The sequence below is a fragment of the Lentzea waywayandensis genome (assembly GCF_900115955.1).
Classification (GTDB): Bacteria; Actinomycetota; Actinomycetes; order Mycobacteriales; family Pseudonocardiaceae; genus Lentzea; species Lentzea waywayandensis.
The window spans coordinates 170,223-283,554 of record NZ_FOYL01000008.1 but is presented as its reverse complement, the minus strand read 5'-3'; the positions used below and the strand labels follow the sequence as shown (position 1 = coordinate 283,554).

Genomic DNA, 113,332 nt, shown 5'->3' with positions numbered 1-113,332 from the left:
AGCCGGACAGAGGAGCCGTTGCCATCATTCTGAACATGGACCAGTTCGGCAGACTCTTCGTCGAATTCAAGAAGTCCGCGACCCGAATAGAGACCCTACCGGCCTACTCGGTCGAAGAAGAGCGCGCGCAGTTCGAACACTATCTCTCGGGAAAGCCGCTGCCCGAGAACCGAAACGAGGAATGGGCGAACAACATCAGGGCGTGCGTGGCCGATGGCAGGTACATGGGCAGGGTGCACATCATCGACCACGTGCTGACTCCGTACCTCCAGTTCGAGATCGACTGGTACTACGCGATCAACGGCGCCGCGGGTGAGGACATCCGGTTCATCTACCGGGATGACGTACCGGACATCACCCACACGGACACCTGGCTGTTCGACGACACCGTGGTCGTCGATCTCAGCTACAACGAAGAGGGCGAACTGCTCTACATAAACCAGAACGACGCGCCAGAGCGCCTCGAACAGGCGAGAACGGCGTGGCGGGAGTTCCACGCCAGGTCATTTCCGCTTTCCGCGCTTCTCGCCGAGATCCGGAGCAGCAAACTCGTCATACCCCGCGCCACCGGCCGCGCTCGGACAGTAGCCCGCCGAAAGCGAGTACAACCGTGGACAAGGCATCGGTTCGCACCGAATTCCTGATCAACGACCAGTCCGCGGGCTACCCGACCCGCGTGGTCACGGCCCAGGTCGAGCCGGGCGAGATCGCTTGCCTGGTGCGGGACGGCCATCTGGTGCGCAGAGGACTGATTCCACCGGCAACGGCGGCGACTCTTCGTGAACGCGTGCACGAGATCGCCGTGGCGGAGGAGGGAAAACCAGGTGCGGAATGGGTCGCCCACGACAGCATCTACCTGCGCAGGCTGCTCGACAAGCACGCGGATTTCCACCGGTTGCTCCGCCTGGAACCGGTTCTCTCGATAGCGCGCACACTTCTCGGACCCCAGGTGTGGATCGACCTCGACGCTCGGATGCACTATCCGGGAACGGCGGGCATCTCCGTCCCGTGGCACAACCACCTGCCGGTCATCCCTGATCCGCTGCCCGTCTTCTTCTGCTATCCGCACCAGTTGCACTGCCTGATCTACCTGGATCGGGTGTCGGAGGACGAAGGCGCCCTGACCTTGCTGCCGGGTTCTCATCTGCGGCCGGACCTGCGGATCCCGCTGGGCGATCGGGGTGATCACGCCGGCCAGGTCGAGCTGTTCTTCGAGCCGGGCGACGCGGTGATCATCCACGGGGGCCTCTGGCACCGGACGGCCGCGTCGACCGCGAGGGCACGGCACCGAACCCTGGTGCTGCTCGGGTACGTCCCGTCGTGGATCAGGAACGAGGCCGGCGAGCACGGCGTGCCCGTCGAAGAGCCGCTCACGGCAGCGCTCGCGCGCACCGGCGACGCGGAACTCAGAGAGCTTCTCGGCGAGTTCCGCTGGTGAGCACGATGCCGAACCCCGCGAACCGATGCCGGCTCCGGCCGCTGCCCCAGGACAGCTCTCCCGGCCGCACGCCGGCAGAGCCGGGTGCCATCGATCGTGATGGCGGCCGCCTCACCGTGGCGGTGAACGACAGGGCCATCGGCAGCGTCTTCTGGTTCCGCAGGATCTGGGGACCAGAGGACACCAGTTGGTGCCGGGGGATCGCGGCGCGCATCCACGTGAACGAACAGCGAAAACGGCACGGCACCGAGGCCGTGGAACTCCTCGTCCGCTATTTGTTCGACCACAAGGGTGTACTGCGCGGGACGCTGTGGCGTGAAGGGCGATGGCACGACCAGCACATCTACTCTCCGCTCCGTGGTGATCAAGATGCCTGACGATTCCGACGGCGAACTCGAAGGTGCCGGCAACCGCTCGCTGGTGAACAGCAACACCGGCGAGATCGTGCAGGTACGCGATGTCGAGGGTGGAATTCACTTCCACTACGGAAGCGGTGGCCGCGGCCACCGCCCCCTTCAGCCACCACGAGGCGTCCGGGGATTCGTGAACCGGATTTCCGAACTCACCGCACTCGACGAACTCCTCGTCGACGACGAGAACCTCGTGGTGTACGTGATTTCCGGGACCGCGGGCGTGGGAAAGACCTCGCTCGCGCTGCACTGGGCACATCGCGCACGGGCCGAGTTCCCCGACGGCCAGCTCTACATCGATCTCCGGGGCTACGACCCCGGTCTGCCCGTATCGCCTGACCAGGCCCTGGAGCGGTTCCTGCTCGCGCTCGGAGTTCCAGCGGCAGCGGTGCCTGCCGACGTCGAGGCGAAATCAAGTCTCTACAGGTCCGCGCTCGCCGAGCGGCGCATGCTGATAATCCTCGACAACGCGGCGAACAACGCGCAGGTCCGCCCGCTGATTCCGGGTTCGGGCCAGAGCCTCGCCATCGTCACGAGCCGCAGCCATCTGCAGGGTCTGGCGATCCGGCACGGAGCGCGCCGCAGAACGCTCGACACCCTCACCGAGGCCGAAGCCGTTCAGTTGCTGACGACGACGATTCGGGAGTACCGCACCGGGGACGACCCCGCGGAGGTCGCCGAACTGGCCGGCCTGTGCGCGTATCTGCCCTTGGCCCTGCGGATCGCGGCGGAACGAGCGGCAAGTCGTCCGTCGATGCCGTTGAGCAGGCTCATCGCGGATCTGCGCGACGAATCAGAACTGTGGAACACGCTTTCCACCGGTGACATCGACGAGGCGGAGGCGGTGCACACGGTCTTCGCCTGGTCCTATCGAGCGCTGCCGGAAGAGACAGCACTGGTCTTCTGCCTGCTCGGCCTGCATCCGGGCGCCGACTTCAGCGAGGCCGCCGCCGAGGCGCTGGCCGGCGGAAACCCTCGTCAGGTGCGCACCGCGCTGGACCAGCTCACGGGCGCCTGCCTGCTGGAGCCGACGGGTTTCGCGCGATACCGCTTCCACGACCTGTTGCGGGCCTACTCGGTGGATTGCGCGCAGTCCAGGCTGTCGCAGGAGGAACAACTCGCGGCCGTCCAACGGGTCTGCGACTGGTATCTGCGCACGAGCTACGACTGCGCGCTCACTCTGGCGCACGACACGACCCTGCTGTTCGAGATGGGAGAGAGCGGACCTCCCGGCTTCGCCGATCACAGCCAGGCGGCTCGGTGGTACGCCGAGGAGAAGTTCAACCTGGAGGCCGCCGTACGAGCGGCGGCCGGCACCGGGCAACTCCTCACGGCCTGGCGGCTGGCCGCCGTGCTGGAACGGATCTACGCCACCTACAACCACTTCAACGACTGGCGATCGACCTCGCGGATCGGCCTGGACTGCGCGCGGGAACTGGGCCTGCGCGCGGAGGAGGCCGCGATGCACGACAGCCTCGGCAGGCTGTGCCGCATGACGATGCGCCTCGAGGAGGCCGTCACGCACCACATCGGCGCGGTGGCCACCTACCGCGAGCTCGGCGATCTGGCCAACGTGGTCAAGGGACTGAACGGGCTCGGCTGGGTGCACCTGTTCCGGCATCGCCTGCACGATGCCCGAACCGCGTTCTCCGAGGCGTTGGACGTGGCACAGGAGCTGGACGACCCGGAGTGGCACGCGACGGTGCTCTACAGCCTCGGGTACACGTGCGCGCAGCTCAGGGACCTGGACGCGGCCGACGCGCACCTGACGAGATCGCTGGGCATGTTCCGCGACCTCGAAAGCCGCCTGTACGAGTCGATGGCTCTCACCGCGACCAGCTACGTAGCCAGGGTCCGCGGTGACTCGGGCACGTCACTGGCGCTCGCGACCGAAGCCGTCTCCATCAGCCGCGAGATGACCAACCGGCTGTGGGAGGCAACGGCTCTGCTGTACCTCGGCAAGGCGCAGCGGGCGGCTGGAGAGTCCGGCCCTGCCCTGGTCTCCTATCAGGCAGCCGCGGTCATCTGCCGGCAGAACGGCGATCGCAGCCGGGAGGCGATGGCCGTGGAAGGTGCGGGGCTGGCGTACGGCGACCTCGGCCGGGGTGACGACGCCGTCGACTTCCACCGGCAGGCCGTCGCCACTCATCGGCAGCTGGGCGACCGCTGGAAGCTCGCCAAGAACCTCGTGAACCTGAGCCGTGAGCTGTCCGGCGACGAAGCCCGGCACTGCGGACGGGAGGCGTTCGAGATCCTCGCCGAGTTCGACGACGCGAAGTCGCTCGCCCTGCGCACCTCGCTCGCGGAAGACCTGGTCTGAACGCGAGAACGCCGGCCACGCGCATCGCGTGGCCGGCGTTCCGCCGAAAGTGGGACGTCGTCAGCCGACCTCGGCCATGACCTCGTCCGACACGTCGAAGTTCGCGAAGACGTTCTGCACGTCGTCGCAGTCCTCCAGCGCGTCGATGAGCTTGAAGATCTTCTTCGCGCCCTCGGCCTCCAGCTGCACCGACACCGACGGCAGGAAGCTCGACTCGGCGGACTCGTAGTCGATGCCCGCCTCCTGGAGCGCCTTGCGGACCGGGATCAGGTCGCCGGCCTCGGACACGACCTCGAAGGCCTCGCCCAGGTCGTTGACCTCCTCGGCACCGGCCTCCAGCACCGCCAGCATCACGTCGTCCTCGGACGTCTCCGCCTTCGGCACGATCACGACACCCTTGCGGCTGAACATGTACGACACCGAACCGGGGTCGGCCATCGAACCACCGTTGCGCGTCATCGCCGTGCGGACCTCAGTGGCGGCGCGGTTGCGGTTGTCCGTGAGGCACTCGATGAGCACCGCGACACCGTTGGGCCCGTAGCCCTCGTACATGATGGTCTGCCAGTCGGCACCGCCGGCCTCTTCACCACCACCGCGCTTGCGGGCGCGTTCGATGTTGTCCAGCGGCACCGAGTTCTTCCGGGCCTTCTGGATGGCGTCGAACAGCGTCGGGTTGCCGTCCGGGTCCCCACCACCGGTGCGGGCCGCCACCTCGATGTTCTTGATCAGCCGCGCGAAGAGCTTGCCGCGCTTGGCGTCAATGGCGGCCTTCTTGTGCTTGGTGGTCGCCCACTTGGAGTGGCCGCTCATTTCTCCTCCGAACCAGTCAAACCACGAACCATGTCCACGAACAGGCGATGGACGCGCTCATCCCCCGTGAGCTCCGGATGAAACGCCGTGGCCAGCACGTTGCCCTGCCTGACCGCGACGATCCTACCGGCGGCATCACCCGCTTCAGCCGTAACGGGCACCGTAGCGAGAACCTCGACCCCCTCGCTAACCGCCTCCACCCACGGCGCACGGATGAACACCGCGTGCACACTCTCGCCGGCCAGATCGAGGTCGGTCTCGAACGAGTCGATCTGCCGCCCGAACGCGTTCCGGCGCACCGTGACCGCCAGGCCACCGAGCTGTTCCTGGTCCTCACGGCCGTCCAGCACCGTCTCGGCCAGCAGGATCATGCCCGCGCACGACCCGTAGGCGGGGAACCCGGCCTTGATCTTGGCCTTGAGGGGTTCGAGCAGCTCGAAGTTGACCAGGAGCTTGCTGATGGTCGTCGACTCGCCGCCGGGGATGACGATGCCGTCCAGCTCCTCCAGTTCCTCGGGCCTGCGGATCGGCCGTGCGGTGACATCACACTTCGCGAGCGACACGAGGTGTTCCTGGACATCGCCCTGAAGAGCGAGCACGCCAATGACGGGAGGGGCAGCGACAACCATGCTCACCAGCATATTCGAGCCGCTCAGGCCCGCTGGGCAGCACCCTTCGACACCTCACGCACGAGGGCGATCGCGTCCGGGCGATCCCCTGAGCACCCGCAGTGCGCGCAGCGTGTTCCACCGTGACGGCTCGCCGCGCGGTTCCAGCTCGAACCAGACCTTGCCGGGGTACGGGGCTGTCACCTTCCACTGCTTCGACCGCAGCACGGTCAGCGCGTCCCCGAGACGTTCGTCCTCAAGCTCGCCGACCGACCAGAAGTGGTCCAGCGCGCGCAACACGTCATAACGCCAGCGCGGCGGAAACACAGGACGCAGGAACTCACGCTTCACCACCTCGCCCGTGCGGTGCGAGCGGTACAACCGATGCACCAGCAGGAACTCGCGAGCGCGCGCAGCCGCGTCTCCGGCGGGCATGCCTTCCAGCACGTTGATCGTCGTGTGGAACGAGCTGTGCCGGGAGGGCCTGCAGTTCCAGCCGCCGTCAGCGAGCTGACCGGCCAGGACGAACTCCAGCACCTCGTCGTGCGGCAGCGAGGCCCAGCGCAGCAACGTCAACGCGAACCCCGCGATGCACATGTCCGTGCGCCAGACGTCATCGCTCAGGAACAGCGCACAGGAGTCACGAACGACGTCGCCGGGCAATCCGTACTGCCGCAGCTCCAGCAGCGAGTAGGTGGTGGAGATCCACTTCTCGCCGTACAGCCTGGGGGTCCATCGGACGCCGTCGCGGTGATCCAGGATCCGCGCGCCCCAGCCCTCGTGCTCGATCCGGGCCCGTTCGGCCTCCCACTCGGCGGCGGGCGCGTCGCAGAGATCGCGCAGCACCTGCCACCGGATCGCCGGATCCGAGTCCAGCAACCAGGAAAGGGTCTCCTCGTCCACCGCCGCAACGGTAGTCGAGGAGACCCTTCCGGTCAGTGCGATCAGTCGACGGTGACGAGATCCCGCTGCTCCACCGGCTGACGCGACTTCACGAAGCGCCATCCGAGGAACAAGACCAGTGCCAGGACCGGGATCGACCAGAACGCGATCCTCTCCGCGTGACCGTCGGAGAAGGCCATCTGCCCGACCACCAGCGCGAGGAACGCGAGCGTGAGCCACGACGTGTACGGCGCACCGGGCATCCGGTACGACGGGCGCTCGATCTCGCCCTTCAACGCCTTCTGCCGCAGCTTCATCTGGCAGATGATCAGCGTGGCCCACGTGGACACGACGCCCAGGGACGCGATGGCGATCGCGATGTCGAAGGCGTCCTTGGGAACGATGTAGTTGAGCACCACGCCGGCCAGGTACGCGACACCGGTGAAGAGGATGCCGCCGTAAGGCACGTGCCGGGAGTTCATCTTGCCGGTGATGGCCGGAGCTTCACCCTTCTGCGCCAACGACCTCAGGATGCGGCCGGTCGAGTAGAGACCGGAGTTGCAGGAGGACAGTGCCGCGGTCAGCACCACGGCGTTCATGACGTCGCCGACGGCCGGGATGCCCAGCGCCGAGAACACCGTGACGAACGGCGACTCGGTTCCGGTGTAGTGGTCCCACGGCAGCAACATCGTCAGCAGCAGCACCGAACCGACGTAGAAGATCGCGATCCGGTACACCACGCCGTTGATCGCGCGCGGCATGATCTTCTCGGGGTCCTTGGTCTCGCCCGCGGCGATGCCGACGAGCTCGATCGCCGAGTAGGCGAAGATGACGGCCTGCAACGTCATCAGCGCGATGCCGAAGCCCGCCGGGAAGAGTCCGCCGTGGCCGAGGGTGTTCGAGACCGACGCCGTGGTGCCGCCGATGTCCGCGTTGCCGATGACCAGGCCCGCGCCGACCACCAGGAAGACGACGATCGCGGTCACCTTGATGACGCTGAACCAGAACTCCAGCTCACCGAAGAGCTTGACGGACAACATGTTGATCGCGATCAGCACGACGAGAGCCACCAGCGCGGTGATCCACTGCGGCATGTCCGGAAACCACTTGTGCATGTAGATCGCGACGGCGGTGATCTCGGCGATGCCGGTCATCGCCCAGTTCAGCCAGTACAGCCAGCCCGATGTGAAGCCGGCCCACGGGCCGATGAACTCGCGGGCGTACTCGACGAAGCTGCCGGACACGGGGCGATGGAGGACGAGTTCGCCCAGCGCGCGCATGACGAAGAAGGCAGCGAGGCCGCACACCGCGTACGCGAGGATCAGCGACGGCCCCGCTGTGGCGAGGCGCCCGCCCGCACCCAGGAAAAGGCCGACGCCGATCGCGCCACCGATTGCGATCATCTGCACCTGACGCTTGCTCAGCGCCTTGGTGTAGCCGTCCGCATCAGTTTCCACAGAACTCACTAGGAGGTTCCTTCCGAAACGGAAAAATGCTCGCGTCGGAACCTCCCGCGCCCCGACGCGCTGATTCGGGGAACCCTAGCGAGTGGCAGTCATCACCAAGTAATCACCTGGGGAAGACTTAACGTAAGCGACATCACACAACGCCGCGTTCAGGTCATCCCAAATGTCCTCGACGTGCTCGAGTCCGACGGAAATGCGCAGCAAATTGTCCGGAACGCCAGATGCCCGCAGTTCTTCGCCGGGTACCAGGCGATGGGTCAAAGCCGAGGGGTGCTCGATAAGGGTGTCCACCGAACCCAGCGACACGGCCGGCGTGATGAGCCTCAACCGACGCACGACTTCAACAGGGTCGCCGTGCACGCCGAACGCGATCATGGCGCCGGTCCCGCGCATCTGCCGTGACGTGGACGGGTAGCGCACGAACTCCACGGCGTCATGTGAGGCCAACCGCGAGGCCAGCACCGCGGCCGAACGGGACGCCGCCTCGACGCGCAACGGCAGCGTGGCCAGCCCGCGGTGCAGCAGGTAGCCGCCCAGCGGGTGCAGAACCGCGCCCGTGATGATCCTGACCTGCCGCAACGCCGCCGCGAGAGCCTCCGAGCAGGCCACGACGCCGCCGAGCACGTCCCCGTGTCCGCCCAGGTACTTGGTGCCGGAGTGCAGCACGTACGAGGCTCCGTGCAGCGCCGGGTTCTGCAGGATCGGGGTCGCGAAGGTGTTGTCGACCATCACCGGTACGCCGCCCGACTGGCGCACGACGTGCTCGATGTCGACCAGGTCCAGGTTGGGGTTGGCCGGGGTCTCGACCACGATCAGCCCGGTGTCCGGCCGGATCGCGGAGGACACCAGGCCCGCTTCGACGTACGTGGTCGTGACGCCCAGGAGACCGGACGACAGCAGGTGGTCGGTGCCGCCGTACAACGGCCGCACGGCTACGACGTGCGGTTTTCCCGCCATCACGCAGGCGGCCTGGACGACGGCGGTCACCGCTGCCATGCCGCTTCCGAACGCCACGGACGTCTCGGTGTGCTCGAGAGCCGCGAGCGCCTGTTCGAAACGGGCCACCGTCGGGTTGTGCAGCCGCGCGTAGACGGGCGAGCCTGCCCGCGCGGCGCCGGTGGCCCATTCACCCAGCGCTTCCCCGCCAAGTGCCTGGTCAGGCACGGGGTAGGTGGTGGACAGGTCGATGGGAGGTGCGTGCACGCCGAGCTCCGCGAGGTCGTCGCGGCCGCCGTGCACTGCGATGGTCTCGATGCGCGTCATGGCCCGAATGGTGGAGACTTCCTCGGCGGGATGGATACAAGACCGCAGGCGATTCGGTGGAACGGAGAACAGCCGTGCTGGATTCGATCGACGAGGCCATCGTGCGGGAGCTGCGGAAGGACGCGCGGCTGCAGAACAAGGACCTGGCCGAACGCGTCAACGTCGCGCAGTCCACGGCGGTGGTCCGGCACCGGGCCCTCAGAGAACGCGGAGTGATCACCGGCTACCACGCCGAGATCGATCCGGGCGCCGTCGGGCAGCACGTCCAGGCGATGCTCGCGGTGAAGATCCGCCCGCACACCAAGGAGATCGTCGACCCGTTCATGGCTTACGTGTTGTCGCTTCCCGAAACGCTCGCGCTCTCCCACGTGACAGGTCCAGAAGATTTCCTGGTGCATGTCGCGGTATCAGACGTCGGCCATCTCCAACGGCTCGTGCTCGACAAGTTCACCAGCCGGCGAGAGGTGACAGAGGTTCATACAAACCTGCTTTTCTCGCACGTCAGGAAGCATTAACCGGCGAGGCGCAATGCGGGTGCGAGCTGATCACGACCGTCAATGCCGAGCTTGCGATAAACCTTCGTCAGGTGGATCTCGACGGTCCGCAGCTGCACGAACAACACAGCCGCGATCTCGCGGTTCATCTTGCCCTCGGCGGCCAGCGCGGCGACCCGTCGTTCGGACTCCGTCAACCCCGCGGGCCCGGCGGCGAGCTCCTGCCGGATCTCCTCGGCCAGTTCCTCGACCCCGCAGTCGTCGGCCAGGTCCACGGCCACGCGCAGCTCGGCGCGGGCCGGCTTGACCCGTCCGGCCAGGTGCAGCGCGCGGCCCAGCGCGAAGTGGCTGCGCGCCCGTTCCAGAAGAGCGCCGGACGAGGCCAGCAGGTCGACCGATTCCTGAAGCAACGCAATGCCTTCCACGCCGAGAAGCACGCCCTGCGCTCGCAACGACGCCGCCAACGGCAGCACCGCGCCGATCGAGCGCGCGAGCCGTTCCTCGGCAAGAAGGTGGTCTCCTCCGAGGGGCAGCCGCCACGACGTGCTGTCGCAACGACGCACGTGCAACCGTTCGCCGCAGTCCAGCAGGTCGCGCACACCGTCCTTGCGTCGCTCGGCCGCGATCCGCACCCGTCCCCGTGCGGCCAGCAGAGCGGGCGCGCCGAACAGGTCGGGCACCTCGCCGGGCACCACCTCGAACACGGCCGACGCCATCTCGACGTCGCCCATCTCCAGCAGTGCCAAGGAAAGCTCGGTCAGCGCCGCGAAGACGGGCGTCGACACCCGAGCCGCGCCGCAGCTCTCCAGCACCGCCAACGCCTCGCGGGCATCGGCCTCGGCGCCCGCCAGCCGTCCCAGATCCCGCAGACACGCCGAACGCGCCGTGAGGGCCGCCGCAACACACGGCCGGTGCTGCCAGCGACGCGCCACGGTCAGCGCACGGTCCACACGCGCGTAGGCGGCCGTCAGCTCGCCACGCATCCTCACGAACCCGATTGCCCGCAGGTAGGGCTCGAACTCCGAGGGAGTCGTCGGCAGGACGTCGGGATCGCCGACGACGTCCGGCTCGAACTGCGGCTCCTCCCCCAGCAACGCGAGCAGGCCCGGCAACGCGGGGTGCGCGGGATCGGCCTCTCCCAGGTGGTCCACCGCCGCCGGGACGTCCACATAGGACTCGACCTCGCCGAGTTCGGCCAGCAGACCGGCGGACTCCGGCTCGTCCATCGCCCGCCTGAGGTATCGGACGGCGTCCACGACCCGGTTGCGCGTCCGGGCTCGCTGGGCGGCCGACACGAGCACCTCGGTCGCCCACTCCTCGCCCTGCGGCCGGGTCTCGACCAGGTGCTCGGCCACCGCCTCGGCCGACGCGCCCGTCTCGGTCAGCAACCGGGCAGCGGCAGCGTGCAGGTCCTGGCGCTCGGTGATGGTCAGCTCTTCACGCAAAGTGTTGCGCACCAACGGATGCACCAAGGAGCCGTCGGCCGACAGCAATCCCATCCGGTGCAGCGCGGCGATCGTCCCGGCCAGCTCGCACGGTTCGATGCCGATCAGCTCGGCGACGCGCGGCAGCGTCACCTCGCCGCCCAGTACGGCCAGCGCGTGCAACGCGTCCGGCGCGTGCGGGGCGAGGCGACGCAGGCGCACGTTCACGGTCGGCAGCAACGCCGGTGCGGTGAGTCCGACGACGTGGTCGGTGTACGCGCGCACGAGGTTGAGAAGCAGCAACGGGTTGCCGCCCGCCTCGGCGCGGCACAGCGCGACGAAGTCGTCGTCCTGCGGCCCCAGCTCGTTCTCGACCAACGCCCGCGAGTCGGCGAACGACAGCTCGTCCAGCCGGATCTCGCTGGTCGACGCGGCGAGCAGTTCCTCCAGGGTCTGCGGTCCCGCGCACACCTCGCCCGCCCCGATCCCGGCCAGCGCGAAGATCGGCAGGTGCTCGATGCGGTGCGGCAGGGTGCTCAGCCACTGCAACGACGGCTGGTCGGCCCACTGCGCGTCGTCCACGACGAGGGCGACGGGGCGTTCGGCGGCCATCCGGGCGAGCGCACGGTGCAGGACGTGCAGTTCGGGCAACGTCACCGGGCCTGGTTCGGCCAGCGAGTCGGACTGCCCGAGCGCGGCCGCGATGCGCGGCTGGTGCTGAACGTCGTCCCCCGGCTGCACGCAGACGAAAAGACGGCTGACCAGTCCGAACGGCAGGTCGCGCTCCAGGTAGCTGCCGCGCGCCGCCAGCACCGTGAACCCGTGCCGCGCGGCCAGCTCCCGCGCGGTCGTGAGCAGTGCCGTCTTGCCGGCCCCGAGTCCCCCGGTGGCCACCACGAGGTGCCCGTCACCGCCCGAAGCTGCGGTGAGTGCCTCCGCCAGCCGCGTCGTCTCCCGGTCCCGCCCGACCAGTCCAGGTTTCGCGCCCATGGGTCCATCTGAGGCCTGTCCGCCATTGGCCGCCTATCGCGGAAGCATTGGCGCTATGCCACCCCGATGAGCCTTAGGCCTGCCGTGGTCGCCGCGGCGAGCACGATGACGGCCACGAACGGCAGCTTGCGCCACGCCGCGAGCCCGCCGACGGCGACGCCGATCGCGAGCGCCCAGCCGCCGAACTGCTTGCCGTTCGTCAACGCCGAGACCGCTACCAGCGCCAACAGCAGCACGGTCGCCGACGCGGACAGCAGCTCGCGGACCTTCTCGGGCAACGTGACGCGGTCGCGCAGCAACGGTCCGGCGAGGCGGATCGCGAAGGTGCCGGCGGCCAGGATCAGGACTGCGGTGACGGGCACGGCTCCTCCTTCTTCGTCGTGCGGAACGCGAACAGGCCGGCGAGCGCGAGCAGCACAGGCACACCGGCGGGCAGGAACGGCGTCGTGGCGAGCGCTATCGCCGCGCCGACGAGTGCCGCGTTGCGCGTCGCCGCGTCCTTGAGCGCCGGCAGCGTGAGCGCCAGCAGGGCCGCCGGGAACGCCGCGTCCAGCCCGAACGTCATCGGGTCGCCGATCGCCTGCCCCACGAGCGCACCGATGAGCACGCCCGTGTTCCAGCTGAAGAACAGCGACACGCCGCACGCCCAGTAGGCCGCACGCGCTCTCGCGGGGTCCTTCTGCGCCATCGCGAACGCCGTCGACTCGTCGATCAGCAGGTGGCTGCCGACGATCCTGGCGAGCGGGCTCTTGCCCAGCACGTCCCCGACCGCGAGGCCGAACGGCAGGTGCCGCGCGTTGAGCACGAGCCCGGCCAGCACGGCGGCGGCAGGGCTGCCACCTGCGGCGACGACACCCACAGCCATGAACTGCGAGCCGCCCGCGAAGATCACCAGCGACATCAGCACCGGCATCCACCACGGCAGGCCGGAGCCGACCGAGATCGCGCCGAAGCTCGCACCGGTCACCGCGGCACCCAGTGCTACCGCGGCCACGTCACGCAGCAGCCCAGAGTCAAATGAGTCTCTATCAAGAGTTCGCCAGATCGAACGCACCACCCATTAAGATGAACACCTGGGATCGGTGTTCGTCAAGACGAACGGATGGACTTCTGTGTCGAACGCACCACTCGACCTCATCGCCGCCAACCTCCGGCGCGAGCGCGACCGCACAGGCATGTCGCTGAGCGAGGTCGCGAAGAAGGCCGGCGTCGCGAAGTCGACGCTCTCCCAGCTGGAGTCCGGCGCGGGAAACCCCAGCGTGGAGACCCTGTGGGCACTCGGCGTCGCGCTGGGCGTCCCGTTCAGCCGCCTCGTCGAACCCGCCGTGCCACGCGTGCAGGTGATCCGCGCCGGCGAGGGCCCGGTCATCCACTCCGAACAGGCGCACTACTCCGCGACACTGCTGGCCGCGTGCCGTCCGGGCACCAAACACGACATCTACTGGCTGGCCCTCGAACCCGGCGGCGCCCGCGAGTCGCTGCCGCACGTGCCGGGCAGCGTCGAGCACATGATCGTGGCGTCCGGCCGCTGCCTCGCGGGCCTCGCCGACGACCCGATCGAGCTCGGGCCGGGCGACTACATCGTCTATCCCGGCGACCTGCCGCACATCTGCAAGGCACTGGAGCCGGGCACGACCGCGATGATGGTCATGGAGCACACCGTCTAGCCCAACTGGCTCCGCAGCGCGCGCAGCCACGGTTCGGCGAGCGCGGGTTCGCCGTCGATGGCGCGCGCGATCCTCCGCCGAACCTCCTTGGTGCGCCCGAGTTCCACGAGGTGCACGGCTTCGGCCAGCGCCTTGCGAGTCCTGTCGTCGCGCCGGGTCTCCGGCGGGCCGTCCACCCACCTGTGCGACGGAAAGTGTCTGGTCACCTTCTGCTGGTGGTCGCCGAAGTACGACCAGGCGAACGTGTGGAGCGACACGTTCACGACGGACGCGGCGGGCAGCCTGCGCGTCCATTCGGCGTGTTCTTCTTTCCAGCGCCGGGTGTTCGGACTGGTCTCCGTCCTGCGGGTCACCCCGACGAACCGGATCTTGAGGCGGATCACCGGCCACGGCTCGCGTTCCTCGGCGATCCAGTCGTCCAGCAGCGTGAAGAGACTCAGGAACGTCCGGCCTGACGACACCACGTCGACGAACGTCACCGGCCGGGTGCGGCGGGCCAGCGAGGCGGGCGTGATGCCGAGTTCCGTGAGGATCTCCCGCGCTCGCAGGACTTCCGGCCGGGTGTGGTCGTCGGGGTGCAGGAACGACAGCGGCAGCCGCGCAAGGGTGTGGTCCGTGCCCTCCAGCGCGCCGCCGAGCAGGTCGAACATCGAGTCGAGCGAGCGCCCGACGAACACCAGGTCGCCGTTGCCGCCCCGCGCGAGCACCTTGCCCGCGCACTCCGCCAGGTCGGCGAGGTAGCGCACCTCGGGGATCGCGACGTCGTCGAGCAGCGACCCGAGCTGGTCGGGCGTCACGAGATCCCAGCGGAACGGCACGTTCATACCGGCCATGATGACAACCCCGGGAGGAGGACACGCGGGACCTACACACGCTCCACACGTTCGGGGTGCGATTCTTCCCACTTAACCGTATAGCAGACAGGGGGCCTTGCCACAAGGCCCCATGGATCGTTCACACTCATCGCCTCAAGCCAGAACAAGGGCGCTGTGGGGAGCACGTGGGTTACGAAGAAGAACTGCAGTCCGAGCGTGAATACGTGGCCGGTCTCTACGCACGGCTCGATGGCGAACGCGCGCGTGTGAAGGCCGCCTACCAGTCGGCGCTGGGTGGCACCGGCGAGACCGCAATGGACCGTGACAACGAGGTGCGCGCCCGGCACCGCGAGATGAAGCGCCTGAACGTGGCCGACTACGGCCTGTGCTTCGGCCGGCTGGACAGTGTCGACGGCGACCGTTCCTACATCGGCAGGATCGGCCTGTTCGACGAGGAGAACGAGTTCGAACCGGCACTGCTCGACTGGCGGGCACCGGCGGCGCGGCCGTTCTACACCGCCACCGGCGCCAGCCCCGAGGGCATGCTCCGGCGCCGTCAGTTCCTCACCCGCCGCCGCGCCGTGGCCGGGTTCACCGACGAGGTGTTCGGCAGGCTCGGCGAGGAGCAGGGCGACGTGGCCCTGCTGGAGGCGTTGAACGCGCCGCGCGGCGAGGGCATGCGCGACATCGTGGCGACCATCCAGTCCGAACAGGACGCGATCATCCGGCTCGACCACCCCGGCGTACTGGTGATCGAGGGCGGCCCCGGCACCGGCAAGACGGTCGTGGCGCTGCACCGCGTCGCGTACCTGATGTACACGCAACGAGAGCGCATGGAACGGCACGGCGTGCTCGTCGTCGGTCCCAACCCGGCGTTCCTCAACCACATCAGCCGCGTGCTGCCGTCACTGGGCGAGTCGGACGTCGTGTTCTCGACCACCGGCAGCCTGCTGCCCGGTCTGCTCGCGACCGCCGAGGACACTCCGGACGTCGCGCGGCTCAAGGGTTCGCGCAAGATGGTGGACGTGCTGAAGGCGGCCGTCAGGGCCCTGCAGCGCGTTCCGGCGGAGCCGATCCCGATGGGCATGAAGGACGTGGTCGTCCACATCGGCGCTGACGTCGCCGAGTGGGCCCGGCAGGAGGCGCGCGACAGCGGCCTGCCGCACAACGAGGCCCGCGCGGTGTTCCGCGAGATCGTCACGTACGTCCTGACCGAGCGGGCGATCGGCCGGATCGGCAAGGGCTGGATGTCCCGGTCCGACAAGCAGGCCTGGGAGGAGATGCGGGCGGGTCTGGTCAAGGACCTCGCCGACGACGACTCGTTCGTCGCGATCCTCGACTCCCTGTGGCCGATCATGACGCCGTTCGAGCTGCTGAGCGCGCTGTACTCGTCACCGGAACTGCTCGCGGAAGCGGGCGCCGACCCGTCCCTGCACCGCGCGGACGGGTCCGCGTGGACGGTCTCGGACGTGCCGTTGCTCGACGAACTGCACGACCTGCTGGGCAAGGACGGCACCGAGCAGGCCGTCGACCAGGCCGCCTCGGCCGACCGCGCGGCCGAGGCCCGGTACGCGGCCGAGGTGCTCGACAGCATGGTCGGCCGCTTCGACCACATGGACGACGAGGACCACCTGTTCGCCTCGGACATGTTGTTCGCCGAGGACCTGGCCGAGCGCTTCGAGGACCACGACCAGCGCACGCTCGCCGAACGCGCGCTGGCGGACCGCGGCTGGACCTACCGGCACGTGGTCGTGGACGAGGCCCAGGAACTGACCGAAATGGACTGGCGGGTGCTGATGCGCCGCTGCCCTGGCCGTTCCTTCACGGTGGTGGGCGACCTGGCGCAGCGTCGTGCGGCGGCGGGTGCCACGTCGTGGGGCCAGATGCTCGACCCGTACGTGCCGGGGCGCTGGGAGTACCGGTCGCTGACGGTCAACTACCGCACGCCCGCGGAGATCATGGCCGTCGCGGCACGGGTGCTCGCCGAGTTCGCGCCGGACGTCCAGGCGCCGGAATCGGTGCGTGCCAACGGTGTTCAGCCGTGGTCGCGGCAGCTCACCGTCGGCGAACTGCCCGGCGCCATCGAGGAGTTCACGAAGCAGGAGGCGGCCCTCGAAGGAACGAGCGTCGTGATCGGACCGGTCGGCGTGCCCGGCACGGTGCCCGCCTCGGAGACCAAGGGCCTGGAGTACGACTCGGTGCTCGTCGTCGAGCCGGAACGGATCATGGCGGACGGGCCGCGCGGCGCGGCGGAGCTGTACGTGGCGCTCACCCGTGCCACGCAACGGCTCGGCGTGCTGCACCACGAGGCGCTGCCGGCCGCGTTGTCCGATCTCGCTGAGACGGTGCGCACAAGCGGGTAATTCGGTGGGTGCGGGGTTCTGACCAGCTCTAAGGTCCATCCTGTGACCACACCACCCGAGCCTGGCAGACCCGGTGAGCCGGTGAACCCGTGGGCCGCGCCGCCGGGCCCGGCTCACGGGGCGCCCACCCCGCACGACGCGATGTACGGACCGGTCGACCCCAACCCGTTCGGGGCGTACTCGGGTCCCCAGCAGCCGTACCCGCAGCAGTGGGGCGGGCCGAACGTGCCGCCGCCGGTGCTGCACGTCGCGCCGCAACGGTCCTCGCGCGCCGGGCTGCTGATCAGCGTCGGCCTGCTCGTGCTCGTGGTGGCGATCGGGGCCGTGATGCTCTGGTTCGTGCGCAAGGACGACCTCAAGTTCGGCAGCGGGGTCGCCACGACCAGCACCACCGCGGTGACGACCACGACGACCACCACCAAGCCGAAGCCGTTCGCGGAGGTCGGTGACTGCGTGCTGCTCGCGGGCGGATCGTTCAACCCGAAGTTCGAGAAGACCCCGTGCGCCGAGAACCGGCACAACTACACCGTGTCCAAGACGCCGGCGACGTCCACCGAGGAGTGCGGCACGCCGCCGGACGGCTATGTCAAGTACTCCAAGGGTTCCAGCGTGAACGTGTGCCTGATCCCGGTGTTCGTGGACGGCGAGTGCTACGACTTCACCCTCGCGTCGCTGCAGTCGGAGTTCCCGAAGAAGGCGTGCGGCGGCTACATGGTCGTCAAGGCCAAGGTGATCGCCGGAACCGCGGACAAGGCGGCGTGCGGACAGGACGAGCGGCTGGCGCTGGCCCTGGCCTATCCGGAGATCAAGACGACCTACTGCCTGACCCACACGTTCTCGATCTGAGGCACGTGACCCGACAGGCGGTCGGGGAAAGACCTGACCAGCACTAGGATGGGCGGAAGTCTGGGGGGACTGCTCGCGTCGGCCAGACGATCACATCCGCGTCCGAGCCGCATTGGGGGCAATGCATGACGACTCCGCCTGTTCCACCGGACGAACGGGAGCACGCCGCTGCTCCGGACGGGTCGAGCGAACCGGCCAACGTGTGGGCACCGCGCACTCCGGCCAACGTGTGGGCACCACGCCCCCAGGCCACCCCGTTCCCCGCGTACCCCGTCGGCGCCTACCCCACGCCGGCACCCGCCAGCCCTCCACAAAGGACCTCCCGCGTCGGCCTGGTGGTCGGGATCAGCCTCGGCGTCCTGCTGGTGGCGATGATGGCCACGGTCTTCTCCGTGCTCCCGGGGGGTCGCGGCATCGGCACGGCGGTCGGCGACTGCGTGAGGCTGACGGGCCTGGAGACCGACATGAAGTACGACGAGGTGCCCTGTGGCGGAACTCGGCACAACTACACCGTGAGCAAGGTGCTGGGCTCCGAGAGCGAGGAGTGCGGCGACGACCCGGACGCGTACACGACCTACTACGGTCGCGAGGGTGATCTGTGCTTGATCCCGGTGTTCTTCGACGGCCAGTGCTACGACTTCACGCTCGCCTCGTTCACCGCCGAGAACAAGGCGGTGGACTGCGGCGCGTCCGAGGCGATCAAGGTGCGGGTGCTCGCGAACACCGCCGACGAGGCGGCCTGCGGCGCGAACACGTTGAAGGCCATGGCCTATCAGGAGACGAAGACCACGTACTGCTTCACGCCGGCTTCATAGGACACGAAGAAGGGCGCGTCCCCGCCGTGGGGACGCGCCCTTCTCGTTCGTTCCTGTGGCTTACCAGCCGCGCTCGGCGAGGCGGTGCGGCTCCGGAACGTCCTCGACGTTGATGCCGACCATGGCCTCACCCAGGCCGCGCGAGACCTTGGCGATGACGTCGGGGTCGTCGTGGAAGGTGGTGGCCTTCACGATGGCCTCGGCGCGCTGGGCCGGGTTGCCGGACTTGAAGATGCCGGAACCGACGAACACGCCCTCGGCGCCGAGCTGCATCATCATCGCGGCGTCGGCCGGGGTCGCGATGCCACCGGCGGTGAACAGCACGACGGGGAGCTTGCCGTTCTGCGCGATCTCCTTGACCAGCTCGTACGGCGCCTGGAGCTCCTTGGCGGCGACGTAGAGCTCGTCCTCGGGGAGGTTCTGCAGGCGGCGGATCTCCTGGCGGATCTTGCGCATGTGCGTGGTGGCGTTCGAGACGTCACCGGTGCCGGCCTCACCCTTGGAGCGGATCATGGCCGCGCCCTCGGTGATGCGGCGCAGGGCCTCGCCGAGGTTCGTCGCACCGCACACGAACGGAACGGTGAACGCCCACTTGTCGATGTGGTTGGCGTAGTCGGCCGGGGTGAGCACCTCGGACTCGTCGATGTAGTCGACGCCGAGCGACGCGAGAACCTGGGCCTCTACGAAGTGGCCGATGCGGGCCTTCGCCATGACCGGGATCGAGACGGCCTCGATGATCCCGTCGATCAGGTCGGGGTCGCTCATGCGGGCGACGCCGCCCTGCGCGCGGATGTCGGCGGGCACGCGCTCGAGCGCCATGACGGCGACGGCGCCCGCGTCCTCCGCGATCTTCGCCTGGGTGGCGTCGACCACGTCCATGATCACGCCACCCTTGAGCATCTCGGCCATGCCGCGCTTGACGCGGGCGGTACCCGTGACCTGATCAGTGCTCACCGGGGCAACCTTTCACGAGGGGAAGTCTTGGTGAACTCATCCTACGTCTGACGTGGCCCCCTCGCCCAAGCCACTGGAGCCCCGAACCAGAAGGCCACTTTCCGATCAACCGCAGGTAGCGCTGTGTTCATGGCCACTCCTTCGGAGATGGCAGCTCGGTCGCCGGGAAGTCGATCGTCCGGCCGAATCGCTCGTGCCCGAACTGGGCTTCGCCGAATTCGGCGCGAGCGGTTGACCGGACGACCGACGCGACCTCGCACGAGTGCGCCGGCCACTCGCGGGCCCCGGTGGGCGCCCAGTCGGGTCTGCGGGGTTGTACCGGGAGGTGAACGGGTGTGAGATCGAACACTACGACTTGACGGAGGTCGCCATGGGAAGCAAGAACTCCGACAACGGCACATCGGTAGGCGCGGTCGCTGTAGACGACCCGGCCAAGGTCCGCAACGTCGTGCTCGTGGGGCCGTCCGGCGCGGGCAAGACGACGCTCACCGAGGCCCTGCTCGCCGCCACCGGTGTCCTGACCCGCGCGGGATCGGTCACCGAGGGCACCACGGTCTGCGACCACGACCCGGCCGCCGTGCGACAACAACGATCGGTGGGCCTCGCGGTAGCCCCGATCCAGCACGGGGACATCAAGATCAATCTGATCGACACCCCCGGATACGTCGACTTCGTGGGTGAGCTCAGGGCAGGACTACGGGCCGCGGACGCGGCCCTTTTTGTTGTCAACGCCTTCGAGGGCGTTGACGCGGCCACCATCTCGCTGTGGGAGGAGTGCGCTCTCGTCGGCATGCCACGCGCCGTCGTCATCACACGCACCGACCACCACCGTGCGGACTTCGGCACCGAGGTCGTCGCGTGCCAGGCGGCGTTCGGCGCGGGCGTCGTGCCGCTGTACATGCCGGAGGGCGACGCGCTGGTCGGGCTGCTCACGTCCGGTGAGAACTACCCGGACGAGCGCGCGGCGTTGATCGAGGGAATCATCGCCGAGAGCGAGGACGAGACCCTCATGAACCGCTACCTGGAAGGCGAGGAGATCGACCAGGACACGCTGATCGCCGACCTGGAGACCGCCGTCTCGCGCGGCTCGTTCCACCCCGTGATGCCCGTGTGCGCCGCAACCGGCATGGGCCTCGTGGAGCTGTTGGACGGCATCGCGCGCGCGTTCCCGTCACCGCTGGAGCACCAGGTTCCGGACGTGACGTCGGTGGACGGCATCCCGCAGCCCCGCATGGCCGCCGACCCGGACGGGCCACTCGTCGCCGAGGTGGTCCGCACAGCAGTGGACTCCTACGTCGGCCGCGTGTCGTTGGTCCGTGTCTTCTCCGGCACCCTTCGCCCCGAACGCCCCGTGCACGTCTCCGGCCACGGCATGGCCGACCGCGGCCACGAGGACCACGACGCGGACGAACGCGTCGCCCACATCTACTCGCCGCTGGGCTCGACGCTGCGCGAGGTCCCCTACTGCGTGGCCGGCGACCTGTGCGCGCTGACGAAGCTGACCACCGCCGAGACCGGCGACACCGTCTCCGCCCCCGAACAACCACTGCTGATGGCGCCGTGGGACATGCCGGAACCGTTGCTGCCCATAGCCGTCGTGCCACGCACACGCAGCGACGAGGACAACCTGGCCCGCAACCTCGGCCGCCTGGTCGCGAGCGACCCGACCCTGCGCCTGGACCGCAACGCCGAGACGCACCAGATGGTCCTGTGGTGCATGGGCGAGGCCCACGCCGACGTCGTGCTGGCCCGCCTGCGCGCCGGCGGAGCGGAGATCGACACCGAACCGGTGCGCGTGCCGTTCCGCGAAACCTTTGCCGGATCCGGAAAAGGCCACGGCCGGCACGTGAAGCAGTCCGGAGGCCACGGCCAGTACGCGGTGTGCGACATCGTCGTGGAACCACTCCCCCGCGGCGCCGGCTTCGAGTTCGTGGACAAGGTCGTCGGCGGCTCGGTCCCCCACCAGTTCATCCCGTCGGTCGAGAAGGGCGTGCGCGCGCAGCTGGAACGAGGCCTGCACGACGGCACCCCTGTCGTCGACGTACGGGTGACTCTCGTCGACGGCAAAGCGCATTCGGTCGACTCGTCGGACGCCGCGTTCCAGACAGCCGGCGCGTTGGCGTTGAAGGAGGCCGCGGCCGCCGCGCGCACGCAACTGCTGGAACCGATGGACGAGGTAGCGATCCGGCTGCCCGACGAGCACCTGGGAACCGTGCTCGGCGACCTGTCCGGACGGCGCGGCCGGGTGCTCGGGACCGAGTCGGACGAGGGCGGGCGCACGATGATCCGCGCCGAGGTGCCGTCGTCGGAGCTGCTGCGGTACGCGGTCGAGCTGCGGTCGCTGACGTCGGGGACCGGCACGTTCACGCGCCGATTCTCCCGCTACGACCCGCTGCCGGAGGCGTTGGCGGCACGCGCCAGCAAGTAGGTCCGATCGCTCGCGTGCTCGACACGCGGGTCCGGAACGCGATCGAGGCGGGCCGTCACCGTGAGGCCCGCCTCCGCCAGCGTGCGCGTCTCCTCGTCGGGGTCGAGGAAGCGGAAGGTCAGGTCGACCTCGCTGTCCCACCACCGCGTCAGGGTCTTCTCCTGGCCCGCTCGCGTTTCCGCGTCGCGCACGTGGAACGCGACCAGCACCTGCCCGGCAGGGCGCAGCACCCGTGCGAACTCGGCGTAGGCCCGGGCGCGTTGCTCCGCATCGAGATGGATGACCGCGTACAGGCAGATGAGCGCGGAGACCGAGTGGGATCGGATGGGTAGCGCCGTCATGTCACCGGCGCAGGCGGGCACGTCTGCGTGCGTGCACATCTGCGGTGACAGGTCGACGCCGACGACGGGCACTCGTCCGGCCAGGTAGGCCGCGACGTGGCCCGGCCCGCAGCCGACGTCCAGGACCAGGCCGTCCGCCGACTCCGCGACGGCGTCGAGCAGAGCGCGGTCCAGCGGCTTCCCCGCGAGCTCGCCGCTCAGTTCGAGCGCGTAGCGCGCGGCCACGCGGTCGTACGAGCGGCGAGTGCTCACCGCACCAGCCTAGGTGTTCTGGGGGAAGCCCAGGTTCACGCCACCGTGCGACGGGTCGAGCCAGCGCGAGGTGACGACCTTCGAGCGGGTGAAGAAGTGCACGCCGTGCGGGCCGTACGCGTGGGAGTCGCCGAACAGCGATTCCTTCCAGCCGCCGAACGAGTAGTAAGCCACCGGCACGGGGATCGGCACGTTCACGCCGACCATGCCGACCTCGATCTCGTTCTGGAACCGGCGGGCCGCGCCACCGTCGTTGGTGAAGATCGCGGTGCCGTTGCCGTAGCGGTTGGAGTTGACCATCTCGACGGCTTCTTCGTAGGTGTCGCAGCGGACGACCGAGAGCACCGGGCCGAAGATCTCGTCGGTGTAGATCGTCATGTCGGTGCCCACGTGGTCGAACAGCGTCGGCCCGAGCCAGAAGCCGCCCGCCTCGCCGTCGATCGGGTGGTCGCGGCCGTCCACGGCCAGCACCGCGCCCGCGGCCACCCCGGCGTCCAAATAGGACGTGACCTTGTCCCGGTGCACGCCGGTGACCAGCGGTCCCATCTCGCACGACGCACCGGCGCCGACCTTCACGTCGGCGATCCGCGACTGGATCTTGGCGACCAGCGAGTCGCCGACCTCGCCCACGGCGACGACGACGGAGATCGCCATGCACCGCTCCCCCGCCGAGCCGAAGCCCGCGGACACGGCGGCGTCCGCGGCCAGGTCCAGGTCGGCGTCGGGCAGGACGACCATGTGGTTCTTGGCGCCGCCCAACGCCTGCACGCGCTTGCCGTGCGAGGTGCCGGTCTCGTAGACGTAGCGGGCGATCGGGGTGGAGCCGACGAACGAGATCGCCTTCACCGTCGGGTGTTCGAGGAGCCGGTCGACGGCCACCTTGTCGCCGTGCACGACGTTCAGGACGCCGTCCGGCAGCCCGGCCTCGGCGAACAGTTCGGCGAGGAAGTTGGACGACGAAGGGTCCTTTTCGGACGGTTTCAGGACCACGGTGTTGCCGCACGCGATGGCGGTCGGCACGAACCACAGCGGCACCATCGCCGGGAAGTTGAACGGCGAGATCACGCCGACCACGCCCACGGGCTGCTGGATCGAGTAGACGTCCACGCGGGTCGACGCGTTCTCGCTGAACCCGCCCTTCAGCAGCTGCGGGATCCCGCACGCGTACTCGACCGACTCCAGCGCCCGCTGGATCTCGCCACCCGCGTCGGACACGACCTTGCCGTGCTCGGCGGACACGATCTTCGCGAGGTCGCCCTTGCGGTCGTTGAGCAGCTCGCGGAACTTGAACATCACCGTCGAGCGTTGCGCCAGGGACGCGTTCCGCCACGACGCAAACGCTTCCGCGGCGGCCGACACCGCCGCGTCCACTTCGGACACAGAGGCGAAGGCGACCTGGGAGGCCACCTTGCCGGTCGTCGGGTCGTAGACGTCGCCGAGCCGTTCAGGAGCGTTGTCCCAGGGCTTGCCGTTGATCCAGTGTTTGATCACGCTTTCTCCACCGCCTGCGCCAGAATGCCCAAAGCCTCTTCCAGTTCGTCCTCGGTCAGCGTCATCGGCGGGGCCAGCCGGATCACGTTGCCGTACAGGCCGCCCTTGCCGACGAGCAGCCCGCGCGCCTTCGCCTCGGCCAGCACGACACCGGCGGCACCGGCGTTCGGTTCGCCCTCGGGGCCGACGAACTCGACGCCGACCATCAGGCCCTTGCCGCGCACGTCGCCGATCACCGGGTGCTTCTCGGCCAGCTCGCGCAGGCCGCTCAGCAGCCGTGAGCCGAGCTTGGCCGCGTTGGCCTGGAGATCGTGGTCGAGCAGGTAGTTCACGGTGGCGAGCGCGCCGGCCGTGGAGATCGGGTTGCCGCCGAACGTCGAGATCGAGTTGGCGTTGATCGTGTCCATCAGGTCGCCGCGCGCGACGACACCGCCGATCGCGAGACCGTTGCCGAGGCCCTTGGCGAACGTCATCGCGTCCGGCACCACGTCGTGCGCCTGGATGCCCCAGAAGTGCTCGCCGGTGCGGCCCCAGCCGGTCTGCACCTCGTCGGAGATGAACAGGATCCCGTACTCGTCCAGCACGTCCTTGAACGCGCGGAACAGGCCGTCGGGCGGGGACGTGAAGCCGCCGACGCCCTGGATCGGCTCGGCGATCATGCAAGCGACGTCGCCGGACGTCGTGGTCTCGATGATCTCGCGCAGGTCCTCGACGCACGCCTTGATGTAGTCGGCGTCGGAGAACGACCTGAACGGCGAACGGTAGCGGTAGCCGCCGTGCACCCAGCTGACCTTGATCGGCGACAGCGCGGACGCGGACCAGCCGCGGTTGCCCGTGATGGCGACGGTGGCGAACGCACGGCCGTGGTAGCTGTTGCGCAGCGCCAGCACCTGCTCGCTGCGGCGCGCCTGGGTGGCGAGCATCAGCGCGGTCTCGTTGGCCTCGGTGCCGGAGTTGGTGAAGAACACCTTGGCGTCCGGGATGCCCGACAGCTCGGCGATCTTCTCCGCCAGCTCGACCTGCGAGCGGATCAGGTACAGCGTCGAGCTGTGCAGCACACCCGTGTCGAGCTGCGACCGGATCGCGTCGCTGATCTCGGCGACGTCGTAGCCGATGGCGTTGGTCAGGATGCCCGCGAAGAAGTCCAGGTAGGTCGTGCCCTCGCGGTCGGTCACCCGGCGCCCGGAGGCGCTCGCGATCTCGATGGGCTCGTCGTAGTAGAGGGCCAGCCACTTCGGCATCACCGCGCGGTGTCGTGCCAGCAGCTCCTTGTGAGCCATCTCGTCCTCCAGGGGTCCGACGCCTCCCTCGGAGTCTGCTGCCGTGCCGGGTGCGCCGCCATGCACAACCTGTACCCGGATCGGCTGGTTGGCATTACGTTGTGTCCATGTACCCGACGGTCTCCGAAGTCGTCGCTCTGCCGGTGATCCGGCAGGGAAAGCCCCGTTTGGTGGCCGGATCGGCCGGCCTTGGCCGACGCGTGCGCTGGGTGCATGTGGCGGAGATCGCAGACATCGCGCCGCTGCTGCGCGGCGGCGAACTGGTGCTCACGACCGGCGTGATGCTCCCCGAGTCCGGCCTCGCCCGCTACATCGAGGAACTGGCCGCCGTCGGCTGCGCGGGCCTGATCGTCGAGCTGGGCAGGCGGTGGCGCGACGACGTGCCCGGCGCGCTGGTCACGGCGGCCGAACGGCACGGGTTACCGCTGGTCACGCTCACCGAGGAGACCAAGTACGTGGCCGTGACCGAGGCCGTCGTGGGGCTGATCGTGGACGCCCAGCTGGCCGAGCTCAGGGCCGCGGAGCAGGTGCACGAGACGTTCACGGCGCTGACGGTCGCGGGCGCCGAACCCTCCGAGGTGCTGCGCGAGGTGGCCCGCACGTCCGGGCTGGCGGTCGTGCTGGAGACGCTCGGCCACGACGTGCTCGCCTACGACGCGGCCGGGCACGATCCCGTGACGCTGCTGGACGACTGGGCGGCGCGCTCGCGGGCCGTCACGGTCACCGAGCGGACCGCCTACCACACCGCGTCCGGCTGGTTGATCACGATCGTCGGGGCGCGCGGCGCGGACTGGGGCCGGCTCGTGATGGTCTCGCCGGAGCCACCACCGCACCGGCACGTCGTGGTCGCCGAACGCGCTGCCTCGGCGTTGGCGGTGCATCGGCTCGTGGCGCGCGATCGGGAGTCGCTGGAACGGCAGACGCACCGGACGTTGCTGGCCCAGCTGCTCGGCCAGTCGCCGCAGTCACCGGACCTGGGCGCACGGGCGGCGGCGCTGGGCGTGCCGCTGGAACGACGGCAGCTGATCGGCGTGGCGGTCCGGCCGGTGTCCGTCCTGCAGGGGCAAACGCTTGCCACCCAGGAGGTCCTGCGTGATCTCGCCGAGGCGACAGCGCTGGCGGCTCGGCGGGTGACGGTCGCGGCGCTGGTCGGCGTCGTGGACGACACATCGGTGCGTGCGCTGCTGTCGGTGCCGGTGACCGTTGGCGTGGAAGGGGTTCTGCGCAAGGTCGCGCGCGAGATCCACCGGACGGCGGCGTCGGCCGTGGTCATCGCGGTCGGCACCACCGTGACGTCCACATCGGACGTTCGGAGGACGCTCGGCGAGGCCGCGCACGTGGCCGGGGCGGCGCTGCGAGCACCGGGATCCCAGCTCTACCACCGGCTTGACGACGTCCGGCTGCGCGGGCTGCTGCACCTGCTGCGCGAGGACGAACGGGTGCGGGCGTTCGCGGACCGCGAGCTCGGGCCGTTGCTGGCACGGGACTCGGCGCAGGGCTCCCGGCTGGTCGAGCTGCTGCGGTGCCTGTGCGAGAACGGCGGCAACAAGTCGGCGGCGGCCGCGGCGGCGCACCTGTCCCGCACGGCCTACTACCAGCAGCTGGGGCGGATCGAACAGGTTCTCGGCGTCTCGCTGGAGGACCCGGAGTCCGTGCTCTCGCTCTACGTCGCACTGCTGGTGCACGAAATGGGCCCGTGAGCGCGCACGGGCCCATTTTCGACGTGGGAACTCAGCCGTTGATCGTCGGGAAGGTGCCCGAGAGAACGGTCGGGTTCGGCACGACGTTGTTGGTCGGCAGGTCGGACAGCGCCGGCGCCTTCAGGTCACCGACGTGCGCGTTGCCCGTGAGGGCCTCGGCGTTCGGCAGCGACGGCAGGGTGCCCAGCTCGGCGGCGACCGGGTTCGGCACGGTGCGCTCCTGCGCGGCCGGGACGGCGGGCAGCGCGGGCACCGGCAGGTCGTTGGCCACGGGGGCGCCGACGTGCGGGAGCTGGACGGCGGAGGCCGACTCGAGCGGGTTCGCGTGCTGCGTGGCGTCGGAGATCAGCTTGTCCGCGCCGACCTCGGGGACGCCGGCACCCAGCTGGGGAAGCTCGGCGGCGCTGGCCGAGCCCGCGAGGAGCGGGGCGGCGCTGGCGGCGAGCAGGGCGGCGGCACGGAACAGTCCGGAACGAGACACAGTTTTCCTCAATCTGGTTTGGGGACCGATCTTCGATTTCATCGGCGCATTTGGTTCGAGAATTAACCCGCTCGATCGGGTGTTCAGGGCTTGAACCTCACGTCACGGGAGGTCCTACGGTCTTGATGTGACCCGTTGGAGCATCGGTGACCTGGCCAAAGCGAGCGGACTGACGATCCGCACGCTGCACCACTACGACGAGATCGGACTGGTCGTCGCTTCCGAGCGCACGGCATCCGGTCACCGTCGGTACACACCGGACGACGTCCGCCGCCTCTATCAGGTGAGATCGCTGCGCCAGCTCGGTCTTTCCCTGGAAGAAGTCCGATCGGCACTGTCCCGTTCGGACTCGCTGCGGCCTCTCTTCGAGGCCCAGCTCGCCGCGCTGAACGCCCAGGCGCGGCAGGTGGAGGCACTGCGGTCGCGGCTCACCGCGCTGCTCGACGGACACACCACCGAGTCCCTTCTGTCCACTTTGGAGATGATGTCCGTGTACGAGAGCTACTTCACCGCCGACCAGCTGGACGACCTGAGGTCGCGTGCGGCGGCGATGGGCCCGGAGGCCGTGGAGGCACTGAAGGCGTCCTGGCTGGAGCTGGTGCGACAGCTGCGTCAGCACCTGGCCGACGGCACGCCCGCCGACGACCCGCGCGTCGTTGAACTGGCACGGCAGTGGGACGAGCTCGGCGCTCAGTTCACCGGTGGCGACCCGGCGGTCCAGGCCGCGGCGCAGAAGTCGTGGACCGAGAACAAGGCGTCGATCAGCACGCAGATCGGCTGGCCCGCCGACGACGGCGTGGTGGACTACGTAACTCGGGCGCGCGCGGCGCGGTGAGCTGAAAGGGTGTCGTCATGTCCGCTGATGACGACGCTCGCCGCCTGCAGGCGGCAGATCCGACCGGGTGGTTCGAGAAGCTCTACGCGGAGGCCGCCGCCGGCACGGCCTCCGTCCCGTGGGACGTCGCCCACCCCCAGCCGCACCTCGTCGAGTGGGCTTCCGGTCTCGACGGCACCGGCCAGCGGGCGCTGGTCGTGGGCTGTGGCTACGGCCGCGACTCGGAGTTCCTGGCCTCATTGGGGTTCGAGGTGACCGCCTTCGACATCTCCCCCACCGCCGTGGCGGCCGTGCAGGCGCGCTATCCGGAGTCCTCCGTCTCGTACGTGGTCGCCGACCTGCTGAACCCGCCCGCCGAGTGGCACCACGCGTTCGACCTCGTCGTGGAGAACATGACGGTGCAGGCGCTGCCCGTCGACGCGCACGCCCAGGCCATCGACCGGGTTGCGTGGCTGACCGGCTCGAAGCTGCTGGTCCTGGCCGTGGCCCGGGAAGAAGGACCGGTCCCGGACGGTCCGCCGTGGCCGTTGACGCCGTCCGAGATCCTCTCGTTCCAGACGGACGGCCTCACCACGCTGAAGGTGAACCGCGACGCGGCCCGCTGGACCGCGGAGTTCGTTCGGTAACTGGCCATGAACTGACCACTTATGACGGACTTCTGCCGCTTAGCGTGAATCATGCTCGTTCGTCGGCTCATCGCCCGTCTGCTCGACTGGCTCCTGGTGCTGGTCGTGGCGTGGCCGTTGGTCCACGAACCCGTCCTGGTGGTGCTCTGCGCGGCGCTGTACGACGCTCTGCTGCTCCGCCTGAACACCCTCGGCAAAGCCCTCACGGGGCTGCGGGTCGTGGGCCCCGCGTCCGGCCTGAGCCTCAGACGTGCACTGGCGCGCACGCTCATCACGACCGCGCTGCCCGGCGCGGGCGCGGTGCTCGTGCTGACCGGTCTGGGCTGGCGGGAACCGGCGCTGATGGCGGGCCTCGGCTGGCAGCAGCCGTGGGTCGTCATCGGCGAACACGTCACCGTGGGTTCGCCGGGCTGGCTCGCGTCGTTGCTGCTGGTCGGCGGGTTCGTGCTGCTCGTGCTGTCGGCCGTGGAGGCGCTTGCTCTCCGTGGCACCCGGACCTGGCACGACCGCAAGGCGGGCACGGCAGTGGTGCGTCTGAAGGTGGCACAATCGCAGCGGTGAAGGTGAACAACGAGGTCCACGAGAACCGCGGCAACGCGGTGCAGGCGGGTCGCATCGGCTCCCTTCACATCACCCCGCTCGCGCCACCAACCACCGCGTTGAACGGTCTGGCGCCGAGCGTCTCGTCGTTCGCGGGCCGCGCCGCGGAGCTGGCTGACCTCGCCGAGCACAAGGTTGTCGTGGTCTCCGGGCTGGGCGGGATCGGCAAGACCGAGTTGGTGCTGCGCTTCGCGGAGGACAACGACTTTCCAGGCGGGCGGCTGTTCTGGAACTTCCACGGATACGACGAATCAAAACGGACAGACGCGTCGACTGCTCTCGCTTCCTTCCTGCGGGCCCTGGGTGTCATGGAAGTTCCGTCCGCTGAAGCGGACATGGCCGTGCTGTACCGGTCACTGGTCGCCACTCGCAAACCGATGCTGATCGTGCTGGACAACGTCTGCACCGCCGCACAGATCCGTCCGCTCATAGTCGCAAAGCATCAGGTCGTCGTCACGAGCCGACACCTGCTCACCGGTCTGGACGCGCACCAGTTGGAGCTGCACGTTCTGCCGCAACCCGATGCGGAACGGATCGCGGGCGGGGCCGAGATCGCCAAACTCTGCGGCCGGTTGCCCCTCGCTTTGCAGATCATGTCGGCGCTGCGAAAGACAGACCCTGGCCACGACTGGGCCGACGAACTTCGCGAGGCGCGGCTGAGCCTTCTCCGCCACGACGACCTCGACGTTCGAGCCGTGTTCGACCTGTCGTACCGAGCACTCACCCTCGAACAACGGCGATTCTTCCGGCTGATAGCGATGCACCGTGCTAACACGATCACTGCGGAAGGCGCGGCCGCATTCGCCGAGGTGTCCGTACCAGAAGCAAGGAAGCGTCTGCGAGAGCTGCGGATCGCGCATCTGCTGGAACGAGACAACCGATTCCACGACCTCGTCCAGGAGTTCGCCGACGAGCTGCGCAATCACGAAGACTCGGTGTCCACCGTCATGGCGGCGGGTAATCGGTTCGTTGAACTCAACGGAGCTGGTCACTCGCCTGATTGGCGTCTCGTGAGTTGGTGCGCGATCTCAAAACTCTCCGACGATGGACACGTTGACACTGCCGCACGACAAGCGGCAATCCGGCCGTACCTCGGTCAACTCGACCCGGAGGTCCTCATGGGGATCGCGGAAAAAATTCAAGAACTCAGCGCGAAGGCGCTCTCGATGAACACCAAAGCCTCCGGCAGCACGCGGCGCCAGTAGCCATCACTGTGCTCGCCATGCTCGAACGACGCTACCGACGCGTTCACCGCATGAGCCAGCTCCCGCGCGGGGTCGTGGAACGGATCCTCCCGCCCGCACCACACACCGACGGGTGACTTGATCCTCTCCCTGTGCCGCAACGGTTCGTGCGCCTCCCACACCTCGCGCGACGCGAACCCGCTGACCTGCTGGGCGTCCTCCCACGACGGGAAGAGCGCGGGACTGATGGCCGCCACGGCCTTCAGCGGCTGCCGGGACGCGATGTCGAGCACCCCGAACCCGCCCATCGAGATCCCCAGCGCCGCCTCGAACGGCACGGGCGGCGTGAGGTCCACCCAGTAGTCCTCGCCGCCGTTGATCACCGCGCACCGGAACGCGCACCCGTCGAGGAACTGCGGCAGCCCGAGGTCCTGCCACCAGCCGACGCTGCCGCCGCGGCCGTGCAGCACGAGCACCACCGGGCCCGACGAGCCCATCCACGCGCCCCATGGCGTGGGCTGAACGGGTACGGGCGGGACGTCGGGGACCACGCCGTCGGGGCCTGTCCAGCCGAGCAGACGCCGGCCACGCGGGGTCAGTGCGCCGTACGTTCCGGCCGCTCCGACCAGGCCCGCGCCACCGAGAAGGACAGCTCGCCGGGACATCCCCATGCGGTCCAGTGGAACACAATGTGCGCCGATCATGACAAGCGTGGACACTCTGACACTGCCACACCTGCGGCGGCGGACCCAGGATTCCGGGATGGAATCCGCCCGGATTGAGGTTGTTTCAGCAGCGTAACAGGGGGTTGAACGATGGCAGTCGAGTCCTCACCGCCCCAGGTCACACCTGACGGCCGCGTCGAACTGAGCGACGCAGGTCCCATCAAGGACAGCAGGTTCTTCAACCCCGAGCTCGCGCCCGTGCCCATCGAGCAGCGGACATGGACGACGTACAACTTCTTCGCGCTGTGGATGGGCATGGCGCACAACATCCCCAGTTACACGCTCGCGGCGTCGTTGATCGCGATCGGCATGGACTGGGTGCAGGCGTTCCTCACGATCACCCTGGGCAACCTGATCGTGCTCGTTCCCATGCTGCTCAACAGCCACGCGGGCACGAAGTACGGCATCCCGTTCCCCGTGTTCGCCCGCGCCTTCTACGGCATCCGCGGCGCGAACCTGGTGGCGTTGCTGCGCGCGTTCATCGCCTGCGCGTGGTTCGGCATCCAGACGTGGGTCGGCGGCAAGGCGCTGCACGTGATCATCGGGCGGCTGACCGGCGACGGGTGGACCAAGGCGTCCCAGATCGGCGGCCAGCCGTGGACGTTGTGGCTGTGCTTCTTCGGGTTCTGGGTCGTGCAGATGCTGGTGATCTGGCGCGGCATGGACGCGATCCGGCGGTTCGAGAACTGGACGGCGCCGCTGGTCAGCGTCGGGTTCCTGATCCTGCTGGGCTACGTGCTGGTGAAGGCGGGCGGGTTCGGGCCGATCCTGCACCAGGGCAGCACCCTGGGCTGGGGGCCGGACTTCTGGAAGGTCTTCTTCCCCGCGCTGATGGGCATGATCGCGTTCTGGTCGACGCTGTCGCTGAACATGCCGGACTTCACCCGGTTCGGTGGTAGCCAGAAGAAGCAGGTGACCGGGCAGATCCTCGGTCTGCCGACGACCATGTCGTTCATCGCGATCGTCGCGATCCTGACGACGTCCGGCGCGCAGGCGTTGTACGGCGAGGCGATCTGGGACCCGGCGGATCTCGCGTCCCGCTTCGACAACACGTTCCTGGTGATCATCGCGCTGGTCTCGCTGGTGCTGGCGACGATCTCGGCGAACCTCGCGGCGAACGTCGTCAGTCCGTCCTACGACTTCTCGAACGCCTTCCCGCGGAAGATCACGTTCGCCGTGGGCGGCCTGATCACCGGTGTCATCGGCATCGTGATCCAGCCGTGGCGGCTGATCTCCGACCCGAACATCTACATCTTCGCGTGGCTCGGGTTCTACGGCGGCCTGCTGGCCTCGGTCGCGGGCGTGTTCGTCGCCGGGTACTGGGTGATCAAGAAGACGCACCTGGAACTCACCGACCTCTACCTCGACGGCAGGGGCGCGTACTGGTTCAACGGCGGCTGGAACTGGCGTGCTGTCGTGGCGACGCTCGTGGGCTCCGTGCTCGCGGTCGGCGGCGCCCACGGCGGGCCGTTCCCGGTGGACGGGCTGATCCCGTTCCTCAAGCCGCTCTACGACTACAACTGGGTCGTCGGCTTCGCGGCCGGCTTCCTGGTCTTCCTCGCTCTGAAGGACAACACGGCAAAGGAGACGACCAGGTGAGCAACATCATCCGGGCGGCGCTCGTCCAGCAGAAGTGGACGGGCGACAAGGAGACGATGATCGCGAACGCGGTCGAGCACATCCGCGCTGCCGCATCACAGGGCGCGCAGGTGTTGTGCCTCCAGGAGCTCTTCTACGGCCCGTACTTCTGCCAGGTGCAGGACGCGGACTTCTACTCCTACACGGAGTCCATTCCGGACGGTCCGACGACCCAGCTGATGCAGGAAGTCGCCGCGCAGAACAACATCGTGCTGATCGTGCCGATGTACGAGGTCGAACAGCCGGGCGTCTACTACAACACCGCCGCCGTGATCGACGCGGACGGCACGTACCTCGGCAAGTACCGCAAGAACCACATCCCGCAGGTGAAGGGCTTCTGGGAGAAGTTCTACTTCAAGCCCGGCAACCTCGGGTACCCGGTGTTCGACACCGCGGTCGGCCGGATCGGCGTCTACATCTGCTACGAGCGCCACTTCCCCGAGGGCTGGCGCGCTCTGGGGCTCGCGGGCGCGAAGATCGTGTTCAACCCGTCGGCGACCTCGCGTTCGCTGAGCGAGTACCTGTGGAAGCTGGAGCAGCCCGCCGCGGCCGTGGCGAACGAGTACTTCGTCGGCGCGATCAACCGCGTGGGCGTGGAACCGTTGGGTGACAACGAGTTCTACGGCCAGACGTACTTCGTCTCGCCACGCGGCCAGCTCGTCGGCGACGCCGCGTCCGACACCGAGGAAGAGCTCGTCGTGCGCGACCTCGACCTGGACCTGCTGACCGAGGTCCGTGACACGTGGGCGTTCTACCGCGACCGCCGCCCCGACACCTACGAGGGCCTGGTGAACCCGTGAGCACTCTCATCCGCAACGGCCTGGTCATCAACGCGACCGGTTCGCACGCCGCCGACGTGCTGATCAGCGGCGAGCACATCGCCGCCCTGGTCACGCCGGGGTTCGAGGTGCAGGCCGACGAGGTCATCGACGCGGCCGGGAAGTACGTGATCCCCGGCGGCATCGACGCGCACACGCACATGGAGATGCCGTTCGGCGGCACCCAGTCCGCGGACACCTTCGAGACCGGCACGACCGCGGCGGCGTGGGGCGGCACCACCACGATCGTCGACTTCGCCGTGCAGCCCAAGGGTTCCTCACTGCTGTCCACTCTGGACAAGTGGCACAGCAAGGCGGACGGCAACTGCGCCGTCGACTACGGCTTCCACATGATCATCTCCGACGTGAACGACGAGTCGCTCAAGGAGATGGACTCGTGCATCGCGGCCGGCGTGAACAGCTTCAAGATGTTCATGGCCTACCCCGGCGTCTTCTACGCCACGGACGGCGAGATCCTGCGGGCCATGCAGAAGGCGCGCGAGACCGGCGCCACGATCATGATGCACGCCGAGAACGGCATCGCGATCGACCAGCTCGTCGCGCAGGCGCTGGCCTCGGGCCTGGGTGACCCCGTGCAGCACGGCCTGACCCGGCCGCCGGAGCTGGAGGGCGAGGCCACGTCGCGCGCGATCCAGCTCGCGAAGGTGACCGGTTCTCCCCTGTACATCGTGCATCTCTCGGCGGCGCAAGCGCTTGACGCCGTGACGGCTGCCCGTGACACGGGCCAGAACGTGTTCGCCGAGACGTGCCCGCAGTACCTGTACCTGTCGTTGGAGGACCTGGCGCGGCCGGGTTTCGAGGGCGCGAAGTTCGTGGCCTCGCCTCCGTTGCGGCCCAAGGAGCACCAGTCGTCGTTGTGGCGCGGCCTGCGGACCAACGACCTCTCGGTGGTGAGCACCGACCACTGCCCGTTCTGCTTCAAGGACCAGAAGCAGCTGGGCGTCGGAGACTTCTCCAAGATCCCCAACGGCATGCCCGGCGTCGAGCACCGCGTCGACCTGCTGCACCAGGGCGTCGTGAAGGGCGAGATCACCCGCGAACGCTGGGTCGAGATCGTCTCCACGACTCCCGCCCGCATGTTCGGCATGTACCCGCGCAAGGGCGTGATCGCACCGGGAGCCGACGCGGACGTCGTGATCTACGACCCCACGGCGTCGCAGACGATCTCCGCGGAGACCCACCACATGGCCGTGGACTACTCGGCCTACGAGGGATTCGAGGTCACCGGTCGCGTGGACACGGTGTTCTCCCGCGGCCGCAAGGTGATCGCCGACGGCGCGTACCACGGCTCGACGGGCCACGGCCGTTTCGTGTCCCGCGACCTCAACCAGTACCTCGTCTGAGAAAGGCGGTCACCCGTGGACTTCGGTGTAGTGCTGCAGACCGACCCGCCGGCGCGGGACGTGGTGGAAGGCCTCCGCGCGGCCGAGGACTGCGGCTTCCGCTACGGCTGGACGTTCGACTCCTGCGTGCTGTGGCAGGAACCGTTCGTCATCTACTCGCAGGTGCTCTCGGCCACCCGGGATCTGATCATCGGCCCGATGGTCACCAATCCGTCCACTCGCGACTGGTCGGTGACGGCATCGCTGTTCGCGACGCTGAACGACATGTTCGGCAACCGCACGGTCTGCGGCATCGGCCGAGGCGACTCGGCCCGCCGCGTGATCGGCCAGAAGCCCGCGTCGCTGGCCACGCTGGGCGACGCGATGCACGTGATCAAGGAGCTGGCCGAGGGCCGGGAGGTCGAGCACCACGGCACAGCGGTGCAGATCCCGTGGGTGCGCAACGGAAAGCTCGAAATGTGGATGGCCGCGTACGGCCCGCGCGCGCTGAAGATGGTCGGCGAGCAGGCCGACGGCTTCATCCTGCAGACCGCCGACCCGGACATCGCCCGCTGGACCATCGGCTCCGTCCGGGAAGCCGCGGTGGCCGCCGGACGTGACCCGTCGGCCATCACGATGTGCGTGGCCGCACCGGCCTACGTCGGCACGGACCTGCCGCACCAGCGCGACCAACTCCGGTGGTTCGGCGGCATGGTCGGCAACCACGTCGCGGACCTCGTTGCGCGATACGGGGATTCGGGCGTGGTGCCCAAGGCCCTGACCGACTACATCAAGGACCGCGAGGGCTACGACTACGCCCACCACGGCAAGGCGGGCAACCGTTCCACCGACTTCGTGCCGGACGCGATCGTGGACCGCTTCTGCCTCGTCGGCCCGGAGTCGGCGCACATCGAACGGCTGAAGGAACTGAAGGAGATCGGCGTCGACAACTTCGCGCTGTACCTGATGCACGACGAGAAGGACAAGACGCGCGACGCCTACGGATCGGCGATCATCTCCGCCGTTTAGCGGCATACTGAATCGCGTGTCTGATGATCTGCCCAAGGGGTCCGTGCACAACTCCGTGACCGGAGACGTGTACGGACCTCTTGTGCAGGCCGGACATGTCAGCGGCGACATCAACCTGCACACCCACACAACGCTCCGCCCTCCCGCGGAACTGCCGCTGCGAATCGGTGTCGTGCCGCAACGAGCGGCGTCGTTCCAGCAAAGATCGCTGTCCTGGAACGCCGTCACCGTGCTTTCCGGAATGGGCGGCGTGGGCAAGACACAACTCGCCGCCGACCACGCCGCGAAGGAATGGTCCGCGGGCAAGGTCAGTCTGCTGGTCTGGGTCACGGCGGATTCGCGGGAAGCGATCGTGTCCGCCTACGCCGAGGCCGCGGCGGAACTCACCGGGCGCGACGAGACCGACCCGGAACGCGGCGCGCGCAGGCTGCTGGAGTGGCTGGCGAGCACCGGTGAACCGTGGCTCGTGGTGCTCGACGACGTCCAGGACCCGGCCGACCTCGCGGACCTCTGGCCACCGGACAACGGCCGGACACTCGTCACGACACGGCGACGGGACGCGGCCCTGCGCGGAGATCGGCGAGCCGTGGTCGAGGTCGAGACCTTCAGCGAGGCCGAAGGACTGGCCTACCTGCGGGAGGTGCTGGCGGACCAGCCCGCGTTGCTCGACGGCGCGGCCGAGGTGGTGCGCGAACTCGGATGCCTGCCGCTCGCGCTGGCACAGGCGGGTGCGTACGTGCTGGACCTGCAGTTGTCCTGCACCGAGTACCTGCGACGGTTGACCAGTCAGCCCCTCAAGAGCGTGGCCGCCACCTGGTCGTTGTCGATCCAGCAGGCCAACAGCCTGCGCCCCAGGAAGGTCGCGGGTCACCTGCTCGACGTCCTGAGCGTGCTCGACCCCAACGGCGTCCCGCTCGGCGTGCTCCTGGGGGCGTCGACGCAGGACCACGTGCTGGGGCGCACAGGTGACGTCCTGGACGAGTCCGGCCTGCGCGACGTGCTCGCGAACCTCCACCGGCTGGGTCTGATCACCCTCGATCCGACGTCACCGGGGCGCGAGATCCGGGTGCACGCGCTCGTGCAACGCGCCAACCGCGACACCTGGAAGACCCGGCAGACGAGGAGGGTCACCCGCGCCGCCGCGGACGCGCTGAAGGAGGTGTGGCCGCGCAACCCGCACGACCAGTCGGTGAACGTCCTGCGCGCCAACGCCGCGACGCTCTTCGCGAACGGCAGCGAGCACCTGTGGGGACGGAAGTGCCACGCCCTTCCGCTCACCCTGGGGAACAGCATCGGCCTCAGCGGCCGCGCGGACGAGGCCAGGGACCACTTCGACCGCCTCCGCACCACCGCCACGCAAGCCCTTGGCCCCTGCGACGTCTACACGCTCGTCGCGCGCAGCAGCCTGGCCTACTGGCGGGGCAGGGCAGGCGATCCGGCCGGCGCGCTGGCCGAGTACGAGCAGATCTCCGCCGACGCGTCACGGGTGCGCCGAGCCGACCGCGAGGTCGTGCGCGACCTCGTGCTGAACAATCTGCAGGATCACGCGAACATGCGCGCCCGCACCGGCGACGTGGCTGGTGCCGTCACCCAGTTCGAGCAACTCCTCTCCGAGAGGCTCCGGACGCACGGGCCGGACGACCTCGACGTGCTGTCCATCCGGAACGACCTCGCGAGGCTGCGCAGGAGATCCGGCTCAGGCGACCCGCTCGCCGAGATCGAGCGGCTCATCCCCGACCTGAGCCGGGTGTACGGACCCGAGCACCCGCAGACGCTGGCCGCCAGGCACAACCTCGCCGTGGCGCGGGCCGGCTCCGGCGACCTGGCCGGTGCCATCGCCGACCAGGAGCGACTCGTCCCGGACGCCCTGCGGGTGTACGGGCCTGGTCACCCGAGGACGGTGGACATCCGCAACAGCCTCGTCGACTGGCTGGCCGAGGCGGGAGACCTGGAGGGCGCGAGGGCGGCCGCCGCGGAACTCGTCGCCGACCACGAGCGGCTGCTCGGTGCGGATCTGAAGCGGCGGCGCGAGGACTAGCGGACCGTGCGGGTCTCGCCGTCCCACTCCGCGCCCAGCGTCGGCATGAGCTCGGCCAGCTGCACCGGGTAGACGGTGTCCTCGGCGGCTTCCAGCTCCTGCGCGCTCCACCACCGGTACGCGGTGATGGAGGTCTCCTCGACGTCGTTGAAGCCCGAGGTGTCCACGTCGAGACCGTCGACGGAGGCGTAGAAGAACCACTCCTCCGCGTCGAACGTCTCGCCGTCGAAGCTGAAGACCGTGCGGCGCCGCCAGATCGGGCCGACGAGCTGCTCCGGCGCCAGCTTGAGGCCCGTCTCCTCGAAGGCCTCGCGGACGGCCGCTGCGCGCAGCTCCTCGCCGTTCTCCACGCCGCCGCCGACCGTGAACCAGAAGGACTCCTGGGGGCGTGCGGGGTCGAAGCCCTGGAAGAGCAGCACTCGGCCCGCCGGGTCGGTGAGGACCACGCGGGCGGACGGGCGGGGCCTGAGCATCGCGGCGTCGGACGGGCTGACGGGTTCGGCGATCTCGAAGTACGACGGTTGCGGCGCGGTGCCTGCCAGGCGGAGCCAGCGGACCACTCGGCGGCGGCGCAGCAACAGGGTGTCGCGGACGGCGTCGTTGTGGACGCGGCGGGCCAGCATCACGCGTTCTTCGGCGTCGGCGAGCTCGAAAGCCAGCGCTGGGGCCAAAGTCGAGCGGTCCAGGGCTCCCAGGAGGCCGGAGAGCTCGTTCTCGGCCTGTTCGCGGTCGGCACGCGACGCGGACTCGGCGCGGGAGGCCGCGGCGGAGAGTTCCGGAACCAGCAGCGTGCGCACCAGGACGGCGCGGCGGGCCAGCGCGGCGTCCACGGCGGCCCAGGCGGCGTCGGTGCGGATGTGCAGGCGGTCCAGGCGGTTCGCGATCCTCAGGATCCAGGCGGCGAGCAGCAGAGCGACGAGCACGACGACAAGCGCGGTGGTCACGGCCGGCTCACCCCGCACGGGTCAGCGTTGGACCGCTGGGTGAGCCGGCCGTGACCACCCTTGTCTGGAGGAAAAAGCGCTGTCATGCCTCGCTCACCCTGCGCGGGTCGGCGGCGATGGCGGTCTCGTAGACGCGCAACACCTGTGATGCGACCACGGACCAGTCGAAGGCCTGCACCCGAGCCGACGCCAGGTCGACGTACTCGGCGCGCAACGCCGAGTCCCGCAGCACCGAGCGCAACGAGTCGGCCAGCGCGTGAGCGTCTCCGACCGGGAACAGCGCGCCCGCCTTGCCGTCGTCCAGCACGCGGCGGAAAGCGTCGAGGTCCGAAGCCACCACGGCGGTGCCGGCGGACATGGCCTCGGTGAGGATGATGCCGAACGACTCGCCGCCGGTGTTCGGGGCGACGTAGACGTCCACGGATCGGAGCATCCGGGCCTTGTCCTCGTCGCTGACCTGGCCCAGCAGGTCGACGCGGTCGGCGAAGCGGCCCTCGAACGGGTCCTCGCCGCGGCCCACGACGAGCAGGCGCAGGTCCGGGAACTCGTCGGCGATCAGGCCGAACGCCTCCCACAGCAGCGGCATGCCCTTGCGCGGCTCGTCGTAGCGGCCGACGAAGCCGATCGTGCCGCCCGCGCGCGGGTAGCCGTCCAAAGTGGACGCCGAGGCGAAGAAGTCGACGTCGACGCCGTTCGGAATCTCCACCGCGTCACCGCCGAGATGCTCGACCTGCACGCGCCGGGCCAGAGCGGAGACGGCGATGCGGGCGGTGACCTTCTCCAGGAACGGCTGGAGCACGGGCTGGAACGCGGACAGCATCTTGGAGCGCGGCGTCGAGGTGTGGAAGGTGGCGACGATCGGGCCGTCCGCGACCACCAGTGCCAGGAACGACAGCGAGGGCGCGGTGGGCTCGTGCAGGTGCAGGACGTCGAACTGGTGCTCGTCGATCCAGCGCCGGACCCGCGCGTACGAGACAGGACCGAACGACAGCCGCGCCACCGAACCGTTGTACGGGATGGCGACCGCACGGCCCGCCGACGTGACGAACGAGGGCAGCGCCTGCTCGTCGTCGGCGGGCGCGAAGACGTTCACGTCGTGCCCGAGGCCGATCAGGGCGCGGGCGAGGTCGACGACGTGGGCCTGCACTCCCCCTGGCACGTCCAAGGAATACGGGCAGACGATCCCGACCTTCACCTCGCGAGCCTCCTGGCCAGGGCGGCTCGGCGCTTCTCCGGCAGGTCGGCGAGCCAGAGCTTCTGGAGCATGTGCCAGTCGGCCGGGTGCGCGGCGATGTCGGCGGCGAACACGTCCGCGACGGCCTGCGTGGCGGCCTGGACGGTGCTGACCTTGATCGGCGGGTGGATGCGGAAGTGCCAGCCGTCCGCGGTGAACCAGCACCCGACCGGCAGCAGCGCGGCGCCCGTCGTCGAGGCCAGGTGCGCGGGTCCGGCGGGCATCAGGGTCTGCTCGCCGAAGAACGTCACGGGCACGCCGGACGACGTCAGGTCACGGTCACTGAGCAGACAGACGACCTTGTTGTCGCGCAGACGTTCGGCGAGCACCGTCGCGGGTGGACGGTCACCGCCGTTGAGCGGCAGCACCTCGAAGCCGAGGGTCTCGCGGAACTCCACGAACTTGCGGTACAGCGACTCGGGCTTCAGCCGCTCGGCCACCGTCGTGAACGTGCCGGAGTGGCCGACGAGCCAGACGCCCGCCATGTCCCAGTTGCCGCTGTGCGGCAGGGCGACGACGGCGCCGGTGCCGCTCTGGAGCGCCGCGTCGAGGTTCTCCACGCCGGACACCTGCGAGTCGCACTTCTCGTAGGCGGCGCGCAGGTCCATCGACGGCAGCCGGAACGCCTCGCACCAGTACCGCGCGTACGACCGCAGCGAGTCCTGGACCAGTTCGTCGAGCTCTTCCTCGCCGGCCCGCGGCACGACCCGGCGCAGGTTCGTGCGCAGCTGGTCGACGCTCGCGCCACCACGACGAGCCGCGTAGTCGGCACCCGCCTGGAACAGCCCGCGCGCCCACGACTCCGGCAACAGGCGGATCAGCCGCCACCCGGCGCTGTATCCGAGGGTCGCGAGGTTCACGCGGCCTCCCGCGCCGACTTCGCCACGGAGAAGATCCGCTGCAGCACCGTCACGACCGTCATGGCCGCGAGCAGCCACAGCGAGATGGCCATCAGGTACGGCACTCCGAGCCCCTGCACCCCGGCACCGATCAGCGCGACGATGAACCGCTCGGCCCGTTCGGCCAGCCCGCCGTCCGCCGAGAGCCCGGACGCGTCGGCGCGCGCCTTGACGTACGAGATGACCTGCGAGGCGACCAGGCAGATGAACCCGGCCGCGGCCGTCCACCGGTCGCCGGTGTCGAACGCGTACCAGGTGAGCGCCGCGAACAGCGCTCCGTCCGCGATGCGGTCGCAGGTGGCGTCGAGGACGGCGCCGAACCTCGTGGGCCCCTGGGCCCGGGCCATGGCGCCGTCGATCAGGTCGAGCAGCACGAAGAAGGTCACCAGCGCGCAGCCCAGGAACAGCTGCCCGCGGGGAATGAACCACAGCGCGCTCGCCACGGCACCGATCGTGCCGACCACGGTCACGGCGTTGGGCGTGAGTCCACGCGCCAGCAGCCACGCCCCGATCGGATCGGTGACGCGCGAGACGGACGCGCGAGCGAAGATGTTCAGCATGGCAGGTCGCAGCCTAGCTGGACTGGTCAGCATCTCGGCCCTGAGGGGCCGAGCTTGGTACTCGGTCCCTCAAGCCGGGTCGCGTTCCCGTGCACGGCTGGCTGTCGTGTGCGGTACGCATCCACCTGTCTCCGTTAGGGAACGGGTGCGGGCATGCTGACAAATACCCACGCGCGCCGGGCCCGGTTACGGACGTTCACAGCGGCGACGACGTCGGCGGGTCCAGCGAGACCGCACCGACAACAACGAAAGTGGTCTCTGGTGGAACGGTTGGATCGAGACACGTGTCCGCAGCGCGGGCACGTCTGGCTCGTGTACCGCGCGTCGACCACGAGCACCGGCACACCGGCGCGGCGCGCCTTGTAGGTGATGAAATCGCCGAGCTGGTGGAATGGCCAGGACGAGTGAGTGGCTCGCTGGTGCCGCGCAACCGTGACCCGGTCGCGGATGCCACCCAGCTCCTCCAGGGCGACACCACGACCGGTGCGTTGGGCAACAGCCACTATCTCGCCGGCGATGCGGTGATTGACATGCCGGGCGTGACGGGCTTCCTTCCTCGCCCGCCTTTTCAGCCTCCGTGCAGCCGAACAGGTGCGTCTGGCCTGCAACTCGGCGCGCTTGCGGGTATGCCACCGCCGGTAACGACCAAGGCGACGACCGGAGTGGTTGTCACCGTCCGAAGTGGTCGCGAGGTTGACGATGCCACGGTCCACGCCGATCCAGTCAGTCGGTTCGATCAGGTCCGGTTCGGGGATGTCGCAAGTGGCGATCAGGAACCACAGACCGTCCCGACAGACGAGGTCGGACTCGCCATGACGATGTTCCCGCAGCGTCTTCAACTGTCCGGCCGACCCGATGAACCGCAAATTCTTCAGCCTGCCGCGCACGGTCCAGATCGATACCGTCCCTGCATCGATCTGCCAGGACAGACAGCGGTCGTCGAAGGTGTGCGCCGCGTCCGGACGAAATCGGACCGGCTTCGACTCCGCCTTGACTCGACGCTTGGACCTCGGGCCTCCCAGGTTCCCATTGCGGATGTTCGCCCGCAGGGTGGTGCAGGCGTCGGCCACACGTTTGATCACGTGCTGCGCGGCCTGCGCACCCAACCCACGTGCCTTCAACTCGTGGTAACACAGTGTCCGCAGGTCCCGAACCGACATCCTGTGCCCGTGGTGCGCGAACCCCACACCCGACACCCAGTTCACCGCATCATTCGCCGTGGACAGGGTCTCCGCCAGCGCCGATGCCTGCACGGCATCCGGCACCAGCTTCACCTGCACCACGATCTTCACAGATCAAGCCTAGCGAACACACGTTCGAGGGCGATCGGCCCGCTGGATCTCCATCCCATACCTGGCTCGCGGGTGACATGGCACCCGCGAGACCCCCTCTGTGAAACCTTCGCTAGCCGAGCCGGCGGTGGTCCTCGGCGATGCGCTTCAGCAGCGCCTGCAACTCCTCCCCTCGCACCGCCAGCCGCTCCAACCGCCCGAACAACGCGAGGTACTCGCGCACGTCCAGCGGGTCGGTGATGGTGGCGTTGCCGGTCAGCACGCTGACCGTGACGACGCGCTCGTCGTAGATGTGGAAACCGTGCAGGGCGACCACGTTCGCGTCCGCCGACCACGGGATCACGCCGAGACGGACGTTCGGGCGGCGCTGGATCGCGGCCAGGTGCTCGACCTGTTCCGCCATCAGCTCGGGCGAGCCCATCCGCCAGCGCAGCGCGCTTTCGGAGAGCACGAACACGAACTGCTTCGCCAGGTCGTCCATCCGGGCACGGCGGGTGCGCAGGGCGGCCACCGCGGCCTCCTGCTCCGAATGCGGCATCGTCCCCAGCACGATCCGCAGGTAGGACTCGGACTGCAGCAACGCGGGTACCAGGTTGACCTGGAAGAACCTCGATGTCGCGGCCCGCGCCTCCACGCGGCTGATCGTCTGCTGGTGGCGGTGCGCTCCTCGGTGCAGCACGACGCGGCGGGTTTCCGCCTCCGCGTGCAGCGACCTGGCGAGTTCGACCAGTTCGATGCGCGTCTCTCTCGCGGCGGCCAGTTCCGCCACAAGACGCTCCACATCCGTCACGGACGGGAGCAGCATGCCGTTCTCGATCTTCGACAGCTTTGACTGGCTCATCCCGGTGGCACGGGCGGTGGCCGTGCCGGTCATCTTCGCCTCGGTGCGCAACCGGCGTAGTTCACGCGAAAGCCGCTCTCTCGCTAATCGCGAACGCTCAGGTGCGGTCATGTTCGCACCGTAACCATTCGCACACGGTGAGACGATCGGCCATAGGCGGGGACTTGACTCGCAGTTGACACCTCCAGGTGGGTGATCTCACCTACCTGGAATCGCTTTGTGCTGGTGTTACGTCTCGATCGACTGGAGAAATGCACCCGAAAGATGTAACCGAAAGCTATTCCACCCCATGCGGAAACAACCTTGTTTGTCCAGCGCGGACAACGTGAGTGGTTTTTGTCACTCTTTTGTCCAACAATTAGTACGGCTTTCAATCATGAACACGCCGACTAAACGCCTCGTTTAGCCCGCATTACCGCGCGAACACCGAGACCGATGGCACCGAAAATCAGCACGAACCCGATGAGCCCCAGACCGGGGGCGTCGTCGTGGTCGGCGTACATGATCGCGCCGACTCCGAGCGCGACGAGGAGCACACAGCCCGCCAAGGGCAGCAGCAGTCTAGGCATAGATCGACTATCACTCGCGATCTATCGAAAGTCAACAGATAGAGACCGCGAAACGATCAGTCGACGGCCTTCCAGCCGTCGGACAGCAGCTGACGGGTCTCCCCCAGCAGCTGCGGCAGCACCTTGGTGTGCCCGATGACCGGCATGAAGTTCGCGTCCCCGCCCCACCGGGGCACCACGTGCTGGTGCAGGTGGGCGGCGATCCCGGCGCCGGCCACGACGCCCTGGTTCATGCCGATGTTGAACCCGTGCGGCGACGCCACGTGCCGCGCGACCTTCATGGCCTTCTGCGTGAACGCGGCGAGCTCCGCGGTCTCGGAGGCCGCGAGCTCGGTGTAGTCCGCCACGTGCCGGTACGGCAGCACCATCAGGTGGCCGGGGTTGTACGGGTACAGGTTCAGCAGCGCGAAGACCTCGGCCCCGCGCGCGATGATCAGCCCCGCCTCGTCGTCCAGGGACACGACCCGGCAGAACGGGCAGCCCTCCGGCTCGTCGCCGTGGGCCTTGCCCGCGCCCTGGACGTACGACAGGCGGTGCGGGGTCCACAGACGCTGCAACGCGTCGTGGACCCCCACACCGTCCTGCTCGGAGAACTCAGGCGTCACGAGAGCAGTTCCGCCGTGGGCGAGGCGTTCTCGCGGCGGCCGACCCAGTCGACGATCTGCTCGACGGCCCGCTCCACCGGCACGCCGTTGATCTGCGTGCCGTCGCGGAACCGGAACGACACCGCGTTGGCCTCCACGTCCTTGGCACCGGCCAGGAGCATGAACGGCACCTTCTGCATGGTGTGGTTGCGGATCTTCTTCTGCATGCGGTCGTCCGACGCGTCGACGTCGACCCGGATGCCGGCCTTCTTGAGCACCTCGCGCACCGCGAACAGGTGGTCGGCGTTCTCGGACGTCACCGGGATGCCCATGACCTGCACCGGCGCCAGCCACGCCGGGAACGCACCCGCGTAGTGCTCGGTCAGCACGCCGAAGAAGCGCTCGACCGTGCCGAACAGCGCGCGGTGGATCATGACCGGGCGCTGGCGGGAGCCGTCCGGGCCGGTGTACTCCAGTTCGAACTTCTCGGGCAGCATGAAGTCGAGCTGGATGGTCGACATCTGCCAGGTGCGGCCGAGCGCGTCCCGCGCCTGCACGGAGATCTTCGGGCCGTAGAACGCGGCGCCACCGGGGTCGGGCACGAGCTCGAGACCCGACTCCTCGGCGACCGAGGCGAGCGTCGCGGTCGCCTCCTCCCAGATGTCGTCCGGTCCGACGAACTTCTCCGGGTTCTTGGTGGAGAGCTCCAGGTAGAAGTCGTCCAGGCCGTAGTCGCGCAGCAGGTCGAGCACGAACGTCAGCAGCGACTTCAGCTCGTCGCGGACCTGGTCGCGGGCGCAGAAGATGTGCGCGTCGTCCTGCGTCATGCCGCGCACCCTGGTCAGGCCGTGCACCACGCCGGACTTCTCGTAGCGGTAGACCGAGCCGAACTCGAACATGCGCAGCGGCAGCTCGCGGTAGGAACGGCCGCGCGACTTGAAGATCAGGTCGTGGAACGGGCAGTTCATCGGCTTGAGGTAGTAGTCCTGGCCGGGCTTGCGGACCGTGCCGTCCTCGTTCATCTCGGCGTCGAGGTGCATCGCCGGGTACATGCCGTCCTTGTACCAGTCCAGGTGACCGGAGACCTCGAACAGCTTGCCCTTGGTGATGTGCGGCGAGTAGACGAACTCGTAGCCCGCCTCGGTGTGGCGCTGGCGGGAGTAGTCCTCCATCGCCTTGCGGATGATGCCGCCCTTGGGGTGGAACACCGCGAGGCCGGAACCGATCTCGTCCGGGAACGAGAACAGGTCGAGCTCGACACCCAGCTTGCGGTGGTCGCGGCGCTCGGCCTCGGCCAGGCGCTCCAGGTACAGGTCCTGGGCCTCCTGCGACTCCCACGCGGTGCCGTAGATGCGCTGCAGCTGCGGGTTGTTCTCGTTGCCGCGCCAGTACGCGGCGGCCACGCGGGTCAGCTTGAACGCCGGGATGTGCTTGGTGGTCGGCACGTGCGGGCCGCGGCACAGGTCGCCCCAGACCTGCTCACCGGAGCGCGGGTCGAGGTTGTCGTAGATCGTCAGCTCGCCGCCGCCGACCTCCATGATCTCGCTGGTGTCGACGTCGCTCTTGATGTCGACGAGCTCCAGCTTGAACGGCTCGGACGCGAGCTCGGCCTTCGCGGAGTCGATCGACTCGACGACCCGGCGCGAGAACCGCTGCGAGGACTTGATGATCTGCTTCATGCGCTTCTCGAGCGCCTGGAGGTCCTCGGGCGTGAAGGGCTTCTCGACCTGGAAGTCGTAGTAGAAGCCGTCCTTCACGGGCGGGCCGATGCCGAGCTTGGCGTCGGGGAACTGCTGCTGCACGGCCTGTGCCAGCACGTGCGCGGCGGAGTGGCGGATGACGCTGCGGCCGTCCTCGGTGTCCGCGGCGACGGCCTCGACCTCGACGTCGACCTGCGGGGTCCACGACAGGTCGCGCAGGTGACCCTCGGCGTCCTTCACGACGACGATCGCGTCGGAACCCTTGCCCGGCAGACCGGCTTCGCGCACGGCCGTGCCCGCCGTCGTCCCAGCCGGAACCACCACGCGCGGCGGGTTCTGGGCGACTGCTGGGCGCGACTCGGACACGGTGACTCCTACGTTCGAAGATGTGGATTGCGGATCAGATGTTATCGGTGCTCAAGATGGACATGACGATCGCGTCGTGGAAGACGCCGTCCCAGAGCAGGGCGTCCCTCAGGCGGCCCTCCTCGCGGAAGCCGAGCTTCTTGTAGACGTGGATGGCCCGGTCGTTGAAGTCGTACACCTCCAGGTCCACCCGGTGGAGGTCGCGCTCGTTGAACGCGTGGTCCAGCACGTGCCTGATCGCGATCGATCCGTAGCCCTTGCCGAAACCGCCCCACAACGCGATCCGCATACCCGCCGACCGGTTGTGCGGATTGATGGTGAGCACGACCTCGCCGAGGAACTTCCCGTCCTCCGTTATCGCACGGGTGTAGCGGTTCGGGTCGTTCAGGGTCCGCTCGATGTACGCCTCGTAATCCTCCAGCGTGAACGTCCCGTGAGTGCCGGTGAGCCGGTTGACCTCGTCGTCGTTCGCTCCGGCGGCGGCCATCTCGGCGGCGAACTCCATGCTCAGAGGTACGAGTTCCATGCCCCGATTGAAGCCGGTCGGCGCAAGCGGATTCCGTCGGCGACACCTACGTACACGCTTCTGAGTGGTTTTTCGGATGCGTCCAAGCGCCCTGGGCGAGCACTCTGTTGTCTCCCGGCTCGCCGAATGGAGCATCGATCATGTCCGACCTGGTCGTCGAATGCCCGGTCCGCCTCACCGAGTCCAACCGGGACGAACTGCGCCTGCTCTACGTCGACCTGCGCGACCACTACGCACGGCGAGACGCCCGCAACGGCACGCGCACGACGTTGCACTTCCTGTGGACGGGCGTCCTCGACGACGAGCTCTTCGGCGCGACCTATGCCGACCAGCGGCACGTTTTCGCTGGTTCCAGGCCTGTCATGAACTCGCTGAGGGACCCGGGAGGGCTTCAGGAAACGAACAGGTGGCTGTCAGGCCAAGCTCAGCCGAACGGCGCATCGTTGAGGACATGAGCGAGCAGGGACAGACGCCTCCTCCGCAGGAGCCGTCCAAGAACGATCCGCGGGCAGCCCAGCCCGCACCGGACCAGGCCACCACCCCGCTGCCGGCCGAAGCACCGGCCACGCCTGGCCAGCATCCGACCGCCGAGCTTCCGGCCACCCCGGCGGCTCAGCAGCAGGCAGCGAACCAGCAGGCAGCAGCCCAGCAGCCAGCGGCCGACCAGCAGCAGGCAGCCCAGCAGCAGGCAGCGGCCCAGCAGCCAGCGGCCGACCAGCAAGCCGCAGCTCAGCCGCAGGCAACCCAGCAGCAGGCAGCCGACCAGCAGGCAGCGACAGCGGCAGAAGCTCCCGCCGCACCAGCAGCAGCCCCGGCGGCGACGGCCGCAGATGCCCCGGCGGGCCCTCCGCCCCCTCCGGCAGCGACTCCGACCTCTGCGGCCGCAGTACCGGCACCCCGTGGCCGGGCGAGGCGTTTCGCGGGTCACCGCGCCACCCAGCTGGTCGCCGTGGGCCTGCTGGGTCTCGTCCTCGGCGGCGGCATCGTGGGAGCCGTCGCGGCCAACCGCTTCGACGACCGCGGCGGACCCGGCCACGTGCGGATGTACGAGCGCGGCGAGCGCGGACCTGATCGCGGCAACGACCGCGGCGGCGATCGCTTCGACCAGCGCGGCCCGTTCGGTGAGGGCCGTCCCGGCGACCGCTTCGAGCGGTGACCCGACCGAGCGCGTGACTCACGACCCGATCCCCGACGACGTGAGTCACGCGCTCCCCAAAACCAGGAACGCGCGCCACCGCTGGATTAGTCCCCCTCGTTCTGCGGTGGCGCGCGTTCCTCCTGTACCTCGCGTTCTAGTGAGGCTGCGGTCCCAGCCGGATCGCGAGCAGCTGACGCCGCATGACCTTCCCGGTCGCGTTGCGCGGCAGCTGCGGCACGACCACGACCTCGCGCGGAACCTTGTGCCGCGCCAACCTCGTGCGCACGAACTCGCGCAGCTCCCGGACGTCGATCCGGGCGCCCGCGACCGGCACGACGAACGCGCGCAACCGTTGCCCGTACTCGGGATCCGGCACGCCGAGCACCGCCGCGTCCCGTACGCGGTAGTGCGTCATCAGCAGGTTCTCGACCTCGACCGGGTACACGTTCTCGCCGCCGGACACGATCATGTCGTCCTCGCGGCCGTCGAAGTACAGGCGGCCGCTGGGGTCGAAGTGGCCTAGGTCGCCGGTCGCGACGAGTCCGTCGATGGACTCCTTCTGCGTGCCGTCCGTGTAGAGGTCGACGGTCAACGAGCCGCGCACGTAGATCTTTCCCGTCACGAACGACCGTGTGATGCGGTTGCCCTCGGCGTCGTAGATGCGCACGACGCAGTTGTGCGGCGGCAGGCCGACGCTGGACGGCGCGGCGGCCAGGTCCTCCGGCGTGGCCACGGTCGCGACGGCTACTTCCGTTGAGCCGTAGAGGTTGTAGAGCACCGGCCCGAGCACGGCCTGGGTGCGTTCGACGAGGTCCGGCGAGATCGGCGCGCCGGAGGAGAACACGACCCTCAGGTGCGACAGGTCGAACGAGCCGAGCACATGGCGTTCGAGCTCCATGATCCGTTGCAGCATCGTCGGCACCAGCACGAGCGTCGTGCAGCGCTGGCCCTGCACCGACCACAGCGTCTTGCGCGGGTCGAAACGGCGGTGCAGCACCGCGCGCGAACCCAGCGACATCGCGAGCGTCAGGTGCGAGTAGCCGACGGAGTGGAAGATCGGCGCGGCGATGAACGTCGACTCGCCGGAGTGCATCGGGATGCGGTCGAGGAAGTCGGACGCGGTCAGCACCGACTTGATCTCGCGGGCCGTGCCCTTGGGGGTGCCGGTGGTGCCGGACGTCAGCTGGATCACGACACCCGGTTCGCGCGGCGGTTCCAGCTCTCCGCGCGGCGCCTTGGCCACCAGCTGGTCCAGCGTCGGCGTGCGACGGTCCAGTCCGTCGCGCGACCACGCGAGCCAGCGCGGAATCGACGGCGGCAGCTGGTGGAACAGCGGCGTGAACTCCTCATCGTGAATGACGAGCGACGCGCGTTCACGTTGCAGCAGATCCATGACGACCGGTGCGCCGAATCCCGTGTTCACCAGGAGCACGCGCACACCGAGTTTCGCGCACGCGAGCAACGACTCGACGGTGCCGCGGTGGTTGCGGCACATCAGCGCGACGACGTGGGTGTGCTGCACCCCCAACGCGCGCAATCCCTGTGCGATCGCATTGGAACGCCTGTCGAGTTGTCTGTAGGTCACCGAACCGCGTTCGTCGACGATCGCGACGCCGTCCGGATTCAGCCGGACGGAACGGCGCAGCGCCGTCACGTTCGGCCCCCAGACCTGGACCTCTCGCAAAGCCTGCACGGACATCTTGACGTTCGTGAGACTCACCATGCCCGCGGCGGACAAGACACGGAGTGAGTGCACCTTGCCCATGGCGTCGCGAAACACCTTGCGCAACCCTGGCATCAACAGCTCCTTGCGCTGCAAGTCCCCGAGGTTTCGGACGGTAACCGTCCGAAAGCCCTACGCCAAGTGTTGTTCCATGCGGAATGTGCATGACAACGGGACATTTGGCTTTGTAAACGTTTTCAGGTCATCTGGTTCATGTTCACGACCTTCCACACTGCTGCGTTCGCGGGAGTCTGACCGGTCAGACCAAGAAGCCGCGCAACAACGACGCGGTTCCGTCGAGGTGTTCGGCCATGGCCTGGCGTGCCGTCGCGGGGTCTCCGTCCAAAATGGAGGTGATGATGCGCTCGTGCTGGGCGTTGGAGTGCGCGAGGTTCGGTTCGAGCAGCGGGATGTGGTCCAGCAGCTCGTTGGCGCGCATCCGCGACTCGGCGACGGCGGCGGTGAGGGCGGCGGACCCGGTGGCCTCGGCGACGGCGAGGTGCAGCCGCGAGTCCTTGCGCCGATATTCCACGAGCGATGAGGTGGAAGCCTCTTCCAGCCGCGCGCGCAGTCCGCGTCGTTCCGCCGGCCCCAGCGACCGTCCCGCCGCCGTCTCCGCGGCACCCGTCTCCAGCACCTTCCGCAACGTCAGCACGTCGTGGAGGTCGCCGAACTCCTTGCCGGGAGCGGACTTCGGGAGCACCTCGTTGACGAACGTGCCGCCGTACCGTCCCCTTCGGGACTCGACGTAATGGTTCTCCTGCAACGACCTGATGGCCTCGCGCACGGTCACCCGGCTCACGCCGAGCCGGGTGGCCAGTTCCCGTTCGGACGGCAGCCGCTCACCCGGCGCGACGACGCCGAGCCGGATGGACTGCATGAGCCGTTCGACGGTCTCCTCGAAGGCGTTGCCCGCCCGCACCGGGCGGAACAACGCCTCCTGCGCGTGCTCCATCATCCCTAGAGCGGTGTCACGTACGCGCCGGCGATGCCGCCGTCCACGAGGAAGTTCGACGCCGTCATGAACGACGAGTCGTCGGACGCCAGGAACGCGACCGCCGCGGCGATTTCCTCAGGTTCGGCGAACCGACCGAGCGGTACGTGGACGAGGCGCCGTGCGGCCCGCTCCGGGTCCTTCGCGAACAGTTCCCGCAACAGCGGGGTGTTGACCGGGCCGGGCGACAGGGCGTTGACGCGGATGCCCTCGCGGGCGAACTGCACACCGAGCTCGCGGGACATCGCGAGCACGCCGCCCTTCGACGCCGTGTAGGAGATCTGCGACGTCGCCGCGCCCATCGTCGCGACGAACGACGCGGTGTTGATGATCGAGCCCTTGCCGTTGGCCTGCATGTGCGGAAGCGCGTACTTGCAACACAAATAAACCGACGTGAGGTTCACCTTCTGCACGCGTTCCCACGCCTCGATGCCCGTCGTGAGGATCGAGTCGTCGTCGGGCGGCGAGATACCGGCGTTGTTGAACGCGATGTCCAGCTTGCCGTAAGTGTCCACAGTGGTCTGGAACAGGGCTTTGACCTGTTCCTCGTCGGTCACGTCGACCTGGACGAACAGTCCGCTCACCTCGTCCGCGGCCGCCTTGCCCGACGCGGGGTCGAGATCGGCGACGACGACCTTCGCGCCCTCGCTCGCAAACCTGCGCACGGTCGCGAGTCCGATCCCGCTGCCGCCACCCGTCACGACGGCCACGCGGCCCTCGAGTCGCTGCACCATCTCTTGTTCTCCTCAGGTTGCCAGAATCAGTTGGACCGGAATCAGGTAGCGATGAAGACGTTCTTGACTTCGGTGAAGGCCTCGAGCGCGTCGGGGCCGAGCTCGCGGCCGAGACCGGACTGCTTCACGCCGCCGAACGGCGTCCAGTAGCGGACGGACGAATGCGAGTTCACCGACAGGTTTCCGGCCTCGACGGCCCGTGAGACGCGGATCGCGCGGCCGACGTCGTTCGTCCAGATCGATCCGGACAGCCCGTACTCGGAGTCGTTCGCGATCCGGATGGCGTCGGCCTCGTCGGTGAACGGCAGCACGACGACGACCGGTCCGAAGATCTCCTCGGTGACCGTCACGTGGCCGGCGGGAGGCGTCAGAACCGTGGGCGGGAACCAGAAACCAGGTCCGTCCGGAGACGATCCGCGGAACGCGACGTGAGTGTCGTCTGGTACGTAAGACGCCACCTTGTCCAGGTGCGCCGCGGTGATGAGCGGCCCCATCTCGGTCGCCTCGTCGCCGGGCTCGCCGACCTTGACGCCCTTGACCGCGGGCTCCAGCAGTTCCATGAACCTGTCGTAGACGCTGGCCTGCACGAGGATTCGCGACCGGGCGCAGCAGTCCTGCCCGGCGTTGTCGAACACCCCGTACGGCGCCGTGGCGGCGGCCTTCTCCAGGTCGGAGTCCGCGAAGACGATGTTCGCCGACTTGCCGCCCAGCTCCAGGGTCACCCGCTTCACCTGGTCCGCGCAGCCGGCCATGATCTGCTTGCCGACCTCGGTCGAGCCGGTGAAGACGACCTTGCGCACCAACGGATGCGTGACGAACCGGTTGCCGACGACGCTGCCCTTGCCCGGCAGCACCTGGAAAACGCCTTCCGGGATGCCCGCCTCCAGCGCCAGCTCGCCGAGCCGGATCGCGGTCAGCGGCGTCACCTCGGCGGGTTTCAAAACCACCGTGTTGCCGGCGGCCAGCGCCGGGGCGAACCCCCAGCCCGCGATGGGCATCGGGAAGTTCCACGGCACGATCACGCCGACGACGCCGAGCGGTTCGTGGAACGTGACGTCCAGCCCGCCCGCGACCGGGATCTGCTTGCCGAACAGGCGTTCCGGGGCGGCCGAGTAGTACTGGAGCACGTCGCGGACGTTGCCCGCCTCCCAGCGCGCGTTGCCGATGGTGTGCCCGGAGTTCTCGACCTCCAGCAACGCGAGTTCCTCGACGTGCGCGTCGACGGTCTCCGCGAACTTCCGCAGCAGCCGGGCCCGGTCGCCGGGCGCGACGTTCCGCCAGCTCTCGAACGCCTTCTGCGCCCGGCCGATCGCCGCGTCCGTGTCGCCGAGAGTGGTGTGCGGCACGGACCGCACGACCTTCTCGGTGGCGGGGTTGATGACGTCAAAGGTCACGACGCTTTACTCCTTGCGGCTGCCACGAGAGCTTCGAAAAGCCTCAGGTCTTCGATGTCCTGTTCCGGGTGCGACTGCACGCCGACGACGAACCGCGCACCGTCCAGCTCAACGGCTTCCACGGTTCCGTCGGGTGCCTTCGCGGTGACGCGCAGCCCGTCCGCCACGCGGTCCAGCGACTGGTGGTGATGGCACTGCACGGTCGTCGCCGGGCCGATGATCGTGTGGAGGTACGTGTCCCGCACGACCTCGATCCTGGTGCTCCCGAACACTCCCGGCGCCTCGTTGTGGCCTTCGATGTGCTGGTGCAGCGTGCCGCCCAGCGCCACGTTGAGCACCTGCATGCCGCGGCACACGCCGAGCACCGGCAGGTCGAGCTTCAGCGCGGCCTCGACGAGCGCGAACTCGGCGTCGTCGCGGGCGCGGCTCGGTTCGCCGGTCCGCTCGTGCTTCTCGGCACCGTAGGCGGCGGGGTCGATGTCCGCGCCGCCCGCGATCACCAGGCCGTCGAGGAACCCGATGGTCTCGGCGTTCCAGGTGCCGACCGGCGGCAGCATGACGGGGTTGCCGCCCGCCTCGACCACGCAGTCGAGGTAGCCGCGGTAGAGCACCGCCGCTTCCACGTCCCAGAGCCCGAAGCGGGTGCGCTCCAGGTACGTGCTGATGCCGATGAGTGGCTTAGAGGCGCTCAAACCCGCGCACCTTCTCCCAGTCCGTGATCGCCGCCTCGAACGCGTCCAGCTCGACCTTGGCCGCGTTCAGGTAGTGGTCGACGACGTCCTTGCCGAACGCGTCGCGCGCGATGGTGCTGCCCGCCAGCAGTTCCGCCGACTCCTTGAGCGTCGTGGGCACCGTCGGCCGGTCGGAGGCGTAGGCGTTGCCGACGAACTCGTCCTCCAGCTCCAGCTTCTGCTCGACGCCGTGCAGACCGGCCGCGATCAGCGCCGCCACCGCGAGGTACGGGTTCACGTCACCGCCGGGGACCCGGTTCTCGAACCGGAGCCCGTGGCCGTGGCCGACGACCCGCAGCGCGCACGTGCGGTTGTCGCGGCCCCACGCCACCGCGGTCGGCGCGAACGAGCCCTTCACGAAACGCTTGTAGGAGTTGATGTTCGGGGCGAGGAAGTAGGTGAGTTCCCGCAGCCCGGCCAGCTGGCCCGCGAGGAAGTGCTTCATCAGCTGCGACATGCCGTGGCCCTCGGCGAAGACCGGCTCGCCTTCCTTGGAGCGCAAGGAAAGGTGAATGTGGCAGGAGTTGCCCTCGCGTTCGTTGTACTTCGCCATGAACGTGAGCGCTTTGCCCTGCTGTGCCGCGATCTCCTTGGAACCGTTCTTGTAGATGGCGTGCTGGTCGCACGTGCGCAGCGCCGTCGTGTACTTGAACGCGATCTCGTGCTGGCCGGGGTTGCACTCGCCCTTGGCCGACTCGACGGTCAGGCCGGCGCCCGTCATGCCGTTGCGAATGGCCCGCAGCAACGGTTCGACGCGCGCGGTGCCGAGCAACGAGTAGTCGACGTTGTACTGGTTCGACGGCGTGAGGTTGCGGTAGCCGGCGTTCCACGCCTGCTCGTAGGTGTCGTCGAAGACGATGAACTCCAGCTCGGTGCCGACGTAGCAGTCCAGCCCGAGCGCGGCCAGCCGGTCGAGCTGCTTGCGCAGGACCTGCCGCGGCGACGCGACGACCGGATCGCCGTTCTCCCAGACGACATCGCACATGACGAGCGCGGTGCCCTCCTGCCACGGCACGCGGCGCAGCGTCTCCATGTCCGGCTTCATCACGAAGTCGCCGTACCCGCGGTCCCAGCTCGACATCTCGAAGCCGCTGACCGGGTTCATCTCGACGTCGACGGCGAGCAGGTAGTTGCAGCCCTCCGCGGAGTGCCCGAGAACGTCGTCGAGGAAGTACTGCGCAGCGCACCGCTTGCCCTGCAGGCGGCCCTGCATGTCCACGATCGCGACCAGGACGGTGTCGATCTCACCGGTCTCCACGGCCGCGCGCAACTCCTCGACGGTCAGCATCTCCGCGTTCCTCCAAAGGTATGTCTGCGAGCCATTGGCGGCTCCATCTTGACACCACTGGGTGGCGAGCGCCACCCTCAACCACCGCTTAAAGGACTATTAGGAGTCCATATGGCCAAGCACGTCGAGTACGAGAAGGTGAGCAGCGACTACCTGGAGCATCGGCAGCTCAAACGTGGCGCGGCAGGGTGGGTCCTGCTGGCCGGGCTGGGTGTCTCGTACGTGATCTCCGGTGACTTCGCCGGGTGGAACTTCGGCCTCGCCCAGGGTGGCTGGGGCGGGATGCTGGTCGCCACGATCCTGATGGCGACGATGTACACGTGCATGGTGTTCGGTCTCGCCGAACTGGCGTCAGCGCTCCCTGTGGCGGGCGCCGGCTACGGGTTCGCGAGGCGCGCGCTCGGCCCGTTGGGCGGGTACGCCACAGGTATCGCCATTCTCATCGAGTACGCCATCGCTCCCGCGGCGATCTCGGTGTTCATCGGCGACTACATCAAGGCACTCGGACTGCTGGACGCCACGTGGCCGGTGTACCTCGCCTGCTACGTGATCTTCGTCGGTATTCATCTGTACGGCGTCGGCGAGGCGCTGCGGGTGATGTTCGTGATCACCGGTGTCGCGGTCGTGGCACTGGTCGCGTTCGTGGCGGGCATGATCCCGAAGTTCGACTCCGCGAAGCTGTTCGACATCGGCGACGGCTCGTTCCTGCCGATGGGCGTGACCGGGGCGTGGGGCGCGATCGTGTTCGCGATCTGGTTCTTCCTCGCGGTCGAGGGCGTGCCGCTGGCCGCCGAGGAAGCACGAGATCCCAAACGGGACATGCCTCGCGGCATCATCGGCGCGATGGTCGTCCTGCTGGTGTTCGCGGCGGCGATCCTGCTCGTCGCTCCCGGTGGCGCGGGCTCGAAGGTGCTGGAGGCGTCCGGAAACCCGTTGCCCGAGGCGGTTCGCGCGGCCTACGGCGGCGACACGTTCCTGGCGCAGCTGGTGAACTACGTCGGCCTGGCGGGTCTGGTCGCGTCGTTCTTCTCGATCATCTACGCCTACTCGCGGCAGCTGTTCGCGTTGTCTCGCGCGGGATATCTGCCGCGTTGGATGTCGAAGACCGGCAAACGCAAGACGCCGTACCTCGCGCTGATCGTGCCCGGCACCATCGGGTTCGTTCTCGCGACCGTGATGAAGAGCGTCGACCCCGTGACCGGTGGGGCACGGCTCATCAACATCGCGGTGTTCGGCGCGGCTCTGTCCTACGTGCTGATGATGGTGTCGCACATCGTTCTGCGTAAGACGGCGCCGGACCTGCCGCGTCCGTACCGGACTCCTGGCGGTGTGGTGACCACAGGTGTGGCGCTGGTTCTGGCCGTGGCGGCGGTCATCGCGACGTTCTTCGTCGACGAGATCGCTGCCGCTGTGACGGCCGGCATCGTGGTGGTGGCCGTCGCCTACTACTGGTTCTACAGCCGGCACCACCTGGTCGCGAACGCTCCGGAGGAGGAGTTCGCGGCGATCGCCAAGGCGGAGGCCGAGCTCGACTGAGCTGGCGAGCGTTGATTCTCGGCGGCACGGGCCTCGTCGGCCGTGCCGCCGCTCGGCGTCCGGATGGACGCGGGTGCCCCTAACGAGGTGCGGCATCCCCCTAACGGGTGACCTTCGGCCCCTAAGGACCTCGGCCGCCCGAAATCTGGGGATCACACCCGATGCCAGGGGATGTTGATCTCAATACGGTTCGTGACGACATCCCCCGAACCGCCGTAGGAGCCCCACTCCCATGATCCAGCAGGACATCCAGCCGGCCACCCCGCAGCAGCCCGTTCAGCCCGCCGCGCCTGCCCCTGCCGCCCCGGTCACCCCGGCGGCCGCGCCTGCGGAGGCCCAGCCGGCCACGCTGCAGGAGTTCGCCCTGAACCTCCTGAACGACCCGGCGGCCCTGTCGGCGTTCGACCTCGACCCCGAAGGCGTCCTGAGCGCCTGCGGTCTGAGCGACATCACCCCCGGTGACGTCCAGGAGATCCTCCCGCTGGTGCTCGACGCCGCCTCGATCGCGGACGTCAACGGCCTCTCGTCCTACAGCGCCCTCACGGGCGTCGCGAACCTCGACGCCGCCAACGGTCTCGCCGGCGACCTGTCCGGCCACTGCGACGTGTCGAGCACCCTCGACGGCGTCACCGGCGTCGTCCCCGGCCTCGGCGACGTGGCCGGCCTGGCCGACGTCACCGACCTCGGCAACGTCACCGACCTGTCCGGTGTCACGGGTCTCGCCGGCACCGGCGACGTGCTCGGCACGGTGACCGGCGTGGCGGACGTCAACGGCGTCCTCGGCACCGTCACCGGTGTGACCGACGTCGTCTCCGTCGACGGCGTGCCCGGCGTGCTCGGCGCCGTCACCACCGACGTCACGACCGTCACCGACGTGGTCCACGAGGTCGTCCCGGACGTCGCGCCGGTCAGCGGCGTGCACGACACCGTCCACGGCGTCGTCGACGGCACCGTCGGCAGCGTGATCGGTGGCGACGTCACCGACCTCGACCTGCTCGACGGCGTCGGCGGCCTGACCGAAGGCCTCGGCCTCGGCCTCTGATCTGATTGCTCGAGTGAGCAGACGAGCGTTGATCCTCGGCGGCACGGGCCTCATCGGCCGTGCCGCCGCTCGGCGTCTACGGCAGGCGGGCTGGACCGTGGACGCGGTCGGTAGCGAGGTGGACCGTTCCGACCCGCGCGCGCTGGCTTCCGCGATGGGCGATGGCGCCGACCTGCTGGTCGACTGCCTCTGCTACTCCGCCACGGACGCGCGGACCTTGCTCCCGTTGGCGCGCAAGGCCCGTTCGGTCGTGATGATCTCCGCCAAGGCCGTCTACGTGGACTCTCACGGACGCCACGCGAACTCCTCCGAGCCGCCGCGCTTCGACGCCCCGGTGACCGAGGACCAGCCGACGCTCGCACCACTCGACTCGGACCCGTTCACCCGCGAGGGATACGGCCCGAACAAGGTGGCGGCGGAGCGGACGTTGCTCGACAGCGGCCTGCCGATCACCGTGCTGCGACCGTCCAAAGTGCACGGTCCGGGCAACAAGCGGCCGCTGGAGCAGTACTTCGTCGAACGGATCCTCGCCGGGAACAAGGTCGTCGTGCTGGCGTCACGCGGCGAGGGCGTCGACCACCCGACCTCCACCGCGAACCTGGCGGCGTTGATCGAGACCGCCGCCCTGCACCCCGGCGCGCGCGTGCTGAACGCCGCCGACCCGGACGCCCCGAACGGCCTGGAGATCTCCCGGATCATCGCGCGCTCGCTCGGGCACGAGTGGCACGAGATCCTGCTGGACCACGACCAGGCCGGCCGCCACCCGTGGCACCGCGGCTTCGTCCTGGACACGTCCGCCGCTCTCGCGCTGGGCTACCGGCCTGTCGGCGACTACGCGGCCACCGTCCAGGAGACGCTCCGCGACCTCGTTTCGAGCAGGTCGTGGCAGGATCGAGCGCGTGAGTGACATTCAACGTGTGGGAGTCGTCGGTTCCGGCCTCATGGGCTCCGGAATCGCCGAGGTGAGTGCCCGTGCCGGCCTCGACGTCATCGTCGCCGAGGTCAACGCGGGCGCGGCCGAGGCAGCGCAGGGGCGGATCGCCACCTCGCTGGCCAGGGGCGTCAAGTCGGGCAAGCTCAGCGAGGAGGACCGCGACGCAGCCCTGGGGCGCATCCGGTTCACCACGGACATGGGCGAGTTCGCCGACCGGCAGTTCGTGGTCGAGGCGGTCGCCGAGAACGAGCAGATCAAGACCGACGTCTTCACCACGCTCGACAAGGTCGTGAAGGACGAGGACGCCATCTTCGCGTCCAACACGTCGTCCATCCCGATCATGAAGCTGGGCATGGCCACCAGCCGCCCCGAGCAGGTCATCGGCGTGCACTTCTTCAACCCGGTGCCGGTGCTCAAGCTCGTGGAGATCGTGCCGTCGCTGCTGACCGGCGCCACCACCCAGGTCCGCGCCGAGGCGTTCGTGCGCGCCACGCTGGGCAAGGAGGTCATCCGCTCGCAGGACCGCGCCGGCTTCGTGGTCAACGCGCTGCTGATCCCCTACCTGCTCTCCTCGATCCGCATGCTGGAGTCCGGCTTCGCCTCGGCCGACGACATCGACAACGGCATGGTGCTCGGCTGCGCGCACCCGATGGGTCCGCTGCGCCTCACCGACCTGATCGGCCTCGACACCACGAAGGCCATCGCCGAGTCGATGTACGACGAGTTCAAGGAGCCGCTGTACTCGCCGCCGCCGCTGCTGCTGCGCATGGTGGACGCGGGCCTGCTGGGCAAGAAGTCGGGGCGCGGGTTCCACAACTACGCGAAGTAGTGAGCGAAGGCTGGACCATCGACGGCGACCACCTCGCACCGGACGAGGTGGTCGCGTCGCTGCGCACGAGAACGAACGACGGACGCCTGGAGACGTGGCTGACCAGCTCGTCCGGGCGGCTGCTGACGTTCGTGACCAACAGCGAACGCGCGATGGTCATGCTGCTCGACGGCGAAGGCGACGCGGGCGAACACGCCGTCGACCCCGGAGCCGGAGGCGAGAGCGACGGGTTCGTGCTCTCCCACGGCCAGAACGACACGTACCCGAACGCGGACACCGTGCCGATCGCGCAGGCGTTGAGGATCGTCGGGCACGTCGTCCGCGAGGGTTCCTGGCCCGCGGACGCGCACCACGTGAGCGATCGCTAGACCGCGGCCAGCCGGTTCATCGAGTGCTGGATCAGCCCGACCAGCACTGCCTTCGAGGACTCCCGATCGCGCGCGTCGCACAGCAGCACCGGGATCGCCTCGTCCAGGTCCAGGGCGTGCCGGACCTCGTCCACCGTGTACATCTGCGACCCGTCGAAGCAGTTCACGGCGACGATGAACGGGATCCCGCGGTGCTCGAAGAAGTCGATCGAGGGGAACGACGAGTCGAGCCGTCGCGTGTCCACCAGGACCACGGCGCCGATCGCGCCGGTCGCCAGCTCGTCCCACATGAACCAGAACCTGTTCTGGCCCGGCGTGCCGAACAGGTAGAGCACCACCTTGGTGTTGATGGTGATGCGGCCAAAGTCGAGGGCGACGGTGGTGGTGTCCTTGCCCTCGATGCCCGCGAGGTCGTCGACGTGCACACCGGCCTCGGTGAGCAGTTCCTCGGTCCGAAGCGGCGGGATCTCGGACACCGACGCGACCATGGTGGTCTTGCCGGTGCCGAACCCGCCCGCGATGACGATCTTGACCGCGGTCGGCACGATCAGCTGGCCATCAGATCCCACGAACACCATCCAGTACGGCCTGCAGGAGATCCCTGTCGGGAATCTTGGGGGTGGAGTTCTGCACGAGCACGTCGCCACGCTCGATGAGGTCCGACAGCAGGACCTTCACCACGACGAGCGGCACGTCGAGGTAGGCGGCGACCTCGGCGACCGAGAGCGGGCGTGCGCACAGGGCCATGATCTCGCGATGTTCGACCATCAGCGACGTCTGGTCGGACGTAAATGCGGACGCTCGGACCTGCGTCACGAGATGGAGGTCAGGCGCGTTCGGCCGGGTGCGGCCGCGCACCATCGCGTAGGGCCGCACCAACGGTCCCGCGGCCTCGTCGTACCACCAGTCGTCGCGCCCGGTCATCAGCGCGACTCGCGCGCCGAGGGCACGGTCGCCGTCTCCTGGCGCGGAGCCGACGACAGGTAGGTGCCCACCCTCTTGACCAGCATGTTCATCTCGTAGGCGATCATGCCCATGTCCGCGTCCTCCTCGCCCAGCACGGCCAGGCAGGCACCGTGACCGGCGGCCGTCACGAAGAGATAGGCGTGCTCCATCTCCACGATCGTCTGCCGGACGGCGCCACCGCCGAAGTGCCGGCCGGTGCCGCGGGCGAGCGACTGGAACGCCGACGCCATCGCGGACAGGTGCTCCGAGTCGTCGCGGGACAGCCCGGCCGAGCGGCCGAGCAGGAGTCCGTCCGCCGACAGCACGACCGCGTGGCGGGCGCCGACCACTCGCTGGATCAGGTCCTCCAGCAACCAGTTCAGTTCGCCGTGCTGGCTTGCGTTGTCCTTCATGACGAGGGGGCTCCTTCTGATCTCCAGTCGTCGGTCAGCCGAGCGTCACGGGTGCCGCGCTGGAACGCGGCCAATCCGTCACGGGTCCGCTCGGCCAGCCTTTCGCCGGTCACCGGCTCGGCGGGTGGCGGCTCCTCCGAGGACTGCATGAGCTGCGGCGCGAGGTTCTGCCGCTTCTTCCTGCGGGGAAGGGGTGCCTTCCCGTCCTGGGCCGGAGGTGCCGCGAGGGTCGGTTCCTCCACCGATGCTTCTGCTGCGGACACGGCCGCGGGGGCAACTGCGCTCATACCAGGTTCTACGAGCGCCTTCAGCCCCGCGTTCAGTGCCTCCTGCACTTCGGGGGGATTCACCTTCACGGGAAAGCTCGGGTGGTCCGCGCCATGGCCGTGGTACGTGTCGTGGAACGACTGCACAGGCATCTGCGTGGTCTCGGTGATGTCGCCGGCGGTGTTGTGCGGGGCGACGATGTTCGGCGGCAGCACGCACAACGCGACCGTGCCGCCGTAGGGCGAGTCGCGAAGCTCCACCTTGATGCCGCGCCGGGCGGCGAGCCGGGCGACGACGAACAGGCCCAGGCGGGACTCGCCCCGGAACGCCATCGTCTCGAAGTCGGGCGGGTTGGAGAGCTTCGCGTTGGCCTGGAGGCGCTCCTCCTGCGTCATGCCGAGGCCGTGATCCTCGATCTCGATCACGATCCCGTGCGGCACGGCGTTGGAGTGGACGATCACCTCGGAGCGTGGCGACGAGAAGGCCGTGGCGTTGTCGACGAGCTCCGCGAGCAGATGGATGGTGTCGGCGACGGCCACGCCGACGAGCGCGCGGTCGGGCACCGGGTTGACCCTGACCCGGACGTACTGCTCGGTCTCGGCGACCGCGGACCGCAGGACGTCGCTCAGGCGCACCGGCTTGCGCCACTGCCTGCCCGGCTGCTCCCCCGCGAGGATGATCAGGTTCTCCGCGTTGCGGCGGGCGCGGGTGGCCAGGTGGTCGAGCTGGAACAACGAGTCGAGCCGCTCGGGGTGCTCCTCCTCGCGTTCCAGCTTGTCGAGGATCTTGATCTGCCGGTGCACCAGGCCCTGGTTGCGGTGCGCGATGTCGAGGAAGACCCGGTTCACGCCCTCGCGTGCCTGCGTCTCCTTCACCGCCGCCGCGACCGCCGTGTACTGGGCGGCGTTGAACGCGTCCGCGACCTGGCCGATCTCGTCGTTGCCGTAGTCGAGCGGCGGCATGTCGCGGTGGACGTCCACCTGCTCGCCACCGCGCAGGCGCGCCACGATGTGCGGCAGCCGTTCCTGCGCGAGCCGCAGCGTGTCCTCCCGCAGCGACGCCAGCCGCGTGACCAGGGCCCGCGACACGAGCCGGTTCGAGATGCGCAACGCCAGCACGATGCCGACGACGACCGCGAGCAACGCGATGAGGCTGCCGATCAGCACGGCGGCGACCCGGCTGTTGGCCTTGTCGAGGCCGAGGTCGGCGGCGTTGCGGGCCTGCGTGACGGCGAGCCCGACGAGGTTGTCGTGCACCGGCGCGGCCACCCCGCGCCACTGCACGTCGGTCACCGTCGTGTCGCTGTTGATGATCCGGCCTTCGAGATCGAGCAGCGACCGGTACTCGGTGCTGCCGCGCAGCGCGTCGTACAGCGAGCGCGGCTGCTCCAGCGCGAACGGGATCGTGGCGTCGAGGCTCGAGTGGTAGGCGCCGACCAGCCGGGCGAACTCGACGCGTTCGGCCGGGGTGAACCTGCCGTTGAGCAGCCCGCGCGAGCCGATCGTGGCACCGCGCGAGAGCCAGTCGGCGGCCTGGAAGATCGTGACGGCCTGGACGTTCGCCTGGCTCGCCTCCGAGTCGGGCACGAGCCGCGCCTGCCGGGCGAGCAGCGCGACGCCCGAGTCGAGCAGGCTGTTGTAGTAGTCGTAGACGGCCTGCGGGTTCGCCGACCCCGAGTCGATGCGCGTGCGCTGCTGCGGCAGCTCGTTCAGCACCGAGTTAAGAGCGTTGATCCGGTCGACGGTGTCCTGGGGCGCGCTGCCGGAGAGTTCCGCGAACGCGTCCTTCATCTTCCGCACGGCCTCGTCGGTGACGCCCTGCTGGCGTTTCAGCCCGGTCCTGTCGACGCCCCCGACGCTGCTGAGGACCTCGAGGGTCAGCTGGCGTTCCTTCTGGAGCCCGGCGAGCGCCTCGACGGACGGGATGGTCGCGCCCTTCACCCCGGCGGCGACCGACCGCATGTAGAAACCGTCAAAAAGGGTGTACGAGGAGAAAACGGCCCACATGACCAGCAGCACCACGCTGGGAACGACCACGACACCGGCCAGCCGGGACCGAATGGTCCGGTAGTTGGTCGGTGTGTAACCGCTCTTCTCGTTCACAGCGCTCTCACGGTCTCCTGTGTCCCACGGCTAGCGCTGCGGGTAACCCAACTAACTCCTTCGGCTGCATTTAGGTTACGGGGAGAGATCATCGTTACCCAATGACAGCGATCACACGCAGTACGCGGTCGCAGGCTACCCAGTCGAGTGACAGGAGCAACACCCAGTACGGGGGTTCTTGCCTTGTGAGAACCCCCGTACGGGCTAGTTCGTTCGCACGTTCTACGGACGCTCCACCGCGACAACGTTGTAAGTCGTCTCGGGCGTCGGAGGCGTGCTGAACCGGGCATTCGGCAGGTAGAGGCGCTTGCCGAACGCGGCGACCGTCGTGGGAACGTCGAACCGCGCGTCCGTGCGTTCCGCCGCAAGCGTCGCGCCATCACGACTGAGCGTGTAGCGCGCGACTTTGTTCAGCCTGTTTTGCACCACGTACAACTGCCGTCCCTCACGCAACAGACCGTCACCATTGGTGAGTGTTTGACCGCTCAAATTGATCTCGGTCGATTTGCCGCTCCGGGGATCGATCCGGAAGAGCTTTCCGGTGTTGCTCTGCACGACGATCAGGCCGCCGTCGAGCCCGGTGACGATGCCGTTGAGGTTCGTCGCGCCGGGGGTGACGACGAGGTCGCCGGTCAGCGCGAGCGTGCGGTGCGGCTTGAGGTTGAGCGGTACCTCGTAGAGCACGGCCTTGCGCGAGTCGGTGAACCACGCCGACTTGTCGGTCAGCACGACGTCGTTGACGAACGTGTCCGCGGTGGCGAACTGGAACTTCGCCAGCAACGCACCCGTGCGCGTGTCGTAGACCCGTGCGTCGCCGCCCGTGCCACCCGAGACCCACAGCCGTTTGCGGTTGTCGACCTTCAAACCGAGCGACGGCGTGCCAGGCCCCTTGGCGAGCACCTTGCCCGTGCCGGTGCGCAGGTCCGCCGCGTAGATCGACCCGTCGGCCCGCGACCCGAAGTAGGCCGTGGTGCCGCTGATCGCGATGCCTTCCGGTTGCCACCCGTTGGGCAGGGAGAACTCAGTTGGGAACGATTTGGGGTGGAAGTGCCCTGAACCGTCCGCGGTGGCCGGCGCCGCGGCGGTGAGCGTGACGCCCAGGACTGCCGCGAGCAGGACACCGAATCTGCGGTACATGCCGCCTCCTTGTCGGATTGGGGTGCGTCCCTGATCCTTCTCCTGCCGACGGCCGAACAGGAGTTTTCTCAGGAATCCGACATCTCTACAGGTCAGCGGCGGCCTCGGCGATGAGCTCCAACGACTCGCCGGTCCCCAGCGCCATCTCCTGCAGGCTCGCGAACCTGTGCGCGCACTGCTCGGTCAGCCCCGGCTCCTCGACGTACTCGCCCTTGATGAACGTCTCCAGGTAGGCCACGTCGTTGTGCTGCCGATGCGGAAACCCCAGCAACGTGAACGGCGACCCCATCGCCGGATACGCCCCCGCACCCCGCGGCACGACCCGCACGGTCACCGTCTCGTGCTCGCTGACCTCCATCAGGTGCAGCAGTTGCGCCTTCATCACCCGCGGCCCGCCGATCACCTGCCGCAGCACCGCCTCCGGGAACACGGCCCGCACCGCCAGCGGATCCCTGTCGGTCAGCCGCGTCGCCCACGCCTCCCGCACCATCGCGAGCCGCGCTGTCCGCACCGGATCGTCGTCCTGCAGAACCGCATTGGTGTAACCGGGAAGCTGGAACGCCGCCGGAACGAGATCCGTCGTGAAGACACGCAACAACGTCGCCTCGAACACCAGATTCGCGAAGTCCGCCGCCGGGTCGAAGTTCAGGCCGTCACCACCGGAACGCGCGCGGGCCCGTTCCGCGTACTGCGCGCGCAACACGACGGCCTGCCATTCCGGAGTGGGCACCTTGTAGACGTAACCGAGCGCCATGACGTCCACGGGCGCCGACGGCTGCACCGCGTTCTCCATCATGGACAGCTTGGCACTGCTGAAACCCACGCGCTGGCCGGCCTCCGTGAGGCTCAGCTCGCGCTCGTCGCGCCACCCGGCCAGCTGCCGCCCGATGGCGCGTTCGAGCGTCGTGGCCCGGAAATCCTTCGGCATGACGCGAAGGATATGACCAATTCGGATTCCCGAAAGGGACGGGTCGGTGTGGACAACCCTTTACTGCCAACGAACTTCGTTAGACGGAATGCTTTGCGTTAAACGGCCGTGCGCCCTATTTACGATTGATAGCGCTTTGCGCGCGCATGAGCACGCACGAGGTCATGGAAGCGGAACGCGTAGTCCCCGACCTCGGTCAGCAACGACTTCTCCACCAGGTCGTCCAGCGCGTCCTCGACGTCGCAGTCGGCCTCGCCCGCGATCGCCGCCGCCACCGGCACCCCGAACGCGTCCGGCTCCCACGCGCACAGCCGGTAGAGCCGCGCCTGCCGTTCCGGAAGCTCCACATAGGACCGATCGAGCAACGGCCCGAGCCGTCCGTCGTCGGCGAGCGGCTCGACGCCGATCTCCCGCGCCTGCGGGAGGTCCAGCTTCGAACGACTGGTGACGAGCACGGTGCCCGAGGCGGGCAGCAGCGGCGTCACCTGCTCGGCGGAGTCCGCGTTGTCCAGCAACAGGGTGAACTGCCGCAGCGTGACCAGGCTGCGGAAGACCGCCGGCTCGTCACCGGATTCGACGTCCAACCCGAACGCCCGCAGCACCTGACTCAGGTCGTGCGCGGCCAGGTCGACGTAGAGCTGGTCGCCGGATCCCCGCTCCCGCAACCACTTCAGCGCCAGCGCGGTCTTCCCCACCCCGCTCGCGCCGTGCAGCACCGTCACCCCGGGCCTGATGCCCGCCAGTTCCGCGTCCCTGCCGACGAAGTGCCGCGGCGGCGCGGGCGGCCGGAACCGCGGCGGTACGTCGTTCCTGCCCCTGATGACCCCTGTGGCTCTGACAGCCAGTACGTCACTCATCAACCCGTACCTCCCCGACACGTTGAAGCTACGGGCTTTCCTCGTCTTACATCAGACGGCCATCGAGTGATCGCACGTGAGCGCGGCCCCTGTCTTCGACGTCGAGGAACGAACCTGCCGCCCGTTCACGATGATCTTGCAGGTGAGCTCGCCGTGCACGCCCTCCAGCCGGATGACGACCCTCCCCTTGCGCTTGCCCATGCGCTCGAACGGCAGGTCGGGGTTGCGCAGCGTCCGTTCCTCCTCACCGGGAAACGTGTAGGTGAGCCGGTCGGTCGTGCCCGTCCCCTCGACCACCACGCGGATGTTGGGCGCTGCCGCACAACCGGCGCTTCCGGCCAGCAGCAGGCCCACGAGTAAGACGGCGGTCTTCATGTCCCGAACGGTAGGAAGCCGGGAGGTGCTCCGGCATCAGCCTGAAGGCTCAAGAAGTATCAGCCATCAGAGTGACAACCCGAGATGCTTCAGGCACTCCTCGACCCGCAGCCGCTCGACCTCGCGGTCCATTCCTTCGGGCAACGAAAGCAACCGGTGCTCGACGCCCAACGCGGTGCAGGCCTGGACGAGCAGCGCGTCATAGGCCTGACGAGCACCGATCTTCTTGATCGCGGACGCCCCGGGCTCGAAGGAGGCCCGCACCCGGCGCACACGACGAAGGTCGGCCGCGATTCGTTCTATCGGCCGATGTTCGGGCACCCGTCCAAGCTACCCCGCCTGCAACGCCAGGAAGAGGTCCACGCGCGCCTCGAACTCCGCCAGGTCTGTGCCGAGCAGGTCCTCCACCCGCCCCACCCGATACCGCAACGTGTTCACGTGGACGTGCAACTTGCCCGCCGCCGCCGTCCACGAACCAGAACAGTCGAGGAACACCCTCAACGTGCCCACGAGATCCGACCCGTGCTCGGCGTCGTAGTCCAGCACCGGGCCGAGGAGCCGCCGGCGCAACGACGCGCGCAACTCCTCCGGCACGCCCGCGAGCAGCAGTTGGTGCAGTGCGATCTCCTCGCCCGCCACCACACACGTGCGGCCGCCACGGCGCTCTCCCAGCTGACGCGCGTGCGTGGCTTCCTCCGCCGCGCCGCGCAGTCCGCGGGACGTGACCGGTGAGCTGATGCCGACGAGCACGCGGGACGAGCCGAGGCCCGGTTCCATCACGCGCATCGCCTCGCGGACGTCGTCGGGCACCGAGTCGCCGGCCTTCGCCACCGCGTAGACGGTGTCGCCGACCGGGGTCACGAGGGCCTGGGGCAGCGCTTCCTCCAGCACCGCCGCGGCGAGTTCCGCTCGTTGGTCGGACGTCACCGCGCTGATCACCCGCAGCTGGGCGCTCTCCAGCCCTGCGGCCGCCAGCCGTGACTCCAGGTCGGCCGATCCGCTCAGGACCGCGGACACCAGCGGTGCGGCCGTGCGGTTCTCGATCTGCCGTCCCTGGGCCTCGCGCAACCGCTCCAGCCCCACCAGCGACGCGAGCTCGGCGGCCGCCTCGGGTTGTACCGAGCCGCCCACGACGAGGATCCAGCTGGTGAGGCGGTTGCCGCCGCGTTCGGAGACGGGGACCAGGGTCATGCCCCTGACCGTCTTGGGGAGCCGGTCGGCCTGGAGGAACTCCTTCACCAGCGCGACCCGCTCGCGCAGTTCGCCGCCCGCGACGACGCGGCCGGTCGTGGACAGCACCCAGCACGAGGCGCCGAGCTCGTGGCTGCCCGCCAGCAGCAGCGCGGGCAGGCCGGAGCCCTCCGCGACGACGTTCAGCAGGCGGCGGTGGCGGGAGAGGCCGACGAGCTCCATCGAGACGCGTTCGGTGATGGTCGCGAACGAGAGGTCGACCGGCACCTCCAGCAGCGGCACGTGGTGGCGCACGCAGGCGTCGACGAGGTCGTCGGGCAGCGCGCGGTTCTCGGTCTCGGACGCGGCCAGGCCGGCGACGCGGGCCGCGGCGAGGGAGCGGACGAACGTCTCGGAGTCCTGCGGGCCGTGGTGCCAGAGCAGGCCGGACAGCACGAGCTCCCCGCCGGACAGGTACCGGCTGGGGTCGGGCAGCTCCGTTCCGTACACGCGGGTGACGGTGCGGTCGAGCTGGTCTTCACCGGTGTGCAGGCTCAGGCGCAGCTCCGGCATCTGCAGCAACGTCCGCAGCAACAACATGAGGGGTCACTTTCGTCCATTCGTGTTTGTAGGAAAGCACAAATTCGTTACGTGTAGGAACCTCCTGATTCATGTGTCCCGCCGTAGAGGTGTGTACCTCTAGGTCTGTGTACTGGCTCACAACCAGATGGGAGGGCGAGTGACGATCTCCACGCACGTGCTGGACGCGGCGCGCGGCAGGCCGTTCGCCGGCATCACCGTGTCGCTGCAGCGCCGCGACGGGACCGAGGTGGCGAACGCCGAGACGAACACCGATGGCCGGATCACCGGATGGGGTGACGGTCTGGAGGCCGGGGTCTACCGGCTGGTGTTCGACACCTCGGAGGCGGCGCCGTTCTTCCCCGAGGTCGTGCTCACCTTCGACTACTCCGATCCGGCGCAGCACTACCACGTGCCGTTGCTGCTGTCGCCGTTCGCCTACTCCACCTACCGAGGTAGCTGACCATGGACTTCCTTCGACCGGAAACGCTTGCGGAGGCGCTGGAGCTCAAGGCCGCGCGCCCTGACGCCGTGCCGATCGCCGGTGGCACGGACGTCATGGTGGAGATGAACTACGACCACCGCAGGCCCTCCGCCCTCCTGGACCTGACCCGGATTCCCGAGCTCCAGCAGTGGTCGGACGGGCTGCGGGTCGGCGCCGGCGTGCCGTACGTGCGGATCATCGACGAACTGGGCGCGCAACTGCCGGGCCTGGCCATGGCCGCACGAACGGTCGGCTCGCCGCAGATCCGCAACCGCGGCACGGTCGGCGGCAACCTCGGCGCGGCCTCCCCCGCCGGGGACACGCACCCGGTGCTGCTGGCGTCCGACGCGGTCATCGAGGTCGCCTCCGTGCGCGGCACGCGGATGATCCCGGCCGCCGAGTTCTACCTGGGGGTCAAGCGGAACGCGCTGGAGCAGGACGAACTGATCGTGGCGGTTCACCTGACGCCTGCCAAGGGGCCACAACAGTTCTCGAAGGTCGGCACGCGCAACGCCATGGTGATCGCGGTGTGCTCGTTCGGGATCTCGTTGTTCCCGGAGGAGAACCGGGTGGGCGCGGCGGTCGGTTCCGCCGCCCCGACACCGCGCCGGGCCGGTGAGGCCGAGCAGTTCCTGGCCTCGGCGCTGGACTTCCGCAACCCCAAGCCGTTGCTGGACTCGGTGAAGCGCGAGTTCGGGGAGCTGGTGTCCCAGGCCGCGTCGCCGATCGACGACGTGCGCGGGTCGGCGGCCTATCGCAAGCACGCCTTGGCAGTGATGGCTCGCCGGACGCTCGGCTGGGCCTGGCAGGAACTCTTGGACGGGGAGCGGGCATGCGCGTGAACGTGACGGTCAACGGCGAGCAGCGCCAGGCCGACGACGTGTGGGAAGGCGAGTCGCTGCTGTTCATGCTGCGCGAGCGGCTCGGACTGCCCGGCTCGAAGAACGCCTGCGAGCAGGGCGAATGCGGTTCGTGCACGGTGTACCTGGACAAGGTGCCGGTGTGTGCGTGCCTGGTCGCGGCCGGGCAGGCGCAGGACCGCGAGGTGACGACGGTCGAGGGGCTCGCGGACGGGGACGTGCTGGACCCGGTGCAGGAGGCGTTCGTCGAGGCCGGCGCGGTGCAGTGCGGGTTCTGCACGCCGGGCCTCGTGGTGCAGGCGCACGACCTGCTGGACCGGGTGCCGAACCCGTCGGATCCGGAGATCCGCGAGGCGTTGGCCGGAAACCTGTGCCGCTGCACGGGGTACGAGAAGATCCTGGACGCCGTGCGATTGGCGGCGTCACGCCGATGATCGTCCTCGACCGCTGCGCGGTGTCCACTGTGGACGAGGCCGGGACCGAGCACCTGTCCGGGCACGTCGTGATCGACGGCGGGCGCGTCAAGTCCGTCGGCTCGGGTCCGGCGCCTCGGCCCTACGAGTCCCACACCTACGTCGACGCGTCGTCGTGCCTGGTCACGCCGGGGCTGATCAACACGCACCACCACCTCTACCAGTGGGCGACGCGCGGGCTCGCCACCGACGCCACGCTGTTCGAGTGGCTGACCACGCTGTACCCGGTGTGGCGCGGGCTCGACGACACCGTGACGCACGCGGCGGCGTCCGCCGGTCTGGCGCGGCTGGCGTTGACGGGCTGCACGCTCGCCGCCGACCACCACTACGTCTTCCCGTCCGGTGGCGGCGACGTGTTCGACGCGCTGGTGTCGGCGGGGCGGCGGATCGGGATCCGCCTGGAGGCGATCCGGGGCTCGATGGACCGCGGCCAGTCGCACGGCGGGTTGCCGCCGGACAACCTGGTCGAGGAGACCGAGGCCGCGTTGATCGCGACCGAGCAGGCGATCGGCGACTACCACTCGACCGCGGACGACGCTCTCGTCCGGGTGGCTGTCGGACCCTGCTCGCCGTTCTCGGTATCGCGAGAACTGATGACCGGTGCGGCCGCTTTGGCGCGACGGCACGGAGTTCGGCTGCACACGCACCTCGCCGAGACCCTGGACGAGGAAGAGCAGTGCCTGGCGGAGAACGGCTGCACGCCGACCGAGTACGCCGAGCAGCTCGGCTGGCTGGGTTCGGACGTGTGGCTCGCGCACACCGTGCACCTGAACGCCGACGCGGTGAAACGACTGGGAGCGACCCGGACCGGTTCCGCGCACTGCCCGACGTCCAACGGGCGGCTGGGCACCGGGATCGCGCCCGTCCGCGACCTGCTGGACGCCGGCGCGCCGGTCGGTCTCGGCGTCGACGGCGCCGCGTCCAATGAGGACGGCGGGCTGGTCGTCGAGCTGCGGTCGGCGCTCTACCAGGCACGTCAGCGGGGCGGTCCGGGCGCGATGGACGCCCGCAAGGCGTTGTGGATGGGCACGATGGGCGGCGCCCAGGTGCTGGGCCGCGACGACGCGCTGGGTTCGATCGAGCCGGGCAAGGTCGCGGACCTCGCCGTGTGGGACCTGTCCGGAATGGACTACGCGGGGATCGCGGACCCGGTGGCGGCACTGGTGCTCGGCACTCCCCCGCCGTTGAAACTGTTGATCGTCGGCGGTGAGGTCGTGGTGCGGGACGGTGTCCTGCTCACGGCGTCGACCGACGAGCTGGCGCGTGACCTCTCCGCGGCCAGCGCCAAGCTCCAGGAGGCAGCGCGATGACCCTCACTCCGGCCGAACTCACCTCCGCGGTGTCGGGTGGCATCGGGACGTCGCCGCAGCGCCCGGACGGCAACCTGAAGGTGCGCGGCGAGTTCGCCTACGCGTCCGACCTGTGGCACGAGGACATGATCTGGGGCGCGACGCTGCGTTCGCCGCACCCGTACGCCCGCATCACGTCGGTGGACATCACCGAGGCGTTGAAGGTGCCGGGCGTGTACGCGGTGCTGACGCACTCGGACGTACCCGGTCGCAACCTGTACGGGCTGGAGCACAAGGACCAGCCGGTGCTGGCCGTGGACGTCGTGCGCTACCAGGGCGAGCCGATCGCGCTGGTCGGCGCCGACCACCCGGAGACCGCGCTGCGGGCGATGAAGAAGATCGTCGTGACCTACGACGTGCTGGAACCCGTCGTGGACATGGAGACCGCGGCCGACGACACCCCGTTGCACCCCGGCGGGAACCTGGTGCGGCACGTACCGATCCGACGTGGCTCGCAGGACATCACGGCCGACGTCGTGGTGACCGGGCGGTACGAGGTCGGGATGCAGGACCAGGCGTTCCTCGGGCCGGAGTCCGGGCTCGCGGTGCCGGCGACGGACGGCTCGATCGACCTGTACATCGCGACGCAGTGGCTGCACGTCGACCGCGACCAGATCGCCGCCGCTCTGGGCCTGCCGCAGGAACAGGTGCGGCTGACGCTGTCCGGCGTCGGCGGCGCGTTCGGTGGCCGTGAGGACCTGTCGATGCAGGTCCACGCGTGTCTGCTGGCCCTGCACACCGGCAAGCCGGTGAAGATGGTCTACAACCGCGAAGAGTCGTTCTACGGGCACGTGCACCGGCACCCGGCCGTGCTGTACTACGAGCACGGCGCCGACCACACCGGAAAGCTCGTCTACATCCGCACGCGCATGTACCTGGACGGTGGCGCGTACGCCTCCTCCACTCCCGCTGTCGTGGCCAACGCGGCGACACTGGGCGTCGGTCCGTACGAGGTCGACAACGTCACGATCGACGCCTACGGCCTCTACACGAACAACCCGCCGTGCGGCGCGATGCGCGGATTCGGTGCCGTGCAGGCAGGTTTCGCCTACGAGTCCCAAATGGACAAGCTGGCCGAGGCGCTGGGCATGTCCCCCGTCGACGTCCGGATCCGGAACGCGATGACCGAGGGTTCGGTGATGCCGACGGGCCAGGTCGTCGACTCGGCGGCGCCCGTCGCACAGCTGTTGAAGCTCGTGCAGGACAAGCCCATGCCCGCGGGAACGTCGTCTGACATCCGCGAGCTGCCGGGCGGTGTCTCGAACACCACGCACGGCGAAGGCGTCATCCGCGGGGTCGGCTACGCGGTCGGCATCAAGAACATCTGCTTCTCCGAGGGCTACGACGACTACTCGACCGCACGCGTCCGGGTGTCGATGGTCAACGGCTCGCTGGCCGCCGCCGTGCACACCGCCGCCTGCGAGGTCGGCCAGGGCCTGGTGACGATCATGCAGCAGATCGTGCGGACCGAGCTCGGCATCGAGCGCGTCACCGTGCTGCCGATGGACACCACGATCGGCAACGGCGGCTCGACCTCGGCCTCGCGCCAGACGTACGTCACCGGCGGCGCCGTGAAGGCGGCCTGCGCTCTGGTCCGGTCGCGTTTGGACGGTCGCACCGACATCGGCGACGAGGTGATCGACGAGACCACCGAGTGGCGCCACCGCGCGACCGAGGCTCTCGATCCCGTTACCGGGCAAGGCAACGCGCACGTCCAGTACGGCTTCGCCGCTCACCGCGCCGTCGTCGACGTGGACGTCGATCTCGGCCTGGTCCGCGTCGTGTCGCTGGACTGCGCGCAGGACGTCGGCAAGGCGCTGAACCCGCAGGCCGTGGTCGGCCAGATCCAGGGCGGCTCCGCCCAAGGACTCGGCCTCGCGGTGATGGAGGAGATCCAGACCTCCGGCGGCAAGGTGCGCAACCCGTCCTTCACCGACTACCTCATCCCCACCGTGCTCGACATGCCGCCGATGAGCATCGACGTGCTCGAGCTCGCCGACCCCCACGCCCCCTACGGCATCCGGGGCGTCGGCGAACCGCCCACCATCTCGTCGACCCCGGCGATCGTGGCGGCGATCCGCGCGGCGACCGGCCTGGCGCTCACCCGCGTCCCGGTCCGCCCGGAACACCTCACCGGTACCTGATCTGTGCTTGATTTCCCTGGAGTTGTCTGCCGTGAACGCACATCTGCTCGCCACCATCGACCTGGCCACCCGCAACGTGGCCTCCGGTGGTGGCCCGTTCGGCGCGATGATCGTCCGTGACGGCGAGGTGATCGCCACCGGCGTGAACCAGGTGACGCCGAACCTCGACCCGACCGCCCACGCCGAGGTCGTCGCGATCCGCGCGGCCTGCCAGGCGCTCGGCGACTTCCGTTTGACCGGCTGCACGCTGATCTCCTCGTGCGAGCCGTGCCCCCTGTGCTTGTCCGCCGCGCTCTGGGCGCGCGTGGACAAGGTCGTGTACGCCGCCGACCGCGATGACGCGGCGGCGGCGGGGTTCGACGACCGGGAGTTCTACGAACTCTTCAGCAAGTCCCGCAGTGAATGGGACCTGCCCGTGCACCAGATCTCCACAGGCGAGGACAACGCCCCGTTCACCGCGTGGACGTCCCTCGCAACTCGGATCGACTACTGAGGGCTGTGTTTATTCACGAGTAACCAGTCCATGAGCGGCGTGCACCCCGGAGGAGCGCTGGCCGCGCAATAGAGGCCACAAGCCTGATCGCTGACCGGAGCTGTTCTCAAACGCGTTCCGGCGTTGGAACGCGCCCACCGGCATGGGAAAGGCCGTCCATCAATGACCCAGTTACGGAGCCGACCGACGACTTCGTCGCTCGACCAGTTCTTCCGCATCACCGAACGCGGCAGCACGTTCGGACGTGAAGTGCGCGGCGGTATCACGACGTTCGTCGCGATGTCGTACATCGTGCTGCTGAACCCGTTGATCCTCGGCGCGTCCGCGGACATCACCGGCGCCAAGCTCACCATCGCCGAGATCACCACCGCGACCGCGCTGGCCGCCGGTGTGATGACCGTCCTCATGGGACTCGTCGGCAACGCGCCACTGGCGATCGCCGCCGGTCTCGGCGTGAACGGCGTGGTCGCCTTCCAGATGGCACCGACGATGACCTGGGCGCAGGCCTTCGGTCTGGTGGTGCTGGAAGGCGTCTGCATCGTGATCATGGCCGCCTCCGGCGTCCGCGAACGGATCATCAACGCGATCCCGGAGCCGTTGAAGATCGCGATCACCGTGGGCATCGGGCTCTACATCGCTTTGGTGGGACTGGTCTCCGCCGGTTTCGTGACCCGGACGCCGGACGCCGCGCACTCGACGGTGCCGGTGCGGATGGGCGTCGACGGCCACCTGAGCGGCTGGCCGATCGTGATCTTCTGCCTGGGTCTGTTGCTGATGATCGTGCTGCTGGCGCGCGGCGTGCCCGGTGCCGTGCTGATCAGCATCGTGGTGGCCACGGTCGTCGCCATCGTCGTGAACTCCGTGTTCCACGTGCAGGGCTGGGGACTCGTGTCGCCCACCCTGCCGGACTCGGTGGTCAGCTCACCCGACTTCGGTCTGTTCGGACGGGTGGATCTGTTCGGCGGCTTCGTGTCCGCCGGCGTGATCGCGGCGACGATCTTCCTGTTCACGCTCGTGCTGTCCGGCTTCTTCGACGCCATGGGCACCATCACCTCGGTGTCCGACGAGGCGGGTCTCACCAAGGACGGCAAGGTCGAGGGCATGGGCAAGATCCTGATGGTCGACGGTGCCGGCGCGATCGCCGGTGGCGTCACGGGGTCCGCCCCGAACACCGTGTTCCTGGAGTCGGCCGCGGGCGTTGGCGAAGGCGCCCGAACCGGCCTGGCCTCGGTGGTGACCGGCGGACTGTTCCTGGTGGCACTGCTCTTCACGCCGCTGGCGACGGTCGTGCCCGCGCAAGCGGCGGCTCCGGCGCTGGTGGTGATCGGCGGCCTGATGATGACCCAGATCCGCCGAATCCCTTGGCAGGACACGGACTTCACGATCCCCGTGTTCCTGACCGTGTCCATCATCCCGTTCACCTACTCCATCACCAACGGCATCGGCGCGGGCCTCGTGTCCTTCGTCGTGCTGCGCATCTGCAAGGGCCGCTGGCCCGGCTGGCTGATGACCGGCCTGGCGCTGATGTTCGCCGTCTACTTCGGCGTGGATCTGATCAGCGGCAAGTGATGTTCGTGGCTCGGCCGGGCGGCCACCCGGCCGAGCCCTTCTCCCGACTTGGAGGGCTCGATGCGTGATCTGGCGCCGACTTTGCTGTCGTGGGACCGGTTCGCGGTCGCCTCGGTCGTGGCCGTGCGCGGCAGTGCGCCCCGCCCGGTCGGCGCCGCGATGGCCGTCGGGCCTTCCGGCGAGGTGATCGGCAGCGTGTCCGGCGGCTGCGTGGAAGCCGAGGTCCACGACCTCGCGTGCCAAGTGCTTTCGACCGGCGTTCCCGCTCTCGCCTCGTTCGGCTACTCCGACGACACGGCGTTCGCGGTCGGCCTCACCTGCGGCGGCTCGCTGGACGTGCTGGTGCAGCGCGACAGCCGCTCGTTGCGCGCGGCCCTTCAGGCTTCGGTCGACGGACACCCGGTCTCCGTGCGGTTCGAGGCCGAGGGACGGACGTTCACCGAGTCGTGGACATCACCGCCACGCCTGCTGGTGTTCGGCGCCATCGACCACGCCGCCGCAGTGGCCGAGATCGGGCGTTTCCTCGGCTACCACGTGACGGTGTGCGACGCACGTCCCGTGTTCGCCACTCCCGCACGTTTCCCCGCAGCACACTCAGTCGTCGTCGACTGGCCGCACCGCTACCTCGCGTCCACCCACACCGACGCCTCCACGGCCGTCGTGGTGCTGACCCACGACCCGAAGTTCGACATCCCGGTGCTCGTGGAGGCGCTGTCCAGACCTCTGGCGTTCGTCGGCGCGCTGGGTTCCCGCCGCACGCACGCGGAACGCCTCGAACGACTGCGAGAAGCGGGCGTCGGCGAGGCGTCGCTGGCGCGGCTCCGTTCCCCCGTCGGCCTCGACCTCGGCGGCCGCAGCCCGGCGGAGACCGCGGTGTCGATCGCGGCCGAACTGGTCGCCGTCCACCACGGCGGCACCGGACTTCCGTTGTCCGCGCTGTCCACCCCCATCCACCGAAACCTGGAGAGTCATGGCACTGATCTTCCTCAACGGCGGCGGCATGCGGGGCGGCCCTCTGCACTCGCAGCTCCAGGGCACGCCGATGGTGTGCCGGGCACGCAGTGCGGCCAAGTACCGCTACTTCTCGGTGCGGGGGAAGTTCCCCGCGATGCACGAGTCGGGCTCGGCCTCGGTCGTGGGTGAGCTCTACGACCTGCCGCTGAAGATCCTGCGCGACCACCTGGTCCCGGCCGAGCCGGCCGAACTGGAGATCGGCGTCATCGAACTGGAGGACGGCAGCGCGGCCCTCGCGACCGTGCTTCGGGACGCGATGGTCGATCCGCTGCTCCAAACGGGTGACATCCGGGACATCTCGTATCTCGGCGACTGGCGGGAGTTCCTACACAGCGAGGGGTGAGGGAATGGCATCGGGGGGTGCCATTGGCAAGGGGGAGTTGCCGCACGCGGCGGGACCAACCGAAGTGGTCCCGCCGCGAGACCTCTCCTCAGCGCCCGTCGAGCGCCGCGCTCACCTTCGCGAGTCGCTCCGGGTCGAACGAGAACTCGTTGTGCGGGCAGCGGTAGCTGTAGGCGCCGTCGCAGATCCAGACGCCGTCCCGCTCGCGCCAGTTCGCCGGTCCCCACTGGCCTTGTCCGGCCAGCATCAGCTCGGCGACCGTCGCCGGCTCCTCGATCCAGGTCAGCTCCGCCAGCGCTTCGGCGACGCGGGTGGTCGCGTCCGGCGGCAGGTCGGCGTCACCGAGCATCGGGAGAAGCAGCAGCAACGTCCGCGCGTCGGCGGCCGCGGTGTCCAGTTCGCGCCACGACAGGCCCGGCCCCATGAAGGAACCTTCGTCGCTGACCAGCCGAAGCGCCTCGTGCGCCGCCGGGTCGTGCAGGAGGTAGTCGATGCCCATGTCGCCCTCGAAGTTGCGGTAGACGACGTGGATCACGCACTCGTTGCCCACGGGCACGGTGAAGACCGGCCAGCGGCTCGTCGACCTCAGTTCGTCGCCCAGTTCTCCGGCCGCCTCCCAGTCGGCTCCGAAGGCCAGTTCCTGCGCCTCTTCGTCCTGCAGCAACGAACTCAGGTGGCACAGCCAGAAAAGCGGCCGCTCCAGGTACTCGTCGGCCTCCGTCAGCGGATCGGCTTCATAGCCGGGGATCATCGCCCGCTCCCCTTCAGCAGTCCGCGTTCGTACGCCACCGCCACGGCCGCCGCCCGGTCCGAGACGCCGAGCTTGGCGTAGACGTGCAGCAGGTGGGTCTTCACGGTCGCCTCGCTGATGAACAGCGCCGCCGCCACCGCCCGGTTCGTGGATCCCTTGGCCACCAACGCCAGCACGTCGAGCTCCCGGGTCGACAGCGGTTCCAGCGCGGGCTCCCGCACCTGCCCCAGCAGGCGCGTGGCCACCGCGGGGGACAGGACGGCCTCGCCCGCGTGCGCGGCGCGGATCGCGCGTTGCAACTCGTCGCGCGGGGTGTCCTTCAGCAGGTAGCCGGTGGCGCCAGCCTTGATGGCAGGCAGGACGTCGCGGTCCGTGTCGTAGGTGGTGAGCACCAGGACGCGGCACGGGTGGGGGCGCAGGCGTTCGATCGCGGACAGGCCGTCCGAGCCCGGCATCCGCAGGTCCATCAGGACGACGTCCGGCGACATGGCAGTGACCACGGCGACCGCCTCGTCGCCCGAGGCGGCCTCGCCGACCACCTCGAAGTCCGGCGCGGCGGACAGCATGCCGCGCAGCCCGTCGCGGACGACCGGGTGGTCGTCCACGATGACCAGCCGGATCATGCCGGCACCCGTGCCGAGATCGCCGTTCCCGCGCCCGGTTCGGACTCCACGAACAGCGCGCCGGACAGGCGGTGCACGCGGTGGCGCATCGCGGGCAGGCCGAAGCCGTCCGACGGGCGGGCGAGGTCGAAGCCCACGCCGTCGTCGCGCACGTCCAGGGTCACCACGTCCTCCATGTACGACAGGGTCAGTCCCACGCGGGACGCCGAGGCGTGCTTGGCCACGTTCGCCAGGGCTTCCTGGGCGGTGCGCAGCAAGGCGACCTCCACCTCCGGGTGCATTTCGCGCACGGCGCCGGTCAGCGTGACCGAGACCGGGACGCCGTTGTGCCTCGACCAGCCCGACGCCACGTCGTCCAGAGCTTCGTGCAGGGCCGCCGAATCCAGGGCCGGTGGTTGCAGGGCGTGCACCGAGCGGCGGGCCTCGGCCAGGTTCGAGCGCGCCAGGTCGGCCGCCACCGCCACACGGCGTTCCCAGTCGGACCCGGTCGCCGCGGACAGCTGCGTGATGATGCCCGCCAGGCCCTGGGCCAGGGTGTCGTGGATCTCGCCCGCCATCCGGTGGCGTTCGTCCTGCACGCCTGCCTCGTGCGCCTGCACCAGCAACTGCGCGTGGAGGCCCTCGTTCTCCTCGAGGAGTTCCTTGCGCAGCCGGGACTGTTCGGTCGTCACGTGGCCGACGTACGTGAAGGTGCACGCCACCACCACGAAGACGAGCAGCAGCAACCAGAACGCCGCCGGCGCGTCGGAGGGGTAGCCGCCGAACAACGACAGCGTCGCCAGGGTGGCCGTCAGCGCGACGACGAAGAACATCCACCGGCCACGCAGGACCTCGCTCGCGTAGACGAAGACCGCGTACGACACCGCGCCGAACCAGTGCTCGCGCATGCCCAGCACCCCGTAGAACACGACCATGCCACCGATGAACACGGCCATGAGCTCCGCACGGCCGCGCCACGCGGGATGCAGCGTGAACCACCACGCCATCCACACGAAGCCGAACGCCACGACGCCATAGGTGAACCAGCGCTCCGGGACCGACTGCGTGGTGAAGAGGGAGTACAGCACCGTCGTCACGGTCAGCACGAAGTACGGGATCACGCGGGCGATCGCGACGAGCCTGCGCTCCCACCTGTCCAACGCGGCGATGTCCACGAGCTACTCCCAGCGGAACGTTCTGGCCGCGACCGTACCCGCCACGAGGCTCACCAGCCCCATGATCGCGAGATGCCTCCAATCCGGCGCGGTACCCAGCCACGCCTGTTGCAGCGCCTCCACACCGGGAGGCGTGTACGACCCGATCGCCTGAATCACCGAGGGCAGCATGAACCGCGGCAGGTACACGCCGCCGAAGAACATCAGCAGCATGAACACCACCGTCGCCCAGCCACCGGCCGCTCGCGCGTTCGGGGCCAGAGCGGCGATCACCAGGCCCAGCGCGAACGTGCCCGCGCCTCCCAGCACCACGGCACACGCCAGGCCGAGTGGATGGTGAGGCAGGTCGACGCCGAAAACGACGTACCCCACCACCATAAGGAGCAGCACCGACAAGATCACCGCGGCGAAGTTGACGACCATCTGACCGGCCAGCAGCCGCGCCGGGTGCATCGGCGTGGTGGACAGCCGGCGCAGCACACCCTTCTCGCGATACGTGGCCACGACCGCAGGCAACCGTTGCAAGCCGATGAACACCAACGTGAACACGACGAGCGCCGACATGTAGCTGTCGATGAACCGCTGACCGCCGAAGTTCGCGTCAGGTGTGCGCAGCGCCGGAATCGCGCCCAGCACCAGCAACAACAAGCTGGGGAACAGGATCGCGAACAACGAGTTCAGCCGATCGCGCACGAACAACCGCGCCTCGATCTCAATGATCTTCAACATGACGACCCCCGGTGAGTTCGACGTAGGCGTCGTCCAGCGAGACCTGGTCGACGCGGAGCTGACGCGCCACGATCTGCCGCCGCGCCAGCAGGGACGTCACCGCGTGCAGCAGGTCCTCCGATCCGCTGACCACGAGCTGCTCCCCCACCGACGACACCCCGGTCACCTCCGGCAGCGCCTCCAGCAACGACACGTCCAAGGCGGCGGACGGCACGAACCGCACTCGAGTGGCACCGTCCACACGCGACACCAGCGCGGAGGGCGTGTCCAGCGCGACGATCCGCCCGTCGCGGAACACCGCCACCCGGTCGCAGAGCCGTTCGGCCTCCTCCATGAAGTGCGTGACCAGCAGGATCGTCACGCCGGCCGCCCGCACCTCCTCGATCACCGACCACGTGTCCCGCCGCGCCTGCGGATCGAGCCCCGTCGTCAGCTCGTCCAGGATCGCCACCCGAGGCGAGCCGACCAACGCCAGCGCGATCGACAGCCGCTGCTTCAACCCGCCCGACAGCCGGCCGAACTCCACTCCCAGGTGCTCGGTCAGCCCCAGCCGCTCGGACCAGTCCGCGGGCTCCGGGTAGAACGACGAGAACAGCGACAACGCCTCGCTGACCCGCATCCGCTCCGGCAGCTCCGAGTCCTGCAGCTGCACCCCGATCGACGCGCGGACATCAGCGGGCCGCCGCCCCAGCACCGACACGCTCCCCCGGTCCGGCGTCCGCAGTCCGGCCACGCACTCGACCGTCGTCGTCTTGCCCGCCCCGTTCGGCCCGAGCACGCCGAAGATCTCCCCCTCGGCCACCTCGAACGACACCGAGTCCACCGCCACGCGGGGCCCGTACCTCTTCCCGAGGTCGCTCATTTCGATGATTGCCATGCCACCAGCGTCGAAGAACAACGCTCGAAGATCATCGAACAACGAGCGCGACCTGGATCAACCGATCGGTTGATGCCGTCAGCCGGTCGCCAGCACGGCGGCCCGCAGAGCCGCGGCCAGGCGCGCCACCGGCTCGGGCAGCGGTCCCGGCAGCCGGGCGAGCTGAATCCGGCGCTGCTCGGAGGGCCCGCCCCGCACCGGCAGCACCCGCACCCCGGCGGGCAGGACCGTCGCCAGCGCCGCCGGCACGGTCGTGATGCCGAACCCCGCCGCGACCAGTTGCAGCTTCGCCAGCCAGTCCCGCGCGGTGTGCGCGACGACCGGCCGTTCGGGAAGGCCCGGCCACACCCCCATCACCAGCTGGTCGCCGAGCCCGGCGATCCAGCGCTGACCCCGCAGGTCGTCGATGTCGATGAAGTCGTTGCGCGCCAACGGATGCGCGGAGGGAACGGCGACATGCAGGCTGCGTTCGGTGAGCGTGTCGACCTCCAGCGCGGGGCTCTCGTCGTCGGGCGCACGAAACGGCGGTGACGACGCGATCAGCGCAACGTCCAATGTGCCCGCACGCAGCGCACGCACCAACGCCGGCGTGCTGCCCTCACGCGTGACGACGGAGATGGACGGATGAGTGCGCCCCAACGCCAGCAGCGCCTGAGGCACAAGCCAAGCACCCGCGGTCGCGAACCATCCGAGCCGGATCGTGCTCTCGTCCTCCTCCGGCAGGCCCGCGAGCTCTCGTGCACCCGCATCGACCTGATCGACCACCACGGCCGCACGCCGCAACACGAGCCGTCCAGCCGCCGTGAGCCGCACGCCGTCGTGGCGCCGCTCCAACAACGACGCCCCCGCCGCCTTCTCCAGAGCGGCGATCTGCCGGGACACCGCGGACTGCGTGTAGCCCAGCGCGGAGGCCGCCGCCGTCAACGTCCCCCGTTCGGCCACCTCGCGGAACACCCGCAGCGCGACCAGCGACGCGTCACTCAGAGCCATGACATCCCCGCATACCCAGGTTGACAGATTCTCGCTACCCGCATGACCGAGACGAGCCTAGCGTCGAAGGCGTGATCACCACACCGTTCGGATTCAGCAGCACCGCCGCCGAGGTCGCCGAAGGCATCGACCTGACCAGAAAGCGCGCGATCGTGACCGGCGCCGCGTCCGGCATCGGCATCGAGACCGCGCGAGCGCTGGCCGGCAGGGGCGCCGAGGTCACCCTGGCCGTCCGCGACACCGCCGCCGGCGAGAGGACCGCGCGGGACATCGGCGGCGACGTCCACGTCGCGAGGCTCGACCTGACCGACCTCGCCTCGATCGACGCGTTCACCAGCGCCTGGGACGGCCCGCTGCACGTTCTCATCGCCAACGCGGGCGTGATGGCGAGCCCCGAGCAGCGCACCGAGCAGGGCTGGGAGTGGCAGTTCGCCACCAACCACCTCGGTCACTTCGCGCTGGCCACGAACCTGCACCCGGCGCTCAGGGCGGGCAACGCGCGCATCGTCGTCGTCAGCTCCACCGGCCACATGATCTCGCCGGTCGTCTTCGACGACGTCCACTACGCGTTCCGTCCCTACGACCCGTGGAGCGCCTACGGCCAAAGCAAGACCGCCAACGTCCTGTTCGCCGTCGAGGCAACACGCCGGTGGGCAGCCGACGGCATCACCGCGAACGCCGTCATGCCCGGTGCCATCTACACGAACCTCCAGCGCCACACCGAAGGACGCGGCAGCGGCACGGTCGACCCCAGCGTCGTCAAGACGCCGGAACAGGGCGCCGCGACGTCCGTCCTGGTGGCCACCTCACCGCTGCTCGACGGCATCGCCGGCCGCTACTTCGACGACTGCGACGAAGCCCAGACCGTCGACCGCCGCGGCGAGGCCCCACCGCTGCACGGCGTCGCCCGCTACGCCCTCGACCCGGACAACGCCGCCCGGCTGTGGACGTACTCCGAAACCCTCCTCGCGAAGGCTTGAGACATGACGATCGCACTGGTCACCGGCGCCACCCAGGGCCTCGGCCTGGCGCTGGCCGAGGGACTCGCGCAACGCCTCGCCCCCACCGACACCGTCTACCTCACCGGCAGGGACGTCGAGAAGATCACCACCGCCGTGCGGTCGATGCCCGGTGGTGGCGCGAAGGTCCGCGGCGAGCTCCTGGACGTCGCGGACCCCGGTTCCGCCGCGAAGCTCGCCGCCCAGATCCACGACAGGCACGGCGGAATCGACGTCGTCTTCGGCAACGCCGTCATGCGCGTCGGCCCCGACGACGACCCGCGCGAGATCATCGACGGCTACACCGAGGTCAACAACTTCGGCACCACCAGGCTCCTGAAGGCCTTCGCGCCGCTGCTCGACGACAACGGCAGGCTGATCGTGGTCGCCAGCTCGCTCGGCACCCTCCAGCACCTCGCACCGGTGCTGCACGAGCACTTCACCAAACCGTCCTCTTTGGACGAGCTGGACGTGCAGGTCGCCCGCTGGCGCGACGCGGTGAAGGACGGCCGCGCCCGCTCCGGGGCGTGGCCGGGGTTCGTGAACATCCCGTCGAAGATCGGCCAGGTCGCCGCCGTGCGCGTCCTCGCGAACGAACGCCGCGACAGCGACCTCGCCCGAGGCGTCCTGATCGCCGCGGCGTGCCCTGGAATGATCAACACGCCGACGTCCGCGCTGTGGTGGGACGTCAGCACCGCCCCCACCCCGGCCCAGGCCGCGACGGCGTTGCTGGACCTGGCACTCGGCCCGCTCAAGCCGGAGCACTACGGCGAACTGGTCCGCCACGGCGAGGTCGTGCCGTTCAGCTGATGGGCTTGTCCAGCCCGTGCACCACCTGGTCGAGCAACGTCGCGATGACGGCCTCGTTGTGCTCGTTGCGACCCGGCGTGATCATCCGCGACGTCGCCTCGACCATCGCGTGCACGAGCATCGCCCGCAACTGCGCCCGCTCCACCCCGGCCGTCCTGAAGACGCCGACCAACGGCGCCAGCAACCGTTCGTGCTCGGCCCTGATCTGCTCGCGCGACGAGTCCGGCAACGTGTGCGCGGACAGGGCCACCACCGCCCCGTGGCTGCCGTCGGTGATGATCGCGAGTTCGGTCCGCAGGTACGCCTCGATCTTCTCCGGCACGGACGAGGCGCCGTTGACCGCGTCCTCCAGCTTGACCGCCCACTCCGGCAGCGCGTCCGACACGATCGCGGCGACCAGTTCCTCGCGCGAGCGGAAGTACTCGTAGAGGCTCGGCCGCGACAGCCCGACACGTCTGGCGAGCGACGCGAGCGTCAGCGCCTCCGCTCCCTCGGTCGCCACGATGTCCCGCCCGGCGTCCAGCAGGGCACGCAACCGGTTGGCGCGATGCTCCGCGACGGTGTCTGCGCTGATCCTCGGCACATCGGGATCGTATCGCGCTTGATTTCCCGACAGGGAGTTGGAATAGTTCCCGACAGAGCGTCGGAATCAGGAGGCCTGCATGTTCATCGCGACCAACCGGCTGTTCGTGCCCGCCGAACGGGCGGAGGAGTTCGAGGCCCACTTCCGCGACAACATGCGCACGTACCTTCCCGGCGTTCCCGGCCTGCTGCGCAGCACGCTGCTCAAGCCGACGAAGGACGACCAGCCGTACGTGTCGGTCAACGAGTTCGAGACCGAGGACGACTTCCGCGCGTGGGTCAAGTCCGACTCGTTCCGCGAGGCGCACAAGCGCAACCGCGGCATCGCGCGGCACGTCACCGGGAACGCCGTCGAGACGTTCCAGCACGCCGAGGACATGGTGCTGCCCCGCCAGCGCACCGAGTAGGAGATACGCTCCCCTCGCATGGGGGACGTTCGATTTCTGCTGCTCGGACCGTTGCGGGTGCAGGTCGACGGGCACGAGGTTCCGCTGCCCGCCGGCCGCGGCCGGACCATCCTCGCGACGCTGCTCGCGAACGCCGGTGAGATCGTTCCGCTGGACGACCTGGGCGACGCCTCGTCCACCCGCAAGGCCGTGAGCAGACTGCGGCACGCGCTGGGCGAGGCCGCCAGCTGCCTGCGCACGCACGGCACCGGGTACCTCGTCCACGTCACGAACTCGGACCTGCGGGACTTCCGCTCACTGCGCGACCAGGGCCGCCACGCCGAGGCGCTCACGTTGTGGCGTGGCAAGGCCTTCGAGGACGTCGGCGGCGTGCACGACGCCGCGGCGAGGCTCGACGCGGAACGCGAGGCCGTCCAGGCGCTCGTCCCCGTACCGCGCCAGTTGCCGGGGATGCTCGCCCAGTTCGCCGGCCGCGATCGCGAACTGGCCGCGCTCACCGAGCCCGCACCGGTCACCGTCGTCAGCGGCACCGCCGGCATCGGCAAGACCGCGCTCGCCGTCCAGTGGTGCAACGAGGCGGCGAGCCGCTTCCCCGACGGCCAGCTCCACGTGAACCTGCGCGGCTTCGACCCCGCCTTCGAGCCCATGCGACCCGAGTACGCCCTGCGCGGTTTCCTCGGCATGCTCGGCGTTCCGGCCGCGCGGATGCCCGCCGGCCACGACGACCAGGTGGCTCTGTACCGGAGACTGGTGGCCGCCAGGAACCTCGTCGTCCTGCTCGACAACGCCAGGGACGCGGCCCAGGTCCGCCCTCTGCTGCCCGGCCACGACGGCTGCGCGGTGGTCATCACCAGCCGCAACCGCATGAGGGACCTGGACGGCGCCCGCGTGCTCGACCTCGACGTGCTCACCGACACCGAGGCCGTCGGGCTGCTGACCGAACGCGTCGGCGCGGGCCCCGTGACCGCCGAACCCGCCGCGGTGACACGGCTGATCACGTTGTGCGGCGGGCTACCGCTCGCGTTGTCGATCGTGGGCGCCCGCGCCGCGACCGATCCCCACCTCTCCCTCGGCGCGCTTGCCGACGAACTCGCCAACGAGCAGAACACGCTGGACTTCCTCGACACCGGCGACCCGACCACGAGCGTGCGCGCCGCGTTCTCCTTGTCCTGCACCAGGTTGAGCACGGCCGCAGCGACGTTGTTCCGGCTGCTCGGTGTCCATCCCGGACCGGACATCTCCGCCGCCGCGGCCACGAGCCTCGCCGGATCCGACGCGGGCACGGCACTGCTGGAACTGGCCCGCGCGAACCTCGTCACGAACTCGAAGGACCGCTACGAACTGCACGACCTCGTCCGCGCCTACGCCCGCGAACTCGCCGGCCAGGTCGAGACCCGTGCCGCCCTGCACCGGGCCGTCGACCACTACCTGCACAGCGCGCACCACGCGGACAGCCTCCTCGGCGAGGACCGCAGGCACTTCACGATCGCCGCCGCCCAACCGGGGGTCAGTCCCGAACTCGTCGCGGACGAAGAGCAGGCGTGGCAGTGGTTCGAGACCGAGAACCAGGTCCTGATCGCGATGAGCGCGCTGGCCGCGGCCGAGCGGTTCGACGTGCAGGCGTGGCAACTGCCGTGGTGCCTGCACCTGTACTTCGACCGCGAGGCGCGCTGGCGCGAGTGGAACGCCCTGCTGACCACCGCACTGCAAGCGGCACAACGACTCGGCGACGACGACGCGGTCGCACGCATGCACCACCTCGTCGCACACACCTGGTTCCGGTTCACCGACTTCGACCGATGCACCGCGCACCTGCGCAGCGCGTTGAAGATCTACGAACAGCAGGGGAACAAGAGCGGCGCCGCACGAGTGCACCGCAGCATCTCGACGGTGTTCGAACGTCAAGGGAGCCTGGAAGCCTCGACCCACCACATCAGGCTCGCCATGGCGCTGTTCACCGAGGTGGACGACCGGATGGGCCTGGCCAACGCCATGGGCGACCTGGGCTGGTACCTGGGTGTGCTCGGCCACCACGAGGAAGCGCTGCGAACGTGTCGCGACGCGCGGGATCTGCACCGCGAGCACGGCAACCGGTTCGCCGAGGCCGAGACCCTCGACAGCATCGCCTACAACCTGCGCGCACTGGGCGACCTGACCGGCGCCGCCCACCACTACGACCTGTCCGTGGCGGCCGCGCGCGCGTCCGGCAACCGCTACGGCATCGCCGTGACCCTCGTGTCCCTCGGCGAGGTGCACGAGGAGATGGGCGACGGCCAGGCGGCCCACCGCGCGTGGACGGAGGCGCTCCAGACGTTCGAGGACCTCGGGCAGCCCGACGCCGACGCCGTGCGCGCCAAGCTCACAGCTCTGTCAGCAGCTTCCTCATCCGGTTGATCTCGTCGTCCTGCGTGGCCACGACGTCGTCCGCCATCTCCTCGACCTGGACGTTGGTGCCGGCCCCGCGCACGTCCGTCGCCATCTTGATCGCACCCTCGTGGTGCTTGATCATCAGCTCCAGGAACATCCGGTCGAAGTCCTTGCCGCGCGCCGCGCCCAGGGCGTTCAACTGGTCCTGCGTGGCCATGCCGGGCATCGAGGCGTGGTCACCGTGCGTTCCGATGGCGTTGAACGTGCGCTGCCACTGCTTCATCGCGCCGATCTCGGGTTCCTGGCTGAACCGGATGCGGTCCGCCAGGCCCTTCACCGTCTCGTTCTGCGCACGTTCGGGAGCGAACCTGGTCATGGCGAGCGCCTGCTCGTGGTGGGCGATCATCATCGCCACGTACTCGCGGTCAGCGTCGTTGGGCGGCGGCGGGATCACACCGCTCACGTCCGAAGGCGCCACGGTGGGCGCCGAGCCGCCGGGCGTGTCCGGTGCGATGACCGGCGCCGCTTCCGGCTCCGACGTACAGCCTGCCAGCAGGGCGAATGCCGCCACGATGACCAGAACCCCAGAACGCATGCTCCGGAGAATACCCTCCGAAAGACGCTGGCCCTTAGCAAGGCGAAAGGGTCATACTCCCCCTCACCAACCCGTACCGAGGGGGTAAAGCTGTGAGTTCACGCGAAACGGCCCGGCGGCGCAGAACGCCTTTCGCGATCCTGGGGGCGCTCACGCTGACGCTGTCAACGCTGACGGCGCCCGCGTTCGCAGAGCCCGATCTTCCCGCCGATGGCAAGGGGCTGAGCGAGGCTCAGCTCGAGTCGCGGGCCGAAGGGGCCACCGGACTTCCCGGCGTCGACGAGATCAGCCGCAGCCGCAACATGGTCCTGGTCTCCCACCTGGACAAGCAGGCTCCGCTCGACGCGACCCAAACCGACATCGCGTTCCAGGACAACTACGCGTTCGTCGGCAACTACAACGGCTTCACCATCTACGACGTCCGCAACCCGCGGGCGCCGAAGATCACGAGCTCGGTCCTCTGCCCCGGTTCGCAGAACGACATCTCGGTGTACGGGAACCTGCTGTTCCTGTCGACCGACTCGTCGCGCAGTGACAACTCGTGCAGCAGCGTCTCCCAGTCCGCGACGATCAAGGAGTCGTGGGAGGGCATCAAGGTCTTCGACATCAGCGACAAGAAGGCCCCGAAGTACGTCGCGGCCGTCGAGACCGCCTGCGGTTCGCACACCCACACGATGGTGCCGAGCAAGAACAAGAAGGACGTGTACCTCTACGTCTCTTCCTACTCGCCCAACGCCACGTTCCCGGACTGCCAGCCGCCGCACGACAAGATCTCGATCGTCAAGGTCCCGGTGCGCAACCCGGCCTCGGCCTCGCTGCTGAAGGCGCCGGTGCTCTTCCCGGACGGCGGTAACCCCGGTCGCATCGGCACCATCGAGACCGGCTACACCTCGGCCACCTCCGGCTGCCACGACATCACCGTCTACCCGCAGCTCGACCTCGCGGCCGGCGCGTGCATGGGTGACGGCGTCCTCTGGGACATCTCCAACCGCGAGAACCTGGTGGAGATCAACCGCGTCCAGGACGACAAGAACTTCGCGTTCTGGCACTCGGCGACCTTCAACAACAGCGGCACCAAGGTCGTCTTCACCGACGAGCTCGGTGGCGGCGGCGCGGCGACGTGCAACGAGAAGATCGGCCCGACGCGCGGTGCCAACGGCATCTACGACATCGTGGGCAAGGGCAAGGACCGCAAGCTGGTCTTCAAGTCCTACTACAAGATCCCGCGCATGCAGGGCGACTCGGAGAACTGCGTCGCGCACAACGGTTCGCTGATCCCGGTGCCCGGCAAGGACATCATGGTGCAGTCCTGGTACCAGGGCGGCGTCTCGGTGTGGGACTTCACGAACTCGGCCAAGCCGCGTGAGATCGGCTTCTTCGAGCGCGGCCCGATGCCGAACGCCCAGGGCGGCGGCACCTGGTCGACCTACTGGTACAACGGCTACATCTACTCCTCGGAGATGGGCCGCGGCTTCGACGTGATCGACATGCGCGACCCGCGCACGTTCGTGGCGAAGCTGTTCCGCACGGACGAGCTGAACGTGCAGACCCAGGGGAACTTCTACCGCGGGTAGCAGCTCCCTCTCAGATCAGCGCGGCTGCCGTCGTTCGGCAGCCGCGCTGACTGCTGTCAGGACCAGGGTGACCGCCACACCACCGAAAACGGCCCAGACCGGCGAGCCTGCGTCCATCGCCCACGCGACGACGACGGCGGTGAGCCCGTAGCCCGCGCCGGTCACCGCGTACATCATCGAGAACCCCGCCGCGTGCGCGCCGACCGGAAGCCGTTCGCGCAACGCGAGACTGCGCGTCACCAGCACGCCGGACTGGAACAACCCGGCCGCGAGCAACGCGCCCGCGATGCCCGGCAGGTTCGGGAACAACGCCAGCGCGCCGACGCAGGTCGCGGTGACGACGAGCAGCACCAGACCCTGGGTGCGGAACGTTCCCGGCCACGGCCGCAACCCGTACAGCACCGCGCCGAGCGCGCTGCACGCCGCGAAACCCATGAGCAGCGGCCCGATCCAGCCGATCCCGATCCCCCGGTGCTCCAGCAACGCGGGCAGCACCAGTTCCGCGACCGCCAGCTGTGCCAGCGCCGCCGCACTCACGAGGTAGATCGGCCAGGCCGACGCCACGACACGAGGTTTCGCCGTGCCGGAACGGGACGTGACGTGCCCGCGCGGCAGGATGAACACCAGCCAGGCCGCCACGACGACCAGCGACACGGACACCACGACGGGCGCGCGGCGGTCGACGCTCAGCGCCAGCACGGTGACCAGCGCGGGCGCCACCGCCCACACCACCTGCGTGATCATGGCGTCGAAGCCCATCGCCTTGGGCACCAACGAGTCCGGCACCAGCCCGAGCAGCATCGCCCGCAGCCCGCCCGGCGTCGTCGACGGCCCGGCCCCCGCGATGAACGCCGCGACCGCCAGCACCGTCACGTTCTGCGTCAACGCCAGCGTCGTGAACGCCCCCGCGCCGACGACCAGCCCGATCGACAGCTGCCCGCGCATCCGCGACGGGTCGAGGAAGAGCCCGAGCAGCGCGGCGCCGAGGATCTCGCCCAGCACGTAGACGGCGACCAGCGACGCGGCCAGCACGTACCCGCCGGGCAGTCCTCTGGTCAGGAACACCATCATCAGCGGCGTCATGGACATCGGTAACTTCGCGGCGACCGTCACCACGGCGCACGCCAGCACGTCCCGGTTCGCGAGGTCGCGGTACCCGGCAGCGGAGATCGTCATCTACTCGCCCAGCTCCTGGAACAACGTCAGCTGCAACCCGGCCGGTGCGGCCAGCCGGGCGTTGAGCGAGTTCCACGGCGTGCGCGTCGGTTCCGCGATCACCTCGGCCCCGGCGGCCTCCAGCGCACGGGTGGTCGCGGCGGAGTCGTCCACCTCGAAGGCCACCCGGACGTGCCCCGCGACGCGCTTGCCGACCTCGACCTGGTCGATGTACTCCGCGTGCGGCGGGTCCGTGATCTCCAGCGTGGCCCTGCCGGCCTCCAGGATCGTGACCCGCCCGCCGTCGGACGCGAACGCCGCCCGTTGCTCGAGGCCGAGCACGTCGCGGTAGAAACGCAGGGCCTCGTCGTAGTCGTCAGCGGTGACGACCAGGCGGAGTTCACGGACACCGGTCATGGCGACGATCATCGCACCACTCGTGTCAGAACAAAGCGAACCCGCCAAAGTGCCCGCCCTGACAGGATGGCGTCCGTGCTGAACGGACTTGATCAGGTGGGCTGGGACCGGCTGACCCACGCCTACGGACCCGCCGACGACGTGCCCGATCAGATCCGCGACCTGGTGTCGCCCGACGAGGATCGCCGGCAGAAGGCGTTGTGGGAGCTCAGCGGCAACATCTACCACCAGGGCACCATCTACGAGGCCACGGCGTACGCGGTCCCGTTCCTGCTGGAGGTGCTGACCGCGCCCGAGTGCGACGAGCAACCGCAGCTGCTGAGCCTGCTCTGCTCGATCGTCACCGGGTTCGACGAGATGTGGCTGCCCGGCGGGCTTCCCGTCGCCGATCACCGCGCGCGGGCGGCGGGCGGCGAGGCGGTCCTGGCGGCGGCGCCCCGGCCCGGCGACGACGGCTTCGACGAGGACGAGGCGGACTACGAGTACGTCGAGGGCCTCTCCGACGAGGACCGGGGCCGGATGTTCGCGCACATCTGGGTGCGGGCCTACGACGCCGTCCGCGCCGGGGTCCCGGTGTTCCGCGCACTGCTGACCTGGGAGCCGCCGGTGGCGTGCATGGCGGCGTACACCCTGGCCTGGTTCCCCGAGGACGCACCGGAAAGCCTGCGGGCACTGGCGAACCTCACCGAGGGCGACGACGAGGGTGTGGTGGCGGCGACCGCGGCGGTCGCGACGGGACTGCTCGGCGGCCGTCCCGCGATCACGCTCGACGACCCGCGGCCGATCGCCCGCTGGGGCGCCGCGATCGCGCTCGCCACCGTCGACGGCCCGGACGCGACCGACGACGTCGTGGACGAACTGATCTCCGCCGCCGCCGGTGCGCTTCCCGACAGCGACAGGGTTCCCTTCCTGGACGGCAACCTCGCCGCCTACGCGGGTGGCGCGCTGCGGCTGACCGGCGACCGGCACGCCGCCAGGACGTTCGACGCGCTGCTGGAGCGCGTCCCGTCGGTGTCCGGCACCAGCGCTTTCCACGTCGTGAAGGAAGCGCTGCATCTGGCGTTCCCCGCGGGAGCGCTCCCGGCGGGCACCGGGTACCCGTCGCTGGACGACCGGCAGCGCCGCCTCGTCGACGCGCTCGCCGGCTCCCCCGGCACCTGGCTGATCGACGGCAGGAACTTCGGCAACTTCGGCATGCTGGTGCGCGAGTACGGACTCCCCGCCTCCAGCGACGCCCTGCGCGACTACGCCACCACGCGCTGATCGGCCGACTGCACCAGCCGGCTCGCGATGCAGAGGACCAGCACGATCCCCGCCGTCACGTGGATCGGCGCCGGACCGAACGTCGCCGCCAGCACCGCGAGCGAGCCCAGCGGCAGCAGGTACTTGCGCACCCCCGACTGACCGGGGCAGTCCTGCACGTACCAGACGCACAGGAAGAACACGGCCAGCGGCACCGTCGTGAACGCGGCGACCGTCGTGCCCGGCGCGTGCGAGAGGTGCAGGTCGTAGTCGACGCTGGCCGCGAGTCCCGCACCGAGCGCGGCGATCGAGCCGAGGATGAACAGGTGCGCGTACCCCCACAGGAACGCCTTCTTCAGGTTGTGCAGGTGCGACGGCGCCTCGAAGTAGATCCACCACACCGAGAACACGATGACCAGCGAGGCCGCGGCGAGCGAGATGAGGTTGACGCCGCTGTCGAAGCCCTTCTGGAACGCGAGCGTGGCCGCCAGGATCGACTCGCCGAGCACGATCAGCGTGAACAGGCCGTGCCGTTCCGCGATGTGGTGGGGGTGCCACGTCGTCGCGGTCGACTTCTCGGCCCAGGCGGGCACCAGCAACTCGGCCAGCATGCCGAGCACCCACAGCCCGAGCGCGAGGCTCGGTGGCGCGAAGAGCCACAGCACCCACAACACCTGCATGACCGCGATGCCGCCGGCGTACCGGTACGCGCACGCCTTGTGCGACGGGTTGTCCCGCGCGGCACGCAGCCAGTGCGTGACCATGGCGAGCCGGATGACGACGTAACCGCTGACGACGATCCGGTAGTCCTGGTGCTCGAAGACCGCCGGGATGCCCGCCGCGATGACCAGCACACCGGCGATCTGAACCATCGTGATGATCCGGTAGAGCGTGTCGTCGTTGTCGAACGCACTGGCGAACCAGGTGAAGTTCAGCCACGGCAGCCACAGCGCGAAGAACGCCATGCAGAACGCCAGCAGGCCGGCCCCCGCGTGGTTCTCGGTCACGGCGTGGTGCAACGAGGCGGCGGCCTGGGCGACCGCCACCACGAAGCTGAGGTCGAACAACAGCTCCAACGGCGTCGCGACCCGGTGGGTCTCCGCCGTGTCGCGCGCGAGGAGCTTCCTGATCATCCCGGCACCACCATGATTCGTGATTCGCTGAGGTCGAGCGCGACCCGCGTGCCGGGCTGGTAGGCGGAGGCGGTGTTGGAGGGCTGGTCGATGCGCAGCACCTGCACACCCACCCTGACCGAGATCCGCGTGACCGGCCCGAGGAACGACTGGGTCAGCACGTCGCCCACGATCTTGCCATTGGAGTCGCCGTCGTGCGCGGAAACGCCGATGTCCTCGGGACGCACGATGACGCGAACGTCGCTTCCGGACGGTTGGTCGTGCGACGCGGCCACCGTGACACCGTTCACCACGACGGTCTGACCCTCCGCCTTGGCCTCGACGCTGTTGGTGACGCCGACGAACTGCGCCACGAACGCCGTCGCCGGCTCCCGGTAGACGACCGACGGGGTGTCGAGCTGCTCCAGCCTGCCGTGCGACATGACGCCGACCCGGTCGGAGACGGCGAGCGCCTCCTCCTGGTCGTGCGTGACGAACAGCGTCGTCATGCCGAGCTCCGTCTGGATGCGACGGATCTCGTCCCGCAGGTTCACGCGGACCTTGGCGTCCAACGCGGACAGCGGCTCGTCCAGGAGCAGCACGCGCGGCTGGATCGCCAGGGCGCGCGCCAACGCGATGCGCTGCTGCTGGCCACCCGACATCTGGTGCGGGTAACGGCCACCGAGGTGCGCGAGACCGACCAGTTCCAGCAGCTCGGACGTGCGCTTGGTGTCGCCCTTGCGCAGCTTCAGGCCGAACGCGACGTTCTGCGCCGCGGTCATGTTCGGGAAGAGGCTGTAGGCCTGGAAGACCATGCCCATGTCCCGCCTGTTGGCCGGGACCTTCGTGATGTCCTTGCCGCCCACCGTGACCGTGCCGGAGTCGGACGTCTCGAAGCCCGCGACGATGCGCAGCGCCGTCGTCTTGCCGCAGCCGGACGGACCGAGCAACGATACGAGCTCGCCCTCGGCCAGTTCCAGATCAAGACCGTCCAGAGCGATGTTGCCGCCGAAGGACTTGCGCAGTCCCTTGAGTTCCAGATGACCCATGTCTTACTCCTCGACCACGGTCTGACGGCGCCGCTGGCCGACATAAGAAAGTGCGAACAGGAGGACGAACGCGAAGAGCAGGCACAGCAGCGACACCGCGATGGACACACCCGCGTTGCGCTTGCCCAGAAGATTCACCTGCACCTGCAGCGTGTCGAAGTTGAGCAGCGACGCGATGGTGAACTCGCCGAGCACCAAGGCCACCGACAGCAGCGACGCACCGATCAGGGCGACGCGGATGTTCGGCACGACGATCTTCCACAGCACCGTGAACCACGACGCGCCGAGGCTGCGCGCGGCTTCGGCCAGCGTCTTCAGGTCGATCGCGGCGAGACCGGCGTCGACCGCGCGGTAGGCGAACGGCAGCACCAGGATCGTGTACGCGAACGTCAGCGTCAGCGGTGAGTCGCCGAGGAAGAAGTTCACCCACGCGTAGAGCGGTGCCATGCCGACCACCAGCACGATCGCGGGGATCGCCAGCGGCAGCAGGCACAGGAACTCCACGAGCCGTTGCAGCTGAGGAAGCCTGAGCCGGATCCACGCCATCGTCGGCACGAGCAGCACCAGCATCAGCACCGCGGAGGTCACCGACAGCAGCAGCGAGTTGACGAGTGCCTCCATCAGGCCCTCGTCGTCGACGATGGACGTCCACGACTCCAGGCTGCGGCTGCCGCCCTTGCCCCGCGTGGAGAACTCCGCCATCGCGATCAGCGGCAGGATGAAGTAGACGCCGAGGATCAGCAGGATGATCGTGCGCAGGACGCGCTGCTTCACTAGCGAACCCACTTGGCCACCCTCTTCTGCAGCAGCACGTTCACGCCCATCGCGATGCTGACCACGATCACCATGCCGAGGCCCAGCGCCTTGCCCAGGTTCTCCTGGCCGAGCACGACCTCACCGGTGAGGAAACCCCGGATCTGCAACGGCACGATCGGGCTGCCCTGCGAGACGAGCGCGGCGGCCGTGGCGTAGGCGCTGAAGGCGTTGGCGAACAACAGGAGCAGCGCGCCGAGGAACGGCGGCGTCAGGATCGGGCCGCCGACGTGCCGCCAGTACGTCCAGCTCGTGCCGCCCAGGCTCGCGTTCGCCTCACGCCACTGCGGGCGCAGGCCGTCCAACGCGGGCAGGAACACGATCACCATCAACGGGATCTGGAAGAACGTGTAGACGAGCGTCAGACCGGGCAGGTCGAACAGCCACGCGCTGCCGGCGAACAGGTCGATGCCAACGTTGTCACGCAGGAACTTCGTGACGAGACCTTCGAAGCCGACCGTCGCGAGGAACGCGAACGCCAGTGGCACGCCACCGAACTGGGCGAGCACACCGCTGCCCGCGACGACGGTCCGGCGCAGCATCCCGTCGGGGTTGCCGACCGCGATCGCCCACGTGAGCAGCGCGCCGAAGATCGCGCCGATGACCGCGGTGAGCGCGGACAGCTCGATGCTGCGCACGAAGGCGTCGAAGACGACACCCGTGAACAGCGTCGTGAGGTTGTCGAACGTGAACGCGCCGTTGGAGTCCTGGAAGGCACCGAAGAGCACGAGCACCGTGGGGTAGACGAGGAAGGTGCCGACGAACGCCAGGAACGGCACCGCGACGAGCCAGGCGGCCACAGATGGCCGACCGGCGGCCCCACCCTTCTTCGGGGTGGAGCCGCCGGGCTTTGCCGCCGCTACAGGAGCGACTGAGGTCATCCGATGGCCTGCGCCCAGGTCGCGGTGAGAACGGCCTTGGCCTTGTCGGCCTGGGCCTGCGTCTGGAACACCTGCTTGCCCTCGGTCTTCGGCAGCTTGTCCTTCGCCGCCTTGTCCGCCTTGTCGCCCATCTTGTCCAGGCGCACCGGGCGGGACATGCCCTTCAGGTACAGGTTCTGGCCCTCGTCGGAGTAGAGGAACTCCTGCCACAGGCGCGCGGCCGCGGGGTGCGGCGCGTCCTTGCTGACGGCCTGGTTGTAGTAGGCGCCGATCTGCGCGTCGGCCGGGACGACGACCTTCCAGTCGAGCTTGCCCTTGAGCTTCTCGGTCTGGGCGGCGTTGGTGTAGTCCCAGTCGATGACGACGGGCGTCTGACCGGACTCGATGGTCGCGGGCGACGGGTCGACCGGCTGGAAGTTGCCGGCGGCCTTGAGCTGCTTGAAGAACTCGACACCGGGGGCGATGTCGTCAGCGGAGCCACCGTTGCCGAGCGCGGCCATCATGACGCCGGAGAACGCGGCACCGGCCTGCGTCGGATCGCCGTTGAGCGCGACCTTGCCCTTGTACTCGGGCTTGAGGAGGTCCTTCACGCTCGTCGGCGCCGGCACCTTCGCGGCGTCGTAGCCGATCGACATGAAGCCGCCGTAGTCGCCGTAGTACGCGCCGTCCGCGTCCTTGAGCTCCGCGGCGATGTCGTCCCACGTGCTGACCTTGTAGGGGGCGAACAGGTCCTTGTTGGCCAGCGCCACGTTCAGGCCGAGGTCGAAGACGTCCGGCGCGCGGTCGTTGCCCTTGAGCTGCTTGGCGGCGTTGATCTCCTCCTGGCTGGACGCGTCCGGCTGCGCGGAGTCGACCTTGATGCCGTACTTGGCCTCGAAGGCCTTGATGATCTCGCCGTAGTTCGCCCAGTCCGGGGGCAGCGCGATGACGTTGAGCTTGCCCTCCTTCTTGGCGGCCTCGACCAGCTTGTCCATGCCGCCGAGCTCGCTCGCGGACTTCGCGGTTCCAGCGGCACCAGCCGGCGTCTCCTTGGCGGGCGGGGCGCCACAGGCGGCCACCGCCAGCACCAACGCGCCGACGCCAATCAACTTCGTCGTGACGTTCCCTCGCTTCAGCACGAGCGGAGGATTGGCTCGGGATGCTTTCGTTGTCAAGCCAGCCGCGCCGGTTGAGACCTTCTCGACTCCAACCGTGAATTCTCGGCGTCCTAGGGGTTGCCGCCGAATGCTTCCCGCGCTTCGCTGAGGTGTTGTGCCGAGATCCCGGTACCGGGATCGACGTGGACGAGCGCGGTGGTCAGGTGCTGTCGCTTGTGGACGAACTCCTCGCGGCGCGCGGAGTGGAGCCCGAAGTCGTCGTCGAACCAGACGAGGGGCCTCTCGTAGGCGTAGCGCGCCACCGCCGGGTACTTCCAGCCGGTCTCGTCGTGGAACTCGATCACCTTGAGCGGCGGAAGGCCCAGACGCGGTCCGATCTCGGTGTTCGCCCGATGCAGCCACGTCGTGGCCCACGCGAGCTCGGCGCCGGTTTCCTCCGCCAGCTGTCTCAACTGGTCGCCGTGATCGGGGTCGAGCCAGATGCGGAGCCTGCGCCGCCAGCCGACCTCGAGGTCGAACGGCCGGTAGTTGTCCGGCTTGGGGTTCGCGGCGAACGGGTTGAGCGGCCCGTCGACGTCGATCACGATCAGCGGCTTCACCCCACCCAGCATGCCCCGGCCGCGGCCTCACGCGTCAGGTGGACGTTCGCCCGTTCGGGCCACACCGCGCCACCGGCTCCGCCAGACTGACCAACGTGACGCAGCCGCCCTACCAGTCCGGACCACCGCCGGGGCCGTGGAATCAGCAACCCCCGCAGCAGCCGTGGGGGCAGCCCCACCCCGGCATGCCGCCGATGCCACCCGGCCCTCCGAGGAAGAAGTCCCCGGTGGTCTTCGTCGTGATCGGTCTCGTGGCCCTGCTGCTCGGCACGGGCCTGCTCTGGCCGGGCTGGATGAAGTCGAAGCCGGCCACCGGCTCCGCCCCGGTGGACCAGTCCACGCCGGAGAACGCCGCGAAGGCCGTCGAGGACGCGCTCAACCGGCGCGACATCGACCAGTTCGTGAACGTGCTGGTCTGCAAGGACGGCCGCACCAAAGCCGAGAACAAGGACATCTCGCGCGCCGAGGAGATCCTGTACCGGGACGTCCAGCCGCTCGACCCCAGGAACAAGAGCGACGCCGAACCGGTCTTCAAGGTCGACGAGGTCCGCGAGATCAGGCCCAGCGACCCGGTCTACAACGACGCGAACAAGGACTCGACCGTCGCGATCATGTCCGTCGAGTACCCGACGGACAGCGGACCCGAGAAGCGGCGCGGGGTGCTGGCGCTCTTCCAGGAGGACAACAGGTACGTCGTCTGCGAAATGGGCTTCGTGCCGGTGGCCGACTCCCAGGAACCCCCGCCGGACCCGGACCCGAACAGCCCGACGGGCCGCGTGCAGGCGTTCGCCAAGGCGATCAACGCCAAGGACATCGCGGCCGCCCGTCTCTACATCTGTTCGACGGCCCGCGCGGTCAACACGTGGGCCGAGAAGGCCATCGCGGCGGGCGGCCAGCTGCGGCTGCACGAGAAGGTCACCACGACCAAAGCGGAGGACTCCGGCCAGGCCCGCCTGTGGTACACGCTGAACGGCACGGAGACCAAGGCGGGCGGGTTCCTGAAGAAGGAGTCCGACGGCTGGTGCCTCTTCACGTTCAACAGCGACGCCAAGTAGTCGAAACCGCGGCTTGCTGTTCGTATAGAAGGCATGTTCACCGACGAAGAGATCGCCTACCTGCGCGAACAGCCGCTGGCGCGCCTCGCCACGATCAACGAGGACGGCCAGCCCGACGTGGTGCCGCTGGCGTTCGAGTACGACGGCACGCACCTCTGGGTCGGCGGCGCGGGTGACCAGGTCAGGAACACCCGCAAGTTCCGCAACATCACCGCCGGCCGCCGCAAGGTGTCGCTCGTGGTCGACGACCTGGTCTCGTTCACCCCGTTCGTCGCGCGGGCGATCCGCGTCTACGGCACCGCCGACGACCCTGAGGACCGCACCGGCATCGTCGGCCCCGGCGTCTACTGCCGGATCACGCCGACCCGCGTGTGGGCGTGGAACATGGCGGGCGAACCGGTGGGCGAGACCTGGTACGAGCCCCGCCGGTCATGAGGCCCGGCGCGTCGAGCACACCGCCGCCCCGCCCCACCGCGCGCCGTAGAGCAGCCCGGGCAACAGCCGCCGGAACCGCAGATGGATCTCCCCCGCCCGGTCCACGGACTGCTGCATCCCGGTCGGCTCGGCCTCGGACCGCTGCACCAGCACCCCGTCGAACGCCCGCACGAACCGCTTGCGGTCGTGCTCGAACCGCACACGCAGGTCGAACACGTCGCACGGCCGTTCGGGCACGTGCAGCACACACGGACGCATGGCATCGCGGTGGGACAGCCGGTAGCGGATCGCGAAGTCGTGGATCTCGCCGCGCGCCAGCGGCTCGGCCGGAACCAGCGTGAAGCCCGGCCGTTCCAGGTTGCCCCGGTCCCGCAACGTGCCGCCGTACAGGAGGTGCGCCTCGACATCCCGCCGGTGCACGGGGAACGCGGCGGCGAAGTCGAGGGAGGCCACCCCGTCCTGGTTCGCGACGACCTGGTAGCGCTCCAGCACCTCCGGCTGCTCCTGGTCCAGCATCACCGCCACGGCCAGTTCCGCGGTGTGCCAGCCGCCCGCGTCCCGGCGCGTGGTCGTCACGGCGAGCTCCGCCAGCTGCTCCACGGCCTCGTCGACGCGCCGGCGCACAGTCCGGGCGTCGCGGTCGATCGTCGCCGCCAGCCAGCCGACGCGCTCCTGGTAGAGCGGGTGCCGGACGTCCGAGATGAGGCCGAACGCCACCCGCGCCGCGAGGTGCAGGTCCTCCGGCAGCTGCTCGACCAGCTCGGTCAGCCTGGCGACCAGCTTCTGCTTGGCGGTGACCGACCCGTCGGCCCCGGTGATCCCGCACGCCGCGGCCAGCGCCGGACCGATCTTGTCCACGATCCGTCCCGCGTGCACACCCCGTCCCTTGCGGAGGGTCTTCAGCTCCCGGACCAGGCTCGTCGTCGTCATCCCCGTTCTCCTCCCCTTGCGTGCTCAGGTGCGGCGAAGGCAGGTTGCGTCGACCGTGTGGACGAGAAGTGGACACGCCGTGGATCGGTCACACGTGGTCCGGTCGCAGCACCGTCCGTGCCACCGACGAGGCCAACGCGATGCCCAGCCGCACACCGTCACCGCCGAGGAAGACCCGTGAGCTGCCGATGCGATCGAGCGTGGGCTGGTCGACGGACCCGAGCCCGAACGCGATCATCTCCGGGCACGAGGTCGTGGCGTTGAGCCGTTCCAGCGCGGCGGGCCAGGCCGGATCCGTGGCCCTGCCGTCCGAGACGAAGAACAACATCGGCCTGCGCACCCGCAACCGCTGCCGTTTGAGGACATCCACGTCACGTTCGATGACGGTGCGCACAAGAGTGAACGCGGATCCGAAGTCGGAACCGGATTCCTGGCGCGGTCGAATAACTTCAGCCGGTTCGAGCGCCGGAGACAAGGGCCGCACGACCAGCGGGCGATCCGCGAAAACGACCACGCAGAGCCGAATCTGGACGGTCGCACGCCGATCCGCGTGCACCACACCGCGGAACTCGCGCATTCCGGCGTTGACCTCGTCGACGTGGTCGCACATCGAGAACGACACGTCGCACACCACGTAACAGGGCAACACCTCGCGGTCCATGCCGCGCACCGTTACCTGATCGCGTTGATCAAACGTGGACAAAAAGCTGATTCGGTGACACGCAGACGGGACCTTGCGCGACATTCCACCCAGACGGAAGCTTCAGACCAGGAGGCGGCGTGGAATTTCGAATGCTGGGTCCACTGGAGGCGTGGCACGACCACACCGCCGTACCGTTGGGGGACCAGCAACAACGCTTCATTCTCGTCGTACTTCTGTTGCAGGCGAACAAACCGCTGTCACCCGAACGGATCACCGAGATCGTGTGGCCGGACAACCCGGAACGCCGGACGCTCGTGCGCGGCTACATCAACAAGCTGCGCAAGACGTTCGACGGAACCGGCGCGGAGATCGAGCGAACGGCCACCGGGTACCTGCTGCGCATCGACGAGGGCCAGATCGACACGGTCCGCTTCGACCGGCTGCGCGAGGAGGCGGCGCAGGCCCAGCAGGACAACGACCAGCGCCGGGCAATCGAACTGCTGCGCGAGGCGGTGACGTTGTGGCGCGGCCGGTTCCTCGAGGACATCGACATCGACAGGATCGGTGGCGCCGAGGTGTTCGTGCCGACCGAGGGCTACCACGACGCGCTCGGCGACCTGGCCGAGCTGGAACTCGTCACCGGCGACTACCGGTCGGCGCGGGACCGGATGCGCCGCGCGGTCCGCACCTCCCCCGACCACCAGAAGTACGCCGAGCTCCTCATGCGCGCGTTGATCGCCGGCGGCGACGGCGCGGGTGCGATCCGGGTCTTCGACACCGCGTCCGGCGCGCTCGCCGAATCCGGCATCGAGCCGGGAACCGTGCTGCGCAACCTCGCGGAACGCGCCCGGCGCGGCGAACCAGGCAGCTCACTGCCGTCCCGGCCCGGCGCGTTCACCGGCCGGTCCGGCGAGCTGGACAAGATCGCCGCAGCCGCGGCGGGTTCGGACGAACGGCGAGCCGTGTGGATCAGCGGCCCACCCGGTGTCGGCAAGTCCGGCCTGGCCGTCGAAGCCGCACACCGCCTGCGTCACCGGTTCCCCGACGGTCAACTCCTGGTGCGCCTCAACGGTTTCACGCCGAACGTGGCGCCGATGTCCGTCTCGGACGCGCTGGACCAGCTGCTCACCGATCTGGGCGTGCCCGCGGAGCAGATCCCCGACACGGTGGGCCGCAAGGCGACGATCTACCAATCGCGGCTCTACGGCACGAAAACGCTGGTGGTGCTGGACAACGCGGCGTCACCCGACCAGATCCGGCCGTTGCTGCCGGAGGCGCGCGACTGCTTCGCCGTCGTCACCAGCAGGAAGATGGGCGAGCCGGACATCAGCGAGCACGTGCGGCTGGCTCCGCTGCCGGCGGACGACGCGTCCGCGCTGTTCCAGAGACTGACCGGCCCGGCGCGCGTACGAGGCAGGTCCGCCGACGTGGCGGGGCTCGTGAAGCGGTGCGGCTACATGCCCGTGTCGATCACCATCGCGGCGGCGTTGCTGCGCAAGCACGACAGGTGGTCGCTCGACTACCTGATCGGCCAGCTGGACGACACCGGAGCGTGGCGGGAGGACGGCGCCGCGATCCACGCCTCCTACCGGCAGCTCGACGCCGACCAGCAGCTCGTCTTCCGTCTCTTCGGGCACCTGCCAGGGCCTGACGTGGACATCGTCGGTGCGGCGGCGCTCATCGGCCGTGACATCGCCGGCACCCGCAAGCTGCTCCACGACCTGCACGAGGTCTGCCTGCTGGAAGAGGTCGCGCCGGAGCGCTACCAGATGCTGGACTCCATCAAGGAGTTCGCCGCTCTCGAGCCTGCGTCCACGGACGCGTTGGAGCGCCTGCTCGACTTCTACCTCGTGACGCTGGCGGACGCGGTGAGCGTCGCGTACCCGTTCGACCGCACCGCTCTGCCCTCCGTGGAGCGCGAAAGCCCGCACAGCCTGCGGTTCGCGCGCGATGACAAGGCGTTGGCGTGGATCATCGCCGAGCGCGACAACCTGATGGCCGCGATCCGGCAGGCGGACCCGGACCGCGCGTGGCGGATCGCCTCGTTGATCTGGCGGCACTTCAACACCGCGAACCGGATCGACGACTGGATCGACGCCGTCAGGTCCGTGCGACCGGACGACGATTACGGCCAAGCGCACGTGCTGTACCGCCTCTCCATCGCCAACGACCGGCGCGGCCGGCACGCGAAGGCGCTCGACCTCGCCGAGCAGGCGCTGGAGAGCTGGACCCGGCTGGGCGACGTGCCGGGTGAGGCCGCGGCGCTGTGCGCGATCGCCGTCTCGACGATGCAACTCGGTCCGCACGAGCAGGCGGCGAGGCATTTCGAGGCAGCACTGGCGAAGTACGAGCAGTGCGGCGATCTGCGCGGCCAAGGGCACGCGCTGAGCTCGCTCGGTTACATCAACGAACAGCACGGCAGGTACGAACTCGCGGTGGCGCAGAACGAAGCCGCTGTGCCGCTCCTGCGGGAGAGCGGGCACCTTCAAGGACTCGCGCACGCGCTGAACAACCTGGGTGCTAACCAGCAGAACCTCGGGATGCTCGACGAAGCGATCCCCCATCACCTGGAGGCGCACGAGATCGCGGTCGAGCTCGGCGACATGTGCGTGGCGGCCTACGCGTTGACCAACATCGCCGACGCCCACCGGCTCGCGGGCAGGTTCCCCGAAGCGCTTCACCACCACGACCTCGCGACCAAGGCGGCCGCCGGGCTGACCGACGCGGAGCTCCAGGCGAGCCTCTTCCGCGACCGGGCAGCCACGGAGAAGGACCGCGGCGACCTCGGCGCGGCACTGCGGCTCTACCGGTCGTTGCTGGACGTGGCCGCGGGCACCGGCAACCGCACGCACGAGTCACTCGGCCAGATCGGCGCCGCACGAACGTTGCACGACATGGGCAGGCACGGGGAAGCCGTGGCGCACTGGGAAGCGGCCGAGTCCGTGTACCGCGAGCTCGACCAGCCGCAGGCCGAGGAGGTGCGGCGGGAACGGGCCGGGCTGACGTGCGCGTGCGGTCAGCGGTGAGTGAGCAGTCGTTTCAGATCCGGGTAGATCTCGCGCACGGCACCGTGGTTGTGCCATCGGCCAAGGGTTCTGGCGAGCCGCCTCAGCTCGGTGCGCACCGTCGCGGAGTCGACGTGTGCCGCGTGGTCCAGGGTGAAGGCGAGCGTGCGGCAGCTTTCGTCGACCTCGCCCGACAACGCGAGAGCGAGCGAACGCCGGGCGCCGAACCGGGCCAGGCTGCGGCGGGACGTGGCCGGCAGCAGGGCGAGCTGCCGGTCCAGCACGGCCGCGGCCTCGGCGTTGAGCCCGAGATCCGACAACGCCCAGCCCCTGGCCAGTTCCAGCGGGTCGGGAGCGCTCGATCCGAGCACCGGGTACGGGCTGTCCGGCGCGGCCATCTCCATCTGGCCCGCGGCACGGTCGAACGCGCGTTCCGCGGCACCCCGGTCTCCCGCGAGCGCGTGGCCCTGCGCCTCCCGCCGGGCGGCCAGGGCGAGGACGCGTGAGCCGGCCCTGCCGATCCACTGCGCCTGCTGGGCGAGGTTGATCGTGGCGGAGGCGTCCTGGCGGTAGAGCGCCAGACCGGCCTCCCGCACGAACGCGTAGCTCGCGATGTCCGGATCTCCCGCCGCACGGGAGAGTTCGGACGCGTGCCTGGTCCACCACAGCTCGCCCTGCTCGTCACCCGCCTCCTGGCACATCCAGCCGGTGTACTCGGCGATGCGCGCCGCGAGCAGGAGAAGCCGGGTGCCCACCGGTCCGGCGTTCTCCCGCGCCATGCCGTGCATCGTGTGCTGCAGGGCTTGCAGCGGTTCGAGCACCACCTGCGGACTGGTGCGCAACCCCAGGCCCCGCAACTGTTCGAACGAGGTGCGCATCCCGGCGATCACCTGTTCGTCCGGCACCGGCCGCCGCCCGCTGCCGGTGAGCGCGCCGGCACCGAGCATCGTTCCGGCCACCAGCACCTGGCGCCGGCCGAGGCCCCTGGCGTCACGTTGGGACGGCCCGTGCACGGCGGCCTCGACCAGCCGGCCACCGACGTCCAGCACGCCGTCGCACAGCCGCGCCACCGTCGGGGTCGGCGGTTTGAGGTCGTTCTCGATCTTGCTGAGATAACCTTTGCTGTAATGAATCAGCTTGGCCAGCTGTCCCATCGACAGTCCCGCCGCGACGCGATGCGCGCGCAGCAACTCACCAAAAGTTTCGGACATGACTGCCTCCCGCTCCGGCGTGCACCGAGTACATCATCCCGATCGTTGTTCCGCAATCGCCCCGGCCGTTTCAAGAAATGGCCGGGGCGCATTTGCGTCAGGTCATCCGTGCCACGGGTTGCCGTTGCCGTCCTGGGTCTCCGTGGTGGTCGTCGTGGGAGGCGGCGGGGGGTTGTCGTCCGCGTTGGCCGCGACGCCACCGGAAACGGAGGCGGCGACGGCGAGTGCGGTCAGCAGGGTGGCGCCACCCGCGACGAAAGTGGACACGATTTTGGACATGGCGAATCCTCCGAAGGAAGTCGGAATTGATTTCCGGATTTCGCCCGCTCTCTGCGGGCTCCCTTCGAGCATTCGTCTTCGAAAAGCCTGAAAACAGGTGTTTCCCGTTGCCCACCGAGGTGGTCAACACGTCCACTCCTCATCCACTTCTGGTCAACACCCGCAGTGGACGCTGCGCGCACCCGGCCGCCGGCCGGTCGTCATCAGGGAGGTTCGAGTGACCGAATCCGCGACCTACGACATCGCCGTGTCGTTCGCCGAGGAACAGCGCGCCGTGGTCGACGAAGTGGTCGAGGCGTGCCGTCAGCGCGGCCTGACCGTGCTGGAGAGCAACGACCTGCCGCAGGCAGAGGTGCGCTTCCTCGTGCCGTTCGTGTCCACTGCGGACGAGATCGTGAACGACCACGAGCACGTGCTTGCGGTGCTGACGGGCGAGCCGCCCACGTCGTCGGACGTGACGTACCTGCGAGCGGACGAGCACCTCGTCAACACCCTCGTCGCCCGCATCGAGGCCGCCGAGACCTCGGGCCACGACCGCGTTCCCGTCGCCGACCTCGTGGCAGCGCTCAAACAGCCGGAGACCCTCGCGCCCGCGCAGAGCACCGCCCTGCGCACCCTCGCCGAACAGTTCGCCGCCGCGTCCCCCGCGCTCGCCAAGCGCGGTATCGCCGGCACCCTGCACCTGGGCGACACGACTGTCGCGGTGCGCGTCGAGCGGGCGGACGACGCCGTGTACGCACTCGAAGTGCGCGGCGACGACATCGTGAACTTCGTCGTGCTGGGCGAGTCCCCGGACCTGCTCTCGACGCTGTGGCAACGAATCGAGGACATGCTCGCCGCGACCGCGTGACGCGAAAAGGGCGGTGCCCCCGTTCCGGGGACACCGCCCTTTCTCACTGTCTGGCTCGTTCGATCACTTCCTCCAGCCTCAGCGGACTGGGCGGGTGATGACTCAGGCACAGCGGAGCCAGCATCCGCCGGAACCCGAACGTGTCCCCGGTGACGTAGAACTGCCCGCGCTCCAACCGCGAGATGTCCGCGATCGAACTTCCCTTTGCCCGCGCCATCTCCGTGGCCGCGGCGATCTGAGCAGGACTGTTCAACCGCCCGAAGAACTGGGTGGTCGCGTTTCCGGTGACCTGGTTGTGCACGCCTTTGGGCGCCTGCGTGGCCAGCAGCAACCCGAGCCCGTACTTGCGAGCCTGCGACGCCAGCAGAATCGTGGTCTGCGTGCTGGCCGTCGCCTGCCCGGAAGGCGCGATCGTCTGCGCCTCGTCCATGACCATCAGCCCGCCGAGCGGCCGATCCGCGGCCGGATTCCGCTTGATCCAGGCGAACACCTCCAGCTGCAACTGGCTGATGAACCCCTGCCGCTGCTCGTCGGACGCCAGCCCGACGAAGCTGATCACCGAGATCCGGGCCTTCTTGTCTTGGGAGGGCTCGAACAACACCCCGGGGTCCGTGGCTTCCCCAGTCCCCGCGAGAAGAGGATCGTTGACCATCGCGGCCCTGAGCGTCTCCGCCAGATCAGCCGCCGTGGCCGTCGCCGAGTACAACTTGCTGACCCCGTCCGGCAACTCCGCCAACAGGTCCACGAGCCCGTTCAGGTCCCGCCGGTCGTTGCGCGCGTAGTACTTCAACGCCTCCTTGAGCACAGCCCGCCCGCGAACAGCGAACTTCGTCTCGTTGGCGATCCGCGCATGCGGCACCAACCGCGCCACAGCGGCCTCAACGGCCGCACCGAACTCGTCCTCGTCCCCCCGCACCAACGCGAAGTCGGGCAGGGGATGAAAACTCAGCGGCCGCCCACTGGCCCGTCCCGGCGTCCACACCACGACCTCGGTGCCGGCCAGATACTCGGCGGCCAACTCCTGATCCCCCGGCCGCCAGTCCCCCGGCGGCTCCGGCCACGCGTCACCGAGCCGCGCCAGGTCGTTGTTGGGATCCAGCACGATCGCCGAAACACCTTGCAGCGCACACTCTTCGACGATCCGCCGCAGCAACACCGTCTTGCCGCTACCGGATCCGGCGAACACGATCGCGTGCTTGCGCAAAGACTCCAGCTCGATCCGGATCTCCCCGTCCATCCCGAGCACGATCTCGCCGGGCCGTACGGGCGGCTGTAGCCGTGGCTGTGGTTGTGGTTGTGGCTGAGCCGGTTGCCGCGGTCGTTGCCGGGGCGGTTGCTGCGGCTGGTGCCGCGGTCGTGACTCCGGTCGTGACTCAGGTCGCGGCGGAGGGCGCGTCTCCTGGTGGCCGCTCGTGCTCTCGCTCCTCGCCGGATCCGGCAAGATCTTTCGCAGGAACGTGGTGCTGCTGGCCGGTTTCCGCGCTACCAGCCACGCGAGCAACTGGTGCGACTGCGACGACCACATCTCCTTGAGCGCGATGAACGTGCGCAGGTCGTCGTCGGACACGTCGACGCTCTTTCCGCCGCGCTGCACGAACTCCGCGACCTCACCCTTCGTCTTCGCCCCGGTCCAGCCGACGGAACCCTTGCGCATCAGGACGAGGTGCCTGCCGCGCCCTTCCTCGGCCGCCGCACGCGCGCTGCGGAACTTGCGCAGCACCTTGTTGCCGTGGCTGCTGGCGATGAGCCGGAAGACCCAGCGCTCCTCGACGTCCCGTTCCTCGTCCACCGTGTGCCGCAGGCTCGCGTGCAGGCTCTTGTCCTCGGCCTGGGGCTCGGGATGCCACGCCAGATCGTCGTTGCCGATCTCGGTGACCCACGACCTGAGACCCGCCAGCAGCAACGCCGGCATCACGTCGTCCTCGTTCTGCGACCTGACGTCGGCGGCGGCGAGCGCGGCCTTCTCCCGCAACCGCGCGAACTTGGCGTCGAGCTCGGCGAGGTAGTCCTGTGCGGGACCTGCCTTCGGCGTGAACGGGACCGCCGGCGCGGGCGTCTCCTCCCGCTGCTCCTCCTGGAACGAGCGGAGTTCCCGGATCTCACCGTGCAGGCACGCCTCCGCGTGGGAGTGGACGCGCTTGAGCAGCGTGCGCGGCGTCTCGATCTGCCAGTCGTCGCCGAACGCCTCCGCCGCCACCGGCCAGGTCGGATGTGGAGGTGTGATCCCCTTGCCCTGATAGATCACAGCCAGCCACTTCTCGACGAGTGCCCTGGCGATCGCGGGATCGGTGATGGCGCCCAGAACCGGCGTCAACGTGAACCGGTCGCCGACGGTGTCGCTGGCGGCCTTGCGCAGCTTGGTCCACGTGGTGGGCAGGCAGGCGACGATCGTGAGCGTCCGCCGGGTGATCTCGCGCAACTGCATCAACCCGTCCGAGATGAGCGCGAGCTCCCGCGCCTCCTCGGGGCTCAGGTCGTCCTCGATGAGGTCGTGAGTCTTGTTGACCACGGTGTCCAGCTGGTCGATCGCGACCACGCATGGCCCGGTCATCGCGAGAACGCGCGAGATGTCCCGCACCACCTGATGCGCCGGCTTGGTCTTGGCCGACAGGCCCCACTCGCCGCGCTCACCCTTCTCGTCGTCCAGGCCCTCGAGGTAGTTCCGGCCGACCGACGAGTGCCGTCTGGAGGCGTACAACACCAGCGCCCGGATCACCTCGTCGCACTCGTTGGCGATCCGGGCGTCCACCTTGTGCAGTCCGTCGACGAGAGCGTCCAGGTGATCGGGCGTCAACGGCGCTTCACGCACGATCGCCTTGCTGATGTCCGCGGGCAGATCCGCACCACGGCACAGCTCCCGCAGCAACACGATGAGCTGGAGCTGGCCGCTGTCGTCGGTCCTGAGCAGCTCGCTGCGCATGGCGTCGGCGACGTCGTCCCAGAACATCGCCGCGGAGGTGACCTCGATCAGGAAGAAGTAACCACCGGTCTCCTGCACCATGCTGCGCACGGTGCCGAGCAGGTGGGTCTTCCCCACGCCTTTTCGCCCCTGCAGGACGAGCCCGATGGGGTTGGACCCGGTGCTGTCCCTGGCGTCCGCGATCGCCGTCCGGATGCGGTGTTCCGCCCTGGTGTGCAGACCGTCGACGTGGGACGGCGAGGTGCGCCAGACGTCGTCCGGGGTCTCGGCGGAGTTGAACCGCAACGCGGCCAACGCTTCCCGCAGCTGCGCGGTCACGACTCCTCCATCGCCACGAGGTGCAGGTCCTCGCTACCGACCCGCAATGCCGCGGCGTGGTCTTCGGCGGTGAGCACCTTGGTGTTGGACTCGGGCGCCAGGTGGACCATCCCGGTCTTCATCATCTTCACCAGCGTCTCGTCGACCTCGCCCTTCTCCGCGCCGTTGAGCCGGGGCCGGATGCGGGCGAGCCGGATCCAGTCCTGCGGCTCGACAGCGAGTTCCTCGTAGACTGACCGGATCAACGACTCCAGGTCCCGGGACCGGATCACCTCGATGAGCGTCCCGTGCGCCTCGTGGTGCAGGATGAACTTCTTCAACAGCCCGAACGTGACGCGCGCGTGCGACGTCGATCTCGGTGGCAGCTCTCCCTTGACGAGGTCCTGCAGGCACCAGGCGATGCCTTCGTTCGTGACCTCGTGCACCATCGGCTTCACGGTGTCGTCGGTCCGGATGAATCCGGCCTTGTTCAACTTCTCGCGACCGGGCTTCGTGAGCTTGACCTGGTCGCCCAGTTCCGTGTTGAGCACCGGCCGGTTCTCCAGCATCAGCACCGTCAGCGCCGCACGTTCGGGGGCGCCAAACTTCTCCGGCATCATGCCGCCTCTCAGTCGGTGAACGCGTTGAGTCGTCGATCGATCCGGGCGAGCAGTTCTCCCACCGCGGCTCGAAGTTCGGGTGACATCGGGGTCTGGGCGCCGTTGCCGCGCGTCTTGCTGATGAGCGCGAGGTCAGCAGAGTGATCGAGCAACAGCTCCATGGCGCCGCTGTCGAGCGCCGCCGTCATGCCGTGGACGGTTTCCTGGACAAGCGTGAACCTGCCGGCGTAGGGCATCTCGTCCGGAAGACCGCGCAAGGCGGTCACGGCCGCCATCAGCGCCTCGCGGTTCGGTTCGTGGTCGGGAGTCCCCTGGATGAGGGTGTGGAGCTGCCGAGCGACCAGTTCCGGACGCGGACCGAGCTCCAGATGCCGCAGGTTGCGCAGAAAACCCGGTAGCCGATCTCGATCGGTGTTCCTCGTCAGCACGCAGAACAACTGCCGTTGATCGCCTTCGGGACCGATGGTGTGTCGCAGGAAGCGCTCGGCCTCGGTGATCTGCCACCGGCTCGCGACTCCGTCCACCAGGAGACACAGGTGCTCCGCCGGCTCTCCCGCCTGCTCGAGGATCTCCGGGTCGCCGGACACCGACCGCCCGGCCCGCACCCCGAGCGCGTTCAGTTCGGCGATGAGCTCCTCGGTGGCCTTCAACAGCGTTCGGGGACTGGACACCAGCAGGTCGAGGTCGAAGTCCCGGTGGTGGTTGCGGGCGGCCGCGACGTAGGCGTCGCGGTTGTCCTCCAGCACGTCGGTCCGGTCGAACCCCTGCGCGATCACCGCGGCGATGGTCTCCAGCGCGTACGAGATCTGGTCGGGGGACGGGACGAGCTCCTCCAGCACCGGTAGCTGCTCGCCGAAACTCCAGTAGGAGACGTACGGGACAGTGAGATGCCTCAGCATCAGGTCTTCGGGGACGCTCTTGACGAGCCAGTTCTCGAACAGCGGAGCGACCACCGCGGCACACTTGCGCTGCCACTTGTCCGCACGCTCGTACTCGACCCGGTTGTCCAGCCGGGACAGCACGGGGAGAACGGTGTGCCGGGGCCGGTCGTAGGGCATCCGGTCTCTCGCGTCATCAGCGCGCCGGGTGATGTCCACGACCTCGTCGAGGTTCTGGTCGTTGGCGGTGAAGACGACGACGAGGCGGTCCGGCAGGTGAGCCGTGCAGATGCCGGCGATGTCGGAGATGCCGGTCCTGCTGTCGATCAGCACGAAGTCGTGGTCGGCGGTCCAGCGATCGCGGCACACCTCGAGAAAGCTCGCGAACCCCTTCTCGTACAGCTGCTCCCAGCCGATGGCCTGCATCCGCCGCATGTAGGAGCGGTCCATCCTTCCCGCCGCCAGCAGCTCGAGCGTGCCGTTGCCTCCTACGTCGATCTTCAGGACGTGATCGGCGGGTTCGTTCGCGCCGGCGAGGAAATCGTGCGCGAGATCGATCACGCCGCCTTTCGGCGCTTCCGGCAGGACCGGCGCGAAGTAGTGGTGCAGGCCAGGAGCTTCCAGGTCCCAGTCGATCGTGAGAACCCGATAACCCCAGCGCGCGAGCAACACCGCGATGTTGGCCATGGTGAAACTGCGCCCGACGCCGCCCTTGTACGAGTAAAAGGTGATGACGGTCCCGGCCATGGTCAGAACCTCGGTATCTGGGGAGGTGGCATGAGCGGGGGTTCCGGCGGATCGACGTCAGGCCAGTCCGGCTGCCAGGGCGGTGCCTGCTTGGAGAGCCGGACGAGATCAGCAGCGAGGTCGTTCACCCGCTTGTGGAATCGAAGGTATTTCCGGCTCTGCTGATACACGGGGTCCGGGTGCGCCACGTCCTTGAAATCCACCCAAGACCTTTCCTTCTCCTCCAGCGGAAAGTTCTCGGAGTCGGAGTAGAGAATCGGGTAGATCAACCCCTGGGAGACCTCGAGGCTGGCGACACCGAGCATCTCCTCTCTGGCCCGCATGCTCTTCTGCTCGGCCATGCACCAGCGCGAGCCGTAGTACTGCGGCGTCAGGAGCTGGATCATGATCTTGCTGTGCCGCAGGGCGTCCTGCAGGTTCGACGGCCAGTGCACGGCGCGCTCCATCGTGCGGTCGACGTACACCGTCGGAGTCGGCGCGTACTGATCAGCCAGACATTCCTTGAGCTTGCCCAGGAAGTGGTTGATCAACCATCTCT

General features: G+C 68.9%; 111 protein-coding genes and 1 pseudogene (2 of these 112 only partly in view). 47 read left to right on the top strand and 65 right to left on the bottom strand.

What is annotated here, in order from left to right; all coding sequences use genetic code 11:
• The 5 genes in view from BM417_RS29280 to BM417_RS29265 are tightly spaced (at most 33 nt apart) and all read left to right on the top strand, a layout consistent with a single transcriptional unit that may run on beyond the window.
• Positions 1 to 2 carry a 2-nt sliver of a hypothetical protein gene (locus BM417_RS29280; RefSeq protein ID WP_218164591.1) on the top strand. It extends 136 nt beyond the left edge of the window, so just 2 of its 138 coding nucleotides fall inside the window; its start codon lies beyond the left edge, outside the window; only part of the stop codon is in view: it crosses the left edge, with 2 bases visible at positions 1 to 2.
• Positions 3 to 35: 33 nt separating this feature from the next.
• Positions 36 to 644, top strand: coding sequence for a DUF6879 family protein (locus tag BM417_RS48045; RefSeq protein ID WP_177320665.1), 609 nt, complete (start codon positions 36 to 38; stop codon positions 642 to 644).
• Positions 611 to 1,438 (top strand): phytanoyl-CoA dioxygenase family protein, encoded by an 828-nt coding sequence (locus BM417_RS29275; protein ID WP_177320664.1) that lies wholly within the window; start codon positions 611 to 613, stop codon positions 1,436 to 1,438. Before BM417_RS48045 ends, BM417_RS29275 begins: the two co-directional genes overlap by 34 nt.
• A gap of 5 nt (positions 1,439 to 1,443) precedes the next feature.
• Positions 1,444 to 1,815 carry a GNAT family N-acetyltransferase gene (locus BM417_RS29270; protein ID WP_143138852.1) on the top strand — a complete coding sequence of 124 codons (372 nt, stop codon included), beginning with the start codon at positions 1,444 to 1,446 and terminating at the stop codon, positions 1,813 to 1,815.
• Complete coding sequence (locus tag BM417_RS29265; protein ID WP_143138851.1) at positions 1,808 to 4,168, top strand: ATP-binding protein; 2,361 nt, start codon at positions 1,808 to 1,810, stop codon at positions 4,166 to 4,168. Before BM417_RS29270 ends, BM417_RS29265 begins: the two co-directional genes overlap by 8 nt.
• A 60-nt stretch (positions 4,169 to 4,228) precedes the next feature.
• Here the strand turns inward: BM417_RS29265 and BM417_RS29260 are convergent, their stop codons facing one another.
• The 5 genes from BM417_RS29260 to BM417_RS29240 form a co-directional block, all read right to left on the bottom strand.
• Positions 4,229 to 4,978 carry a YebC/PmpR family DNA-binding transcriptional regulator gene (locus tag BM417_RS29260; protein WP_093601198.1) on the bottom strand — a complete coding sequence of 250 codons (750 nt, stop codon included), beginning with the start codon at positions 4,976 to 4,978 and terminating at the stop codon, positions 4,229 to 4,231.
• Positions 4,975 to 5,607: a pyridoxal 5'-phosphate synthase glutaminase subunit PdxT gene (gene pdxT / locus BM417_RS29255; RefSeq protein WP_245822223.1), complete on the bottom strand. Its 633-nt coding sequence runs from the start codon at positions 5,605 to 5,607 to the stop codon at positions 4,975 to 4,977. The genes BM417_RS29260 and pdxT overlap by 4 nt, the downstream gene beginning before the upstream one ends.
• Positions 5,608 to 5,661: 54 nt before the next feature.
• Positions 5,662 to 6,489 (bottom strand): hypothetical protein, encoded by an 828-nt coding sequence (locus BM417_RS29250; RefSeq protein ID WP_093601194.1) that lies wholly within the window; start codon positions 6,487 to 6,489, stop codon positions 5,662 to 5,664.
• A 41-nt stretch (positions 6,490 to 6,530) separates the two neighbouring features.
• Positions 6,531 to 7,871 (bottom strand): amino acid permease, encoded by a 1,341-nt coding sequence (locus BM417_RS29245; RefSeq protein ID WP_245822238.1) that lies wholly within the window; start codon positions 7,869 to 7,871, stop codon positions 6,531 to 6,533.
• A gap of 138 nt (positions 7,872 to 8,009) precedes the next feature.
• Positions 8,010 to 9,197 (bottom strand): trans-sulfuration enzyme family protein, encoded by a 1,188-nt coding sequence (locus tag BM417_RS29240; protein WP_093601191.1) that lies wholly within the window; start codon positions 9,195 to 9,197, stop codon positions 8,010 to 8,012.
• A gap of 74 nt (positions 9,198 to 9,271) precedes the next feature.
• Here BM417_RS29240 and BM417_RS29235 point away from each other — a divergent pair, with 74 nt between their 5' ends.
• Complete coding sequence (locus BM417_RS29235) at positions 9,272 to 9,712, top strand: Lrp/AsnC family transcriptional regulator (protein WP_030478062.1); 441 nt, start codon at positions 9,272 to 9,274, stop codon at positions 9,710 to 9,712.
• Here BM417_RS29235 and BM417_RS29230 read toward each other — a convergent pair.
• Genes BM417_RS29230 through BM417_RS29220 form a run of 3 tightly spaced genes read right to left on the bottom strand, consistent with a single transcriptional unit; the run spans position 9,709 to position 13,159 of the window.
• Positions 9,709 to 12,105 carry a helix-turn-helix transcriptional regulator gene (locus tag BM417_RS29230; protein ID WP_093601189.1) on the bottom strand — a complete coding sequence of 799 codons (2,397 nt, stop codon included), beginning with the start codon at positions 12,103 to 12,105 and terminating at the stop codon, positions 9,709 to 9,711. The two genes, BM417_RS29235 and BM417_RS29230, sit on opposite strands and share 4 nt — an antisense overlap.
• Positions 12,106 to 12,158: 53 nt before the next feature.
• Entirely contained in the window at positions 12,159 to 12,467 is a 309-nt protein-coding gene (locus tag BM417_RS29225) for an AzlD domain-containing protein (RefSeq protein ID WP_093601187.1), read from the bottom strand.
• Entirely contained in the window at positions 12,446 to 13,159 is a 714-nt protein-coding gene (locus BM417_RS29220; RefSeq protein ID WP_093601469.1) for an AzlC family ABC transporter permease, read from the bottom strand. Before BM417_RS29220 ends, BM417_RS29225 begins: the two co-directional genes overlap by 22 nt.
• A gap of 58 nt (positions 13,160 to 13,217) precedes the next feature.
• Here BM417_RS29220 and BM417_RS29215 point away from each other — a divergent pair, with 58 nt between their 5' ends.
• A complete protein-coding gene (locus BM417_RS29215) occupies positions 13,218 to 13,772 on the top strand; it encodes a helix-turn-helix domain-containing protein (RefSeq protein WP_245822222.1) in 555 nt (184 codons plus the stop codon).
• Here the strand turns inward: BM417_RS29215 and BM417_RS48725 are convergent.
• Positions 13,769 to 14,596 (bottom strand): PIN domain-containing protein, encoded by an 828-nt coding sequence (locus BM417_RS48725; protein WP_218164590.1) that lies wholly within the window; start codon positions 14,594 to 14,596, stop codon positions 13,769 to 13,771. The two genes, BM417_RS29215 and BM417_RS48725, sit on opposite strands and share 4 nt — an antisense overlap.
• A gap of 176 nt (positions 14,597 to 14,772) precedes the next feature.
• Here BM417_RS48725 and helR point away from each other — a divergent pair, with 176 nt between their 5' ends.
• From helR to BM417_RS29195, 3 genes are all read left to right on the top strand, one after another.
• Positions 14,773 to 16,950, top strand: coding sequence for an RNA polymerase recycling motor ATPase HelR (gene helR, locus BM417_RS29205; protein ID WP_245822221.1), 2,178 nt, complete (start codon positions 14,773 to 14,775; stop codon positions 16,948 to 16,950).
• A 42-nt stretch (positions 16,951 to 16,992) separates the two neighbouring features.
• On the top strand, positions 16,993 to 17,796 hold the full coding sequence (locus BM417_RS29200; RefSeq protein ID WP_143138850.1) for an LppU/SCO3897 family protein: 804 nt from the start codon (positions 16,993 to 16,995) through the stop codon (positions 17,794 to 17,796).
• A 125-nt stretch (positions 17,797 to 17,921) separates the two neighbouring features.
• Positions 17,922 to 18,611: an LppU/SCO3897 family protein gene (locus BM417_RS29195; protein ID WP_143138849.1), complete on the top strand. Its 690-nt coding sequence runs from the start codon at positions 17,922 to 17,924 to the stop codon at positions 18,609 to 18,611.
• A gap of 60 nt (positions 18,612 to 18,671) precedes the next feature.
• Here the strand turns inward: BM417_RS29195 and pdxS are convergent, their stop codons facing one another.
• Complete coding sequence (gene pdxS, locus BM417_RS29190) at positions 18,672 to 19,565, bottom strand: pyridoxal 5'-phosphate synthase lyase subunit PdxS (protein ID WP_093601179.1); 894 nt, start codon at positions 19,563 to 19,565, stop codon at positions 18,672 to 18,674.
• A 370-nt stretch (positions 19,566 to 19,935) separates the two neighbouring features.
• Here pdxS and BM417_RS29185 point away from each other — a divergent pair, with 370 nt between their 5' ends.
• Entirely contained in the window at positions 19,936 to 21,993 is a 2,058-nt protein-coding gene (locus BM417_RS29185; RefSeq protein ID WP_093601463.1) for an elongation factor G-like protein EF-G2, read from the top strand.
• Here BM417_RS29185 and BM417_RS29180 read toward each other — a convergent pair.
• Genes BM417_RS29180 through BM417_RS29170 form a run of 3 tightly spaced genes read right to left on the bottom strand, consistent with a single transcriptional unit; the run spans position 21,948 to position 25,357 of the window.
• Positions 21,948 to 22,586, bottom strand: a complete 639-nt coding sequence (locus tag BM417_RS29180) for a class I SAM-dependent methyltransferase (protein ID WP_093601177.1) — start codon at positions 22,584 to 22,586, stop codon at positions 21,948 to 21,950. The two genes, BM417_RS29185 and BM417_RS29180, sit on opposite strands and share 46 nt — an antisense overlap.
• 9 nt (positions 22,587 to 22,595) lie before the next feature.
• Entirely contained in the window at positions 22,596 to 24,077 is a 1,482-nt protein-coding gene (locus tag BM417_RS29175; RefSeq protein ID WP_093601175.1) for a CoA-acylating methylmalonate-semialdehyde dehydrogenase, read from the bottom strand.
• Complete coding sequence (locus BM417_RS29170; protein WP_093601173.1) at positions 24,074 to 25,357, bottom strand: aspartate aminotransferase family protein; 1,284 nt, start codon at positions 25,355 to 25,357, stop codon at positions 24,074 to 24,076. The genes BM417_RS29175 and BM417_RS29170 overlap by 4 nt, the downstream gene beginning before the upstream one ends.
• 107 nt (positions 25,358 to 25,464) lie before the next feature.
• Between BM417_RS29170 and BM417_RS29165 the strand changes: the two genes are divergently transcribed.
• On the top strand, positions 25,465 to 27,057 hold the full coding sequence (locus tag BM417_RS29165) for a PucR family transcriptional regulator (protein WP_093601171.1): 1,593 nt from the start codon (positions 25,465 to 25,467) through the stop codon (positions 27,055 to 27,057).
• Between the two features lie 31 nt (positions 27,058 to 27,088).
• On the opposite strand, the gene BM417_RS29160 is transcribed toward BM417_RS29165, so the two are convergent.
• Positions 27,089 to 27,538: a hypothetical protein gene (locus tag BM417_RS29160; RefSeq protein ID WP_093601169.1), complete on the bottom strand. Its 450-nt coding sequence runs from the start codon at positions 27,536 to 27,538 to the stop codon at positions 27,089 to 27,091.
• 127 nt (positions 27,539 to 27,665) lie between these two features.
• On the opposite strand from BM417_RS29160, the gene BM417_RS29155 reads away from it, so the two are divergent.
• Genes BM417_RS29155 through BM417_RS29140 form a run of 4 tightly spaced genes read left to right on the top strand, consistent with a single transcriptional unit; the run spans position 27,666 to position 30,804 of the window.
• Complete coding sequence (locus tag BM417_RS29155) at positions 27,666 to 28,373, top strand: MerR family transcriptional regulator (RefSeq protein WP_093601167.1); 708 nt, start codon at positions 27,666 to 27,668, stop codon at positions 28,371 to 28,373.
• 17 nt (positions 28,374 to 28,390) lie between these two features.
• Complete coding sequence (locus BM417_RS29150; protein ID WP_093601165.1) at positions 28,391 to 28,999, top strand: class I SAM-dependent methyltransferase; 609 nt, start codon at positions 28,391 to 28,393, stop codon at positions 28,997 to 28,999.
• A gap of 51 nt (positions 29,000 to 29,050) precedes the next feature.
• On the top strand, positions 29,051 to 29,560 hold the full coding sequence (locus BM417_RS29145; RefSeq protein WP_093601163.1) for an RDD family protein: 510 nt from the start codon (positions 29,051 to 29,053) through the stop codon (positions 29,558 to 29,560).
• Positions 29,557 to 30,804, top strand: a complete 1,248-nt coding sequence (locus tag BM417_RS29140; protein ID WP_093601161.1) for a hypothetical protein — start codon at positions 29,557 to 29,559, stop codon at positions 30,802 to 30,804. Before BM417_RS29145 ends, BM417_RS29140 begins: the two co-directional genes overlap by 4 nt.
• Here BM417_RS29140 and BM417_RS29135 read toward each other — a convergent pair.
• Positions 30,738 to 31,454, bottom strand: a complete 717-nt coding sequence (locus BM417_RS29135) for an alpha/beta hydrolase family protein (RefSeq protein WP_143138848.1) — start codon at positions 31,452 to 31,454, stop codon at positions 30,738 to 30,740. The genes BM417_RS29140 and BM417_RS29135 overlap by 67 nt on opposite strands.
• Before the next feature lie 144 nt (positions 31,455 to 31,598).
• Between BM417_RS29135 and BM417_RS29130 the strand changes: the two genes are divergently transcribed.
• The 5 genes from BM417_RS29130 to BM417_RS29110 are packed head-to-tail and all read left to right on the top strand — an operon-like array spanning position 31,599 to position 38,374.
• A complete protein-coding gene (locus BM417_RS29130) occupies positions 31,599 to 33,107 on the top strand; it encodes an NCS1 family nucleobase:cation symporter-1 (RefSeq protein ID WP_093601158.1) in 1,509 nt (502 codons plus the stop codon).
• The gene (locus tag BM417_RS29125) at positions 33,104 to 33,946 is read left to right on the top strand and encodes a nitrilase-related carbon-nitrogen hydrolase (protein WP_093601156.1); all 843 of its coding nucleotides are present in this window, start codon (positions 33,104 to 33,106) and stop codon (positions 33,944 to 33,946) included. The genes BM417_RS29130 and BM417_RS29125 overlap by 4 nt, the downstream gene beginning before the upstream one ends.
• Positions 33,943 to 35,328, top strand: coding sequence for a dihydropyrimidinase (gene hydA, locus BM417_RS29120; protein WP_093601154.1), 1,386 nt, complete (start codon positions 33,943 to 33,945; stop codon positions 35,326 to 35,328). Before BM417_RS29125 ends, hydA begins: the two co-directional genes overlap by 4 nt.
• 15 nt (positions 35,329 to 35,343) lie before the next feature.
• Positions 35,344 to 36,336, top strand: a complete 993-nt coding sequence (locus BM417_RS29115) for a TIGR03842 family LLM class F420-dependent oxidoreductase (protein ID WP_093601152.1) — start codon at positions 35,344 to 35,346, stop codon at positions 36,334 to 36,336.
• Positions 36,337 to 36,352: 16 nt separating this feature from the next.
• Positions 36,353 to 38,374, top strand: a complete 2,022-nt coding sequence (locus BM417_RS29110) for a tetratricopeptide repeat protein (protein ID WP_143138847.1) — start codon at positions 36,353 to 36,355, stop codon at positions 38,372 to 38,374.
• On the opposite strand, the gene BM417_RS29105 is transcribed toward BM417_RS29110, so the two are convergent.
• From BM417_RS29105 to BM417_RS29060, 10 genes are all read right to left on the bottom strand, one after another.
• On the bottom strand, positions 38,371 to 39,318 hold the full coding sequence (locus tag BM417_RS29105) for an NUDIX hydrolase (protein WP_093601148.1): 948 nt from the start codon (positions 39,316 to 39,318) through the stop codon (positions 38,371 to 38,373). The genes BM417_RS29110 and BM417_RS29105 overlap by 4 nt on opposite strands.
• Positions 39,319 to 39,400: 82 nt before the next feature.
• Positions 39,401 to 40,513 (bottom strand): glycosyltransferase family 4 protein, encoded by a 1,113-nt coding sequence (locus BM417_RS29100; protein WP_093601146.1) that lies wholly within the window; start codon positions 40,511 to 40,513, stop codon positions 39,401 to 39,403.
• Positions 40,510 to 41,412, bottom strand: coding sequence for a phosphatidylinositol mannoside acyltransferase (locus tag BM417_RS29095; RefSeq protein WP_093601144.1), 903 nt, complete (start codon positions 41,410 to 41,412; stop codon positions 40,510 to 40,512). The genes BM417_RS29100 and BM417_RS29095 overlap by 4 nt, the downstream gene beginning before the upstream one ends.
• On the bottom strand, positions 41,409 to 42,011 hold the full coding sequence (pgsA, locus tag BM417_RS29090; protein ID WP_093601142.1) for a phosphatidylinositol phosphate synthase: 603 nt from the start codon (positions 42,009 to 42,011) through the stop codon (positions 41,409 to 41,411). The genes BM417_RS29095 and pgsA overlap by 4 nt, the downstream gene beginning before the upstream one ends.
• Before the next feature lie 134 nt (positions 42,012 to 42,145).
• Complete coding sequence (locus BM417_RS29085; protein ID WP_218164588.1) at positions 42,146 to 43,303, bottom strand: RNA-guided endonuclease InsQ/TnpB family protein; 1,158 nt, start codon at positions 43,301 to 43,303, stop codon at positions 42,146 to 42,148.
• A gap of 112 nt (positions 43,304 to 43,415) precedes the next feature.
• Positions 43,416 to 44,255 (bottom strand): helix-turn-helix domain-containing protein, encoded by an 840-nt coding sequence (locus tag BM417_RS29080; protein WP_093601140.1) that lies wholly within the window; start codon positions 44,253 to 44,255, stop codon positions 43,416 to 43,418.
• A gap of 278 nt (positions 44,256 to 44,533) precedes the next feature.
• On the bottom strand, positions 44,534 to 44,713 hold the full coding sequence (locus BM417_RS29075) for a hypothetical protein (protein ID WP_093601138.1): 180 nt from the start codon (positions 44,711 to 44,713) through the stop codon (positions 44,534 to 44,536).
• Between the two features lie 56 nt (positions 44,714 to 44,769).
• Positions 44,770 to 45,318 carry an HIT family protein gene (locus tag BM417_RS29070; RefSeq protein ID WP_093601136.1) on the bottom strand — a complete coding sequence of 183 codons (549 nt, stop codon included), beginning with the start codon at positions 45,316 to 45,318 and terminating at the stop codon, positions 44,770 to 44,772.
• Positions 45,315 to 47,321, bottom strand: coding sequence for a threonine--tRNA ligase (thrS, locus tag BM417_RS29065; protein WP_093601459.1), 2,007 nt, complete (start codon positions 47,319 to 47,321; stop codon positions 45,315 to 45,317). The genes BM417_RS29070 and thrS overlap by 4 nt, the downstream gene beginning before the upstream one ends.
• Before the next feature lie 76 nt (positions 47,322 to 47,397).
• Positions 47,398 to 47,889 (bottom strand): GNAT family N-acetyltransferase, encoded by a 492-nt coding sequence (locus BM417_RS29060; RefSeq protein ID WP_093601134.1) that lies wholly within the window; start codon positions 47,887 to 47,889, stop codon positions 47,398 to 47,400.
• Positions 47,890 to 48,029: 140 nt separating this feature from the next.
• Here BM417_RS29060 and BM417_RS29055 point away from each other — a divergent pair, with 140 nt between their 5' ends.
• Together BM417_RS29055 and BM417_RS29050 are read left to right on the top strand one after the other, a co-directional pair.
• Positions 48,030 to 48,344 (top strand): hypothetical protein, encoded by a 315-nt coding sequence (locus tag BM417_RS29055; RefSeq protein ID WP_093601132.1) that lies wholly within the window; start codon positions 48,030 to 48,032, stop codon positions 48,342 to 48,344.
• Positions 48,341 to 49,045 carry a hypothetical protein gene (locus tag BM417_RS29050; RefSeq protein WP_093601130.1) on the top strand — a complete coding sequence of 235 codons (705 nt, stop codon included), beginning with the start codon at positions 48,341 to 48,343 and terminating at the stop codon, positions 49,043 to 49,045. The genes BM417_RS29055 and BM417_RS29050 overlap by 4 nt, the downstream gene beginning before the upstream one ends.
• Positions 49,046 to 49,181: 136 nt before the next feature.
• Here the strand turns inward: BM417_RS29050 and BM417_RS29045 are convergent, their stop codons facing one another.
• The 6 genes from BM417_RS29045 to BM417_RS29020 form a co-directional block, all read right to left on the bottom strand.
• Complete coding sequence (locus BM417_RS29045; RefSeq protein ID WP_093601457.1) at positions 49,182 to 50,825, bottom strand: AMP-binding protein; 1,644 nt, start codon at positions 50,823 to 50,825, stop codon at positions 49,182 to 49,184.
• 184 nt (positions 50,826 to 51,009) lie between these two features.
• A complete protein-coding gene (locus BM417_RS29040; protein WP_407656179.1) occupies positions 51,010 to 51,708 on the bottom strand; it encodes a FadR/GntR family transcriptional regulator in 699 nt (232 codons plus the stop codon).
• 2 nt (positions 51,709 to 51,710) lie between these two features.
• Complete coding sequence (locus tag BM417_RS29035) at positions 51,711 to 52,478, bottom strand: 3-oxoacyl-ACP reductase (RefSeq protein WP_093601128.1); 768 nt, start codon at positions 52,476 to 52,478, stop codon at positions 51,711 to 51,713.
• 41 nt (positions 52,479 to 52,519) lie between these two features.
• Entirely contained in the window at positions 52,520 to 53,872 is a 1,353-nt protein-coding gene (locus tag BM417_RS29030) for an aldehyde dehydrogenase family protein (protein ID WP_093601126.1), read from the bottom strand.
• Positions 53,869 to 54,564 (bottom strand): gamma-glutamyl-gamma-aminobutyrate hydrolase family protein, encoded by a 696-nt coding sequence (locus BM417_RS29025; RefSeq protein ID WP_218164587.1) that lies wholly within the window; start codon positions 54,562 to 54,564, stop codon positions 53,869 to 53,871. The genes BM417_RS29030 and BM417_RS29025 overlap by 4 nt, the downstream gene beginning before the upstream one ends.
• Entirely contained in the window at positions 54,551 to 55,891 is a 1,341-nt protein-coding gene (locus BM417_RS29020) for a glutamine synthetase family protein (protein WP_093601124.1), read from the bottom strand. Before BM417_RS29020 ends, BM417_RS29025 begins: the two co-directional genes overlap by 14 nt.
• A 111-nt stretch (positions 55,892 to 56,002) precedes the next feature.
• Between BM417_RS29020 and eat the strand changes: the two genes are divergently transcribed.
• From eat to BM417_RS28995, 5 genes are all read left to right on the top strand, one after another.
• Positions 56,003 to 57,427, top strand: coding sequence for an ethanolamine permease (gene eat / locus BM417_RS29015; protein ID WP_093601122.1), 1,425 nt, complete (start codon positions 56,003 to 56,005; stop codon positions 57,425 to 57,427).
• Between the two features lie 232 nt (positions 57,428 to 57,659).
• Positions 57,660 to 58,469, top strand: coding sequence for an IniB N-terminal domain-containing protein (locus tag BM417_RS29010; protein ID WP_093601120.1), 810 nt, complete (start codon positions 57,660 to 57,662; stop codon positions 58,467 to 58,469).
• A 13-nt stretch (positions 58,470 to 58,482) separates the two neighbouring features.
• On the top strand, positions 58,483 to 59,376 hold the full coding sequence (locus tag BM417_RS29005) for an NAD-dependent epimerase/dehydratase family protein (protein ID WP_245822220.1): 894 nt from the start codon (positions 58,483 to 58,485) through the stop codon (positions 59,374 to 59,376).
• Entirely contained in the window at positions 59,369 to 60,232 is an 864-nt protein-coding gene (locus BM417_RS29000) for a 3-hydroxybutyryl-CoA dehydrogenase (RefSeq protein WP_093601116.1), read from the top strand. Before BM417_RS29005 ends, BM417_RS29000 begins: the two co-directional genes overlap by 8 nt.
• Positions 60,232 to 60,600: a hypothetical protein gene (locus BM417_RS28995; RefSeq protein ID WP_093601114.1), complete on the top strand. Its 369-nt coding sequence runs from the start codon at positions 60,232 to 60,234 to the stop codon at positions 60,598 to 60,600. The genes BM417_RS29000 and BM417_RS28995 overlap by 1 nt, the downstream gene beginning before the upstream one ends.
• Here the strand turns inward: BM417_RS28995 and BM417_RS28990 are convergent.
• From BM417_RS28990 to BM417_RS28945, 10 genes are all read right to left on the bottom strand, one after another.
• Positions 60,597 to 61,178 (bottom strand): GTP-binding protein, encoded by a 582-nt coding sequence (locus BM417_RS28990; protein WP_093601113.1) that lies wholly within the window; start codon positions 61,176 to 61,178, stop codon positions 60,597 to 60,599. The two genes, BM417_RS28995 and BM417_RS28990, sit on opposite strands and share 4 nt — an antisense overlap.
• Positions 61,159 to 61,524, bottom strand: coding sequence for a DUF742 domain-containing protein (locus tag BM417_RS28985; RefSeq protein WP_093601111.1), 366 nt, complete (start codon positions 61,522 to 61,524; stop codon positions 61,159 to 61,161). The genes BM417_RS28990 and BM417_RS28985 overlap by 20 nt, the downstream gene beginning before the upstream one ends.
• Positions 61,524 to 61,958 carry a roadblock/LC7 domain-containing protein gene (locus BM417_RS28980; RefSeq protein ID WP_093601109.1) on the bottom strand — a complete coding sequence of 145 codons (435 nt, stop codon included), beginning with the start codon at positions 61,956 to 61,958 and terminating at the stop codon, positions 61,524 to 61,526. The genes BM417_RS28985 and BM417_RS28980 overlap by 1 nt, the downstream gene beginning before the upstream one ends.
• A complete protein-coding gene (locus BM417_RS28975) occupies positions 61,955 to 64,327 on the bottom strand; it encodes a sensor histidine kinase (protein ID WP_322788999.1) in 2,373 nt (790 codons plus the stop codon). Before BM417_RS28975 ends, BM417_RS28980 begins: the two co-directional genes overlap by 4 nt.
• A 222-nt stretch (positions 64,328 to 64,549) precedes the next feature.
• Positions 64,550 to 65,464: an NHL repeat-containing protein gene (locus BM417_RS28970; protein WP_093601107.1), complete on the bottom strand. Its 915-nt coding sequence runs from the start codon at positions 65,462 to 65,464 to the stop codon at positions 64,550 to 64,552.
• Positions 65,465 to 65,549: 85 nt separating this feature from the next.
• Entirely contained in the window at positions 65,550 to 66,392 is an 843-nt protein-coding gene (locus BM417_RS28965; RefSeq protein WP_093601105.1) for a helix-turn-helix domain-containing protein, read from the bottom strand.
• A 119-nt stretch (positions 66,393 to 66,511) separates the two neighbouring features.
• Entirely contained in the window at positions 66,512 to 67,249 is a 738-nt protein-coding gene (locus BM417_RS28960) for an ATP-binding protein (RefSeq protein ID WP_143138846.1), read from the bottom strand.
• A gap of 51 nt (positions 67,250 to 67,300) precedes the next feature.
• A complete protein-coding gene (locus tag BM417_RS28955; protein WP_093601101.1) occupies positions 67,301 to 67,624 on the bottom strand; it encodes a hypothetical protein in 324 nt (107 codons plus the stop codon).
• A 66-nt stretch (positions 67,625 to 67,690) separates the two neighbouring features.
• Positions 67,691 to 67,945: a hypothetical protein gene (locus BM417_RS28950; RefSeq protein WP_143138845.1), complete on the bottom strand. Its 255-nt coding sequence runs from the start codon at positions 67,943 to 67,945 to the stop codon at positions 67,691 to 67,693.
• A 9-nt stretch (positions 67,946 to 67,954) separates the two neighbouring features.
• Positions 67,955 to 69,394 carry a PucR family transcriptional regulator gene (locus BM417_RS28945; protein WP_093601097.1) on the bottom strand — a complete coding sequence of 480 codons (1,440 nt, stop codon included), beginning with the start codon at positions 69,392 to 69,394 and terminating at the stop codon, positions 67,955 to 67,957.
• Positions 69,395 to 69,521: 127 nt separating this feature from the next.
• Between BM417_RS28945 and uraH the strand changes: the two genes are divergently transcribed.
• From uraH to BM417_RS48040, 9 genes and pseudogenes are all read left to right on the top strand, one after another.
• Complete coding sequence (gene uraH, locus BM417_RS28940; RefSeq protein WP_093601095.1) at positions 69,522 to 69,836, top strand: hydroxyisourate hydrolase; 315 nt, start codon at positions 69,522 to 69,524, stop codon at positions 69,834 to 69,836.
• 2 nt (positions 69,837 to 69,838) lie between these two features.
• Positions 69,839 to 70,699 carry an FAD binding domain-containing protein gene (locus BM417_RS28935; protein ID WP_093601093.1) on the top strand — a complete coding sequence of 287 codons (861 nt, stop codon included), beginning with the start codon at positions 69,839 to 69,841 and terminating at the stop codon, positions 70,697 to 70,699.
• The gene (locus BM417_RS28930) at positions 70,690 to 71,151 is read left to right on the top strand and encodes a (2Fe-2S)-binding protein (RefSeq protein WP_093601091.1); all 462 of its coding nucleotides are present in this window, start codon (positions 70,690 to 70,692) and stop codon (positions 71,149 to 71,151) included. The genes BM417_RS28935 and BM417_RS28930 overlap by 10 nt, the downstream gene beginning before the upstream one ends.
• Entirely contained in the window at positions 71,148 to 72,500 is a 1,353-nt protein-coding gene (locus BM417_RS28925) for an 8-oxoguanine deaminase (protein WP_093601089.1), read from the top strand. The genes BM417_RS28930 and BM417_RS28925 overlap by 4 nt, the downstream gene beginning before the upstream one ends.
• Complete coding sequence (locus tag BM417_RS28920) at positions 72,497 to 74,683, top strand: molybdopterin cofactor-binding domain-containing protein (protein ID WP_093601087.1); 2,187 nt, start codon at positions 72,497 to 72,499, stop codon at positions 74,681 to 74,683. The genes BM417_RS28925 and BM417_RS28920 overlap by 4 nt, the downstream gene beginning before the upstream one ends.
• A 31-nt stretch (positions 74,684 to 74,714) precedes the next feature.
• Entirely contained in the window at positions 74,715 to 75,176 is a 462-nt protein-coding gene (locus tag BM417_RS28915; protein WP_177320662.1) for a nucleoside deaminase, read from the top strand.
• 162 nt (positions 75,177 to 75,338) lie between these two features.
• A complete protein-coding gene (locus tag BM417_RS28910; protein ID WP_093601083.1) occupies positions 75,339 to 76,745 on the top strand; it encodes an NCS2 family permease in 1,407 nt (468 codons plus the stop codon).
• Between the two features lie 60 nt (positions 76,746 to 76,805).
• Positions 76,806 to 77,888, top strand: coding sequence for an XdhC family protein (locus BM417_RS28905; protein ID WP_093601081.1), 1,083 nt, complete (start codon positions 76,806 to 76,808; stop codon positions 77,886 to 77,888).
• A pseudogene (locus BM417_RS48040) lies at positions 77,785 to 78,102 on the top strand (allophanate hydrolase-related protein); the annotation flags it as partial. The gene BM417_RS28905 and the pseudogene BM417_RS48040, both read left to right, overlap by 104 nt.
• A gap of 88 nt (positions 78,103 to 78,190) precedes the next feature.
• Here the strand turns inward: BM417_RS48040 and BM417_RS28895 are convergent.
• The 6 genes from BM417_RS28895 to BM417_RS28870 form a co-directional block, all read right to left on the bottom strand.
• Positions 78,191 to 78,853, bottom strand: coding sequence for a hypothetical protein (locus BM417_RS28895; protein WP_093601077.1), 663 nt, complete (start codon positions 78,851 to 78,853; stop codon positions 78,191 to 78,193).
• Positions 78,850 to 79,476, bottom strand: a complete 627-nt coding sequence (locus BM417_RS28890; protein ID WP_093601075.1) for a response regulator — start codon at positions 79,474 to 79,476, stop codon at positions 78,850 to 78,852. Before BM417_RS28890 ends, BM417_RS28895 begins: the two co-directional genes overlap by 4 nt.
• Positions 79,473 to 80,630 (bottom strand): sensor histidine kinase, encoded by a 1,158-nt coding sequence (locus tag BM417_RS28885; RefSeq protein ID WP_177320661.1) that lies wholly within the window; start codon positions 80,628 to 80,630, stop codon positions 79,473 to 79,475. Before BM417_RS28885 ends, BM417_RS28890 begins: the two co-directional genes overlap by 4 nt.
• Before the next feature lie 3 nt (positions 80,631 to 80,633).
• Positions 80,634 to 81,359, bottom strand: coding sequence for an ABC transporter permease (locus BM417_RS28880; protein WP_093601445.1), 726 nt, complete (start codon positions 81,357 to 81,359; stop codon positions 80,634 to 80,636).
• On the bottom strand, positions 81,343 to 82,236 hold the full coding sequence (locus BM417_RS28875) for an ABC transporter ATP-binding protein (RefSeq protein WP_093601447.1): 894 nt from the start codon (positions 82,234 to 82,236) through the stop codon (positions 81,343 to 81,345). The genes BM417_RS28880 and BM417_RS28875 overlap by 17 nt, the downstream gene beginning before the upstream one ends.
• A 78-nt stretch (positions 82,237 to 82,314) precedes the next feature.
• Entirely contained in the window at positions 82,315 to 83,226 is a 912-nt protein-coding gene (locus BM417_RS28870; RefSeq protein ID WP_093601073.1) for a LysR family transcriptional regulator, read from the bottom strand.
• A gap of 71 nt (positions 83,227 to 83,297) precedes the next feature.
• Between BM417_RS28870 and BM417_RS28865 the strand changes: the two genes are divergently transcribed.
• Complete coding sequence (locus tag BM417_RS28865) at positions 83,298 to 84,206, top strand: SDR family NAD(P)-dependent oxidoreductase (protein WP_093601071.1); 909 nt, start codon at positions 83,298 to 83,300, stop codon at positions 84,204 to 84,206.
• 3 nt (positions 84,207 to 84,209) lie between these two features.
• Positions 84,210 to 85,034: an SDR family NAD(P)-dependent oxidoreductase gene (locus BM417_RS28860; protein ID WP_093601069.1), complete on the top strand. Its 825-nt coding sequence runs from the start codon at positions 84,210 to 84,212 to the stop codon at positions 85,032 to 85,034.
• Here the strand turns inward: BM417_RS28860 and BM417_RS28855 are convergent.
• Entirely contained in the window at positions 85,027 to 85,617 is a 591-nt protein-coding gene (locus tag BM417_RS28855) for a TetR/AcrR family transcriptional regulator (RefSeq protein WP_093601067.1), read from the bottom strand. The genes BM417_RS28860 and BM417_RS28855 overlap by 8 nt on opposite strands.
• Before the next feature lie 79 nt (positions 85,618 to 85,696).
• On the opposite strand from BM417_RS28855, the gene BM417_RS28850 reads away from it, so the two are divergent.
• Complete coding sequence (locus BM417_RS28850) at positions 85,697 to 86,023, top strand: antibiotic biosynthesis monooxygenase family protein (RefSeq protein WP_093601065.1); 327 nt, start codon at positions 85,697 to 85,699, stop codon at positions 86,021 to 86,023.
• 18 nt (positions 86,024 to 86,041) lie between these two features.
• A complete protein-coding gene (locus BM417_RS28845) occupies positions 86,042 to 88,417 on the top strand; it encodes an ATP-binding protein (RefSeq protein WP_093601062.1) in 2,376 nt (791 codons plus the stop codon).
• Here the strand turns inward: BM417_RS28845 and BM417_RS28840 are convergent.
• Entirely contained in the window at positions 88,383 to 88,985 is a 603-nt protein-coding gene (locus BM417_RS28840) for a DUF305 domain-containing protein (protein WP_093601060.1), read from the bottom strand. The two genes, BM417_RS28845 and BM417_RS28840, sit on opposite strands and share 35 nt — an antisense overlap.
• Before the next feature lie 92 nt (positions 88,986 to 89,077).
• Between BM417_RS28840 and BM417_RS28835 the strand changes: the two genes are divergently transcribed.
• The gene (locus BM417_RS28835) at positions 89,078 to 90,559 is read left to right on the top strand and encodes an LVIVD repeat-containing protein (RefSeq protein WP_177320660.1); all 1,482 of its coding nucleotides are present in this window, start codon (positions 89,078 to 89,080) and stop codon (positions 90,557 to 90,559) included.
• Positions 90,560 to 90,574: 15 nt separating this feature from the next.
• On the opposite strand, the gene BM417_RS28830 is transcribed toward BM417_RS28835, so the two are convergent.
• Both BM417_RS28830 and BM417_RS28825 read right to left on the bottom strand, forming a co-directional pair.
• A complete protein-coding gene (locus tag BM417_RS28830; protein WP_093601058.1) occupies positions 90,575 to 91,735 on the bottom strand; it encodes an MFS transporter in 1,161 nt (386 codons plus the stop codon).
• Positions 91,736 to 92,131, bottom strand: a complete 396-nt coding sequence (locus tag BM417_RS28825) for a VOC family protein (protein ID WP_093601441.1) — start codon at positions 92,129 to 92,131, stop codon at positions 91,736 to 91,738.
• A 75-nt stretch (positions 92,132 to 92,206) separates the two neighbouring features.
• Between BM417_RS28825 and BM417_RS28820 the strand changes: the two genes are divergently transcribed.
• A complete protein-coding gene (locus BM417_RS28820; RefSeq protein WP_143138844.1) occupies positions 92,207 to 93,394 on the top strand; it encodes a hypothetical protein in 1,188 nt (395 codons plus the stop codon).
• On the opposite strand, the gene BM417_RS28815 is transcribed toward BM417_RS28820, so the two are convergent.
• The 6 genes from BM417_RS28815 to BM417_RS28790 all read right to left on the bottom strand — a co-directional run bounded on the left by BM417_RS28815 (position 93,376) and on the right by BM417_RS28790 (position 98,924).
• Positions 93,376 to 94,506 carry a low temperature requirement protein A gene (locus tag BM417_RS28815; RefSeq protein WP_093601054.1) on the bottom strand — a complete coding sequence of 377 codons (1,131 nt, stop codon included), beginning with the start codon at positions 94,504 to 94,506 and terminating at the stop codon, positions 93,376 to 93,378. The genes BM417_RS28820 and BM417_RS28815 overlap by 19 nt on opposite strands.
• A complete protein-coding gene (locus BM417_RS28810) occupies positions 94,503 to 95,534 on the bottom strand; it encodes an ABC transporter ATP-binding protein (RefSeq protein WP_093601052.1) in 1,032 nt (343 codons plus the stop codon). The genes BM417_RS28815 and BM417_RS28810 overlap by 4 nt, the downstream gene beginning before the upstream one ends.
• Positions 95,535 to 95,537: 3 nt before the next feature.
• Positions 95,538 to 96,320 (bottom strand): ABC transporter permease, encoded by a 783-nt coding sequence (locus BM417_RS28805; RefSeq protein WP_245822219.1) that lies wholly within the window; start codon positions 96,318 to 96,320, stop codon positions 95,538 to 95,540.
• On the bottom strand, positions 96,308 to 97,147 hold the full coding sequence (locus BM417_RS28800; RefSeq protein ID WP_245822218.1) for an ABC transporter permease: 840 nt from the start codon (positions 97,145 to 97,147) through the stop codon (positions 96,308 to 96,310). Before BM417_RS28800 ends, BM417_RS28805 begins: the two co-directional genes overlap by 13 nt.
• A 77-nt stretch (positions 97,148 to 97,224) precedes the next feature.
• Positions 97,225 to 98,346 (bottom strand): ABC transporter substrate-binding protein, encoded by a 1,122-nt coding sequence (locus BM417_RS28795; RefSeq protein WP_245822217.1) that lies wholly within the window; start codon positions 98,344 to 98,346, stop codon positions 97,225 to 97,227.
• 89 nt (positions 98,347 to 98,435) lie between these two features.
• Positions 98,436 to 98,924 (bottom strand): HAD domain-containing protein, encoded by a 489-nt coding sequence (locus BM417_RS28790; protein ID WP_218164586.1) that lies wholly within the window; start codon positions 98,922 to 98,924, stop codon positions 98,436 to 98,438.
• A 95-nt stretch (positions 98,925 to 99,019) separates the two neighbouring features.
• Between BM417_RS28790 and BM417_RS28785 the strand changes: the two genes are divergently transcribed.
• Both BM417_RS28785 and BM417_RS28780 read left to right on the top strand, forming a co-directional pair.
• Positions 99,020 to 99,979 (top strand): hypothetical protein, encoded by a 960-nt coding sequence (locus BM417_RS28785; RefSeq protein WP_143138843.1) that lies wholly within the window; start codon positions 99,020 to 99,022, stop codon positions 99,977 to 99,979.
• Positions 99,980 to 100,012: 33 nt separating this feature from the next.
• Positions 100,013 to 100,414 (top strand): PPOX class F420-dependent oxidoreductase, encoded by a 402-nt coding sequence (locus tag BM417_RS28780; RefSeq protein WP_093601044.1) that lies wholly within the window; start codon positions 100,013 to 100,015, stop codon positions 100,412 to 100,414.
• On the opposite strand, the gene BM417_RS28775 is transcribed toward BM417_RS28780, so the two are convergent.
• Together BM417_RS28775 and BM417_RS28770 are read right to left on the bottom strand one after the other, a co-directional pair.
• On the bottom strand, positions 100,409 to 101,344 hold the full coding sequence (locus BM417_RS28775) for a hypothetical protein (RefSeq protein ID WP_093601042.1): 936 nt from the start codon (positions 101,342 to 101,344) through the stop codon (positions 100,409 to 100,411). The genes BM417_RS28780 and BM417_RS28775 overlap by 6 nt on opposite strands.
• Positions 101,345 to 101,432: 88 nt before the next feature.
• A complete protein-coding gene (locus BM417_RS28770; RefSeq protein WP_093601040.1) occupies positions 101,433 to 102,005 on the bottom strand; it encodes a vWA domain-containing protein in 573 nt (190 codons plus the stop codon).
• A 131-nt stretch (positions 102,006 to 102,136) separates the two neighbouring features.
• Here BM417_RS28770 and BM417_RS28765 point away from each other — a divergent pair, with 131 nt between their 5' ends.
• Positions 102,137 to 105,013, top strand: a complete 2,877-nt coding sequence (locus BM417_RS28765; RefSeq protein WP_093601038.1) for an AfsR/SARP family transcriptional regulator — start codon at positions 102,137 to 102,139, stop codon at positions 105,011 to 105,013.
• Here BM417_RS28765 and BM417_RS28760 read toward each other — a convergent pair.
• Both BM417_RS28760 and BM417_RS48035 read right to left on the bottom strand, forming a co-directional pair.
• Complete coding sequence (locus BM417_RS28760; RefSeq protein WP_093601036.1) at positions 105,004 to 106,203, bottom strand: helix-turn-helix domain-containing protein; 1,200 nt, start codon at positions 106,201 to 106,203, stop codon at positions 105,004 to 105,006. The genes BM417_RS28765 and BM417_RS28760 overlap by 10 nt on opposite strands.
• Before the next feature lie 102 nt (positions 106,204 to 106,305).
• The gene (locus BM417_RS48035) at positions 106,306 to 106,482 is read right to left on the bottom strand and encodes a hypothetical protein (RefSeq protein WP_177320659.1); all 177 of its coding nucleotides are present in this window, start codon (positions 106,480 to 106,482) and stop codon (positions 106,306 to 106,308) included.
• A 217-nt stretch (positions 106,483 to 106,699) separates the two neighbouring features.
• Between BM417_RS48035 and BM417_RS28755 the strand changes: the two genes are divergently transcribed.
• Positions 106,700 to 107,332: a hypothetical protein gene (locus BM417_RS28755; RefSeq protein WP_093601034.1), complete on the top strand. Its 633-nt coding sequence runs from the start codon at positions 106,700 to 106,702 to the stop codon at positions 107,330 to 107,332.
• A 43-nt stretch (positions 107,333 to 107,375) separates the two neighbouring features.
• On the opposite strand, the gene BM417_RS28750 is transcribed toward BM417_RS28755, so the two are convergent.
• The 4 genes in view from BM417_RS28750 to BM417_RS28735 are tightly spaced (at most 11 nt apart) and all read right to left on the bottom strand, a layout consistent with a single transcriptional unit that may run on beyond the window.
• Positions 107,376 to 110,570 (bottom strand): ATP-binding protein, encoded by a 3,195-nt coding sequence (locus BM417_RS28750; protein WP_177320658.1) that lies wholly within the window; start codon positions 110,568 to 110,570, stop codon positions 107,376 to 107,378.
• Positions 110,567 to 111,166: a hypothetical protein gene (locus BM417_RS28745; RefSeq protein ID WP_093601433.1), complete on the bottom strand. Its 600-nt coding sequence runs from the start codon at positions 111,164 to 111,166 to the stop codon at positions 110,567 to 110,569. Before BM417_RS28745 ends, BM417_RS28750 begins: the two co-directional genes overlap by 4 nt.
• 11 nt (positions 111,167 to 111,177) lie before the next feature.
• Positions 111,178 to 112,794 (bottom strand): tyrosine-protein kinase family protein, encoded by a 1,617-nt coding sequence (locus BM417_RS28740; RefSeq protein WP_093601032.1) that lies wholly within the window; start codon positions 112,792 to 112,794, stop codon positions 111,178 to 111,180.
• A gap of 2 nt (positions 112,795 to 112,796) precedes the next feature.
• Positions 112,797 to 113,332, bottom strand: partial view of a TIR domain-containing protein gene (locus BM417_RS28735; RefSeq protein ID WP_093601030.1) — the 3' portion only. Its footprint extends 52 nt past the window's final position; only the last 536 of its 588 coding nucleotides appear in the window; the start codon falls outside the window, past its right edge; the stop codon is at positions 112,797 to 112,799.

Excerpts from the sequence above, each read along its gene's own strand:
- BM417_RS48045 (WP_177320665.1), top strand. The coding sequence starts at position 36 with ATGGACCAGTTCGGCAGACTCTTCGTCGAATTCAAGAAGTCCGCGACC.
- BM417_RS29270 (WP_143138852.1), top strand. The coding sequence starts at position 1,444 with ATGCCGAACCCCGCGAACCGATGCCGGCTCCGGCCGCTGCCCCAGGAC.
- BM417_RS29265 (WP_143138851.1), top strand. The coding sequence starts at position 1,808 with ATGCCTGACGATTCCGACGGCGAACTCGAAGGTGCCGGCAACCGCTCG.
- BM417_RS29260 (WP_093601198.1), bottom strand. The coding sequence starts at position 4,978 with ATGAGCGGCCACTCCAAGTGGGCGACCACCAAGCACAAGAAGGCCGCC.
- pdxT (WP_245822223.1), bottom strand. The coding sequence starts at position 5,607 with ATGGTTGTCGCTGCCCCTCCCGTCATTGGCGTGCTCGCTCTTCAGGGC.
- BM417_RS29245 (WP_245822238.1), bottom strand. The coding sequence starts at position 7,871 with ATGATCGCAATCGGTGGCGCGATCGGCGTCGGCCTTTTCCTGGGTGCG.
- BM417_RS29240 (WP_093601191.1), bottom strand. The coding sequence starts at position 9,197 with ATGACGCGCATCGAGACCATCGCAGTGCACGGCGGCCGCGACGACCTC.
- BM417_RS29230 (WP_093601189.1), bottom strand. The coding sequence starts at position 12,105 with ATGGGCGCGAAACCTGGACTGGTCGGGCGGGACCGGGAGACGACGCGG.
- BM417_RS48725 (WP_218164590.1), bottom strand. The coding sequence starts at position 14,596 with ATGAACGTGCCGTTCCGCTGGGATCTCGTGACGCCCGACCAGCTCGGG.
- BM417_RS29195 (WP_143138849.1), top strand. The coding sequence starts at position 17,922 with ATGACGACTCCGCCTGTTCCACCGGACGAACGGGAGCACGCCGCTGCT.
- BM417_RS29185 (WP_093601463.1), top strand. The coding sequence starts at position 19,936 with ATGGGAAGCAAGAACTCCGACAACGGCACATCGGTAGGCGCGGTCGCT.
- BM417_RS29170 (WP_093601173.1), bottom strand. The coding sequence starts at position 25,357 with ATGGCTCACAAGGAGCTGCTGGCACGACACCGCGCGGTGATGCCGAAG.
- BM417_RS29165 (WP_093601171.1), top strand. The coding sequence starts at position 25,465 with ATGTACCCGACGGTCTCCGAAGTCGTCGCTCTGCCGGTGATCCGGCAG.
- BM417_RS29150 (WP_093601165.1), top strand. The coding sequence starts at position 28,391 with ATGTCCGCTGATGACGACGCTCGCCGCCTGCAGGCGGCAGATCCGACC.
- BM417_RS29145 (WP_093601163.1), top strand. The coding sequence starts at position 29,051 with ATGCTCGTTCGTCGGCTCATCGCCCGTCTGCTCGACTGGCTCCTGGTG.
- BM417_RS29135 (WP_143138848.1), bottom strand. The coding sequence starts at position 31,454 with ATGGGGATGTCCCGGCGAGCTGTCCTTCTCGGTGGCGCGGGCCTGGTC.
- BM417_RS29130 (WP_093601158.1), top strand. The coding sequence starts at position 31,599 with ATGGCAGTCGAGTCCTCACCGCCCCAGGTCACACCTGACGGCCGCGTC.
- pgsA (WP_093601142.1), bottom strand. The coding sequence starts at position 42,011 with ATGCTGAACATCTTCGCTCGCGCGTCCGTCTCGCGCGTCACCGATCCG.
- BM417_RS29080 (WP_093601140.1), bottom strand. The coding sequence starts at position 44,255 with ATGACCGCACCTGAGCGTTCGCGATTAGCGAGAGAGCGGCTTTCGCGT.
- BM417_RS29075 (WP_093601138.1), bottom strand. The coding sequence starts at position 44,713 with ATGCCTAGACTGCTGCTGCCCTTGGCGGGCTGTGTGCTCCTCGTCGCG.
- BM417_RS29060 (WP_093601134.1), bottom strand. The coding sequence starts at position 47,889 with ATGGAACTCGTACCTCTGAGCATGGAGTTCGCCGCCGAGATGGCCGCC.
- BM417_RS29055 (WP_093601132.1), top strand. The coding sequence starts at position 48,030 with ATGTCCGACCTGGTCGTCGAATGCCCGGTCCGCCTCACCGAGTCCAAC.
- BM417_RS29050 (WP_093601130.1), top strand. The coding sequence starts at position 48,341 with ATGAGCGAGCAGGGACAGACGCCTCCTCCGCAGGAGCCGTCCAAGAAC.
- BM417_RS29045 (WP_093601457.1), bottom strand. The coding sequence starts at position 50,825 with ATGCCAGGGTTGCGCAAGGTGTTTCGCGACGCCATGGGCAAGGTGCAC.
- BM417_RS29040 (WP_407656179.1), bottom strand. The coding sequence starts at position 51,708 with ATGATGGAGCACGCGCAGGAGGCGTTGTTCCGCCCGGTGCGGGCGGGC.
- BM417_RS29035 (WP_093601128.1), bottom strand. The coding sequence starts at position 52,478 with ATGGTGCAGCGACTCGAGGGCCGCGTGGCCGTCGTGACGGGTGGCGGC.
- BM417_RS29020 (WP_093601124.1), bottom strand. The coding sequence starts at position 55,891 with ATGCTGACCGTCGAGGAGTTGCGCGCGGCCGTGGAGACCGGTGAGATC.
- eat (WP_093601122.1), top strand. The coding sequence starts at position 56,003 with ATGGCCAAGCACGTCGAGTACGAGAAGGTGAGCAGCGACTACCTGGAG.
- BM417_RS29010 (WP_093601120.1), top strand. The coding sequence starts at position 57,660 with ATGATCCAGCAGGACATCCAGCCGGCCACCCCGCAGCAGCCCGTTCAG.
- BM417_RS28990 (WP_093601113.1), bottom strand. The coding sequence starts at position 61,178 with ATGGTGTTCGTGGGATCTGATGGCCAGCTGATCGTGCCGACCGCGGTC.
- BM417_RS28985 (WP_093601111.1), bottom strand. The coding sequence starts at position 61,524 with ATGACCGGGCGCGACGACTGGTGGTACGACGAGGCCGCGGGACCGTTG.
- BM417_RS28980 (WP_093601109.1), bottom strand. The coding sequence starts at position 61,958 with ATGAAGGACAACGCAAGCCAGCACGGCGAACTGAACTGGTTGCTGGAG.
- BM417_RS28970 (WP_093601107.1), bottom strand. The coding sequence starts at position 65,464 with ATGTACCGCAGATTCGGTGTCCTGCTCGCGGCAGTCCTGGGCGTCACG.
- BM417_RS28965 (WP_093601105.1), bottom strand. The coding sequence starts at position 66,392 with ATGCCGAAGGATTTCCGGGCCACGACGCTCGAACGCGCCATCGGGCGG.
- BM417_RS28960 (WP_143138846.1), bottom strand. The coding sequence starts at position 67,249 with ATGAGTGACGTACTGGCTGTCAGAGCCACAGGGGTCATCAGGGGCAGG.
- BM417_RS28955 (WP_093601101.1), bottom strand. The coding sequence starts at position 67,624 with ATGAAGACCGCCGTCTTACTCGTGGGCCTGCTGCTGGCCGGAAGCGCC.
- BM417_RS28945 (WP_093601097.1), bottom strand. The coding sequence starts at position 69,394 with ATGTTGTTGCTGCGGACGTTGCTGCAGATGCCGGAGCTGCGCCTGAGC.
- uraH (WP_093601095.1), top strand. The coding sequence starts at position 69,522 with ATGGGAGGGCGAGTGACGATCTCCACGCACGTGCTGGACGCGGCGCGC.
- BM417_RS28935 (WP_093601093.1), top strand. The coding sequence starts at position 69,839 with ATGGACTTCCTTCGACCGGAAACGCTTGCGGAGGCGCTGGAGCTCAAG.
- BM417_RS28930 (WP_093601091.1), top strand. The coding sequence starts at position 70,690 with ATGCGCGTGAACGTGACGGTCAACGGCGAGCAGCGCCAGGCCGACGAC.
- BM417_RS28925 (WP_093601089.1), top strand. The coding sequence starts at position 71,148 with ATGATCGTCCTCGACCGCTGCGCGGTGTCCACTGTGGACGAGGCCGGG.
- BM417_RS28920 (WP_093601087.1), top strand. The coding sequence starts at position 72,497 with ATGACCCTCACTCCGGCCGAACTCACCTCCGCGGTGTCGGGTGGCATC.
- BM417_RS28910 (WP_093601083.1), top strand. The coding sequence starts at position 75,339 with ATGACCCAGTTACGGAGCCGACCGACGACTTCGTCGCTCGACCAGTTC.
- BM417_RS28905 (WP_093601081.1), top strand. The coding sequence starts at position 76,806 with ATGCGTGATCTGGCGCCGACTTTGCTGTCGTGGGACCGGTTCGCGGTC.
- BM417_RS28895 (WP_093601077.1), bottom strand. The coding sequence starts at position 78,853 with ATGATCCCCGGCTATGAAGCCGATCCGCTGACGGAGGCCGACGAGTAC.
- BM417_RS28890 (WP_093601075.1), bottom strand. The coding sequence starts at position 79,476 with ATGATCCGGCTGGTCATCGTGGACGACCACCCGGTCGTCCGCGACGGG.
- BM417_RS28880 (WP_093601445.1), bottom strand. The coding sequence starts at position 81,359 with ATGTTGAAGATCATTGAGATCGAGGCGCGGTTGTTCGTGCGCGATCGG.
- BM417_RS28875 (WP_093601447.1), bottom strand. The coding sequence starts at position 82,236 with ATGGCAATCATCGAAATGAGCGACCTCGGGAAGAGGTACGGGCCCCGC.
- BM417_RS28870 (WP_093601073.1), bottom strand. The coding sequence starts at position 83,226 with ATGGCTCTGAGTGACGCGTCGCTGGTCGCGCTGCGGGTGTTCCGCGAG.
- BM417_RS28860 (WP_093601069.1), top strand. The coding sequence starts at position 84,210 with ATGACGATCGCACTGGTCACCGGCGCCACCCAGGGCCTCGGCCTGGCG.
- BM417_RS28850 (WP_093601065.1), top strand. The coding sequence starts at position 85,697 with ATGTTCATCGCGACCAACCGGCTGTTCGTGCCCGCCGAACGGGCGGAG.
- BM417_RS28845 (WP_093601062.1), top strand. The coding sequence starts at position 86,042 with ATGGGGGACGTTCGATTTCTGCTGCTCGGACCGTTGCGGGTGCAGGTC.
- BM417_RS28840 (WP_093601060.1), bottom strand. The coding sequence starts at position 88,985 with ATGCGTTCTGGGGTTCTGGTCATCGTGGCGGCATTCGCCCTGCTGGCA.
- BM417_RS28830 (WP_093601058.1), bottom strand. The coding sequence starts at position 91,735 with ATGACGATCTCCGCTGCCGGGTACCGCGACCTCGCGAACCGGGACGTG.
- BM417_RS28825 (WP_093601441.1), bottom strand. The coding sequence starts at position 92,131 with ATGACCGGTGTCCGTGAACTCCGCCTGGTCGTCACCGCTGACGACTAC.
- BM417_RS28815 (WP_093601054.1), bottom strand. The coding sequence starts at position 94,506 with ATGATCAGGAAGCTCCTCGCGCGCGACACGGCGGAGACCCACCGGGTC.
- BM417_RS28810 (WP_093601052.1), bottom strand. The coding sequence starts at position 95,534 with ATGGGTCATCTGGAACTCAAGGGACTGCGCAAGTCCTTCGGCGGCAAC.
- BM417_RS28780 (WP_093601044.1), top strand. The coding sequence starts at position 100,013 with ATGTTCACCGACGAAGAGATCGCCTACCTGCGCGAACAGCCGCTGGCG.
- BM417_RS28775 (WP_093601042.1), bottom strand. The coding sequence starts at position 101,344 with ATGACGACGACGAGCCTGGTCCGGGAGCTGAAGACCCTCCGCAAGGGA.
- BM417_RS28770 (WP_093601040.1), bottom strand. The coding sequence starts at position 102,005 with ATGGACCGCGAGGTGTTGCCCTGTTACGTGGTGTGCGACGTGTCGTTC.
- BM417_RS28765 (WP_093601038.1), top strand. The coding sequence starts at position 102,137 with ATGCTGGGTCCACTGGAGGCGTGGCACGACCACACCGCCGTACCGTTG.
- BM417_RS28760 (WP_093601036.1), bottom strand. The coding sequence starts at position 106,203 with ATGTCCGAAACTTTTGGTGAGTTGCTGCGCGCGCATCGCGTCGCGGCG.
- BM417_RS48035 (WP_177320659.1), bottom strand. The coding sequence starts at position 106,482 with ATGTCCAAAATCGTGTCCACTTTCGTCGCGGGTGGCGCCACCCTGCTG.
- BM417_RS28745 (WP_093601433.1), bottom strand. The coding sequence starts at position 111,166 with ATGCCGGAGAAGTTTGGCGCCCCCGAACGTGCGGCGCTGACGGTGCTG.
- BM417_RS28740 (WP_093601032.1), bottom strand. The coding sequence starts at position 112,794 with ATGGCCGGGACCGTCATCACCTTTTACTCGTACAAGGGCGGCGTCGGG.